Source organism: Undibacterium sp. JH2W, from assembly GCF_049340425.1.
In the GTDB taxonomy this organism is placed as follows: domain Bacteria; phylum Pseudomonadota; class Gammaproteobacteria; order Burkholderiales; family Burkholderiaceae_D; genus Undibacterium.
The window spans coordinates 1-99,977 of sequence record NZ_JBMPOT010000021.1; the positions used below are offsets into that span (position 1 = coordinate 1).

Consider the following 99,977-nt stretch of genomic DNA (forward strand, 5'->3'; position numbering starts at 1 on the left):
CTTTTTCTTCTGGTGCTGCATCGATCTGGTCGTAGGCTTTAGCTTCGCCGCCGAATTTTTTCGACAAGACTGTTGCAATCGCTGCTGTCAGTGTGGTTTTGCCGTGATCAACGTGACCAATTGTGCCGACGTTTACGTGCGGCTTGGTGCGCTCGAACTTACCTTTTGCCATTTTATTCTTCCTTCAAAAAGAACGATTTATCAACAATAGAAAACCTACCCCGGCATGGGGCAGGCCTTTGATTCTTTATTACTTAGCTTTGGATGTGACGATAGCGTCAATCACGTTCTTAGGTGCTTCAGAGTAGTGCTTGAATTCCATGGAATATGTTGCACGACCTTGTGTAGCAGAACGCAGGGATGTGGAGTAACCAAACATCTCAGACAAAGGCACTTCAGCTTTGATGATCTTGCCACCGCCGCCAGCGATTTCGTCCATACCTTGAACCATACCACGACGTGAAGACAAATCACCCATGACTGTACCAGCGTAGTCTTCAGGTGTTTCTACTTCAACAGCCATCATAGGCTCCAGGATAACTGGGCTTGCTTTACGGCAGCCATCTTTGAACGCCATCGAACCCGCCATACGGAAGGCGTTTTCGTTGGAGTCAACATCATGGTAGGAACCGAAGAACAGTGTGACTTTAACGTCAACCACTGGGTAACCAGCCAATACACCGGAAGTCAGTGTTTCGCGAACACCTTTTTCAACTGCAGGGATGTATTCGCGTGGAACTGTACCGCCTTTGATCGCGTCAACGAATTCAAAGCCTTTACCTGGTTCTTGCGGCTCGATCTTCAGAACAACGTGACCGTACTGACCACGACCACCAGATTGCTTAACGAATTTACCTTCGATTTCTTCGCAAGTTTTGCGGATAGTTTCGCGGTAAGCAACTTGTGGTTTACCCACTGTCGCTTCAACGTTGAATTCACGTTTCATACGGTCAACGATAATATCCAGATGCAACTCGCCCATACCGGCGATAATTGTTTGACCAGATTCTTCGTCAGTACGTACGCGGAAAGATGGATCTTCAGCGGCCAGACGGTTCAATGCCAGACCCATTTTTTCCTGGTCAGCTTTGGTTTTTGGTTCAACAGCCTGAGAAATAACTGGCTCTGGGAATATCATGCGCTCCAGAACAACGATAGCTTTTTCGTCACACAGCGTATCACCAGTAGTTGTGTCTTTCAGACCAACCACGGCAGCGATATCACCCGCCATCATTTCTTTGATTTCTTCACGTTGGTTCGCGTGCATTTGAACCAGACGGCCGATACGTTCTTTTTTCTCTTTAACAGAGTTGTAAACGCTGTCGCCAGAATTCAAAGTACCGGAGTAGCAACGGATAAAGCACAATTGACCAACGAATGGATCAGTTGCGATTTTGAATGCCAGCGCAGAGAATTTCTCTGTATCTTCAGCTTTACGGACAACTGGTTCGTCATCTTCGTTCACACCAGGAACTGGTGGGATGTCCAATGGGGATGGCAAGTATTCAACAACCGCATCCAACATCGCCTGAACGCCTTTGTTCTTAAATGCAGTACCGCACATCATAGGAACGATTTCGGAAGCGATAGTACGTTGACGCAAAGCAGACTTGATTTCTTCTTCAGTCAAATCACCTTCTTCAAGGTATTTGTTCATCAGATCTTCGCTAGCTTCAGCAGCTGCTTCAACCATGTTTTCACGCCACTTTTGCGCTTCAGCCAACAGGCCTTCAGGGATATCACGGTATTCAAATTTCATACCTTGAGATGCTGCATCCCAGATGATCGCTTTCATTTTAACCAGATCGATCACGCCTTCGAACAGGTCTTCAGCACCGATAGGTACTTGCAGAGGTACAGGGTTGGCTTTCAAACGTGCACGCATTTGATCGTACACTTTGAAGAAGTTCGCGCCAGTACGGTCCATCTTGTTGACGAATGCCAAACGTGGGACTTTGTACTTGTTAGCCTGACGCCATACAGTTTCTGACTGAGGCTGAACGCCACCTACCGCACAGTAAACCATGCAGGCACCATCCAGAACACGCATGGAACGCTCAACTTCAATAGTGAAGTCAACGTGGCCTGGTGTATCGATGATGTTGATGTGATGTTCTGGGAAGTTGTTCGCCATGCCCTTCCAGAAACATGTCGTCGCAGCAGAAGTAATGGTAATACCACGTTCCTGCTCTTGCTCCATCCAGTCCATGGTAGCCGCGCCATCATGCACTTCACCAATTTTGTGGTTTACACCTGTATAAAACAGTACGCGTTCTGTCGTTGTTGTTTTACCGGCATCAATGTGAGCAGAAATACCGATATTGCGGTAGCGCTCAATGGGGGTCTTACGGGCCATAGCTAATCCTAAATCTTTTAATGGACAAAACCGAGCGCATTTTTTTACAAAAATCGCGCCCGGCCTGATTCAAAATACTTGCCAGAGCCGTTGCACTAAAGACATACAACAGCTCCTTACTCTTACTCTTAGAAGCGGAAGTGAGAGAAGGCCTTGTTGGCTTCAGCCATACGATGGACTTCATCACGTTTCTTCATTGCGCCGCCGCGGCCTTCTGCGGCTTCGAGCAATTCACCACCCAAACGTTGTGGCATGGATTTTTCGCTACGCTTGTTAGCGGCTTCACGCAACCAACGCATAGACAAAGCCAGACGACGAACTGGACGCACTTCTACAGGCACCTGGTAGTTCGCGCCACCAACACGGCGGGATTTAACCTCAACCAGTGGTTTGGCGTTGCTGATTGCCAGCGCAAACACTTCCAAAGGATCTTTACCAGATTTTTGTTGGATGTGATCGAATGCACCGTAGATGATGCCTTCAGCAACAGACTTCTTGCCGGACAACATCAAAACGTTTACAAATTTTGCTACTTCTACATTGCCGAATTTTGGATCCGGCAGTACGTCCCGTTTCGGGACCTCACGACGACGTGGCATTTCAATTCCTTTCAATCTTCAGTTGAGCACAAAGCAACATTTTGCTCCACGCTCGCGACAGGCCATCATAACCGGTCACTTACTCGGCTTATTTCCAAACCGACACTGATCCGTAATAGCTTACGGAGATTAAATTACGAGATAATTACTTCTTAACTGCCTTAGCACGCTTAGCACCATATTTGGAGCGAGCTTGCTTACGGTCTTTAACGCCTTGAGTATCCAAAGCACCGCGAACCATATGGTAACGAACACCTGGCAAATCCTTTACACGACCACCGCGCAGCAATACCACGCTATGTTCTTGCAAGTTATGGCCTTCACCGCCAATGTACGAAATAACTTCGAAACCATTAGTCAGGCGAACTTTGGCAACTTTACGCAAAGCCGAGTTAGGCTTTTTTGGAGTTGTCGTATAAACGCGGGTGCAAACGCCACGTTTTTGCGGGCTGTTTTCCAGCGCCGGCGATTTGCTTTTCACACGTGCAGAAACACGTGGTTGGCGAATCAGTTGATTGATGGTTGGCATCGTTTTTAATCCAACAAAATACAACGTTAAACACAAACCCGGAAACGGTTGCCCGGGAACTTAAAATCATTTTCCGGCCTGAATCCTCAGACCAGCCCGACTAAGCCATCTGCTTTTGCCTGCTTTTTAAGCATTGTCTACCTGATAAAACCAGGCAAAACAAGAATAGCAAATGCAAACCCAAAATCGAGAACTCGCAATTTTATGCCGCTTTAATCAAGCGTGTCAACGCTTTTTATTTCTTAAATTCAAGCGCTTAGCTGCATCAGCCCGGCTAAAGGCGGCCTTTCAGGTTAGGGAATTTCAGCAAAAAATCAAGGTTTACCATATGCCAGCATGTCTGTCAGTGCAGACTGAAAAGCAAAATATGCTTAAATCCCAAATTAGATCTGCTTAGCCAAAGCAAATCATTTACTATTTACGCCCTTAAACGCCAGCTTGCAGCAAAACCGCGCCTTTCTTATATGAAGGGTCGGGCTTTGCGCAGCATAGCCACCAACCAAGTTGCAAGTACCCAAACACAATGCCCACCCTGTTTCGCCCAGCCTCGCTGTATTTTTTAGCCAGTTACTTGCTGATTTCCAGCTTGCCGTTTTTCCCATTGCTGCAAGGGCAGTCAGTGGAAAAACCACTTCACTTGCTGGCGATGGAACTGGTAACCTGGCTGGGCTTTTGGGCCTTATTACAAAGACCACGCTGGTTTCATTACCTGCTGCTGCCGGCTTTTTTTGCCGTGCCCATAGAGATTTACCTGCGGCTGTATTTCGGCCAGGGTATCTCTACCCATCATCTGGGCATCATGGTGGAAACCAGCCCCAAGGAGGCGATGGAATTCCTGGGCAACAAGGTCTGGCTACTCTTATTGCTGGTGATCCTCGTGTCAGCCTGGTGGTGGAGCTTGCTGCGCATTGCCAAGACATATAGTCACTGGCATTGGGCACATCGCTCACGCTGGCTGGTCTTGCTGGTATTTGCACTGGGCCTGGGCTGCTGGCATTATGGCGAGCAGATCGGCATTGCGCCTGCCTCCGCCAGCGCAACCAGTGGCAGTGCAGCCTCTGCTTCAACGGCAGAAGAAGACGAGGAAGAGGAGGAAACCAGTACTTCGACATCCAGCTCAGCCAGCACCAATGCAAGTGCCTCAGCCGACACGCTGACAAGCTGGCAAGTCAGCCTGAAAAAGCATCTGCCCGCGCTGCCGCGCTGGGCCAGGATCCCTTACGATGAAGAGACTTATATGCGCACCTGGCCGTTTGGCCTGGTCTTGCGTGGCAATGATTTCTGGATAGAACGTGACTATCTGGCTAAGTTATCGGAAAAAAGTCGCGCCTTCCGCTTCCAGGCACATCTGGATGGTAATCCGGCAACGCCACAAACCATCATCATGGTGATAGGTGAATCTTCACGCTTTGACCGCTGGAGCCTGAATGGCTATGAACGTGATACCAATCCCCTGCTGAAGAAAGAAAGCAATCTGGTCAGCTTCAGTGATGTGGTGACTGCCGTCTCGGCCACTCGCTTATCCGTGCCCATCATCGTCTCGCGCAAACCAGCCGCGCAAAGCCTGAAGGCTGGTTTTTCTGAAAAATCATTCTTGACGGCCTTCAAGGAAGCGGGCTTCAAGACTTACTGGTTGTCGAATCAAATGAGCTTTGGTCAGTTTGATACGCCAACTTCGGTGTTCGCCAAGGAGGCCGATGTTACCCAGTTTTTGAATCTTGGCGGTTTTACCAACAATTCCAATCTCGACCAGGTCTTGCTGGAACCGATGGCCAATGCCATGCGCGATGCGGCACCGAAGAAACTCATCGTTTTGCATACCCTGGGCAATCACTGGAATTACAGCCACCGTCATCCGCAATCTTTTGACCAATGGAAACCATCTTTGTATGGCATCGTTAATCCTGCCTATACCGATCTGAAAAACAAGCAGGCATTGAACAATAGCTACGACAATTCTATTTTGTACACAGACTGGATGCTGTCGGAAGTTATACAAAAACTGAAAACCAGTTCGCAAATCACTTCGCTATTTTATATCTCCGATCATGGGCAAACGCTGTACGACGGCACTTGCAACCTGGCTTTCCATGGTCACAATACCCAGTATGAATTCCATGTTCCGGCTTTCATGTGGTATTCCGACGCCTATCAAGAACAGTTCCCGGACAAGATAGTGCAACTGCGCCTGCACCAGAAAGCCAAACTCTCGACAGAAAACGTCTTTCACAGCTTGCTGGACATGGCCAATATCCGCTACCCGGATGAAAAACTGGAGTGGAGCATACTCAGTAAACAACTCAAAGCGCATACGCGTTATGTCGATAGTTATGGCTGGACCAATTATGACAACGCCACCCTGAAAGGGGATTGCCGCGAAATCATGGATAAAAAAACACCTTTGGTACAAGAAAAATAGGCGACCGGTATCAAATAGCTATACCCGGTGAATGTGAGGCAGCTTGATTGCCGCAAATGCACTTTCTCACTTACACTTGCGAAATATGCCTCACGAGATCGCGCCCACATTGCAGTTCACGCACCAGCAACAGCCCACAGCCCTCGTCGCTGGTGCCTGGCTGGTGCATGTCCTGTCCCATAAAAGCACCATGCACGAAATCAGTACCCAATTACAACAGGCTGGCAGGCAGACTGATTTGCATTGGGACTTGACGCAAATCAGCATGCTGGACCACATAGGTGCGCAAATGCTGTGGCGCTGTTGGGGCAAGCGCAAGCCTGCCCACATCAGCATGCAAGCTGCCCATGAAGGCCTGTTTGCACGCCTGGAAGAAGTCAGCCAGATCCCCCTGCCATTACCCGCCAAGCCGCGCCTGACACGCACCATGCAATTGGGTGCACAAGTGCTGGGCTTGTTCAATCACTTATATAGTTTCACTGCCTTGCTGGGCCAGCTCATGCTGGACCTGGCACGCTTTGTACGCCACCCCATGAAAGCGCCGTGGAAGGAATTGTCAGCCAACGTCTACCGCACTGGTGCGCAGGCGTTGGGCATCACGGCCCTGGTCGGCATCTTGATAGGCGTGGTGCTGTCTTATTTGTCAGCGCAACAATTGCGCACTTTTGGTGGTGATTTATATATCGTCAATATTCTGGGCATGAGCATCATCCGTGAACTCGGGCCCATGCTGGCGGCGATCCTGGTGGCCGGGCGTTCTGGTTCTGCCATCACGGCGCAACTTGGTGTCATGCGGGTGACGGAAGAACTGGATGCCATGCGTGTCATGGGCATACCGCATGGCTATCGCCTCATCATGCCCAAGGTGCTGGCACTGGCGCTGGCCATGCCTTTGCTGGTGATCTGGACTGATGTCATGGCCCTGGCCGGTGGCATGATTTCGGCGCAGGCCCTGCTCGGCATGTCGCCGGAATTTTTCATCTATAAACTGCCAGAAGCAGTGCCCCTGCTGAATTACTGGATAGGTCTGGCCAAGGGCGTCACCTTTGGTGTCCTGATTGCCCTGATCGCCTGCCATTATGGCTTGCGCATAGAACCAAATACCGAAAGCCTGGGTCGTGGCACCACCAATTCAGTGGTCGTTGCCATCACTATCGTCATCATTGCCGATGCTGTATTTGCCATCATTTTCAGCAAATCGGGGTACTGATGAATAGTGAACACATCATAGAAATCAAGAATTTGCGCACCCAGTTTGGTCGTGCCGTGGTACATGATCAGTTGGAGTTGAACGTCAGGCGTGGCGAAATCCTCTCCATCGTCGGCGGCTCAGGTTCAGGTAAAACAGTCTTGATGCGGCAAATGCTGGGCCTGGAAACACCGACACGCGGCAGTATCAAGGTATTTGGCGAAGATTTACATACTTCCCAAGTTGGGCATCTGGATTATTTACGCAAGCGATCCGGCATGCTGTTCCAGCATGGCGCCCTGTATTCCGCCATGAGCGTGTTTGATAATGTCGCCCAACCCATGCGCGAACTGGGTACACTGCCAGAAGAACTCATCACTGACCTGGTCTACCTGAAGCTGCATATGGTCGATATTGCCTTTGAACATGCACGCAAGATGCCAGCTGACTTATCGGGCGGCATGATCAAGCGCATCGCCCTGGCACGGGCACTGGCACTGGACCCGGAACTCTTATTCCTGGATGAGCCGACAGCGGGCCTGGACCCAGACCGTTCAGACAGCTTTGTTGAACTGATATTATCGCTACACCAGCAATTGCGCCTGACTGTCATCATGGTGACGCATGACCTCGATAGCCTGTTTGCATTATCAAACCGGATTGCCGTGTTGGCAGAAAAGCGGGTGGTGACGGTGGGCACGCCCCGGGAAGTCGTGGATTTCCAGCATCCATTTATCCGCAGTTTCTTTCTCGGTGGTCGCGGCCTGCGCGCCATGGAAGTGCTGCCCCCCAAAACGCATCAGGAAATATAAGTTATGGAAAACAGATCTCATGCGCTCATGGCAGGTTTTTTCACCATCGCCCTGCTCATACTGGCTACTGTGCTGGCCATCTGGCTGGGTCGCGACAAGATCAAGCGTGTGCCCTACGATGTCGTAACAGAGATGGCGGTGTCCGGCCTGAACTTGCAAGCAGCGGTACGCTATAAAGGTATCAAGGTTGGCAATGTCACCGATATCGATTTTGATGACAAGAACCCCGGCCAAATCATCTTGCGCCTGGAAATCCTGCCAGATGCGCCGGTCACCAGTTCCACCTATGCCACCCTGGGTTACCAGGGCGTGACGGGCATCGCCTTCGTGCAACTGGATGATGAAGGCACATCCAAGCAATTGCTGGTGGCAGATCACAATCCTGATGTAGTGCCACGCATACCCATGCGCCCCGGCATGATGCAAAACCTGGAAAAACGCGGCCAGGCCATCCTGGCGCAAACTGAAGAATTGACACGCAGGCTCAATACCATGCTGGACCCGGCCAACCAGAAGTCACTGATGACTGCGGTAGAAAATTTTGGCCAGGCTTCTGCGGCCTGGAAGGCCTTGCCAGCAAAATTTGAGCCTACCCTGGCGCGTCTGCCTGAACTGGCCGACCAGGCCAAATTGACGATGGCAGAAGTACGCGCGCTGTCTGCCAATGCCAGCAAACTCAGTAATAACCTGAATCAATTGACAAGCAGCCTGCAAGCCAATGATGGCCCGCTGGCACGCTTCAACCTGGTCATGGACAATGTCGGAAATAGCCTGACCTTGGATACCTTGCCAAAAATACAAACCATGACAGGGGAAGCCAAGGCCAGCCTGCGCTCTTTTGGCCGCTTGTCAGATTCACTGAAAGAAAGGCCGCAAAGCATTTTGTTTGGCAATCCCTTGCCCGCACCTGGCCCGGGTGAACCTGGCTTTGTCGCCCCCAAGTAAAGGAATTCGCATGATATATCCCGCATTGATAGCTCGCCTCAGACATGTCGGCGCAGTCTTTTTACTCATGCTGCTGTCGGCCTGTAGCAGCGCACCAGTGGCACAGCAAGTCCAGCAATATGATTTTGGCCCGCTTGCTACCAATACATCTGCACCAACAGGTACTGGCAAGCTGCAAATCAGCATAGCCGAAATCAGCATCCCACCAGCACTGGAGAGCAATTCCATGTTGTACCGGCTGCAATACGATAATGTGCAACAACTGAAGACGTATTCATTGCACCGCTGGAGCATGCCACCAGCACAATTGCTGCTGCAAAGATTGAAAGCTGACCTGGTAGCACAAGGCGCAGATGTGCTGACGAATAGCGACGGTGCTGCCAATCTGCCATTGTTGCGCCTGGAGATTGATGAGTTTTCACAGATATTCAGCTCTGCCAGTCTAAGCAATGCGCACATCAACCTGCGTGCCTCCGTCATCAAGGACCGTAAATTGCTGGCACAAAAAAGCTTCCAGCAAAAAGTCCCCGCAAGCACAGCCGATGCACCAGGTGGTGCCAGGGCCATGCGGGAAGCAGCAGATGCCAGCATTCTTGAAATACAAAACTGGATCATGAGTCTGCCTTTGAAATAAAGCTGATAAGCCAAGTAAATCACACTGTATGCAAGCCACCCCTGACAAGGAAACACTCAGTCCTGAGCCGAACATAGGACCAAGTACTGAAGCGAGCGCAGAAACAAGCCCGCAGCTAAGTTCATTGCAGAGCTCCCCCTTTGCCAGGGTGAGCCTGGTCGCCTATCTGTTTTTGATACTGTATGCGAGCTGGTATCCATTCACTGGCTGGCAAGCCAACAGCGTGGCCGCATTGCCAGAACTGATACAGCAATGGCCGCGTTACTGGGGTGGCTTTGATGCAGCCATCAATGTCGTAGGATATATCCCCTTTGGCATGCTCATCGTGTTTGCGCTTTACCCACTGGTTACGCGCTGGTGGGCTGCCCTGCTGGCCAGCCTGAGCGGTGCAGTGATCTCGGCAACGGCTGAAATAGTACAAAACTTTTTGCCCAGCCGTGTTACCTCTTTGCTGGATTTTTTGACGAATACCTCGGGTGCCATGCTGGGTGCCATACTAGGTGCCTTGCTGACACCCCTGATACTGGAAAAAGGGCGTCTGCAATTATTGCGCAAACAATGGACGCATAAAGAATCCAGCCGTGAAGTCCTGGTGCTGGGCTTATGGACCATGGCACAGATTTACCCACAAGCCTATTTGTTTGGCCTGGGACAGATATTGCCTGTGATTTCGCAAACACTGAGTGAAATGATGGGCATGGATATCGACATCAGCGCTTTCCTGCTGCAGGGTTTTGAACCCAGCGCAGAAGAATACCTGCTATCCGAAACCATCATCACGGCTTGCAGTTGCACTGGTGCCTTGCTGATATGTCTGAGCCTGCTCAACCGGCATGCCCCTAAAACCATCTTGTCAGTGCTATTACTGGGAGCAGCCCTGACCATCAAATCCCTGGCCAGCGCCCTGTTGTTCAAGCCTGAATATGCCTTCGCCTGGCTGACGCCAGGCGCGCGTGGTGGCATCCTGATCAGCGTCATCATGCTGTATGGTTTTTCTTTTGCCCCCGCCCAAGTCCAAAAGCGCCTGGCCTTGCTGATGCTGACGATATCGCTGATCGTCATCAACCTGATTTCGGACAATCCCTACTTTGCCGCCACCATGCAAACCTGGGTGCAGGGCAAGTTCCTGAACTTCAATGGCGCAGCGCAATTCCTGTCCTTGTTCTGGCCTTATCTGGCGATCTGGGCGCTATTACGCAAGCCGCGTCCTGTGTAAAGCAGACCCGGCGATCACAATTGCAGTATCATAGCGGGCAACAAGCGCCATCACCCACCCGGTGGCGGACTCAACCGCAGGCTGGATATCTTATGTCTGAAGAACTCTATTTTCAAAAACACGTCTTTTTTTGCCTGAACCAACGCGAAGATGGTCGCCCTTGCTGTGCTGACCGTGGCGCGCAAGCTGCCCAGGAACATGCCAAACGCCGTATCAAGCAACTGGATATGAATGGCCAGGGCAAGATCCGTATCAATAAGGCTGGCTGTCTTGATCGTTGCGAAGAAGGTCCAGTGCTGGTGGTTTACCCGCAAGGCACCTGGTATACCTTTGTCGATCAATCTGATATTGATGAAATCATTGATGTCGACCTGATAGGCGGCGGTGTCGTCGAACGTTTGCGGGTCTGATTATCATGAATGCGCAAACTGAACATTTTTCACTCCAGGGTGCGGCTGGCAATTTGCAATGCGCGCTGGACTTGCCCGATCCTGAAACACATGCAGCGCCTATAGGCTTGGCCCTGGTAGCCCATCCACACCCGCTGTATGGCGGCAGCATGGACAATAAGGTCGCGCAAACCCTGGCGCGGGCATTCACGGCGCTGGGTTATGTCGCCGTACGCATGAATTTTCGCGGCGTTGACAAGTCCGAAGGCGTCTATGATGCAGGTATGGGCGAAACCGACGACATGGAAGTCTTGCTCAATAGCATGCGTGCACGCTTCCCGGATTTGCCACTGGCTTTGGCAGGCTTTTCTTTTGGCACTTTTGTGCAAGCGCGTTTACAGCAACGCCTGCAAGAAAATGGCCAGCCAGCCGAGCGCCTGGCCCTGGTCGGGGCAGCTGCCGGTAAATGGGATATGCCCGCCATACCTGCCAACACCATCCTGATCCATGGTGAACTGGATGACACCATTCCGCTCAGCGCCGTGCTGGACTGGCTGCGCCCGCAAGATATACCTGTTACCGTGATACCCGGTGCCGACCATTTCTTCCATCGTCGCCTGCACCATATCAAACAACTCATCACCAGCATGTGGGATCAAGCCTGATGATGTGCATTGCCGGATCCGCCATACAAACACGGATCTCGGATCTGCTCAACACCTGATTATTCATTTTTTGTCACCCTTGTTTTACTAGCAACCACCAATGAAAAAATTCCTTGCCTCAATTGCCATCTCGCTACTGTCGATGACAGCTGCCGTTGCGCAAACCCTGCCTGCGCCTACCATTGCCTCCAAATCCTGGCTCTTGCTCGACGCCACCAGTAACCAGGTGATCGCTGCCCAGGAACCTACCTTAAGTGTAGAGCCTGCGTCGCTGACCAAGATTATGACTGCCTACCTGGTGTTTTCTGCCCTGAAGGACAAGAAACTCAACCTGGAACAAAGCATCAATGTCTCGGTTCGTGCCTGGAAAGTCGATGGCAGCAGTTCCAAGATGTTTATTGAACCGAACAAACCAGTCACCATCAATGAATTGCTGTATGGCCTGATCGTACAATCCGGCAATGATGCCGCCGTTGCCCTGGCAGAAGCCGTGGCGGGTAGCGAAGAAGCCTTTGTCGTACAAATGAACCGTGAAGCAGAGCGCATGGGCCTCAAAGCCACCCGCTTTGCCAATCCGCATGGCTTGCCCAGCAAGGATAATTATTCAACCGCCCAGGATTTATCCAACCTGGCAGCGCGCCTGATTATCGATCATCCTGATTTTTACAAAACCTATTACTCAACCAAGAGCTATACCTATAACAAGATCACCCAGCCCAACCGCAACCGCCTGTTGTTGCTGGACCCTAGTGTAGACGGCATGAAAACCGGCCATACCACCAGCGGTGGTTATAGCCTGGTATCTTCTGCAAACCGCCCGAATGGCACGGGCCAGCGCCGCCTGATCTCGGTGGTTATCGGTGCCGAGAGTGACTCAGTGCGCGCACAGGAAAGCCTGAAATTGCTGAACTGGGGTTACCTGAACTTTGACACCCTGAAGCTGTACGACAAAGGCCAGTCCATCGCCACACCAGAAGTCTGGAAAGGTACACAAGCCCAGGTCAAGATAGGCTTTGACCGTGAACTGTATGTGACCCTGCCCAAAGGCGCTGCGGCCAAGCTGAAACCCTCACTGGAACGCAAAGACCCGCTGGTTGCCCCTATCGCCCTGAACAGCAAGGTGGGCACCATGAAGATGATGCTTGATGGTAAAGCCGTCGCTGAAGTTCCGGTGATTGCACTGGAACAAGTCAACCAGGCCAGCATCTTTGGCCGTGCCTGGGATTCAGTGCGTTTGATGTTCAAATAAAGCCGTCGCTGCCTTACTCAGGGCTATGCCTGTATGCTTTATTTGCATAAGCATGGCCTTGATTCTGTGTGAGAATAAGTTCTTCTACTCACCACTTGCACAGACATCATGAATGATCCCCTGGTATACCTGAATGGCGAAATGACGCCGCTGTCCGAAGCCAAAATCCCGGTGCTGGACCGCGGCTTTATTTTTGGTGATGGTATTTATGAAGTCATCCCTGTCTATCAGCGCAAGATGTTCCGTGCCGACCAGCATCTGGCACGCCTGTTCCGCAGCCTGGCCGCCATAGGTATTACAAATCCGCATAGCAAGGAAGAGTGGCTGGCACTGATCGCCAAAGTCATGGATGCCCATGAAGCCGATGACCAGATGGTCTACCTGCAAGTCACCCGCGGCGTTGCCAAGAGGGCCCATGCCTTCCCAAAAGATGAAGTCACGCCCACCGTCCTCATCATGACCAACCCCATCGTCTTGCCGACTGCGGCTGCACGTGAAAACGGCGTTGCCTGCGTCTCCATGGAAGACAAGCGCTGGCTGCGCTGCGAAATCAAATCCATCTCCTTGCTGGGCAATGTGCTGGCTGCCCAAAACGCTGCTGAAAACGGCGTGGTCGAAAGCATACAATTCCGCGACGGCTATCTGACCGAAGCATCTGCATCGAATGTCTGGATAGTCAAGGACGGCGTCCTCATGGGCCCGCCAAAAGACAACCTGATACTCGAAGGCATACGCTACGGTCTCATCGAAGAACTGTGCGCCGCCAACAATATCAAGCTGGAAGCCCGCCGCATCACACGTGAAGAAGTCTTTGCGGCAGATGAAGTCATGCTTTCGTCCGCCACCAAGGAAGTGCTGGCGGTAGTGAAGCTCGATGACACGGTGATAGGCGATGGCAAACTCGGCGCGGTTTATCATCAGTTGTATGCAGCTTATCAAGCGGCCAAGGCGGCTTAAAAAATACCGAAATATGCTTTTCGTAGGTTGGGCTACGGTTTACCAGCCCAACACTTGGCGTTTGAATGACGTATACGTTTGCAGAGGCCGAGTGTTGGGCTGATGAAGCGTAGCGTAGCCTAGCGAGGCCCGGCCCAACCTACATTGATTAACAACTTATCCTGCTTACCCCGCCTGCCCCAACAAACTAAACCCATGCGTCCAATGCTGACGCTGGAAGGCATAGCTTATCCATAACATCGCCAGCGGCTCAATCAAACGCGCTGCCGTGATGTCACCCATGTCGATCGCGCCGCGCCAACCAAAATCACGCAGGATGGCCGACACTTCTTGTTTCGCTCCTGCATCATTACCAGCAATAAACATATCAGGCTGACCGTCCGCAAATTTTGGTTGCACCATCAGCGCAGTGACTATGGTATTGAAAGCCTTGACCACCCGCGCCTGTGGCAGCAGCCTTTGGACCAGCTCACCGGCCGAATCACTGAAGCCAACCGCCAGCCTGGGCGAACCTGTCGCAAAATCCAGCAGTGGGTTGACGGCATCAATAACGGTTTTGCCAGCAAAGTTCTCAGGGCCAGCCAAGGCCAGGCTTGCTGGCAAACCATCCCATGGCAAAGCCAGGAAAACCAGGTCAGCCGCCATGGCAGCATCTGCATAACTGCGGGCCCTTGCACCTGGCACGGCCGCCAGGGCTTGTTTGCTTTTATCGCTTTCAGAGTTGCGGGTACCAAAGATCACTTGATAACCCAGGCTGGCAAAACCTTTGGCAATAGTGACACCCACCACGCCATTACCCAGGACTGCAACTGTTTTTGTAGCTGTTTGCATTTTGTTTCTCCTATGTATGTGTTGATGGGAGTGATTGTGATCTCATTGATTATTGTTGATAAGCCAGCTATTCTTATTTTCACTCACAACTTGAAGTTACGAATATGAAGCTAGATGCCTCTCAGCGCATACCTGCCATGTTGTCTTTCATACAGGCGGCAGACCGTGGCAGTTTTGCCGCAGCAGCCAGGGCGCTGCATATTTCGGCAGCAGCAGTCAGCAAGAATATCGCGGGGCTGGAGCAAACCCTGGGGGTACGCCTGATGAACCGCAGTACCCGCTCCTTGCAATTGACGAGCGAGGGGCAGACTTTTCTGGAAAAAGCGCGCACCGCTATAGATGCGCTCGATCTTGCGGTTGAGAGTGTCAGCCGCCAGCACGCAGAAGTGGTGGGCCAGGTCAGGATATCGACAGGCAATGCCTTTGGTCAGCATTACCTGCTGCCATTACTGCCCAAATTACAGCAACGCCACCCCGGTTTGCGGCTGGCAATCGACTTTGATGATCATCGCATAGACCTCGTCCGCGATGGCTATGACCTGGCCTTGCGTGGCGGCATGATAGAAGATTCCAGCGTCATCTCGCGCACGATTTGCCAGCTACACACCATCCTGATCGCTGCGCCATCTTATCTGGCAAAATATGGAGTGCCACAACAGATCAGTGATTTGGACCAGCACAAACAAATCGCCGTGCGTTTCTTGAATGGCAAGATGACGACCTGGAACCTCCAGCACGCACAAGGAGAGATCAACCGCCCTTACCCGCGTGAACCTGATCTCACCGTGTCGTCACCAGAGAGCGCCATGCAAGCCGTATTGATGGGCATGGGCATAGCCCAGGTGGCAGTCCATCATTCCTGGCGATATCTGCGCGACAACAAACTCAAGATCGTGCTGGGCAATTTTCATGAAGAAGGCCACAGGCAAATGGTCTTGCAATACCCGCATCGCGCCCTGATTGCACCACGCGTCAAGGCAGCTGTGGATTTTTTGCTGGAAGAGCTGGCCCAAGCCGAGTCTTTACATGTTCCATTGGCATCACTTGCAGCCTTTCATGCCTGAACACTGGGAAGACTGGCAGCTAGCAAGCAATGCTATTGGAATTCAGTCGCAAGACCCCATATACTGACATTAAGTTATTTTGAGATTTGGAAACATTATGGAAATGAGACCCATCCCCCCCGAAGAAAGTCTGATTGAATATCCTAGTGACTTTCCCATCAAGATCATGGGACCTATGCACGAAGATTTCACCCAGACCATGGTCGAAGTCGTGACAACGTTTGATCCGACCTTTCATGCTGGCAAGGTAGAAATGCGCCCATCCAGTAAAGGTGCCTATATCTCGGTCACGGTGACTGTATTGGCCACCAGCCGTGAGCAACTGGACAATCTATATCGCACACTGTCGTCTCACCCTATGGTGAAATTCGTATTGTGAGATGGTGAGCCAAACCCCTTAAGTTCGTAGGAGCGGCTTTAGCCGCGAACACTCTGCCGTGCAGGTCATTTCGCGGCTGAAGCCGCTCCTACAAAAGATGAGGGGCTGGCAGTCAATGCACCTGCCATATTCATCTGCTTTTTTTCTACAGCAATTTCTGCCAATAGCCATTCCCTGAAAGCCTTGACCTGCGGCTTTGCCAGTGCATCTGGCGGATACACCAGGTAGTAGGCGACTTCACAAGGTATATCAATATTAAACAGGCGCTGCAACAAGCCTGCCTTGATATCCGGCTGCACGATGATATGCCTGCCCAGGGCTATGCCCTGACCATCCACGGCGGCACGCGCCAGCATGGATGAATCCTGGAATACCAGGCCACCAGTAGGCTCTTCATTATCCAGGCCCGCAGCCTGAAACCAGGGTTCCCAGGGTTCACCATCGCAACGCAATAATTGCATGCTGGCCAATTCTGCCGGCGTCTGCGGCAATTGCCCGCCGTGATAATGCGGGCTGGCGACCGGGTAGTAGTAGTCCCCCATCAATAACTCGCTAATCATGCCAGGATAGTTTCCCAGGCCAAAGCGTATGCCTATGTCGATAGACTCCATATTGTAATCAGTCAAGTGATTACTCGACTGGAGGCTGACCTCCAGATCTGGGTGATGCTCGATGAACTGCCCCAGGCGCGGCGACAACCAGCGGGCGGCAAACGAAGGCAATGAAGTAATACCCAGGCGCTTTTGCTTATTACGTTTTTTTAGCAAATCGGCAGCATCGCCCAAATCCATCAGGGCTTTTCTGATGGTCGCGGCAAATTGTTCGCCATCAGGCGTGATGCTGATGCGCTTGCCATGACGAATGAACAGAGGTACACCCAGCTCTTCTTCCAGTGCCCGCACCTGATGACTGATCGCTCCATGGGTCAGATGGATTTCTTGCGCCGCCTTGGAAAAATTCTGGTGACGTGCCGCCGCCTCAAAGGCACGCAGGGCAGCTAAATTAGGGAGTCGTCGAAAATCCATTTTTTATGAGTTTATTGTGAAAATAATTAGCAAGCCATTCAAAAATTACTCGTTTTATTTTCTTGTGAGACAAGACTACAATGCTTCTACTGCAGTGCAACAAAGTGTTTTTCACTCTCTATTCAGCAGAATGCATTGCCACCTTAGCAGTAAAATACCAGGAGCAAGGAAATGACAAATAATTTCGCAAACCCATCATACATGATCGCCGCCGGTGGCACATTGTCTGGCACAGCCGAACACGCCCGCAAAATTGAAGTGGCATGTGGCCGCGTCTGGCTGACAGTAGCTGGACAAGCTGATGATTACTGGCTCAGCACTGGCGAATCCATGGTCATACCAGCCCATCAATTCGTCGTCATCGAAGCAGAGAATCAAGCCAGTCTCATCGAATTGTCAGCCGTATCAAGCGTCATCAATGTCAAATCGACTATGGCCGGCACTGGTTATCTGCAAAAGCTGACACGTAAACTGAGCCAGGCATTTGCATAATTATCGAATGACAGAAGCACCGGAGCGAATATGGCACAGACTGCATTGATCTTGATTGACGTACAACAAGGCTTTGATCATCCCAAGTGGGGACAGCGCAATAATCCGGCGGCCGAGCAATATATGGCCACCTTGCTGCAACACTGGCGTGAGCAAGAACTGCCTGTTATCCATGTACGCCATCAGTCGCAGGAGCCGGATTCTCCCCTGCGTGTCGGGCAAGCAGGTTTTGAATTCAAACCCCTGGCACGCCCGCTACCGGGCGAAACCATCTTCACCAAAAAGGTGAACAGCGGCTTCATAGGCACTGAGCTGGAAGCCTGGTTGCAGGCCAAGGGCATCAAGCAGCTTGTCATTGCAGGTCTGACCACAGACCACTGCGTCTCAACCACCACACGCATGGCGGGCAACCTTGGATTTAGCGTAGAACTGGTGGCCGATGCCTGCGCCACCTTTGATCGGCCTGGTGTTAATGGTGAGCGGATACCAGCGGAAGAAATCCACCGCGTTCACCTCGCCAGCCTGCACAATGAATTTTGCGTCGTCAGGAATACTTCTGACGTTATTGCTGCACATACCAGGTAACAACTCTACAAATCTGGCTGGCAAGTCAGGGGATTAAACTCCTATAATGTCCATTCCAACACACTCAGGAATGGACATGGGCAAGCCGATAGAAGTGCATATCGTTCACGCATTCACCCGGCAAAATGAAGGCGGCAACCCGGCTGGTGTGGTCTTGAATGCCGACATTTACACCTCCAAGCAAAAACTGCAAATTGCCCGCGCCGTAGGTTTGTCAGAAACCGCCTTTGTCTCCAATTCAGACTGCGCCACCTACAAGCTGGAATTTTTTACCCCAAACCGCCAGATTGCCCATTGCGGCCATGCCACGGTTGCCACGTTTTCACTCTTGCGTGAACTTGGCAAAGTCAGCGAAGGCCTGTGTAGCAAGCAAACCATAGACGGCAACCGCGACATACTCATCAAGGGTGAGCTAGCCTTCATGCAGCAAAGCGCGCCGCGCTACCAAGACATCTCTGCCGACGATACCGATAATCCGAATCTATATACACGCATACTGCAAAGCATGGGCCTGAGCGAACATGATCTGCTGCGCGACCGCCTGCCTACCATCGTCAATACCGGTAATGCCTTCCTCGCCATCCCCATCATAGGCCGCGAATGCCTGGCAAATATCCAGCCTGATCATGAAGAAATCGGCAACATCAGCGAAGAACTGGACCTCATCGGCTTCTACCCCTTCACCCTCGATGTACAAGACAGCAGCCATGCCGCCAGCACCCGCATGTTCGCCCCACGCTACGGCATAGGCGAAGAAGCCGCCACCGGCACCGCCGCTGGCCCACTGGCATGCCTGCTCTACACCCAATACAACATCCCCGGCCCCACCTTGCAGATAGAACAAGGCGTACTCATGGAACCCGCCTCCCCAAGCCTGATCAAGGTTGAACTGGAGATACAACAGGGGCAGATACCCAGCCTGATGGTAGGTGGCAGAGCCAGGGTGGAAAAGACCATGGCGGTCAGGATTTGATGAACGAAATCTTTAATCGTAGGTTGGGCTACGGGGTATCAGCCCAACACTGGGCGTTTAATATACGAATACGTCATTGATAGGCCGAGTGTTGGGCTGGTGAAGCGCAGCCTAGCGAGGCCCGGCCCAACTTACGATACCTTCTCCACCATAAACTTATCACTTATCCATCTAATATGGTGTTTACACAAGCAAAGACCCCGCCCCCACAAAATGTTACACTAGCAGCCTATGCAAGCTGCCCTCGCCCCCAACGTCACACCCCGCATCATCCATCGCGGTATTGAGCCCTATCAGGTCACTTTCGACGCCATGCGCGCGTTTACTGATGCCCGTGATGAGCATACGCAAAATGAATTCTGGATCGTGGAACACCCGCCCGTGTATACCCTGGGCCTGGGCGCCGACCAGTCACATGTGCTGGCTGCTCATGATATCCCGGTGGTGCAGACCGACCGTGGCGGTGAAGTCACCTACCACGGCCCTGGCCAGGTTGTGATCTACCTGTTAATAGACTTGCGCCGCAGCCATCCCAAGGCAAGATTATTCGCCCGCGAATTCGTCAACAAGATAGAACAGGCAGTCATCAACACCCTGGCAGCGTATAATCTTGCTGGTGAACGCAAAGAAGGTGCGCCCGGCATCTATGTCAGCGAGGGCCAGTGGCAAGGCGCCAAGGTCGCCGCCCTGGGCTTGAAAGTGCGCGGCAATGGCTGCACCTATCATGGCGTATCACTGAATGTAGATATGGATTTGACACCGTTTTCCTGGATTAACCCCTGCGGCTATGCTGGCCTTGCCACCGTAGACATGAAGACCCTGGGCGTGACCGTGCCGCTAGCCCAAGTCCAGAATGCACTCGCACAGAATTTGCAAGATCTTTTGACTGCCCCCTGATTTTTCGACATCGCTTCATACCATGACAACCGAAAACACACCCATCGCCAACGCCGCTTACGATCCCACCGAAAAACAAAAAGGGGCAAGTAAGACCGCACGTATCCCGATCAAGATCGTACCGATGGAAAGATTGCCCAAGCCAGACTGGATACGTGTCAAGGCAGGTTCGCCGACTACCCGCTTTTATGAAATCAAGGACATCCTGCGCGCCAACAAACTGGTGACAGTCTGTGAAGAAGCTTCCTGCCCCAACATAGGCGAATGCTTTGGCAAAGGCACGGCCACCTTCATGATCATGGGCGACAAATGCACCCGCCGCTGCCCGTTCTGCGACGTCGGCCATGGCCGCCCTGACCCGCTTGATGTCGATGAACCAGCCAACCTGGCAAAAACCATCGCTGCCTTGAAGCTCAGCTATGTCGTCATCACCTCAGTAGACCGCGACGACTTGCGTGACGGCGGTGCCGCCCACTTTGCCGAGTGCATTACCCGCGTGCGTGAATTGTCACCGATGACACGCATAGAAATCCTGACACCGGATTTCCGTGGCCGCATGGACCGTGCGCTGGAAATTCTCAACATGGCACCACCAGATGTCATGAACCACAATCTCGAAACCGCGCCACGTTTGTACAAAGAAGCGCGCCCAGGTTCTGACTATGAATACTCACTGAACCTGTTGAAACGCTTCAAGGAACAGCACCCCAATACCCCAACCAAATCCGGCATCATGGTAGGCCTGGGTGAAACCGATGAAGAAGTTCTGCAAGTCATGCGCGACATGCGCGCCCACAATGTCGACATGCTGACCATAGGCCAGTACCTGGCACCAAGTGGCCACCACTTGCCAGTACGCCGCTACGTCCACCCTGATGTCTTCAAGATGTATGAAGAAGAAGCCTACAAAATGGGCTTCGCCCATGCGGCTGTTGGCGCAATGGTGAGGTCAAGCTACCATGCAGATCAGCAGGCGCATGGGATAGGCTGAAATGTTAGAAATCAGTAAGTGGCGAGACAAATCAGATACTGACGAGATAAGTCAATAATGTAACAGTCCAAATTTTTACAATAACATTATAGATATCAATAACTTACCACCTATTGCAGCCTTTCCAAAGGATGAAAGAATTTGGCGAATTGACTGGTTCGGGGAAGTAATCTTCCCGAACCGCTTACTTCGCCGAACACAGCCTTCTGTCCTTGTTCACCTTTCCAGAGTTCAAGACGACCGTTTTTGTGAAAAGTTAGAAGATAATGAGAAAGTTTAGCAGTTAGTGAGAAAAATCAGTAGTGTAACAGCCACCGTTTTCACAGTAACATTATAAATATCAATAACTTACTTACAATTTCAGCCTTTCCCAAGGATGAAAAAATTTGGCGAATTGATTGGTTCGGCGAAGTAAGCTTTCCGAACCGCTTACTTCGCCGAAAACAACCTTCTGTCCTTGTTCACCTTTCCAGAATTCTAGACGATCGTTTTTCCGACGATCTGGCAATTCAGCTCTCCCCTCAATCAACTTCACCTGCCAGGTTTCAAAAGAAAGTCTGGCTGTCTATTGGCGCCTTACCGCTTTTGCGTATTGGTGATCTTTGGCTAAATGGTCAGTTGAGAGCGCAGCCTAGCTATGAGCTGGAAGAATTCAAAGATATCGAAATTGACAGGGATTCAGCCCATCTGATCAAAGCCGGGTTAAATCTCGATGACAAGGGCTTTCTACTGCCGATGTCTGAGCATCCGTGGCACATGAATTGCACCCAATCCTACTGCGTGATGCTCAATCTTCCAGGCAATCGTCGATTGATCATTCCCTGCATGGAATTGATCCGATTTTATTTCGGCTCATCCAGTAATCTGATCACAGCGTTGTTCCTGCCACCGCTGAATCGAACATCCCTCTATACCAAAGCCTCACTGAACAAAATTAACGGACGCTTATCATTACAACTCGCGGAACACATATCTGGGGCATCCGCAGCTGATATAGGACGCTTACACATGGATGCCACAGCTTGGCAAGCAGCACTAATGATAGGAACCTCCATGCTTGCCAGTTCTGGCATGCGACAATCGATCTATCCCCAAGGTTTATTTCCTTTTGAAGGAACAACGACATTGATCGCAGCTGGCAAATGGCTTTCATTTGCAGATGAGGCCCGTGCAACATTCATTGTCTACAGCTTACGCTCCTGTTCTCACGCATTTCCATTCAGATCACTACGCTACGAGAAGTATAAGACGAGTACTGGCAACGGTGAGATTGGAAAACTAGGTTCAGGCAGCGCCAAAGAGCGCTCACTCAAATCTGCGAAGGAAGCACAAAATCAAAATCTCGAAGAACGCGACGGATCAAATAATCTGGCAAGTAAGGTAAAATCCATCCGTATGGAGCCACGCTTTCCAGACCTCACAAAGAAATCCATTTGGAAGAATAAAACGCTGATCGGTGCTGACGGCACCGGCAATAAGTACGCTGGCGCAGCACCTCCTGTTCAAGCGGCTGCAGTTGGTCAACCAGGATCAGAACAAAGAATCCGATCGGTGGATTTTTCTGTGCTCATCAATAGAGATCCATCACAACGCTGGCCAGTCCCCAATTTTTTAAAGCCGGTCATTGTGCAGCTTTCTGAATTGAATCGGTTGAACATTGAACTGTTAACGGAAAGCGAGGAAGATGGCTGGACAGTACCTATCCTCATGCTGTCTGATGAAGATGGTGTTATCAACCCCAAATTATTTATTGAAAATAACACAAACACATCACGTCCTCGCCGGGTCGCTGTTTTCGCCATCAAAAATCAGAATGAACACATTAGCTTAGCAATTGTTGAGTCTGCTCCATCCTACATAAAGCTTTACGCAACGAATGGCAAAAATGTTGAAGAAATATTTGATACTTTATCCTGCGTGGCAAATGACTATCTTGCCCGTCCTGAGTTAGAGGAAACCAATATTGCTGATCTTGTTAATTGGATTTTTCGCCCTGACGACGATTGACACTCATAACTATTTTCCATCGTAGCGAATTTCGTAATAGTGATTGTCGTTGCCATTACAACCGTCACAGAATCACGCGTACTTCGAGTAACTATTGATATTCTTTCCTCTGGCTCATAAACACAATTGGACAGTGGCAAATGGTTTCGATTTCATTTAGTGTATTTTTTTATAGTGGGGATATCACCAAAAAAAATCACCACACAATTCTCTAGAGAACTGACGACAATTTCATTTCAGTGAACAACTACTTATGCTTCTTCTATCACATGCGAGCAACTGCTCATCTCGCTCTGGGAAAATGATGACTATAAAAGCATATTCGATCTTGCACAAAACGATCAGATACGCTCTAACCAGATTCTGACTTTCTCTAGACTCCCGAATTTCCTTTTTAGTTTAAGGGCTAAATCACCACCCGAAATGATAACGACGGGATGACCATCTTGCACAAGTTCCTGATATGCCTGGGAGTCCAGATAAGAAGTTGTAACTAAAATGCCAAATTGGCGATGCCTAAGCCGTGAAATAAGTCGAGATAATGCTTTCACTCCGACGGCTACATTCGTACCGTAGCACTTTGCCTCCATCGCAAATTCAACGTCTATGGCGCCCGCGCCGTGTCCAATACGATACGTTCCAATTGCATCTCGTCCCCCATCGCGCCAAGGTCTAGTGATTTCGTATTCACGGATATTAACCAGAAATAGCTTGGCAAGTTCCATCGCACACCGCTCAAACAAATATGGATCATCCTTATAAAAAGTGTAGACAAGTTTTACGTAAGCGCGTAGTTCATCAGTGTCCGGAAGTTGCTGCGATTTCGAACGAATATTTTTTGTAGGTTGAGAGCGTAACGGTGAGAATTTCCGCCCACTCACCCAGTCAAGCCATGGCTTCGGCGCATGCGTAGATCCAACAGCATTACCCGCTTGCATATCTTGAATCCATGCACGAGATATGACTGGGACATCTAATACAGTGAAAGTAGCTTTATAGTTTTGAAATCGAATATCATCCTCAGTTGTCCGCCAAACCGCCACCAAGTCATCATCACTTCCCAAATTTTCAGCTCCCGGAACGGCCAGCCCCAAAAAACGAAGATCTCTATAAATGCCTGTATTTCCGAATAATAAGATGGGAGGGAAATGCTCACTTTTACTATGATTGTGCGCCTCGTCAAAAAGATTGCGGAGCATTAAATTACCCTGCCTGGGAGTCTGGTGCAAATCACCAGGGCTTCGTTTATCGCCGTAATAAATAAAAATTCCGCTTTCACGATCCAGAGAATCTGGCCAGTTAATATCTGAAAAATTTGTCTTCAAAGCAAGCAGTTTAAGTGTACTGACTTCTGGTCTCTTCCCCAAGTGGCGGAACCCAGCGCCGTTATCAACACTTAACAATCGCGGAAGTGGGTCATCTGATGCATTGCCGTTACGGGATCCGCCATACACTTCATCAACGTTCAAATCACAAAGGTCAGGTTCATTGACAATCATTTTGGTCCACTCTTTCTACCGCAGATACGTAAAATAGCAATGTGTCTCTTCGACATCAGAGCATACGCCACTGTCATAAAATCATACTTTTCCCCGAGACCTCCGAATGGCAAAGCGCGCTGATTTCCATACTCATTGCCTTGGTAAGCTTACTCAATTGAAGCATTCATAAATTGCTGGCTTCATTGATCTGTTTCGGGTAGTGTAAAGAGTTATGCCAAGTTGGCACCTCGTTTCATTCAATTCGCTATCATCTATTTTTTTAAAATCATCAAGACAGCCTGTCAGCACACGTTAACCTATATAACCCAAATTATCTAACTGGTGCAAAAGGCTGTTTATTATTAAATGGCGTCGACGGATCATACCAACCGTCATGGCGCTATCAAATTTTGTAAACATATCGAATGATGTCATATGCGGCACCAAAATCATGGGTACTTGCATGTCACGTAGAATTTTAATGATTGGTAAGTAAAAATTTCTATCGTATTGGGAATTTACGAAGCCGACATCGTCCACAGGAATTTGATAGTCGGATGTTTTGATGTGAGAAAATGCTTGCACGCTATCGCCATGTCGACTTGTCATCGAGAGCCAGCAAAGTATCGGCGCTTCAGGAGTATTGAAGCGCAGGGCACTTATAGCATCCACCACTTGATTTGGCTTACTTCTATAACTTTGACCTATTGCCAAATGATGCATGGTCGAAAATTTAGTTTTGTCCTGTATTAGTGATCCGAAGTGAAAGTCTGTGCCAGCAGCAATTACCCCAGTCTTGAATCCTGATTCCAGATAATGTTTCAAGATTTTTTTATCTGGTTCTTTCAGTCGATTCACGTCGGCAATAAACACTTCATCGAAAACATTGAATCTATTTAAGGGAAGACCATACGCTTTGCATAAATACGGTTCATCTGGATTCCAGATGTCTACCTGATCAAATGAACTTGCCTTGAGGACTGTACATCTAGGCGGATTCTTATTTTGCAATGTTGAATAGTATGCTCGTGCTTCTATAGAAAACACTGTCTTCGGTTTAAACCGTAAGTTCAAGATATATCTGATTAAACAGCATATTTCGTCTTCACCTGCGACTTCGCCAGCACTGTTAGTAACATGTGCGACATCATTACAAAAAATTTGTTGTGAAATTTTTTCTAAGAGGTTTTTTGCGAGTCTATATTCGTCTATATTCTTCATTCTTGCGGCAATATTTAAAGCCGTATCATGAGATATCTGACAATCGTATTCAGATGCAAGGATTTTTTTTAAGACATGAGCTTCAGATTGAATTTTGGGTAGCATGATGACTAATTCCTTTTGAGAGAGCACGTTTAGACATTGAACACAAGTGGCGCTACTGCTCGCTCCCTTGATATGTCTGTCCGTACTAAAGAAATTGTCGATGAATTTGAAGTGAAATTGCCTTTTCACCATACGAACTTTAATAGCTCGCGCAGCTGGAATGTCGCAACGTAACAAACTAATTTTACTGTGGTAATTAGTGATATGCAACGAGTATTTTGATTTTTAGCAATGACATACTACGACTGGCAACGTGCCCAGCTTTCCGATTCCAGGAAAATATAATCACTACCGAATGCTTTAGAGTACTGAAGAATTTTGGAGTCGTGGGATTGTGCAGACCTTTGATACGTCTTCGTGTGACGATGGATGTAATTTGGTTTTGTATGACAACCATAAGCCCTTCTTCTACAGTATTTGATAAGTCTTCCAAAAGGAGTATACGTATTGGCATTACACCCAAATACTTTTGCCCAATTTATTTAATTGCTTAAGTTTGGATATACAAAATGAATTTCTCACTGGCAGTGCGTGATTTTTTTGAAATGGGCGATAGGTCAATGATGATGAAAATATTAATTTAGTCGAACGGAAAATATATATGAACGGCGCTTTGAACCAAATCAAACTACTTACAAGTACCACGGCATTGAAAGAAGTTAATATTCCCGATTACTTGAAATCAATGGATTGCACCAAGGCCATACGTTTGCGGCTGACAAGCAATGTGGCATCCCAAGGAGGCTATACTGCATTGGCTTTGTCCATTGGCATATACAGTGCAAAAAGATGGGAGTCCAAAATTACAGACGATAATCTTGGTGTCTCAGATTTATTGGCTCTCGTAAATCATTTCAGCGATCAAGTGCTACCCGCATTACTTTGTAAAAATTCAGGTGGTTACATGCTGGATTGCACAGCCATTCCTGCATCCGACTATAGTTTAAATGACTTGGTCTGGGCATTACGACGCTATTTCGCCAAGACTATTGAACTTAATTGTGATCTTAGAGAAATGAAACTCGAAGGATTGTCCAACTCTTCTATTATCGAATATGGAATTACCCTCTCGAAAGAAATGTTCATCCTCGCACACCAAATTTCACTCTCATTGCACGAAGAAAAAGCAGTTTCAAAAAAACAGAAAAATAGCCTACTTTTGCTGACCAATAACCTGAAAGGAACATTAGGCCAGATTATTGGAGCGCAGAAAGTATCGCTAGCAATGATGGAAAGTGCTATGCGTGGAGCAAATACATTCATGGAAAACGAGTTCGCAATCAAGACTGCGGGCTAATGTTCCTTGATCTGATTTGCTAGCTGCATATCCGCATAAATAAAACCACTCAGTCGCATGAAAAAAGCCACTTGCGGCTCGCTTCAAAACTTTACAAGGAAAATAAATTCTAGTCCTGAATGAGGCGGTGCAGTTACATGCTTTATCTGCACCATAAGTAATGAGGGATTGAACTGTATTTGTTTGATAAAAGCAGCGTTAAGATGCAACTCCTACAAAACATTCAAAAATAACTCGGCACGATCCTATTTTTAGCTTTGTATCACCTATGCCTTGTAGATGGAGGCTAATTGGGTACCTGGATACATCGGAGCATAGTCATCCTGGGCTGGCTTTGATCTGCATATAAGTGAGTGCAATCTCTTGCTTGGACGTTTGATGAAGCTGGGCATAGCCTTACTAGGCTTTAAACTGGGCGGCGTAGTCTGGGTACAGGTTAAATCTGTGGCGCTGCACGGCTAATTCGAGAAAGGCGAGAAACTCGACGATGCTTAATAATGAAGATGGTCAAACATGCAGGATGCCATCACCGTATTCACGTGTCAGTCGATCAACCAGAGCACGCTCATGGGGGAGCATCACACTCTCATCAACAAAGCGCCAGCTTCGCTCGTAGAGACCAAACGCCTCCTCACCGGTGATTGCATCGTGGGGATCACGATTCCAAGCGATCAGTCGGAGCTGGGGGTAATCCCCGATGACAAAGGTATCGATTGCTGCGCTCATGAAGCAACTTTCCCTAATAATATATAATCCCCCGTGTGTTCTGGGACTCGCGGGCGTAAGCTTCCCCCTGGAGACGTTGGAGTAAGCATGGCACACTTTTGCGGGCCATTTGCATTTTGGCTTCAAATTCAAGGCGGCCGGTTTACTTTATATCTGATGCACAATGTATCCACCAATTTGCGAATTCCAGCAGATCTGAATGTGACGAAGATACATTTTTCAGTTCATCCCCGATATTTGGAGTTCCATTTGGCTCTCTGGTAATGAGTGCCAGGTGCATGCCGGTTGGCACACCACGAAAGTAAGGCAAATAATCATCAACAAATGCAACAGGTTTCAAGTCGCTGAGTGCCTTAGCTTTTGGACTGATGCCAGTATCACTGTGCTCGGTCGCAATCACGTCTTCAATTGGAAATCCGTGGTCACGGATATTCTTTAGCCTTGAGAGCCGGTACGCCTCCTTCAGCGCACTTACACACACAATGTCATAACCGGCGTCCTTGAGCAAATGGCAAGCGTCCAGTGCACCTGGCAATGCTGGAATGGTGGACCAGAATTCTTCATCAAAGCACTGACGAAACCGCTCCAGTTCGTTACCAGACACTCTCTGAACACTCCATCGATCTATGGGCCAGTAGGCTAGCGGATCTTTGACTGCTGGCAAGACTCCAAACGCTTTTTGCCATGCCAATGCATAGGAAGCATGATAGTCAAGAAGCACACCATCAGCATCTAAAGCGATGGTCCCTTTGGCCTTGGTTTGGTTATTCATTTTGTAGTTGCATTGTTCGTGCAGATTGTTGGGCAGCCATCGCTGGACTGCTTAATGCGGTTCCATGATTTTATCACCGAACAGGAGGACAGCTTCTTGCAGTGACGACAGCAGATGATGCGTATGCTCCTGCCCGAGTTGGGAGACAGAGAATTGAATGAGTAACTCTCCCAGGCCAATGGCAACGGCTTGGGCTGGGATGCCTGGATTGTTTGACGCGAACTGAGTGACCGTTTCTAAACACTGTGTGCGCAACATAATTGCGCCGCGCTGTAATTCTTTGACCGAATGCATAATTTCTTTAAGTCGTATCCTGGTCTTGAAACCATGGGATATGGTGATAGGTATTGTTTTTTGTCAGAAAGCATGATGGGCGCACGCCACATCAGTTAGCCGTTGACGATGGCATTCAGTTTTGCGCACCATTCTTTGGCTGCTCTCTCGCTCATGTAAAATTTGATGACAGGGTTGCTCTCATCGGCAACTTCCAATATCAGCGAAAAGTCACCGGCACGCTGTACACGCTCAAATGAAGGCATTTGCATATTCGTCGTACCAACTTGTCTGCCTGGACCTGATAGCTCCATGCTTTCCTTAATCTTCCATTCGTAGCGCCAGGCCAGCAAGTACGAGAGTTCATATATCTTGAAATGACCGGTGCTGCTATTGCAAAAAGCCAGCTTCCGGTTTTGTTTGTCGAAAATCAGGAATGCTGGGCTGGGATAACCCAACAGATTTTCAGCGTTGAAATTCAGATTGGACTGCAGATTGATACTCTCCACCAAGCCTTTGGCTTTCTTGTGCATTCCTACCAGTAGTCGGATGGACAAAAAGCAGATGACTACTGCCACCACGAAGAAAGTGAAAACACCGCTTGTCCTGTTGTCGTGAGACAGGAGCATGCCTATTAGTGCACCAATAGCCCCAATGCCGGATAAACCTGCGGCAGGAACCGCAAACGTTGCGAGCAATGCCAGGCCAAGGCCTTTTGCTGATCCCATGATGTTGCGTCCAAATTCAACTGGTTTTATGAAATGGTAAATCTATCTTTATGACCCAAAAATCAAGAAAGTAAACGTATTAGGTAGATTTTATGAAATTATAAACGTAATGAGAAGTTTTAAGAAGCCCTCAATGTTGATTTACTGAAGGTAGTCAACTTTGGAGGTTTACATGGAGGATGTTCGGCATTTGGTCGGTCAACGCGTGCAAATTCTGCGCAAGCGCAAACAACTGTCACAGGAAGAATTGGCTGGCCGGATTGGTATCGATACAAAGTCGTTGAGCAGACTGGAGCGAGGTCTGCATTACCCATCGTTAGAGACGCTGGAACGTATTCGCTTAGAGCTTGACGTGGATTTGAAGGACTTCTTCGACTTTGACGGCAAGCCCTCTGCCGAAGAATTAAGGGACTTCCTGATGCGAACTGCCAGTAAAGCCGACTATTTAAATTTGGTGAAAATGACGCATGCTGTCAAGGCAGCGCTTCAGGATTGAAATGCTTTGATCAAACAAATTTCCTAGTTCTTTGAAAATTTAATATTGCCTTACAGTACGGTTCAAGTATACGCTTCTCTCGTCCCCAAACAACCGGGCCGCATGTCAATGAATAAATTGACAAAATTATGTGCTTGGCGGGAACTGCTTCATCAATTCTCTGATAATTTTGTTAGCCTGTTTTTGAATGATTGATGTAGGTGTGTATCCTGGAAAATTCATCGTCATAGACCAATATGGTAGAAACGGCTCTGAAAATGTCGTAATGGTTTTGCCGTTCTCCATATTTTCCTCCGCACCAGCCCCAAGCCACTCCGCAGGCAACGGATACAGTGCCTTGGGATTGTGAATAAGTATCGTTCCCTCTCGCCAAGATTCTCGCACCTCTTCAGGTGCCCCAACTTCATATAGGAATGGTTCAGGTAGTGCGGCGTTAGGGTCATGCCTATAACATGCTCCATAACGAAGCATCCGCACCGCGCCAATTCGATGGCCGGCTTCCAAACCCATCCTTGCGAATTTAGGGATTGTTCCAGAATTTGCGAACAATACGGCGGAAATATTTTCGGCTCCCGGTTGTGCAAAAAACCCAGAAGGAATGCATTTGAGCCCCGATCGATGCTCATCGATTGGTAACTCAGAGATGATCAAGCTACCATCTGCATCGTGATACCACGTTTGTCGATACCCGAAAAGCAAATGTGTCAAAGTAGTGGATGTAAACATAAGGGCACCTGGCTCATGAAAACACTGAATAGCCAATATAAGTGGTTTCCCCGCGACGTGTGGCAGGTCCCAATAGCGCTTCTTAAGCTTCGAAAACAAGGGACTTCCCATTCGGATGGCAAGATCATTTCGAAGGTAATTTTCTAACTCGACTTCGCTGCGAGAGGTAGGCAAAGCTCTATAAGGTTGATGTTCTTTCGTAGGCTTTGGATTTGCCGTCACTGCTTCAACTACCGCACTAAAGCCACCCTTTGTGATCATGAAATCGGGACGATCATGACTGCGATCTATAGTGTGATCATTCTCCTCAAACATAGCGAACAAAAACATTTCAAATGTCCGCGAATCAAAACCACTGGTTTGAAATTGTTCGACGAAATTTCCATCAGGATCGTCAAAGCGTTTTTGAATTTCACGAAGAATTTCTCGAGCAGGTGCGCACATCGGCGAATCACGCAAGGTCAAGAATTGTGGATGAAGCTTGTTCTTTGTAGATTGATTCGCAAATAAGTCTACTCCCATCCTGGCTCTCCATTAACTCGTCCATTCAAGCTGCATCATCACTTCGGCAACCCCAAGCTTGTAATTCGTATTACTGCAGATGTGAAATCAGCCCGATATAAACTCCTTGTGTCGTTTTATAAGATGACTGGCCATCCTATTAAACTTCCAGATGTCATCAGAATACGCCTGTAGCATGCCAGAATAGTTATTTATGAGGCCTGCATTGGCTTCTTTTGCGGCCCAAAGTAATAGGTCAACAAGATTTGTAGGAGCATGGAAAATGATCCATGGATGAGGCATTGCGTGGCTACCACCCATAACGCCGCCATTGCAACTGCTTATCGTGGCACAACCAATTGCTGTTAAAGCCTCGACTAAACCTGCGACACCAAAATCGAGTCCGATCAGCGAATCAAAATCATCAAATAGTTCATCAGAAATTTCTGCCAATGCTTCCTCTTGCTCCTCTTCGGGAATGGATTCAATTCTGGTAAGTAGTTCAGCTTCATTTGCAATTGTTTCAATTGCTTCATCTATACTCACGTCACAAATTTGACCATAGTCATGGTTCTCATCAAGGCCGTCCGTGCTGGTCAGCCGTTCTTCATCTGGCATTTCCATCAGAGATGAATTGACCGATTGTTCGATAACTACATCTGCGGTATAAAGCATAAAACGCTCCCAGATTTTAAGTTTAAGGACTTTGCTATATAAATTTCTACTCTATGGTGGACAGATTAACAAAAGAGCAACGCCGACGCAATATGTCGGCAATAAAGGGAAAGAATACTGCCCCCGAAATTGTGGTCAGAAAACTCCTACACCGACTTGGCTTCCGATTCAGACTGCATGACCGAACACTACCTGGCACTCCTGACATCGTGCTACCCAAATATCGTACTGTAATCATGGTACATGGCTGTTTCTGGCATCTACACGGGTGCGCACTGACCAAAATACCTGAAACACGTAGGGACTTCTGGCTCAATAAACTTGAAAAAAATCGGGCCCGAGACACAAATCAAGAAGCACAGCTCCTCTCCAATGGTTGGACGGTAATCACTATTTGGGAATGTAACCTGAAGTCAGAACACGCTCTACTTGCGCAGATTCAACCACTTATTGATAAAAAAAACAGCCCGACATGACCTCGTTCTGACTAAGCCCCCTCCTAATCACAGATAATTTTTGATGAAAATCAACCCTGTGTATTAACAAGGCCCGCTCTTTCTGCTGCAAGCACAGCGTCAAGGGCAGGTTTCGCCTGTTTTGCCGATGGTTTTTTTTCCCAATCCCCGGCTGCATAGCTGGCCAAGGTTCGACAAATCCCAGCAACCCTCCAGTGTATAGTTCCCGTTTTTTGGCCGCGCTCCGCAACCTCCATCCAGATAGCACTTGGAATTTGCATACACCGAGCAATACGCTCATAGTCGACAGCCGAATGAGTCGCTGTCGCTGGGATCGTTAAGTTATCGTCTATATTCGCATAAGAGAGTTCTGGCGGTAACGGATCTTCAAGAGCCGGTAACTGATCTTGAATGTCTTTCCAACAATCCGCCTTTTTAAACCATTCACTAGGGTTCTTTTGGCCAGCCGACCTGCGCATGATTTCATTCAGATTTACTGACCAGTCAGCAATTAAATTCTCTAGCTCAGGACTGATATTCTGTTTTGACCACAACCTGTCGTAGTCAACACGTCCACCGGTCCGACGCAAAAGTCCTGAAACAACGTAGGCAGTTATTTGTGCTCCGTAGGCAGGAAACTTCAAGCCCCTGATCTTTTTTTCAGCAGCGCGGTACAAAATAGCGATGGCTATCAGACGCTTGAACCATACCTGATCAGGTGCTGGTGATGGCTCATCTTTCAATCTCTGCATAAAACTCTGAAAATTCTTCTGTCCTCCCAGGCAGACCTTGTCCGGAAGACCTAGCAATGCGCTTAAATACCTGGCCACATCAAGCTTGCTTAGTCTCCGATGTTTTGGCGTTTGCTGACGAAAATTATTCTGATCACTTTTGCGATAGGCAGCGCTCTGCTCAGCCGCGAGATATGAGCCCCGAGCACGCTCGTAAAACCATCGCCCTTTTCCGTCATCCAGCCAAGTTGTATTGGCCAGGGTCTCGATTTGCTGGTGAAAGGGATCGTTCGCTGAGAAATCAGCCAGTTGCACAGTATTTTGTCGGTTAGCTGCGCGGGATATCGATGCAACCATTTCGCTTAAATCGGCCCCTCCGACCTTGATGATCTTCACTGGAACCGAAACATGATCCAAGCTCAAAGAATCCTTGCGACGCGCCCGATGCAGAGACGCCGTAGTCTGACCTCCGTTGACAATCTGCAGACCTTGTAAGGAATGAATGCCCAAGCCACCGGCAATATTCTTAGCAACAACGAGGTCATCGACTGTTGCCACGATTCCGTTATTAAAAGCAAGAAACATTGAGGGTTGCTCGGCAATCGTTTTGCGAAGTTCAGCATTGACACTTTTACGGCCTTGCAGCCCAAGGAAGGCACGCACGTTCAATTCCAGTAAACGGGCACCATACCGATCGTAGACCTGTGAGAGCACCTTACCAGGCAGGACGGCCAGATAGGCGTCATATTCATCATTTTGCGCAGGGACATGAAGACATGGAAGACTATTGCCAATCAATGAAACCAAATCAACGGCAATATCTGCCCGGGTTTCACCTTTGCCGAGGATACGGAACAGGCGAACAATGTCATAGACCTCAAATTCAAGGTGCTTCCCGCGCCACTCGTCTGGTGGAGTGAAATTGCCGACAATACCGTCCGCCAGTAGTAAGATACGAATAGCAGAAAGCTTATTCGACTCTGTCTCAATCAGACGTGCCAGATCACTGGCATCGGTATTAGCCGGTTCAAGTTGCGATGCAAGTCCATCAACACAAGCACTTGCAAAACGCAATGCACGATTCAGAGCTTTCGCGACGTCTGCCGAAGGAATCTTATTGGCAGGCAGGTCACCCGAATAGATTGTTGTGAACAGATCCAGTCGTGACCGATCTTCGTCATACGCATAGCCGTCGATTCGATATACTGCATTTTTAACTCGCCCTTCCTGATACAAGGGAAAAGCTCCGTCCAGGTGGCCAGCTTCTTCAAGCCTTTCAAGAATCAATCTAGTGAATACCTCCTGAGAAAAGGGCAGTTCATCAGTGAGTCCCTCTTCAATTTCAGCGATGATTTCTTTGTAAAAATCGACAATTGCCTCATTACTCATGAATGGTCTCTTTAACAAATGTATCAATGGTGGAGTCCGTATCTATAGAGAAGGGGGCAAGTGATCGCACATCAAGTGTATAACTTGCCTCAGTGATTGCTATAGGAAGATTCATCCGCACCAGTCGCGGGAAATTCTGAGAGACGGTATAAGTCACTATCGTTCGGAGTTCAACCTTTGGTGTGAGCAATGCTGCATTGTCATCTGGCATCAGACCACGGCGAAGCAGTGCATTTTTAAATGTGCGCCGCGCCCCCTCATCAGGCAGTCTTTCAGCAATTGTAGTAATGATGTTTTGCAGGGAACGTCCTTCGGGCGCTTCTATCAGTCTGACATTAAGTAGATCTAGACGCCTTAGCCCTGATGTGTCCAATTGATCAAGCTTAGAAATTGTGATGGACGAGGCAGGACCTAGAGACGTCTTTGCTTCCAATGCATGTCCGTCACGATGAAAATCATGTAGACCATCATTTGGGGCCTGCCAAGTCGACAGATGCTTCGAACTGATCGAAAGCAACTGTTCAAGTACAAGTAGCTCCCCAATAAGCCCTATAGTGTCCGATCTTGAAAGTCCAGAACGGCAATCGCGTAAAAATTGCCGCCAAGCATCTAGTCGAGCTAAAAACTGATCAAGCGCCTCAATATCATCCTCTTGAGAGGCTGCAGCAACGACATCAGCACAAATAGTTGAGAATAAATCTCGCCTACTATCATCCTCCAAAGACAAGACTAAAAGCGTGCCCGTGTCATCCGAAATAAGTTGAAAACGCATGCCTCCCAGCTCGAATAAAGCATGAGGAGCAACCGATGTCTGAAGTATCAGACACGGAGCATTATCTGTCGCCCGCACCGCAACCAGGATATTGAGAGAAACCTCCGCCGAAAGCAGCTTTGTTCGGTATAAACGCGCTACCGGCGCGACGTGTAAAAGGTCGATCCACGCATCATTGAGCTTTGCTAACCAGTTGATCATGATTCCTCGCGTTGCGCTACACTGTTGATCAGGTAAACACGCTTGTCGGCAGAGTTACTATCTGGAAAACTGACGACAACACTAATGACTGGCCGATCAGTAACTTCAACTTCAGCTAATTCCGGATCAATAGGGTAAATGATTAACAGGCCATTTTGAGGGCGGGCACCTCGAACCTTGCGAATAAATTCGCCCGAGGGAACCAATCCTTCCATTTTGTTCCTAGACCGCCGCTCCTTGTTGGTCCTAATTAGCGCATCCGCAAACTCAACATCACTAAGATCTATGGCCTGGTCAAGGGGACTTAGCGTCGTACCGATAATAAATCGGTCATCAGGCAAAGATTTACCGCTCCTTGAGGGCCTTGGCTTTCGCTCGACACAATTCCGAAGTTCACCTGCAACGTTAACCTGTTTCTTTGTACCCGTTGCTAGGAAAACGGTCCAATCAGTCAACTCAGGGGTTGACGTTCCAAGCATTTCATTAATGTATGCAGCTAACTTGCTTCCGTTAATCTGCAAACTTTCAGGTGGAAAGCTCAAGTTGCTCAGGTATTCAGCCACATTACGGCCAGGCACTTTCGTCCAGACTGTTCCTTGCGCGTTTCCCCCTTTTGATCCAGGACGGGGTGGGTTATCCACTCTACTTTCCTCGTCATTCAAAATCCGAATGAAGTCATCTGTTATGTCTGCATTTCGTTCAATCGTATGCCGGTCACGGAACATTACAGTTTGCACTTTACCTTCGCCTGCATAGCTACTTTGACGTAATTCAGCATGACGCTGTTTGTTGTTAGCAGTAACTCCGAGGATGTCATGAACACTCACTTTGAGACCAAACTGCTTGGGCGTAGCATTTGTCAATGCCATTTCAAAGAACAGCTCTCGAAGCTCCTTTTGAGAAGTCGCCACATAACGGAACCAGTCTTCCATGTCTGGAGTCGTATATAGGCGGCACAGATCCGCAAAGCCGCGACGATAGCCGAACCAGCGCCCCATCTGCAAAAGACTGTCATACTGACGGGAAATTCGGAGAAAATAACTTACAGAGAGTCCTTCAAGTGTCAGGCCCCGCGACAGCTTGTCTCCCCCAACGGCAATAACGGAAAATCCTGTTTTTTTATAGGCATCATAATCAATATCAGCCTTTGTTTTTCCATTTGCCGTAATAACCCGAATCTTGTCTGAGCTATTAGCAATTTTTGAGCGAACCTGATCCCAGGTCACAGGGATGGTGTTGCGGCCGTATACCGTCGACTCTACTGCCTGAGTTGTCGAGAGATAATCGTTATCCCACACGTCTTTCAAACGTTGCAATGTTCCCTGATCCCCATTAGAGATCATCGCTTGCGTTTCCGTCAAATATTGTTCAACCTGCCGATGAACTTCTATGTGAACATCAACAAAACGGGAAACGTGGACCAACATAGAATTGTGTTCAGTTTCTTGGCCTCTTGCTGCACGAGCAGCGCAAGTCAGGAGAAACGCGTCAATCGCCTGTTCCAGGCTTTGGGGAATAACGTCCTTGCCTTCGAATCGGGGTTTCAGTGTTTTGTCGTGCTTTTCGGTAATCCAGTTTTCATCAGTCTGATCAAGTGTCCGAACAAGGGGAAGGCCAGGGTTATCATAGTCATCATTTGTACCGAATACTGCAGCAGGCCCAAAATAATCGTCTGGTGGCGTCAATGAAACGATAAACGTCGATGGGAATAGGTCTGGGCCGTAATACGCCGCAGCGCGCTCGTCATGGATAAAGATATTAGCAAACGGTGTAGCCGTATATCCGACATAAGCTCTTCGCTCAAACTTCATAAGAAGTTTCCGTATTTCGCCATTGACACTTTTCGGGTCGTAATCCTCTTTAAAGGTGCCATCCTCAAGAAGAGGTTGGTCGCCGGTATCGATAGAGGCTTGATCGGCCTCATCATCAATCACGAGGACAGGTGAAGATCTTGCTTGGCTAGGGAGTCGAGCGACCCAATTATTCAGGTTTTCGAGGACACTCGCGTTTTTCTTGACAATAAAAAGACAAGGCTTATTGTCAGGAGAAAAACTGGTCTGATCTGCAACGCGCTGATTGAAGTCTCCGTTCATATCCGCCATCGTCATACTATCGACTAATATCTGCTTGAAAGTGCCGACACCAATGTTTTCCATCGGCTGGTTTGCGCGACGATTTTTAGGATTTGTGTTGTATCCGAGAAAATCCAGATCAAAACGTTTCTGTGTCTGGAGGCGCAAGATTTTATGCATCCCAGCCAGAACAATGATTATCCGGTAACCAGCGTCTGCTGCACGATTGGCCACACCTGCATAACTGGCAGTTTTTCCTGACTGGACATCACCTACAACGAGACCGCGCCAGTCCCAACTGCCTGGTCGCTGTGGATCATCTAGTAACTCCACAATTCTGGCGGTACTGTTCTGAAGTTCTTTGCAAGATTCTTCTGGCCAGCCATCCTCCTCTAGCTTACTGAGATACCTTTGCATAAAGGGGCCAGGTTGGCGACGCTCACCAACGTACCACGGCGCAGGCCTCGAGTCAGGATCCTTTAATATCAGTGCCGGACCTTGTTCTGTAATGAACATTGTCCAGAGCAGACGTATTGCCTCATCGACAGTATCGGGGCCGACAGTCAGCCCCATAGCCATGCTAAACACGGCAATATCAAGTTCTACAACCTTTTTGATCGCCTCTATATCTATTTGCTTGCCCGCTTCCTGCTGCATCTGCAGGATTTTTCGTGCTCTTAACGCAACCGCTTCAGCCACATCAATCATTATCCTCTCCCAGCTTACGTAAGATTTCCAACTTTAGTTTTGTTAAATCTCCTGGGAGATTAAGAAGCAGCATATCGATACGTTGAGAAAGAGCAATAGTTTCTGGTAATGCTTTACTCAGTTCAATCAACTGATCGCTTAATTTAGCGATTTCATCTGGCTCAAAGACTGCAGTTGCAACGCCTTCAGATTCAGATACTTCTAACCATATTCGCTCAATTGGAACATTTCGCTCGATCAACGACAGAATGGCATCAAGTCCCCCCCCACTGTCATTTTTTGCTTGCCGATAGGCGACGATCGCAGGATGCTCTCGATTAATTCTGTAGTGAGATCCCTTCGGGCCTTGATTCGCAAGCCATATAGGTGGAGCAGTATGCTGCGAGCCTTTAACACGAGGTCCTCTGCCACGAAAGGCAAAAACCTCCCGCGCCTCTTCTCTACAATGTCTAGCAATTAGCGTTAGACGTGCGCGGAGAGCTCCCGGAGGTCGTGCCTGTGATTTACGAACATCTATACGCCAGTCACGATCGAGTTCGGCAGGAAGATCCACCTGAATACGTGCGAGACGGCTCGCCTCATCGCGGGTCCACATGCGTACTCCACCCAGCCCAAGCCAGCTCCCAGCGACAAGAAGGCGCTTGCCTCGGTAGACATAAAACCCTTGTCTGGTAGCCCACCCACCAGGCCCACCCGCTGACTCGTATTCGGCATCGTTTTCAAAACGATCTCTATGCGGAAGAATATAAGGTTTAACACTAAGCGCAGTTCCCCCATGTCTTATGCGCTCCAACGGCAATTCTGTAGTGGCCGTATGTGCAGTTTGAAAGGGATCCCAGCCCTTAATGGCGCGACCATTCAGTAGAATAGATACTGAACGTGCATCCCCATTGATAAAACGGTGAAAAACCATGCCAAGATGCGCTCGAATTCCTTCCAGACGGATATAGAAGGCCTCTTTATTTAAACCGGTTAATCCGCTTAATTCATCAATGCGATCCCAAATTACAACCGTGGCGCTAGGGCGCGACAAAAGGGCGGTTACGTAATGATGGTCAGGCAGGTTATCTGGTACCGTGGCAATCCATCCCTTGTTAGCTACGGTTTCGATGTCCAAGACAACAGCACTCACACTCTCTGCAACTTTCGTCACAATGGTCATGCGACGGCTCTGCGAAAGCGAGGCTGTTTTTAGCCCCATACCAAAACGTCCGAGATCCCCCTCGCTTCTTATGCAATCTGGTCCATCCCCCCCTAACCTCATAGCATCAATTAATTGCGCCTCATTCATTCCATGACCATTATCCAGCAATGCAGCAACAGGGTCGCCGTCATTCCAATGGAGGTCGATTTCGACATCAGTGGAACCAGCTGTGATGCTGTTATCTATAAGATCTGCCAATGCCGTTTCTGGGGAATAACCGAGCCCTCTTAATGAAGTGATCAAGGCAAAAGGTTTTGGGGGAATTTCTATCGTACGTCCAGTCAGCATGCTTACCCAGATATTGTTTTATTTCAGCAAAATTGAAATTGTTGTGTTTTTTTCACATAATAAACGATTATTTCTACTTACAAGCTAGCTAATGCATACTTTTCTGCACCTCTGATGGTTGCACGAGACTTCGGTCAGCCCATCTAATCAGATTGGATAAGCCTGATCAGTGGTATGATTAGTCAGCTTATAAGTTAGGGGAAATACAACGTTTATTTATATGGCGTGGCGGAATTACGACATTCCCTGTCTCCCCTTTTTAAATTTGATCTAGCCGAAGTGCCCTTGACCTGGTAACCTGGCGTAATTTGTTTATCCTGGTGGGAAAATGGCAACATTTGTCGATTTATTTTGTGGTGGAGGTTTTGGAGCTCGAGGAGCAGTCCGTGGCGGCGGCGAGCCGTTACTTGGTCTGGATGCTTGGGAACTTGCCACAAAAACTTATAAAGCTAACTTCCCCGGAGCCGATATCCTTACAAAGCGTATTGAGGATGTCGATATCGCTGCTCTAGGCATGCGGTACGCTCCAGAAGTACTCTTAACGTCCCCAGAGTGTACTTCGCACTCCATAGCTCGCGGCTCAAAACCTGGTACGGAACTTAGCCGCGAAACCGCTCTAGGCATTGTCCCATGGATTGAGGCTATGCAACCACGCTGGGTGATTGTGGAAAATGTAAATCGAATGAAAAAATGGTCTCGCCATAACGAACTGGTACAGACGATTGAAGAATTTGGATATACAGTCAGCGATCTATATTTGAACTCCTCTGAATTTGGCTCGCCTCAGGCACGTAAGCGCATGTTTCTTGTTTGTGATCTAGAAGGAACCACCGTCACAAAAGAAGAGTTACTCGAAACAATCGAGTTTGAGCACATGACGGCCAGGGATGTGATCAACTGGGATGCTGACTACAAGTCTGAACCCTTGTACAAACCAACTCGCGCTGCAGCCACGCTAGAGCGTGCCGAAAGGGCAATAGCGGAGCTAGGGGAAAATGTTCCCTTCATCATCGTCTATTATGGCTCCGACTATGCTGGGGGGTGGCAAAATCTTGATGCTCCGTTGCGAACAATCACAACAATTGATCGCTTTGGATTAGTTACGTGGAAAGAGCAGATCCCTTATCTTAGAATGCTTCAACCTGATGAACTGCTCCGAGGCATGGGCGGAGGGGATGATCATATTCTGCCATACGGCAATCGCCGCGAAAAGGTTAAGCTGTGCGGAAATGGTGTCTGCTCCGATGTGATGACGGCAATCTTCAGTTGGATCGAGCTAAACCGGTAGTGACCACTTTTGATGTTGCGTATCCTGAGTAATCATCTACCTTAGATCAATTCTGAAAACATCCTGGACTGATCTTTAATTCGCCTCTTAATGATAGCTATCGAGCCGATCCCTCCAATTAGAAAATCTCCGCACAATACTTCGATACCAATCAGGCGGCTCAGAAAAATCCTTCAACAAAACATTGTATCGAACCGCACCGCTACGCCAAGCCAGCTCCAATCGCGTACCTGGCGATAACATCAGCCACATGGCTAGCTGAAGCAAATGATGTCTTTCTTTAATTGAACGCATTTCCAAAGAAATGCGTCCAGTGGCTAAGCGAATATCAGAGCATCCAATCTGATCCAGCACAAAATCCCGCAAGGAAACATGCCGATATTTTGAAGTTAAAATCATGCTCAACTGATGCAATACAGAATATCGTCCCAGGTCCCACTTGTCATCACCTGCATGACCTGGGTCAAGCACGTTGCATGCGTTCAGCAATAAAACAGTAGCATCGCGATCATAGAACAATGGTTCTACTGCAGGAGCAGCCCTCAGATCAAATCCGCACTCATGGCAATATGCAAGCGTACCTGCATCAAGTGCATCGACGTTCATGATATCGATCCGGTGAAAGGCTATAGCAGCAGCACACTGTGGACAACGGTCCAGCATCATTGTTTGGTGCTTAGTGCAAACTGTATAAAAAGCGATGCGCCATCGCTTCCTGAAATAAGGAATGCGATCCTCAGCTAGACAGGTGGGACAGCATTGCAATCCGTACCCCTCCCGCTTGCGATGGTACAACTTGAGAGCGAGAATCCATTGCAATCCGCCCGACACTTTGGATTTTCGGTAAAGCAATCCTTCATAGGAACGCAGTGTCGTATTCCATGTAATCTGTGACGGGGTCGCCGTCCGCTGGCTTAATTCGTCAATCAGCCATGTTGGAGCCAGGCGATCCATGTCCCGGTTCCAGATTTGGCGCTGATTGCCAAATATTAAATTACAGAAAGTCTGAACCTTCAAGCCGTGACCATGTGCAAGTCTTACTAGCCAGGAAGATAGTAGTTCGTCCGGTAACGGCCTATAGCGTATAGGCCATAGAGGCGAAGTGATACCCCTCATGTCGCCTTCAGGCGTCGGTATTGTTTACGTTTAGAGGGAGGTACCCATGTTAGTTCATTGATCCGCTCCACGGTAATGCATTCGGTCTTGGTACGAATTGCATCCACTGCCAACTCTTTCACCAGGTCACACATATCTCCTAAAGTACCTTCGCTACGCATATGGATAGTCAACATTGATGAAGGCGCTTTAAGAGTCGACGGTTTTCTCAAAGGCATACGCTGTTCCAACGTTGCCAGTAGAGCGCCAAATTCATTATTCGCTCTCCATAGAGGCAGCTCCTCTGGAGTAAAACGACTCGACATTTGCGGATCAGTATTGAAAGCATTGTAGGCGTCTTCAATGCCAGCAGCGACTATAGCAACGGAAGTTTCATTGCCCAAACTTTTCAAGGCATTTCTGAATTCCTGCTGCCGGTTTAAACTACCTGCGATCAGATGATGAATCTCATCCACAATCAACATTTTCACTTCCATTTGCCGGAAAAGTTTCTTAATCTGAGAGTATTTTTCTGGCACTGACGCTGTTGGCTTATAAGGCGTCATGAGCACGTCTAAAATGCGCGTATAGAAGTCAGAAATATCCGGTTTGGGTGGAGCTTCCACTAAAACAACGGGACAAATAGTAATCTCGTTGGTTGGATCAAGGTCCGGTGGATGGAGTGATAAAAATCGCTCAAGAATCGAAGTTTTTCCATTGAATGAAGGCGCTACCAACAACATATTTGGCATGCGCGTAATACGTGGGTAGTTTAATAGGTCTTCCATCCGGGCAAGGATACGCTTCGCATCCTTGTATCCCAGCCAAGTACCCTCGCGAATAGCATAGATGCGCTTCTCGTCATTGCAATCAGCCATAGCCGATGCCGCTTCACTCAAGTGTGCATAATCGTGAGGCGTAGACATTAATCATCATCCAATGGCATTACGGAATCGGGATCGTAACCGCGCACGGCGTCAGGCGGCTCAGAAGAAGTTGGGCTGCTGACGTTTGGAAGATTTTCCGCCATAACTTTGCGTGCCTCAGTATGCTGTGCACGTCTTTGCTGAGCACGCCTGGCGGACTTAGTCTTTTCTGCAGCATTCTCTTCAATTTCGCGCCGCTGATTAATCAGAGCAAACACTTCTTTTTCATTTTCACGTGGGATACCTAGTTCATCAGCTCGCCGATGTGCTTCACGCAATTCCCAAATACTGACTGGGGGCAGACTAGTGTCGCGATAGGGTATAGCACAATAACGTCGCGAAATTTCATCGAAAAAATAGAGAGTACTGATATCCCGAGGGTCACGATGAAACGGAAATTTGCGTCGATGCCCCTTGAATTCTGGATGTTCAGCATTGATCCATGGTCGTAACACGTCATGGTAATAATGTATTTCATCAATCACGACACCGTAATTCTGGACTGTTCTTTCAATAAACGGCATAAAGTCGATGCGCATTTTTTCTTCATCCAATCGTCGTGCAGGCAACCCTCGACCTGGCTTTCCTTTCGTCCCCAGCAAACCTTCCTTCCACTTCATTAAAGGCGGGATACCGATTCCTGAATGACGTTTTCGGTGGTAGGCTGCGAAAAACAGAATCAACCAGCGTTCGAGTTCACTAAAGGTCATGCAAGCACTTCCCTCAGCGTCATATTCCCCTTTCTCCGCAGGCCCTGAAAAGGTGGCACCCTTTACAGTTTTTAGTCCCTCAGACACCGTTCCCATCAGTCTTTCAATGTGAGCGCCATAGCGTGGTTTTTTGACGGGGCGCAAATGGAGATCTATATCGTATTCCTTACATGCGACATTGAGCATGTTGCCGCGAAATTCACGTGCGTTATCCATATGCAGAACTCCCATCGTTCCCCAACAAGGCCAATCCGTTGTGGTCACATTCAAACGCGTCATCCATTTTTCTTTTGGCAATATCGCATGCGCAATACACATTCCCGCTGACATGGCAGAAGGTGCATCAAGTGACAAATGCATACCAAGACACACGCGACTGAAAACGTCGATTGCCAGAGTGATCCAGACACGCTTAATCGATTTCCTGTAAATGTCATCAACAATAACAACAGGCAGTTCTGTATGATCAATCTGTACCATTGCCAACGGCCAGTCTGCATCGGGAATACTACCTTTGATAGCATCGAACTTGTCATGGGCAACCGCGATGCCTTTACGCTTGGCTACGCGCTCTCGGCCCGAGGTCCTTTCCAGACGGTCCCGAATTGTATTCGCTGCAGGCAAGGCGAGATTGGCATTGGAACAACGCCTTCGGATTTCTACAATAGTTGCAGCGATAGAAGGATTCTGATTCGTATCATGAAAATTCTCAAAACAATCCTGAATGATAGCCTCAACCTCGGGAGATAATCTTGATGGCCTCTTACCTCCTTTTCCACCTGGACTTAGTATCAAGGACGATACCAAACCCGTGTCCCTAAATGCAGCCAGCCATCGATAAATCGTTGCACGGCTTACACTCGCAGCAAGTGCTGCCTGGTCGGCAAGAGCATTAGATTTTCGGTAGTCATTATTGAGAAGAGGCTCTATGTGTCGCCGACGTTCCTCAGCAACCTCCCATTCCATTTCTGAGACACTTGTAAAATCGTGAACAATGGGCTGGGGAGTGTTTGGTTTTTCTATTTTCTTTGGCGGTCCCAGCTCTCCAATCTTCAGGAGCACCTTTTCATTGGAACCGACTTCTTTTGCCAATACCAAATTGAGGTCTGCAAGAGCGACGATGACGTAGTCGCGACCATTGTTTGTTATTGTTGCGCCTTCGGTAATCCAAAGCAGAGTGCGTTCCTGTTTACTCATATTTCATTCCCAGGCAAACACAGTACAGTGCCATGATGGATAGGCTGATCCCAGTCAACCACCAGGTTCCGTATCACGATTGCATGCCATATTATTGGAAGCCAATGAAGCCGATCATCATCAGTTGAAGTAAGGCAGTCAAGAAGCTCATCGACGGGCAATATCCCGTTGTTTTCACGCACGATTTGAATTATCTGAGAACTATCGTGAATCGCAGGTTCAATATTGCGGTATTCGCGGAGGAATTTGAGATTTGCCAGCCTTTGCGTTCGAATTTCCACTTGCGTGGTTATTCGGAAATCCCAGCCACGTTCAAGCGCGAAATTTTTTGCCGCTTCGAATTTAGGAGCGTATTTTTCAGCATTTCGCTCCAGGTCATCGGTATGCTTAATCTCAGTAAGCAATGGTTTGGGGATTTCCCCGGATTCAAAATCTGGGTGATATCTAACAAGTACATCGGGAACATATCCCTTGGCTATTCCTGGGACTTGAATAATGACTGGCTGCGGCTCAAAACTGGCGACCCTTTCATTGAAGTCCAAAAGCAACATGTACTCTTTTTCGAGAAGAGACTCGAATGCATCCATTTGACCGTTCTTGCGGCTGGCAAAACTCCCAGTTACGACAAGATGGTTTTTTGGAATTTTTCGTACAGGCATAGACCTCCCGGTCAATACGTTTATGAATCACTGCACTTTTTTTGTTGCCCTTATGAACTATATGGCACCCATCAACACAAATTCTAATCGCATTATTGGCAATCTGAAAACAAGTTGATAAACAAATATGGTAGGGATGTGGGTTGGATAATACGATTAGAGCGGCGGCCTTGTATTTCTGCGATCGCTGAGGCAGTTGAAGTGCGTTAATATGAGAGTTTCGATAAAAAAAATACAATTAATGTATTGAAAATTTGCTTGTTGGTTTCATTTAATTAGGGTCGACGCCATGTGCCGACCGGCCCAACGGCCGAACTCACTTTTCTGAGGAACAGATATGTCAAAAGAAACTGGTAAGAAGACGGCCTCCCTAGCTGGCAAAACCCTCGGTAGCACAAACGCCTCAGCAATTCAAAAGAGCTTGGCAGGGAGCGCACTTGCCCAAGCCGGAACAAATAAGACAACCAGTAAGTCCATTGAAACCAAAGCTTCAGCGGCTCTGAAAAGCGGCCAGTCGGCGACAGCAACCAAGTCCCTGGCGGGATCATTGGTCTCGCAATCGAAGAAAAACAACTGACGCAACTATCGCTGCGCCCAATGGGCGCAGTCGAAAAACAATTTAGAGAGGTGCAACTTGTCCTACAGTCTTGAAAACCGACTCGTCATCGGCGTAGCTTCCAGCGCAGTATTCGATTTGCGCGACTCCGATGCTGTATTTCGTCGGGATGGCGAAGCCGAATACCGAAAATACCAACGGGCGCACCTCAACGAGCCATTCCCAAAAGGGATAGCCTTCCCTTTCATTAAACGCATTCTATCCTTGAACGACCTTAGCAAGCCGGATGACCCACTTGTAGAAGTCGTTTTGCTTTCGCGCAACGATCCTGATACAGGCTTACGAGCGATGAAGACCATTGAGCACTACGGCCTAGGAATGACTCGTGCGATTTTTATGCAGGGACGTTCTCCATATGAGTACATTCCCGCGTTAAACATTGCGTTGTTCCTGTCAGGGAATAAACAAGACGTAGATGCGGCGATTCGTGCAGGTCATCCTGCGGGTCAAGTTCTTGATTCGAACTACGTGGACAATGAGGAGGATCTTACCCTCAGCATCGCGTTTGACTTCGATGGTGTATTGGCCAGTGACGAATCCGAGTCAGTATATCAATCGAGTGGGGTGTCAGAGTTCCATGCACACGAGGTACGTAACGTCATGCAGCCCCACAATCCAGGGCCCCTTAAAGAATTCCTGGTCCGGATTTCAAAAATTCAGGCGGTAGAAGAAGAATATAAAAAGGAGAATCTGGAATATCAAAATCGGCTGCGCGTCTCAATTGTGACTGCTCGTAATGCACCGTCGCATGAACGTGCGCTCAAAACACTTGAGAGCTGGGGCGTTTATGCCAACGATGCGTTTTTCCTGGGCGGAATCGACAAAGGGAAAATTTTAGGCGTACTTAGGCCTCACATCTTCTTTGACGACCAGCCGGGACATTTGAAATCAGCGAGCGCCGTTGCGCCTTCAGTACATATTCCATTCGGTATTATTAATGCAACACCCGAAATCTCTACTATGGCGGACACAACATCCCCGCAGTTGTAGTCAGATTCTGTCCCCACTGAGTGCTAAGCGACTTATATGGAAAAATCTAGTTCACTTGATCGAGCAGGGTCCATTTGCATGCAAATGGACCAGCTAAATTATCAATACACTAATGTTGATACTTTCCAGTCGATACTGGATTGCCAAGAACAGTTGGCGAGTACGTGAAGAACTGGTGGTGATTCAGATCCTCGTCAAAAGGCGAGATTTGAAACATACGTATTATGCTGCGCCGAAGGTATTAATTACTCATGTAATTTAAACAAAGTCGCACGTTAAAATTTAGTCTCTTCACTATCTGAATTTAGTCTTATTAGTAGCTAATCAAAAAGCGAGTTTTATTAATTTTTGTCTTACCACTTCCTGATTGTTCACAAGAAATAAAAATTCATCATTGGCAAAGGATGAATAAATCTGACGAATTGACTGGTTCGATAAAATAAATTTCTCGAACCAGTCAAGCTGCCACGGCTGCATCTTCACTTGCTCTCTCAAAATGCAAGATAGTTGTCCCCCGAAGAACAGGCAAGTAAGAATAACTTCTAGGGATTTTTAGCCTGCGATTTAAAAGTCGAAGCATGCTTGGAATGCGCCGCAACTGGTTCCCCGGCTTCATTGAGCCTGATACTTATCTGATGTCCTTTTATCGTTTGCCAGTTGATATTTCCATCCTGAGACAAAGCTACTTTTTTCCACTCCCCATCTTGCCCTAGCTTTTGAAATTCACCTTCAGCAGTTAGCCGGAACTGTATCACCGTGTTTTCGTATTTTGTCGTAAACACCCAGGGAGATCCTTCGACCAGTTTTTTGACAAGAGCAGGCTGCTCTTCTGCAAACCCGTTCAGTGAAACCAGGAACAGCAAAACTGCTAACAGAGACTTCATCGGTCTTTCCTTTCACATGTATAGAATCAACTGATTCAAGATTGTTCACCCAAAAAAACGCTTATTTTATCGTAGCCGATGATCCGTCATCCCGCGAATCTGCGCCGGGCTCAAACCCAGCACACGGCGCATGCTGCGGGCTAGGTGGCTGGAGTGGGCGAAACCTGTTTCCAGGGCGATGTCTGTCATGCTCTGCTTGCCTTCCATCATGAGCTGGCGTGCGCGTTGCAAGCGTCGCTCCATGACATAGCGGTGTACAGGCATGCCCGTTGCCTGCCTGAACAGTGACTTGAAATGCGACAGGCTGAAGCCTGCCACGGCAGCAAGTTCGGCCAGCGTGAGGTCTTTATCCAGATGTGTCTCTACATAATCGATGACATGGCGCAAGCGCCACGTTGGCAAGCCGGGGCCCGTCAGTTGCTCGGTCACTGGCTGGCGTGACTGCAAGGCAAACAGACGGGCAGCCAGTGCGACTGCCAGACTGTCAGCAAAAATACGCCCACCCGGATAAGCCTCATGGTCCTCGGCCTGCATCATCCAGCCTATGCATTCTATCTGCGGGTCACGGATATGGATGGCTGGTGTCAGTTGCCCATGCTGGCTGCCCAGCTTCATGGTTTCTGCTGTGTCGTTCAGGATTTGCGGCGACAGGCGCAACAACAAGGATGTGGCGGGCTGGGTCAGTGTCCAGCATGTGCTGGAACCACCAGGGACGACACAGAACTGCCCATGCAGGCGCACCCCCTGGCGCTCATAAGAACCTGCGCGGTAAGACACAGGAACAGGGTCACCCAGATGCAGGCAGAGTACATGCCGCGCATCGACAGGAGAATTGAACAAACCAGGTGGTACAGGTGAGGTAAGCACATCAAGCAGCGGCAAATCATGGCTACCGGCACTGCTCAGCAGTGCTGCAGATGGATTGGGATAGCATGCAGGTCTGGTCATTGCGCCCTCAAAGTATGCACACCTGGGGAAGCATTAATGTAGCGCAAATCATCCGTCTGTGCTCGCGAGCGGCTGTTTGTGCGCGTCATTTCAAAGGGATGTTGCTAGCATCGTCCCCATTGTTACGGCCCACAAATAAACCCCACCTGGAGAAAAAAAATGAAGAGACGGCTTTTCTTGCAACTCCCCTACGCCGCCATTGCTGGCAGCATCAGTACCGCACTGATGATGCCCGCCCTGGCATTATCCCGAGAACAGATCACCGATGCCACAGCCTTTCACGCCATGCGCCGCTTTGCCAACCTGCCATCAGGCAAAATCGCATATGTCGAGCGCGGCCAGGGTGATGTCGCCCTGCTCTTGCATGGTGCACCACTAAATGGCTTCCAGTGGCGCGGTGCGATAGACCGTCTCTCACTCTACCGCCGCTGCATCGCGCCCGACTTCATGGGCCTGGGCTATACCCAGGTGCCCGCGCAGCAATCACTGACAGCCCATGCCCAACTGGACATGCTGATTAGCCTGCTGGATCACTTAAAGATTGGCGTGGTTGATATCATTGCCAGCGACAGTGGCGGTGCAGTGGCACAACTGCTTGCAGCAGGCTATCCAGAACGCGTGCGCAGCATGCTGCTGACAAACTGCGACGTCGAGCCAGACAGTCCGCCGGCAGGCGTGCAGCCCGTCATCAAGATGGCACGCGCTGGCACCCTGGCTGACGAAACCGCCAAATGGCTGAGCGACAACACCCTGGCCCGCGCCACCTTTGGTGCTGCCGTATTCCACAACCCGGCAATACTGAGCGCTGACAATATCGCCTGTTACGTCACCCCACTGGTCAGCTCAGCACTGCGCCGCCAGCAATACCACGACTTCCACCTGGCGCTGGAACCCAATCCCTTGGCGGGCATAGAAGCAAAGCTCAAGCGCAGCAACATCCCCATCAGGATAGTATGGGGCGGCAGCGATACCTTGTTTTCCATGGCTGATGCAAATTATCTTGACCGCTTACTTCCACAATCACGCGGCATACGCGTGATACCAGAAGGGAAGCTGTTTTTTCAGGAAGAGTATCCGGATGTGATTGCGGAAGAAGCCCGCCGCTTGTGGACAGTGTGACGCGCACATCAAGCTGATGGCGGTATTGACAGTTAGCTCAGGCTAGCTGTCAACAGTCGGGAACACTTACTTCCAATTCATTTCCCACCCAGCGCCGCTATGCGCTCCGCCGCATGCGTATTTTGCGCATCCAGCCCCAGCGACAAACGGTAATGCTTTAGCGCCGCCACCTTGTCCGCCTGAAACTCATATACCTCCGCCAAACTGTCATGCAGGTTTGCACTGTCAGGATAAACCTGCACGCCAAGGCCAAACACCGTCACCGCCTGATCAGCCATCTTCTTGCCCAGCAAACGATAACCCCAGGAATTGAAATCATCTTCAGAAGGATCAGGCAAACCCTTATCAATTTTTATCTTGTTCAATTTCGCCGCCAGACCTGCATAACCATCCTGCGCAATTTGTTCACGCAAAAGATGCGCCGCATAAGCACCGCCATGCGCTTTTCTCAAACCCGGCAAATAAAATCCAGCGATATCATCAATCATCCCCTGCGGATCAGCACCTGCCAGATTGGTCAGCGTGACGATGGCAAGATCATGGCCGGGATATACATAAAACGCCGAACGCGCACCACCCACACCAGCCACCGCAGCATACTCACCCTGCCGCATCACAGGCCAACCCAACGCCCACACAGTCGGCTTCCCATTATTGAAAGTACCTGGCGTCCAGAGCTGTTTCAAACCCGCAGCAGAAATCAGCTTGCCCTGTTGCAGCGCGATGAGCCAGTTGGCTACGTCCTCGGCACTGCTATTCATGCCCGCACCTGTTCGCAAGAATGGTGGATAAGTCTCAACGATATGCCGCAAGCTGCCACCCGGTTCTTCATACCTGTACGACACCGCCTTGTGCGGTATCACATCACGCGACTCACCAAAACCCACGCTACGCATGCCCGCTACAGCAAACTGCCGCTTCTGGAAAAAATCAATGAACGGCATGCCACTCAAACTATCGATGATCTTGCCCAGCAAAATATAATTGGTCTGGTTATAGCGGTAACGCTCACCCGTCTTGAATTCCATAGGCCAGGTCTGTATCGCCGCCCAGGCAGCATCCACCTCTTGCGGCGTCGCCAGCGAAGGTATCTTGCTGCTGATGATGTCAGGGATACCCGAGGTATGCGTAAGAAGCTGCCGCACAGTCACCGCCTGCCAGGCCACAGGCAAGCCATCCAGATAGCGCGACACGGGCGCAGACAAATCCAGCTTGCCCTCCTCTACCAACTGCATGATCGCAACCCCAGTAAACGACTTGGTCGCAGAGTTGATGGAAAACACATTCTGGTCATTCACAGCCACCGCATTGGGTATCTCAGCCAGACCATACGACTTCAACAAAACAATCTTGCCACCTCTGACCACAGCCAGTTGCATGCCGGGGATGCTACGTTCGTGCATTTCGCTTTTTATGTAGCGGTCGATTTGTTGTTTGATTTCTGTGTCGGAGGGCTGGGATTTTACTGCGACGTCGCTGGCGTTCGCAGAATAACTAGCTGCTGTCGTTCCGATCAGACCGCAAACCACGCAAAGCGAGGCAATTAATTTTGTCATTTAAATTTGCTTTCGAAAATTGTCACACTACAGTCCTTGAGAAGGACGTATTAATGCCAATCATCATTCGACTTGCAAAATAGAAAATAGTTCTAAGCTATCGGCGGAGTTCGGAAAAAAGCAAACACATTTTCGCCAAAATGTGGTCAATGCCAAGACAGAAATATTAACTAAAAAATAATACGCACCTAAGATAGACTTACATTAGGAGTCATCACATGCATATTAAAATTGTTGAGATCAGTAATTTCCGCAAGCTACTTGGTGTCCGGGTCGGGATTTCAGCGAAAAAAACAGTATTTGTTGGAGCTGTGCGTTTGCTAGCTGAATTGACCCTGTCAGTTTGATCCATCTTCCACTTCCTGGCGAAGGCAGCCACCCGGTCATACGACCCTTCAAATCCCAGTTCTTTTAGATCCAGATGAAGTTGTTTTAAGCTTCGTCGCTGCTTACGATTCTTGCCAGCTTCGGTTTTAAGCCAGCTTGATAGCTGCAATGCATATTTATCGATGGCGCTTGTTGTTTGTCGCTCCGCATAGGCTGGCTCTGTGACTTCAGAGCGCAGATAGCACCGGACAGTGTTGCGAGAGATGCCCAGTCGTCTGGCGATCTCCCGTAATGGGATATGGTCACGAATGTGCCAGCGTCGAATAATACCTAGTAATGCCACGTCAATCACTCCTGTCCCCTACTCATCAAGATAAGTAGGATTGTGTGCTAAACGTGGGACAATTTTAGATGCAATTTATCCGCACCCCCAGTGGGTCAATTTTCAGTGCAAATCAACAGCCTTGGTGATGTACACCAGTGCACCTGATGCCGTAAAGTCGCACGTAATTTCAAATGGATGGTTTACTGAACACGAAATAGCTTAATTGGCAAAGCTATCAATGCCCACAAGCAAAAGGTACCAAGCTGCCCCTCAAGAAATGCTGCAATAACAACACTTCACTTCTTCTCAAGCATTACTTCACACGAAAAATCCTCAACCTTACTTGATATTAATTTAATACTAAATTAATATCAATTTCGTTGCCTTATTTTTAACCAACAACCACCTTGCAAACCACCTCCAGCTGCCCAGAGGATGTTTGCCTGCTGCCTCCATACCCAACCCTTAAAAGGACCAGGAAATGCGTGCTGCACAGATACGACGTCACCTTGGGGCATTGCATGCTCCCTTACCCAGGACCGGGACTTTTCAGGGCTTGATGGCGGGGGCGAAGATGCTCTCGGCAGAGGCTCTGGGGCCTGCGCCGCATAGCAAGGCTGCTTCGCTGAACCTGGAATTTTCTCCGCGTGACTATGTCACTTATCTGCTGTCGATTGATGCCGAGATTGAGCATTGCTTGATGGTGCAATACCTGTACGCGGCGTATTCGTTGGGCGGGCCGCAGGTGCCTGAAGCCTACCGTGATGTGGTGCGCAACTGGCAGGAGGTGATACTGGGCATCGCCAAGGAAGAGATGGGGCATTTGATCTCGGTGCAGAATTCGCTACGGCTGATCGGTGCGCCGCTGCATATGGACCGCGAGGATTACCCCTGGGATGCGCCGTTTTACCCCTTCCCGTTTGCGCTGGAACCATTGACGCTGGACTCGCTGGCCAAGTATGTGTTTGCCGAATCGCCAGAGGACTGGGACGGTGGAGAGTTAGGTAAGGAAATACGAGCGCGTGTTTACAAGGAGGGGGAACCTCCTCCGCATCAAGTATCGGTCTTGCTCAATAAACTGATCAAGCTGGTCGAGAAGCCTGATTATTTACCTGACTATGTGTTCCAGGCCAACACTTTCCCGGCCCAGGCCAACTGGGCTGAATGGGGACGTGGCTATCTGGGTGGAAATCGTGGCAACAGTTCTGGCCAGCCCAGGCAGACGCCGGATGTGCTGGTGGTGCCGCAAACCTGCCGTGACGATATGGTGTCAGCCTTGCAGCAGATTGCTTCACAGGGTGAGGCCACCACGGGCGACACAAAATCACATTTTGTGCGCTTCCTCAATATCTATGTAGAGATGCGCGAGTTGCTGGCGAAAGAAACGCTGACTGACGCAGTATGGAGCAAAGCCCGTCCAGATGATTTTTCTGTCGATGGCTGGAAGAAATTACAGCCAGCCAGCAAGGCCGGCTTGCTGAAGGCGGGAGCCCATTTTGCCCCCTGGTCACCATCGCGCAAGGTGGCGGTCAACCCTTATGTGTCATTGGACCCAGGCCAGGAACCGGAACTTGCCGGTGGCAAGGCAACCCGCATCACTCACCCTGAATCAATATTGTGGGCACAACTGCACAACGTGCGTTACCGCATGTTGCTGGCTTATCTGATACACAGCTTCACCCTGTTTGGCGGCTTGAATGCAGCGGGTGCTATCACACCGCGCGGCGCCATTGTCAATGGCACTTTTGGCGAAATGTATAACCTGCGTGCTGTTTCTGAGATCTTGATGCAGTTGCCAGTATCAGCCACTGACCCAGATGCGGGTTTTGCCGGACCGCCTTTCCAGATGCCTTATACCCTGAACAGCCCGTTTGGCGAAACCAATCGCTGGCTTGGTCATCTTGACCTGCTGATCGCGGCAGATAACCTGACGGAAGCGCTCTTGCTGGTTGCCCCGCCAGCACGCCATACCTATCTGCAAGCCATGCGCGAGGCAGACAAAAACATGCAGGCACTGGCCCAGCGTATTTTGTCTGGCAGCATTGACCCTGCCCTATTCTAGGAGTAGCTCTTATGTCTATCTTGGAAATCAGAATTTTGCCGCCGCTGGCGATTGGCCGCCTGGGTGCTGCCGATGAAGCGCTGGAAGCCTTTGACCTGGAAGCAGACCCGACCAAGCCTTTTGACTATCGCAGCATCGTGCCGCGCCCCAGCCTGGAGGTGGACAAAGCAACGGGCGAGATCGTGCGCGCCTATGTGCCTGCGCAGATACGCTTCAAGGATGAAAATAAAAAGATCAGGCCGGTTGCACCATTTCTGGAAGTGTTTGTACGCACCAGTGATCAGCCCGATGAATTGCAGCCGCTGACCCTGGACTTGCTACAGCATGAAAAGCTGAGCCTGGCCAGCCTGCACTGGGACGTGGCGCTGAGCAATATCAAGCTGTTTCGCCGCACCGGCAACGCAGATGACCAGATCCACGCCAAACTGAGCTCGATCAAGGATCATGTGCGCCACCCCGTCATCGGTCATTGCAAAAACTTTTTGCCGGGCAAGACCCTGCCCCTGGGACATATACAGTACATCAAGCCAACCAAAGACTTTCCAGAGATACGCTTGCGCTACACACCGGCTGGCGGTGTGGTGTATGGTTCACGCAAGCAGAGACTGGAGCCAGACCAGAACGGCGTGCCCATGCTGGTCGATGATCCCATCATCGATAACGATGAGCTGGTGCTGTACAACGAGAAGAAAGACTGGCTAGGTTATGCCGATGGCACCGTACCCGGCGTCAGCAATGCCACCCTGACCGCGCCCGCCAGTATCTATGCAGGTTACGCCGATGCTGACGGCAATCAGGTCAGCTGGGGTTACTTGGATGATGAATGCGATGGCCATGTCAGGGTCAGCCTGAAACTCCATGATGACAAGGTCTTGCATGCGCAAGCCTATATAGGTGCCGGGCCACCGGCTTTTGCGCCTGACACTTTGCCAGTGCGCGTGATCTCTGACGAGATGGAACAACTGCTATACGGTGCTGTGGTAAAAGACGAAGAAGTATCACTCGATGATGCGACAGAGCTGGTCTTGCGTGCGCTGGAAACCGTCAGGCTGATGAATACGGCAGTGATGAACGGCAACCCGGTCAATGGCCGCCTGAATGTAGCCAGCACCATGGTGCGGCAAAATACCGGCGACTTTGAGCGTTATTACGAACCGATAGCCGCCGCCTCGCTGGTGGACAACCTGGCCTTGCGCGCCCTGCATGAGCGCGTCTTCAGCACCCTGACTGCCGGCGGCGCCCCCTGGTTTGCCCAGGCATTGCGACAGCCAGATGAAATCGGCGACCTGTCGGCCGCTGCCCTGCGCAAAATGCCAGCATTGATGCGCGGTGCAGATGGCCGCAGCCTGACCTTGACACGCCGCCATATCGACATGGTGATCAAGGCCGCCAAAAACGCCATGTTTGCCAGCCCCAGCCAGCAGGAGAGCAAAAATGTCCGATAACAGCAGCAACAAAAAAGCCAGCATCAGTGCCAGCAACCTGACGGCGCAAATCCATCATCGCGGCACTGGTAACCCGGCGTCGGTGCTGCCGCGCAGTGCTATTTCCAACTGCTTCCCTGGCCTGGAATTTGATTTCAGGAATTTGTGGCGGCGCGCCTTTGAAGGCATCACCCTGGTCGAAAACAACAACTATGTGATTGATGCCGAACCAGGCCACGCGAACCTGAAGAGTCGCCGCCTGCTGCGTTTTGCCGGGCTGGACATGGGCGTGCTCACCACCGGGCCTACCGTGCCGGAAGAAGGCCCCATCACACTGGCTTCAGCCGCCAATCCGAATGCCGTGTCTTTCATGGAATGGTCCAATTCATTTGCCCGGATTTTGCATTTGCAGGGGCAGATGGTGGAATGTGAGTTTACTGCCGACAAGGATGCCGACACCGAAGTTTTGTATGATGCTGACACACCTACCCATAAGGTGCATTTAAGGCTGCGTCACTTTTTTGTCAGCGGCACGGCAAGCTTCAATCCTGCCCTTCTGCAACCGGGCGAATTAACGCAAGGTTTGTGCGCTCCCTGGCAAAATGATTACCGCGAATGCGCCTGCTACTATTGGGCGGCCTCACGGCCAGACTATGTGAATGTGGAACCTGGCATCAATGGCTTGTCACGCGGCGACATGTGGTTTGCCAAGAAACGTACTGGCACTTACATCCCCGACAACCGTACTGACAGTCGCTTATACTCCTACGATGACTTGTTCAAATCCTGGCAAGAGGATTTGCAATTCATCATACGCGGCAAAGATGCCGATGAGTCCTGATCTCTTCGCTGAGCCTGAGACTATCACAAGGCCTGAGGAAGATGCCAGTCTCGCACCTGCCCTGTCCTTGCACACCGTCACAGCATCACGCCCCTCGCACCGTGATGCACACTTGGTAGAAGATGCACAGGGTGCGCAACTCTTGCTGGTGAATGGCAGCAGGCTGTTTCATTTGCCGCCGGATCTGGTGCCAGAATTTCGTACTGCGATCAAGGCTGAGGGCCAGCAATTGCTGGCTGCGCTCATCGCCAATTATGGCTTGCAGGCCCAGTCCTATATCGATGATGAACCGCTGTCATCACCACCAGTACATGCACTGTCACTGGCGATAGCGCAAAAGTGTAATCTGGGTTGCACTTATTGTTATGCGCAGCAAGGTGAATTTGGTGGCAAGGCCAAAAGCATGGAATTACAGAAAGCCATGCAAGCTGTGGATTTATTGCTGGGCCAGGCAGCACCGGGTGCCAAGGTCAACCTGGCATTCATGGGTGGTGAGCCCTTGTCTAATCGCGCTGTCTTGCGCAGCGTGACTGAGTATGCCGTTGAGCAGGCAGCGCAACGCGATGTGCGCTGTCATTTCTCCATCACCACCAATGGCACGCTGGTGACAAGTGATGATGCTGATTTTTTCGAGCAGCATGGCTTTGCCGTCACGGTGAGCCTGGATGGTCCGGCAGAGCAGCATAACCGCTTGCGCGCCTTCAAGGGTGGCAAGGGTTCTTTCGACCAGATAGTAGAACGCATCGCCCCCTTGTTGGAACGCCAGCGCCAGATGCAGGTATCCGCACGCGTGACAGTAACCCCTTTTAACCTGAACCTGCCGCACACCCTGGATACCTTCATCAACATGGGCTTTCACAGCGTAGGTTTTTCACCTTTGCTGCGTGCATCCAACGGTCAGGCAGAAATGGGGCCGGAAGACATGGCCGAAATGTTGCAAGGCATGATCGCCTGCGGCCTGGCATTTGAGCAGCATGTCATGCAGGGCCAGCGCTACCCTTTCATGAATATGCAAAACGCCTTGCGTGAATTGCAGCGCGGCACGCACCGTCCCTACCCCTGCGGTGCGGGTGCGGGTTATTTTGGTGTATCAGCAGATGGTGAATTGTCTGCCTGCCACCGTTTTGTTGGTGATGAACAGGGCAAGATGGGCAGCCTGGATGAAGGTGTGGACCGCAGCAAGCAAGCCATCTGGCTCAGCCAGCGTCATGTACACCAGCAGCAGCCTTGCAATAACTGTTGGGCGCGCTACCTGTGTGGCGGCGGCTGCCATCATGAAGTCTTGGCACGTGGACGCCATGCCTGCGATTACATACGCGGCTGGCTGCATTACACCATAGGTGCGCATCAACGCCTGAGCCATCTGGCAGCGGACTGGTTCCAGGGCACGCCGGACGGCCCGCAGGTCTGAAATGGCGAGCACGGATAGCGCAGTCGATGTCCTCATCATCGGTGCCGGGCCAGCCGGGCTGACTGCCGCCCTGCGCTTGCAGCAACTGGGCTATAGCGTGCAAATGCTGGAGCGTAGCGCAAACTGGCCGCGCACGCAGATAGGTGAGGCACTGACGCCGGGAGTCAGAAACATCATAGATATGCTCGATGCCAATGTAGCCATGCAAGCCGTGCCCCATCTGGCAGGTTTGGCGACGCGCCTGTGCTGGCGCAGCCAGCAAGCAGAAATAATCCGTCATGGCGACGCCGCCGTCGTCAACCGCGCTGCCTTTGATACGGCCTTATTGCAACTGGCCCTGCAACGCAGCATCAGCCTTACCATGCCAGCGCAAGTGCAGGACATAGAAGGCAGCCCTTACGACTGGCAAATCAGTATCAAGACTGCTGATGGCGTGCAGCAAACCCATGCGCGTTTTATCCTCGATGCCAGCGGACGCAGCAATAGCCAGCAACAGTATGCCTGCGCACCACGCCTGTCTGCGGTCTGGGCAGAATTATCACCTGCGCATATCCCGACTGGGATGGTGAATTTCACGCAGGTAGAAGCACTGGAACATGGCTGGCTTTGGGGCACCCGCCTGCCTGACCAGCGTTACCGCATCATGTTGCTCAGCGATCCACACACTGCACACCAGCAAATGCCGGGGCAGGCCGAACAATGGCTGCGCAAGCAATGCGGGTCCAGCCTGCTATTTTCTGACGTGGCAACGACTCCTTACGCCAGCCGCTTGCAAGCCTGCGTGGCTACACCTTATTTATCACTCGATAGCTGGCAAGATGGCAGGCTCAAACTTGGTGATGCGGCATTTGCAATCGATCCAATCTCATCTTCAGGCGTGGAAAAAGCCATGCGTTTTTCTTTGCAGGCTGTAGTTGCAATCCACACGATACTGGGTGGTGTCGATGAAAACGCGGATGAAAATCGCTACGAACTGGCCCGTCACTTCTTTGAACAAAGATTGACAGAAACCTGCTCCCGCCACAGCTATTGGACAGAGGCTTACTATGCCCAGGCATGGTGTAGTGATAGCTTATTCTGGCAAGAGCGTTCTGGCGTCAAAGATACCGGCAATGCAGAGACTGCATCTGCTCATCCACTGTTATTTTCGCTACGAGAGCAAAGTCAGCAATTAAGTAATTACCGGCCAATAGAATTAAGGCCACTGGCCAGCTTCAACCCTTACCTGCCCTTGCGCATACACCCGGCCACCAGCATGGTGGCCAGCTACTGCGTGGTCGATGACAAGGTAGAAAAACAGCTGGCGATCACCCACCCCAGCCTGGAACGTCCTGTTTCTTTCCTGGAAAACCAGGCGCTGCTGCCGCATCTTGATTCCTTATGGCAGCCACAGTCGCTAGCCAGCGTATTGAAAAAACTGGAAATAGGCTTGGGTGCACAAAACGCACAAAAAATCACTGCATGGCTATGGCAGCGCGGCATACTGGAGAGCCTGACTTAAACGGCGACTGATAGTACAAATGCCAGTAAATGCCGGACTTGCATATTGCATATAATTGGATGACGGCCTGCCCTCGCAGGCCATCAATTATTTAAGGCATCAAGCTGAAATTCACCGGCACCCATTGATAGCTGGAACCAGCCTTTTTCAAATGCCCCATGCCCGGAAACTGCATATGTGAGGCAGCAACGATAACGCCATCTTTGGCTGCCTGGGTGAAAATTTTCTGACGCATGGCAGAGGCTGCTTTGGCATGGCTATCAAAAGTCACCGTCACTTCGGGCTCGCCGAGTTGCACAGCAGCGACGTGGATCAGGTCACCGACCACCAGCATTTTTTCACCCTGACTTTCCAGCAGATAAGAGGTATGACCAGCCGTATGACCCTGGGTAGAATGCGCAGTCAGGCCAGGCAGTAATTCACTATCCTTGCTAAAGGTCTGCAACTTTTGTGCTGCCTTGTAGGGATTGACTGAAGCCTGCGCTCCCTGAAAGAAAGACTTGCCATCTGCCGGTGCCTGTTCGAGGTTTTTTGGACTCAGCCAATAATCTGCCTCTGCCTCATTCACATGTATCGTGGCATTGTTGAAAGCCATTGCACCATTAATCATCAAACCACCTACATGATCAGGATGCAAATGAGTCAGGTAGATGTCATCTATCTGCGCAGCTTCATACCCTGATGCTTTCAGATTGGCAATCAGCTTGCCCAGACTGGGGCCAAACAGGCTGCCAGTGCCTGCATCTATCAATATCAATTTGTTGCCAGTATTGACCAGGTAGGCATTCACTGAGGTTTCCAGCGGTGCCTGCAAGAATGATTTGGCCAGTACTTCCCTGGTCTTCTGCTCTGGTTCCATGAGGATTTTATCAACAGGCAATTTAACGGTGCCGTCGCTGAGCGCAGTCACTTCAAATGCGCCCAGCATAGTGCGGTAATACGCGGGGGCAGATGTTTTTACCATGGGTGCGGCTGCATAGGCTGCACCGCTGCTCATGCCGAATGCACCGGCGATGGACAGGTATAAGGCAGCGTGGGTTAATTGATGTAAAGTGTTCTTGATCATGTTCTCTTCCTTGGGCTATGCGCCCGTATTGTTGGCTACTGAATGTTGGCTACTGAGTGTTGACTACTGAGTGTTGACTACTGAGTGTTGACTTGTTGTTGATGGAAGAGATTCTATTTCTTTGCGAAAATCAGTACAATCATTCATTATGCAAATCATCTTTGCGATTTTCGCAAAATAGTCAAGGGCCAGCATGTTCGATGCGTTACAGTTTTTTTTGGAAGTGCATGAAGCAGGTAGTTTGTCTGCTGTTGCAAAAAAGCACGATGTGGCAGTGTCATCCATCTCCCGCAAGATAGATGCGCTGGAAGCTGAATTGGGTATCAAATTATTCCATCGCAGTTCACGACGCTTGCTGCTGACCGATTCGGGTGAGCAGTTTTTACCAAGAGCAAAAAACATCGCCGCAGAACTGGCAGATGCCCGGCAAGCCATGTCAGCACTGAATGCTGACCCGCGTGGCTTGCTGACGGTCACAGCACCGTCAGCATTTGGCAGACGGCATATTGCCCCAGCTGTCGCCAGTTTCCTGAAGCTTTATCCCTTGCTAGAAGTAGATTTGCATGTCAGCGATGAAATCGTCGATTTGTCCACACGCAGGGTCGATGTCGCAGTGCGCATAGGCGTGTTGCCGGACAGCGATCTGGTGGCGACTACACTGGCTCCGCTGCACAGGCTGACCTGCGCCAGCCCGGCCTATCTGGCGCGTCATGGCAAGCCAGCCACACCGCCAGATTTGCTCAGACATAATTGCCTGACGATAGCAACACCACCGTTACCCACTGGCTGGTGGGCCTACCCAGGCGTGAACCGCGAGTCCAGCTTGCCAATCCGCGGCAGCCTGCGTTCTGACGATACTGAATCCTTGCTGCAAGCTGCACTGGCCGACATAGGCATAGTCCATCTGGCCAGCTGGATGGTCTGTGATGCCTTAGAGACAGGACAATTGATCTCACTCTTCCCGGAGGCCAATAACACCCACACAAAGATACGGCCAGGCATACATGCAGTACGCATGCCCGGCCGTTCACATGCAGCAAAAGCACAATTGTTTATTGCCCACCTGCGCAGCACATTTGGTGAACCTCCTTATTGGGACAGGGTATTGGCCAACCCGGTATAGCCCCAACCTGGGAATACCCATTCACTAAGCATCAAATATCCGTTTTCAGACTATACCTATGTCCAGAACAGTACACATGTGACATCGCTGAAATTTGGTAAATGATCGCTTTCAACACTGCCTATGACTTTGTTACCCTATAAGCTGCTGAGCTTAAAAATAACAAACAGTTATGAACTTAATTTGTCGCAATGACAGGAAAGCCCTGCATTAAAGATTATTTAGTCAACAAAATGTTCTATTTTCCGCATTTCCCTTGGCATTTGTCAGCAATTCGCAAGAAATTACCGTATTCGGGGTATAATCCTATTGCAAAAGAATTCTTATCTTCTGATAAATCGCTGTATTTCTGACGAAGTGTTTCTGATAAGCGCTGGGTAGCGTTTCTGGTAACAAGCTGCTGCATAGTTGCTTTACCTTGCATTAATTACTGGCCTTTAGCTCATTCTTCTGGTTGGTATCCAAGCACTGTGTTGATGTGATGGAAAAGCCATCTGTGCACAGCCTCTTTCAACACTCACACTCTTTTCGTCTTACAGTATCAGGCGATCAACAGTGAGTTCACCGTAATCCCTTGCAGATGATTATGTGATCGTCTGTCATTAGTGACGCAGTCTGTGTACAGGTGTCACACCCTACTATAAAGATGAAAAACCATGGCAAAAGAAGAACTGTTGGAAATGAGTGGTCAAGTTGAAGAAGTGCTGCCCGATTCACGTTTTCGTGTGAATCTGGAAAACGGTCACAAACTGATCGCTTACACGTCCGGCAAAATGCGTCAGCATCACATACGCATACTGGCCGGTGACAAGGTGACACTGGAATTGTCCCCTTATGATTTGAGCAAGGGCAGAATCACATTCCGCCATATTGAAACACGCGGACCATCAGGTGGTGGTCAGCAACGTCGTCGTTACTGATCGCGGCTATCGTAGCTACAGCAAATACAGCAGATGTAAAAAAATGGGGCATTGGCCCCATTTTTTTGTCCTGTTATATTGATTTCAAGGCTATCTGGTTTACTCGGGAAAGCGCACCAGCTTCTTCCCATCCTTGGGTATCTGATACTGCGCCACATTCATCTGCATGGCCAGCAGGGTGTAATAGGCATTGATGCCGGTCAGATCTACTATCCCCTTTTTACCAAAGCGCTTTTCTGCGCGCTCATAGCTGCGGTCGGACACGCGCTTGTTCTTGTGTAATTCCATCGAAAAGTCATAGACGATTTCTTCATCGTCTGTCATGCCCGTTGGGCGTCTGCCATCAGCAATTGCAGCGGTCACCTCTGGCTTGATACCCGCCTTGAGAGCGATGGGGTGATGTACATACCATTCATAATCCTGCGACCACTCACGTGCAGTGATGAGTATGACGAGTTCGCTGAGAGTAGTGCCCAGCGCAGATTGATAACGCAGATAATCACCCATGGCGCGTGCCTGGCTCATGACTTGCGGGCTGTGCATCAAGGGCTCGAACGGGCCAAAGACAGGCACCTTGCGCGTTGCCAGGAATTCTTCCGCCGCTTTCTTTTGTTCTTCGGTGTATTGCGCTGGAGGTATGGTAGGAAGGCGTTCGCCAGCCAGGGCCAGGGTGTTGATGGTCATGGTGAGTATGATAGGAATGAAAATATTGCTCAGTGTAATACGTTTCATGCTGTCTCCTGTATGTGTTGCATGGTGCTGCTTTGTGTTGCTTTGGACTAGTGAAAATCAACTCTCGTTCTGGCGTTGCACCCATAGTGCGACCCCTTCAAGGCTGCGGAAGTCTGCGACAGAACGACAGGCGATTTGCGGGTGGCGGGTCTGCAGCATTTTGGATAGCGCAGAACCTGGGCCCAGTTCCAGCGCATGGCTGATGCCGTTTTCAGCCATTGCATCCATGCAGGCATGCCATTGTATGGTCTGCGTCATTTGTGCCAGCAAGCTGCTGCGTATGGTCGCTGGCTCTGTGACTTTTTCGGCATTGATACCAGCCAATACGGGAATCTCAGTTTCATGCATGAGAGTGTCCCTCAGCGCTTGCGCAAAACCAGGTACGGCAGCCAGCATCAGCGGTGTGTGTGAAGCGACGTGCACGGCAATTTCTGTGCGCGCAATCTCATGTCCAGGCAAACTGGCTATCTTCGGCATTGCTGCGGCAATCTGGTCTGCCAGACCAGCGATGATGGCCTTGTTGTCAGCAGTGATGATGGCGACGTGCAGATCATGGCTGATCGCAAAATCTTGTAGTTCGGCGATGGCGACGCCAGATACTGCCAGCATGCCTTGCGGTGCATGTACGCAAGCCTGCATCAGGCTGGCGCGGGTGGTGGCGAGTCGCACTGCTGCTTGCACATCCAGGCTGCCACTGGCTGCATGTGCAGAAACTTCACCCACGCTATATCCGGCGATCAAGTCTGGTGTCGGCAAATGATCCCGCAATGCCTGCCAGTTGGCCAGCGTAGCGGCGACGATCAAGGGCTGGGCATAGCGATTGTTAAACAGAAGATTGGGCGATGAAAGTGCATCTGCGAGTGTATGTTGCTCTATCTGATGACTCAAGGCCGCTTGCACAAAACTGGCCGCCTGGGCATCCTGCTTAGCCAGCGCAAACATATCCGCAAACTGTGCACCCTGCCCCGGACAAAGCAGGGCGAGCTTATTCATGTATCCTCGTCGCAGAAAATTCTTCCAGACAGTAATGCACAAAGCAAGTGGCTGCCAGCATATCTGCGGCACCACCCGGCGACAATCTGCTCGAAATAAATTCTTGATGACAGTTTTCTGCCATACGCAGCCATTGCGAATTAGTTGTGCCACCTTGCCCCAGAAATTTTTGTGCGGAGTCCCTGGCATAGGCTATGCCTGCCGCACCACCCCGGTGATATAAATTTGTGTCGCTGATATGTGCCATCAGCGTGAAGAAACAATCTATTTGCGCCAGATACAGACTGCGGCCTTCTCCCAAGCTTTGTTGCAGGCGTGGCAGCGCAAGTTCAAAGATGGAAGGGAAACCCAGCGCTGCTTCTTCCCTGGCACCGCTGGCAGAATAGAGTTTTGCGGCCTTTAAGCCGTGGCTCAGATATTGCACATCTTCAGGAGCACTATGCACAACCAATGCCTGCCTCCATTGCGAGATGAGGGCTAGTCGTAAAGTCGCCGCCGTCAATGTGGCTTCACGCGACAAACAATATCCTGCCGCTGCACTAAGCATACCCAAAGCAAAAATGGCACCTCTATGCGTATTGATGCCTCTGGTCGATTTCAGCATACGCTGTTCTGCTGCGATGCCCAGTTGCTTTAATACTTTGAAGTCAGCACCATCTGCCCCCGCAAGCGCAATGTCTTTGAAATAATGGCGTAGCGAAAACAGGCTGCGCATGAAGCAGGCAGCATCCATATCTGTATGGCTGCCATTGTCACGCAGGGATACCAGGCCGGGTTTGGGATACAAGGCCAGCTCGGCATACAGACTGCGTATCGCGAGTATGGCGACCTGCTGCGCAATATGTTTTCTTCGAATCAAAACTATCGTTGCCTGAACTGAACGCCGTTCTATATGCACATGTGCCTGTCCTAGCATGGCAACTCACCTTCAGGCAAGAGATCAAGCAAGCTTTGTCGTGCGCGCAGACTGACGCTATGCATGTCTTTGACCATCACGCGCTGCTGGTTAAAATCCTGCCCAGCGTGGGCGGGCTGTATCCATTCTTTCCAGGACACTGCGGCCTCGCCAGGGAAAATAATTTCGCCATCTATAGCCAAGCTTTGCTGATGCTCTTGCAGCAATGCCAGGCCAGCACGCAGTTGTGCCTGGTGATAAGGCCGGAACAGGATATCGATATCTGAAGTCGCACTCAGATAATCTTGCCCCGTCAAAAACTGCATGGCGACCGAGCCATACACACGTAGCTTGATACCCGCCATTAAAGCCTGCTGATGCAGGTTTTGCAAACCTGCCTGCCAGGCAGGTGGAACAATCACGGTGACAGTGTGCAAGGACAAGGCAGACTGATGGATGGCGATATGCTCGGCCTTCACCGCGGCAGCAAAGCGCGGCTTGTTGCCATTCACAGGTGGCAGCGGAAAACCTATACAAACTTCATCTTCTGCGGTATCAGGATGGCGACGCGTGACTACCGCTGGCCATTCTTCCTGCTGCCACTGCCTGAGCAAATCCGGTGCGCCAAAAGACTGCAAGACAGCAAGCCAGGCTTCATCAGCAAGCCAGACCAGATCATGTCTTTGGTATTGCGCGATGCTCTCCATGTATCAACCTGCATGCGATGCTTGTAACAACACAGCATCTATGACTTGCTGCGCCTTGCGACGGCCGCCGCGTTGCTGACCCAATTCACTGCGCCTGTCGCTGCCATCTGCCTGCAACAGGGCCTCGTGCAAACGCTGCGCCAGATCACCTTGCCATATCGCCTGTATACCACCCATGCGTTCATAATTTTTAGGGCCGGGGGCAAATACGGGATTGTGCAATGCCAGTGCGGCCAGTTTTTCTTCAGGTACTTTGGTGATGCGTGCCATCGCTGGCAAGCCCATGACGCGTATGGTGGCTTCTGGCAAGGCATAGCAGGCATCGGCCATCATGCCGCTGGTGATGAAGCCGCCAGACAGTGCCTGGTCATAAACCAGCGCAATGATCTTATGACCAGATTGCCTGGCTAACTCTATGCATTTACCCAGATGTGCCATATAGCTGTTAATGCCCAGCATTTCATCTCTATGACGCAGGCGCTGGCCCTGGGTATCTACCAGCAGCAAGATAGCTCTTTGCGGATGATCCCGCACCGTCGCCAGCACTGCCCTGGCTTGTGCCAGCGCTATCTCTACGCCTATCGGTGTATGGCCGCTGGTGCCGATGACGCTGATACCCTGCCCAGCTATAGTCGCTGTGCCAGAAATGAAATCATCAACGACAGTTACCTCGTGACCTTGCGGGAATAATTGCGCAAGCAATTGCATGCTATCCATGTTGGCGCTCCGTCTGCCTGATGCTGGTACTTAGTTGCAGGAAATCCTGGGTATCAAGCATGGCAATATCCTCAGGATGTTCTATGCCCATGGCAGCCCAGATATCCATGGACTCAGTCTTGCTACCAAAATCTTGCAGGCGCGCTGCCAACATATCTTGTTCAGCTTCCAGTACAGCCAGGCTGAGGGCGACTTCAGCCAGTACATTGTCCTGCATGGCTTGCACTATCGCTGCCTTGAAGGCGGCATCATCATCGGCCACCAGCATCTGGCAATCACCCAGCAGGTAGCGATGCTTGCCGCCGGTAGTGCGCCATACCAATGCGCGGTCACGTGAATCAAATTCTTCTACGCCATTGGCGGTTTCTATGACTTCAGGGCCGGACATGGCGAGGCGCGCTTCTTCTGACATGATGATGGTATTCGCACAGCGCGAGACTATGCCCATGCCGCCAAAACAGCCATTGCTGCCACCGATGACGACAATGACAGCTATGCCCGTCGCACGCACAGCCAGCAAGGCACGCATGACTTCAGACACGGCAATCAGGCCTGCATTCGCTTCATGCAGGCGCACACCGCCTGACTCTGCCAGCAGGACCAGCGCCTGTGGTTTGTGGATAACAGCAGCGCGCATGAGGCCTACCATTTTGGCACCATGCACTTCACCAACTGCCCCGCCCATAAAACCACCTTCCTGTGCGGCGACATACACTTGCTTGCCATCGATAATGCCGCGACCGATGACGACGCCATCATCAAAGGAGACCGGTGCATTCAGTTGTGGCAGATGCGGGCTGGTCCATTCTTTTGCCGGTGGCAGAAATTCTGTGAAATCGCTGATCAATGCGGCCACTCTTTGCCTGGCAGTTGCTTCCAGATAGCTGCTCATTTGGTTTGCTCCAGACAGGCTTCTATGGCCTGATCCATGCGCAGGCTGACAACAGCGGGGGTAGCACCCATATCATTGATGGCGATGCGGCAATCGGCCAGTTGCCAGCGCTGGTTAAAATCATTCATGACTGCTTGCCAGATCGCACCAAAGCCAGTAGCAGCCGTGCTGATTTCTATCTCGCAGGCTGACTGCAAATCCACAGCCTGTACCAATACTTCGAGGTTGCCCGAGCTGACCACACCAACTAGCTGCGCCGCTGCCCCCAGCTTGCGTTGCCCCTGCTCAAAGCGGTATACCAAAGTTTCCATGATGATCCTTACCAGTTCCTGAAACGTTTCGGTGGTTGATATAAACCGCCCGATGCGCGTACCAGGTCTTTCATATTCTTTGCAGCGAGCAAGTCACGAGTAGCCATGCGTTTATCTATGCCCAAGTCTTCTGCACGTTTGATGATGCCACGGTCACGCAGGTTTTCTACCATGCGTTTGTCACGTGCCAGGCCAACCGGCGTGTAACCTGCGACGCCACGTATCGCTTGTTCGCGCTCTTCTTCGCTGCGGCACAAGAGCAGATTGGCGATCCCTTCTTCAGTCAGAATATGGGTGACGTCATCACCATAAATCATGACTGGCGGTATCGCCATCTTCGCTTGTTCTGCCAGTTGCCATGCATCGAGTTTTTCTACAAAGGCGGCTTGCATGTGCTCGCGGAAAGTCTCTACCATTTGCACCACCAGTTTTTGGCCGCGCGGTATCTGCTTGCTGCCTGCTCGTGCTTCCCTGCCTGCTTTTAGCCAAGCCGGGCTGGCATGGCGGCGGCCACGTGCATCTGCCCCCATATTCGGTGCGCCACCAAAACCGGCGATACGACCCAGGGTGGCTGTCGATGAATTACCTTGTAAATCAATTTGCAAAGTGGAGCCTATGAACATATCGCAGGCATAATGCCCTGCTGCCTGTGAGAGTGCGCGGTTGCTACGCATGCTGCCATCTGCACCGACAAAGAAAACATCTGGCCGGGCGCGGATATAGTCTTCCATGCCCAGTTCAGAACCGAAGGAATGCACGGATTCAACAAAGCCCGCTTCTATCGCAGGTATCAGGGCCGGGTGCGGGTTCAGCGCCCAGTGGCTGGCAATCTTGCCTTTCAGACCCAGCGATGCCGCATAGGTGGGCAAGAGCAATTCTATGGCTGCGGTATCAAAGCCTATGCCGTGGTTGAGTCGTTTGACTTCATATTCTGCATAGATGCCTTTGATGGCCATCATCGCCATCAAGACCTGTATCTCGGAGATCAAGGCCGGGTCACGGGTGAACAGGGGTTCTATGTAATGCGGCGTCGGCGCCTGCACGATAAAATCTACCCAGCCTGCGGGGATATCGACACGCGGCAAGACATCAACTATCTCATTGACCTGGGCAATCACGATGCCGGACTTGAATGCCGTGGCTTCGACTATCGTCGGTGTGTCCTCAGTATTGGGGCCGGTATATAAATTTCCTGCGCGGTCTGCTGACTGCGCAGCCACCAGGGCCACCCGCGGTGTCAGGTCAACAAAATAACGTGCATACAGTTCCAGGTAAGTATGAATGGCGCCGATATTCAATTTACCTGCTGAGGCCAGTTTGGCCAGGCGTGCCGCTTGTGGGCCAGAAAAAGAAAAATCCAGCTTGCTGGCGATGCCCTTGTCAAATACATCCAGGTGTTCAGGCAGTGCCAGCACGGACAGCAGCATGTGCAAGTCATGCACACGCGCAGCATCCAGCCTGGTGAGTGCTTTGGCCAGAAAATCTGCCTGCTTCTGGTTATTACCTTCCAGGCAAACGCGGTCGCCTGCTTCGAGTACCGCATGCAGGCAGTCACCTATACGCTGCTGCGGCAATAATTTGCCCTGCAAATCATTACCCAATACTTCAGCCGCCCTTTGCAGGCGCTGCTGGCGATTAATTTGCAGGGTGTTCCAGCGACCGGCTGCGGTCATTATTTTGCTCCCATCAAGGCATCAGGAAATGCGGTGGCGATATGCGGGAATACACATAATAAAATCACCGCCACCAGCATCAATAACAGAAAAGGCATGACACCCCAGACGATATCCTTCAAGGGTATATCCGGCGCAATATTCTTGATGACAAAGATATTCAAGCCCACGGGTGGATGTATCAGACCCATCTCCATGACGATGGTCATGACCACACCAAACCAGATCAGGTCAAAGCCTGCTACCTTCAATGGTGGCAAGATGATGGGGCACATCATCAGGATAATCGATACCGGAGGTAAAAAGAAACCAAACACCACCACCATCAGCAAAATCACTGTCAGCAGCATCCATTTACTGAGGTGCAGGTCGACCACCCATTGCGCAGCAGACTGGCTGATATGCAGATAACTCATGACATAGGAATATAGCAGCGACATGCCTATGATGAACAGCAGCATCGTCGATTCTTTGATGGTCGAGTTAATGAAGGGTGAAATGTCTTTTGGTCGCCAGACGCCATACACAATCGCAATCAATACCATCGCCAGCAAGGCACCCAGGCCTGCGGTTTCTGAAGGCGTGGCATAACCACCATACAGGGCCACCATGACACCGATGAGCAGGATAACGAAGGGCAAAACCCGCGGCAGCATCTCGACTTTTTGCGCGAGGGTGAAATGTTCTTCTTCCAGATAAGCTGATTTGACACCACCCTGTTCGTACGCCTTGTACGCAATCGCATACTCGCGGCGTGCCCTGTAGACAGCATAGCCAGAAAACAAAATCACCAGCAAGATGCCCGGGCCTATACCCGCCAAAAACAAACGCCCTAGCGACTGCTCCGCAGCAACTGCATACAGGATCATGGTAATCGATGGCGGCAACAAGATACCCAGAGTACCACCGGCAGCGATGATGCCTGCCGCGAAGCCGGGCGAGTAACCACGCCTGCGCATTTCTGGTATACCAGCCGAGCCGATGGCAGAGCATGTGGCTGGGGAAGAGCCTGCCATTGCCGCAAACATGGCGCAGGCGAATACATTGGCGATACCCAGGCCGCCCGGCACCTTGTGCAACCAGGCATGGATGGCAGAATACAGGTCACGTCCGGCAGGTGATTTGCCGATGGCCGCACCTTTTAAAATGAACAACGGTATCGACAACAAGGTGATCGATGCCATTTCTTCATAGACGTTCTGGGTAATGGTATCGAGTGACGCGGCAGGCATGAAAAAATACATGAAACCGGTGGCCACTACGCCCAGAGCAAAGGCGATGGGCATGCCCGAAAACATCACGACCAGGGTCACTATGCCATATAAAACACCGAGGGTAAGTGGACTCATGCTGGCCTCTTTTTGTTGGTGGCGGCAGCCAGTATCTGTACCAGGATTTGCAGCGACAACAGGGTCATCCCAGCCGCCATCATGGCATAAGGTATCCATAGCGGTGGAGCGAATGTCGATGAAGTCGTTTGTCCATCTACCCAGGCTTCATGAAATAGCGTCCAGGATTTCCAGGAAAAGAATAGGCAAAACGTCGCGCTGAGAATATCCACCAGCAACAGACGAAAGCGATTGACTGCAGGTGGCAAAATGGATGACAAGACCTCTATGCCTATGTGACCACGGTAAGATTGCACGTAAGCTGCGGAAAAAAAGGTCACGCCTATCAGCATGAAGACTGAGGCTTCGTCCTGCCAGTCTGTCGGCACCTTGAACAGATAGCGCGTGACGACAGAATAAGTGAGAATGAAGGCAGTCAACAACATGGCAAACATGGAGATGCGCACGATGACTTTGTTCACCCATTCCAGCACTTTTGCCAACCGCGCAACGAAGGGATGGTCTGGAACAGGCGGCCCTTTAGGAGCTGCTATTTCAAAGCCATGGCTCATAATAGTTTCTCCGCCAGCTTCAGCAATTTGGCGCAGTTTTCATTTTTTTCCGCATAATCTTTCCAGGCCGTGGTGCGAGCGATTGCCTGCCATTTCTTGACGGTGGCAGCATTCAGATCTACGACCTTCGCGCCTTTCTTTTCATAGACGGTGGCGACGGCAATATCATCTTGCTTGGCAGCCTTGATGGCAAAGGCTTCGAGTTCGGCACCCACAGTCATGATGGTGTTTTGCTGGTCTTTGCTAAGCTTGTCAAAAATCGTTTTTGACATCATCAGGGGTTCAAACATATACCAGTAACTCTGGCCGCGGCCGCTGGTCAGGAATTTGGAGACTTCTTCGAGGCGGAAAGAGATCAGTGAAGTCGATGAAGTCATGGCTGCTTCCATCGCCCCGGTCTGCATGGCGGCATAGATTTCGTTTGACGGCAGCGATACTACGGCAGCGCCAGCGGCTTTCAAGACCAGATCGACTTCACGCGAACCGCCGCGTATCTTCATGCCCTTGACATCATCCGGATCAACCACCGCCTTGGTGCGCGATGCCACGCCACCGGCCTGCCAGATCCAGCTGACTATGACTATGCCTTTGTCCAGCAAGAGTTTATTCAATTCCTTGCCGACCTCGGCATTCTTCCATGCTGCGCCGACTTCATACGACGGCACTAGGCCAGGCATGAGGCCGATATTCACTTCTGGCACTTCACCACCGGCATACGACAAAGGTACCAGCGACAAATCCAGCGCGCCCTTGCGCATGGAAGAGAATTGCGCATTGGTCTTCATTAATGAAGAACCGGGATAGATTTCAAACTTCAGGCTGCCGTTCGTGCGCTTTTGTACTTCTGCGGCAAACATGCGACACAGGCGGTCACGGAAATCACCTTCTTCCAGCGTACCACCAGGGAACTGGTGGGAAATTTTCAAGGCTGTGCTTTGCGCCCATGATGGCGACCATGCCGCCGCCAACGGGGCCAGACTTAAAGCTTGCAAGACTGTTCTTCTCTTCAGTTGCGACATGATTACTCCTAAGGTTTTATGGATGAGGCATCTCTTTTCGACAAGTTGTGATCCTGTCTTTGATCTTTGCATATCTCGCTAACAACTCTGTCTTGTATGCTTTATTAAAATTCTTGTATACAAGATCGACTATTTTGCATTCAAAGTCAACTTGAATATATACTAGACTAACGAATTAACCAGATGCACAATAAAAATGAAAAACCGTTCAGCCAGCCTGCGAGAAGAAATTGAAGAATTGATAGCAACCGGGCAACTGCAGCCTGGCCACCATCTCGATGAAACCGCACTGGCAGAACGCTTTGGCGTCTCCCGCACGCCTATCCGTGAGGCACTGATACAACTTGCATCCATGGGTATCATAGAAATGCGCCCTCGCCGTGGTGCTCAGGTAGCCACCATCAGCCCACAGCAATTAGTGGAGATGTTTGAAGTCATGGCAGAGTTTGAAGCCATGTGTGGCCGCATGGCGGCACGCCGCATGTCCAAACAGGAGCAGGCAGATTTAAAAACCGCCCATGAAGCCTGCAAGGATGCGCGTGATGCCGAAGACCCTGATGAATATTTTTACAAGAATGAGATTTTTCACTACCTGATTTATCGGGGCAGCCATAATGATTTCCTGGAAACACAGGCGATGAATTTACACCGTCGCCTGCGCCCTTACCGCCGCCTGCAATTGCGCGTGCGTGACCGTATTGCCAATTCTTATAATGAACACGATGAAGTGGTGCAGGCAATCTTGCAAGGCGAAGCAGAACTGACTGCAAATTTATTGCGAGGCCATATCATGATACAGGGTCAACGCTTTGCAGATTTGATTGCCTCATTGCCCAGATAAGCTACTTAAGGCCGCTTCTGATTATCGGCCTTTTGCGTATCAAAGAAATACGTCATGCGCTTGCGCGGGCTAAGGTATTCATAGACTTCGGGTGACAACTGTCCAGGCTTGAGGCTGGCAGTGATATCGAGTATGGGTTCGTGTATCAGGTCGAGGATGATGGCCTCGGACTTGGGCACACTGGGATCATAAATCAAGACACTGGGACGCAAGGGCTTGCCGGAATTGACGCCGACCACCATGCCCAGAGTACCGTCACTGAGCTTAACGATGGTACCTGGCGGATAAACACCCATGCAACGTATGAAGATGTTCAGGGCGGGGGCATCGAATTGCTTGCGCTGATGAGCAAACATATGCGACATGGCCTCAAACGGGCTCAGCGAATCGGCAGGATTTGGTTTGTTGCACAAATTATCATAGGTATTGGTAATCGCGACGATGCGTGCCAGCGGCGAAATGCGCTCTGCCTTCAGTTGTTGCGGATAACCACTGCCATCTGCCATTTCATGATGCTGGGCGATGATGTCTGTCACCCCCTTGGACAAATTCAATTTTTCAGCAATTTGCTGACCATAGTGGCTGTGCATCTGCAAAAGATTTTGCTCGGCCTTGGTCAAAGCAAAAGTCTTGTTGACGATGCGGTCAGGTATTTCTACCTTGCCTATGTCATGGAACATGCAACCCATGCCCAGTTGCTTGATATCATCTGCAGGGAAAGATAATTCCTTTGCCAGCATCATGGTCAGCACGGCGACATTGAGGGAATGGTAATAAGACTCTTCACCAACGATCTTGTCATTCATTAAGTGGATGGCGATGTCTTTATCGACCAGCAAAGAGTCCAGCATTTGTTGTACCAGTTGATCTGCTTCTCTCACTGACTCTTGTGGGCGTGAAAACAAATTTTTGGTAATGCTTTTGAGCGTATTGGCCGCTTTCAGTAATTGCTTTTCGCATTGGGCGATGGCATTACGCTCCTTGACCAGTCTGTCTATGCGCGCTTTCTTTTCCGCAATCAGCGCCAGCTCTTCCGGGCTGTGTACGATGGCCGGTTCTGGTTCTGCCACTGCAACTGTTTTTGGCGACGGTGGCAAAGGACGGTTATCCGATTTGGCCGGGCTCACCCTGATGGTTTTCAAACCCAGGTGCTTGATTGCCGTGATCTCTTCCTGGCTTTTGATCTTGAAGCTGTTGAGGGCAAAAGAATGTTCCAGCCATGAGATATCCAGATGCACATATAAACCTATGCATAATTGTTCAACGGGAACATCAACAGTAATTGGGGCTGCACACATGAGAATACTCTGACACTGGATTGAGCTGGACTACGCTGATTGTAGCAAAATGCCGATTTAGTCTATTTTCCAACAAAAACTTGATTCAAGGTTGACAAGTTTGAGTTGGCTGCCGGAATATGACTGAAGCACACCTCTTGCTTGTGAGCATAAACACACTGCAATATTTTTGGATAATCACATGACACGCCCACTTGCCAGTTATAAATATTACGATTTTGTCATGGCCGCTTTTGTCACGGTCTTGCTATGCTCAAATCTGATCGGGGCAGCCAAGGCCGCGCAAGTGACCCTGCCCTGGCTAGGCACGGTCACTTTCGGTGCTGGCGTGCTGTTTTTCCCCATCTCTTATATTTTTGGTGATGTCCTGACCGAAGTCTATGGCTATGGGCGCGACCGCAGGGTGATCTGGGCAGGATTTGGTGCTGTACTGTTTGCCGCCATCATGTCCATCGTCGTGCTGTCACTGACACCCGCAGCCGACCCTTTCAATACAGAATACCAGACTCATCTGAATGCAGTATTTGGCAATACTCCCAGGATCATATTAGGCTCGGTCACGGCTTTCTGGTGTGGCAGCTTTGTAAATAGCTATGTGCTGGCCAAGATGAAGGTGGCAATGGAGGGCAGGCATCTGTGGATGCGCACCATAGGCTCGACTATCTGTGGCGAGTTTGTTGACTCCAGCCTGTTTTATGTGATTGCCTTTTATGGCATCTGGTCGGACAGCCAGTTAATTACTGTCATGGTGGCACAATATATTTTGAAGACCAGCTGGGAAGTCATCATGACACCGGTAACTTACAAAGTAGTTGCTTTCCTCAAGCGCAAAGAGCATGAAGACTACTATGACAAAGACACCAATTTCACGCCTTTCCGGTTGAAGATCTAATAGCGCCGGGCATTTCCCGCTGGCAATTTAACTCTGATCAAGGCAGGCGAAAAAAATGCTCTTGCTAAAGTTTTTGGCAAACTGACCGTTTTAAGTGCGTATAGTCCCATTTCCAGCACTGACGTCATGTTCCCATTAAAAGTATTCCGGCTCTTTGAGCAGGCAACAGAAACACCGCATGCCACTAGCCAAAACCACCGTCCTGCCCATGCTCAGGATGCCAAGCCCGTCAGCGAAGATGCTATCTGGCCTGAAGTTGAACGTCGCCGTCGTGAAGACAGGCGCAGTACCGAGCGCAGGGAAAAACAGCACGCCATCTTGCTCAATACCCGCAAATTGCAGGGCAGGCGCAAAGATCCGGGACGTCGTCTCAGCGATAAATTGGCTGCGCCAAATTCGCGCATCAACTTTTCCATCAAGGGTTAGGCCGGGCCAGTTCAGTTGCCAGTTTTCGTACCCAATTTGCGCATAATTATTTCCATCAGGCACCAATTTGTGAAGCCACTTTGCAACAGGTTAATGCCCACAAAGGCCGTAAAGGCCAGCCACCACTGATTTAAAAAAATTGGACTGGCGGGTGTCCCCAATGCCAGACTCAAAAGAATAAAGCAAGCTGCGACGATACGTACGATTTGCCAGCTAGTCATGATGAAACTCCTGGTTGAAAGTCAGGGTGGTCTTTGTATGCGCTGTAATACAACAGCGGTATCACCACCAGGGTGAGTAAAGTGGATACGAAGATGCCAAATATCAGTGAGATTGCCAGGCCATTGAATATGGGATCATCGAGGATAAAGAACGCCCCCAGCATGGCAGCAATGCCTGTCAGCGCAATCGGTTGGGCGCGAGTGATGGCTGAGCTGATGATCGCCTCCCTGAACGGCATGCCCACAGCCACCTGTACATGGATAAAGTCCACCAGCAAGATTGAATTCCTGACGATGATGCCGGCAAGGGCGATCATGCCTATCATGCTGGTGGCGGTGTATTGTGCACCGAGCAAAGCGTGGCCGGGCATCACGCCAATAATGGTCAGCGGGATTGGTGCCATGATGATCAAGGGTGTCAGGTAAGAACCAAATTGTGCCACTACCAATAAATAAATCAGTATCAGCCCCACGCCATAGGCGATCCCCATGTCGCGGAAAGTTTCATAAGTGATCTTCCATTCGCCATCCCATTTCAGACTGAAACCGCGATATGGATCTGGTGGTGTGTGGATGAAGAATTCGTTGAGTCCGCCATCATCAGGTGCAATGATTTTTGCGATGTCACTACGCATGGCGAACATCCCATACAAGGGGCTATCTATGGCACCCGCCATGTCAGCGACAACGTAATTGACTGCCATACCATCCTTGTGAAACACTGCTTGCTCGCGCAGGGTATCTGAGATAGTCACCAGCTCACGTATGGGCACCAGTCGTCCCTGGGCTGATTTCACACTCAGGCTTAACAGACTGTCCAGATTGCCTTGCTCGCTAACTGGTAATTGCAATTGTATAGCGGTCGCATATTTGCTTTCATCGTGCAAATAGCTGGCTGCGTCACCGCGCAATCCTGCATGCAAGGTCGTAACGATAGCGGACTGACTGATGCCCAATACAGCTGCCTTGCGCTGGTCTATCAACAAGACTTTACGCGGTGCATTAGTGATGCTGCTGTCATCGACATCTACTACACCAGCAGTTTTATTGAATACTGCGCGCACCTTTTTGGCGACTTGCTGCCGACCTGCATCAGTCGGACCATAAATTTCTGCGACGATGGGTGCCATCACTGGCGGACCTGGCGGCACCTCCACCACTTTGACATTGGCGTCATAGCGTCGGCCTATGTCCTGCAAGGCAGGACGCAGACGACTGGCAATCACATGACTCTGATCAGTACGCTGATGTTTGTCCAGCAAATTCACCTGCATGTCACCTACATCGCCGCCAGAGCGCAAATAATACTGACGCACCAGACCATTGAAATTGATAGGTGCGGCAACGCCGGCATAGGCCTGGTAATTCGCCACATCTGGCACTTTGGACAAATAAGCGCCCAGCTCCCGCAGCAACGCAGCAGTTTTCTCCACCGGTGTTCCTGCTGGCATGTCGACTACCACCTGGAATTCTGACTTGTTATCAAAAGGCAGCATCTTCAATTGCACCCAGCCGAGGACCGGCAATAGAATTGAAATCACAATCAGGACAAAGACAGCCAGCGTCAGTTTCCAGCGATGCAACTTGCCTTTGCGCTCGTCCAGGAAGGGGCGAAATACAGCACTGAATATGCCATCCAGTTTTTTCTGTAACTTACCCGGTTGTCTGGCACCGCCATGATTCATCCAGATACGTGCCAGCCAGGGTGTGATGATGAATGCAATTGCCAAAGACAGCAGCATACCCATACTGGCGTTGATGGGAATGGGACTCATATACGGCCCCATCAAGCCACTGACGAAAGCCATAGGCAATAAGGCAGCTATCACCGTCAGGGTTGCCAGTATGGTGGGGCCACCGACCTCATCAACTGCAGCAGGTATGATTTCTTGCAGCGACTTATGCGGGAACAATGTCTGATGCCGGTGTATATTTTCGACGACAACGATCGCATCATCGACCAGTATGCCTATGGAAAAGATCAGAGCAAACAAAGATACCCGATTCAGAGTAAACCCCCAGGCCCAAGAGGCAAACAGAGTCACAGTCAATGTCAAAATCACTGCAGTACCAACGATGGCCGCTTCACGCTTGCCCAAAGCGAGAAAAACCAGTGCCGCGACTGAGGCTGTGGCAAATAGTAATTTCTGTATGAGTTTTTTTGCCTTATCGTCTGCGGTTTTTCCATAATCGCGCGTCATGCTGACTTCCACGCCCTCAGGTATCAGGGTATTGCGCAGCTCGGCTATGCGCTGTCTGACAGCATCTGCAACGGCGACGGCATTCTGGCCAGGCTGCTTGCTGATGGCGATGGTCACGGCCGGATATTCTGCCGTGTCTTTGCCAGTCAAACCATGCCATACGTAGGAACTGCCGGGCAAGGGACCATCGACGATCCTGGCTACATCACTCATGAAAATTGGTTTGCCTGCTCTGACACCGACTACGACTTCAGACACTGCTTGTGCAGAGGCTAAAAATGGTCCCGCATCGATAGCAATGCTCTGGTTGGCGCGTGTCAGTTCGCCTATAGTCAAACCAAGGTTTACCGCCTGAAGGCTGCTTTGTAAATCGGCCACTGTCAAACTATGGGCCGCCAGCCTGACCGGATCAAGTTCTATATTGATGGCGTGGCCAGAACCGCCAATGGTGGTGATTTCACGCGTGCCTTTTACCCGCTTGAGCTCTGCTTCCATGCTGTGCGCAAGGCGTTCCAGATCATATGCCGCGCTCTGCTGATTCCTGCTCCACAAAGTCAATGCGACTATGGGTACATCGTCTATGCCTTTAGGTTTGACGATGGCTTCCAGCGTGCCCAGCTTGGCAGGCAACCAGTCACGATGACTATGAACCACATCGTATAGGCGAACCAAGGCTTCGGTGCGTGGAACACCTACCTCAAATTGCACCGTCAAGATGGCCATGCCTGGCCGCGATACCGACATGACATGCTCTACATTGGCGATTTGACCCAGAACTTGTTCTGCGGGTATGGCAACTTGTTGCTCCACCTGTTTAACGGATGCGCCAGGAAAGGGAACCAGCACGTTCGCCATGGTTACATTGATTTGTGGCTCTTCTTCACGTGGGGTGACGACAACCGCAAATATACCGAGCAATAATGCCATCAATGCCAGCAAGGGCGTGATTCGGGCCCCCTCGAAGAAATGCGCAATGCGACCAGAGTATCCCCATTGTTTTGCCATAAGATGTCCTCAGCGCGATCTGGCCGCAGCCATAGGGTTGAGCGCCACCTTTTCACCGGCAGCAACGCCAGCCAGCACTTCTTGTTCATTCCCAAAGACGGGACCTGGCTTGATCTGCCTGAGCAATGCCTTGCCTTGCGGATCAACGATATAGACTGCATGCAATTCTGCACGGTGAACTATCGCTTTTACGGGCACATACAAGCGTACTTGCTCATCCTTGCCCAAAGCTTTGGCTGGCAATTGCAAACGAGCAAACATGCCGGGTGCCAGTCCATTCACGGCTGGCAAGTCCAGGCGCAATTGCACGGTATGTGTGGTGGCATCGTTCACGGGCAGAACGACGAATTTATCGACATTGAAGAAGCGCTGCGCAACTGACAAAGCAGGGATCTCTATGCTGATCGCATGTCCGGGAGAGAGCATGGCAAACTGGGCCTCAGATACGGTGGCAGTGACACGCAAGTTGCCGGGATCAAACACTGTCATTAATGCCTTACCCGGCGTCACCATATCCCCATTGCTGATATAGACGTCGGCAATGCGACCAGCGTAGGGTGCGCTCAGTTTATAAAAATCTGCTTGTGTTTGTGCTGCACCGGCCTGCGCAATGAGGGAGTTGGCATCGGCAGTGGCGGATTTGAACTGGGCTTCTGCACGGTCAAGTTGAGCCTGACTGATGTACTGACGTACGAACAATTGCTTCTGCCGCTCAAAGTCTTTGCTCGCCACTTGTAAACTGGCACGTGCCGCTGCAACCTGCGCCTGGCTCGCATGCGCCTGCTGTCCTGCAGCTCGCCCATCCAGGCGTACCAACATTTGCCCGGCTTTCATATTGTCACCCGCTTTTGCGGGCAGCTCAGTAATGGCACCTGAGACCTGTGCTGCGATCACAGTTTGGCGCACCGCTTCGACCACGCCATCCGCTGCAATGCTGCCGGGAGCATGACTGGACCTGACCTCAAGCACCTCTAGACCCATGGCCCATACTTGCACCGCAACGAATAGGGCAATCAAAGCAAATACTTGCTTTACTAACAACGGCAGTCTTGCCTTAATAAGTGTTGAAGTCATAGAGCATGTCTCTTTTAACGAATGGCAATTCCTGGCAAATAATTTGTGCAGCTTCTCGCAAATTATAATATTCTTATTTGCGCAATTACGCAAATAGTAAATTAAGCGTGGGCAATCTTCTTTACTCGGGGTATGATAGAAATATTCCTACTACTACACTGATTGTTATGGACGGATTATCTGATCAGGCTTTGATACAGATTGCCGATTATTTTTCGGCGCTGGCTGAGCCTACCCGCTTGCGCATACTGAATTGCCTGCGCGAAAAAGAACACAATGTCGGTGAATTGGCCGAGCGTTGCGCCTGCTCGCAAGCGAATGTCTCGCGTCATCTTTCCACCCTGGCCAAACATGGCCTGGTGGCACGCGAAGGGCGCGGCACTTCCGTGTATTACCATATCGCTGATGAATCGATTTATGCCTTGTGTGACTTGGTGTGTGGCAATGTAGCGCGCCAGTTTGAATCACAGGCAGCCTTGCTGAGCGGCAGGCCAGGCACTTAAATCATGGCGCGATAAATCAGGCTGACTGCCACGCAGAGCAGCATGACGACAAAGATCATCTGCACTTTTTTAGCCGGCAAATGCAAGGCAATGCGTCTGGCCAGCAACATGCCCGCCACTGTGGTGGCAACAAAAATGGCAGACAGCAAAACCGGCAAATGCGCGCCACTGAGCAAGGCTGAGCCCACACCCATGGAACCGACGATGCTGACCACCAGCAAAGAAGTTGCCACAGCCACATGCATGCTGGCATTGGTGTAATGCCTGAGCATGGGAACAATGACAAAACCGCCCCCCACACCCAGCAAGCCGGTCATGAAGCCGGACACTGCCCCTATACTGGCGATCACGGCACCAGTTTTAAATGTCCAGTCAAACCGTCCTGTACTGCTATTGATGCGAGCCAGCGCAGCGCGCTTGTGGTCATCACACTCGGGCGCGCGCAATTGCGCGATGAGGCGCGCGGCCACCACTCCCAGGATCAAGGCAAATACCAGCATCAGCCATTGTTGCGACATACGGTGTGCCACTTGCACCCCCAGCAAGGTGGGCAGGCTACCCGCGGCGGCCATCAGGATAGCGGCGCGATAACGCACCAGTTTGCGCACCAGGCCTTCTATCGCACCGATCAGGGCGGCACTGCTGACCGCCAGCAAGGCCATGGGCATGGCTTGCTGCATGCTGAAACCCTGGCTATATACCAGCGCAGGCACGGCCAGTATCCCGCCGCCAGCCCCGGTCAAGCCCATGATGAGACCAACTACGGCACCGATCAATACCACCAGAAGTTCTGCAGCAGGAATGAGCATATCAGTAAGGATATAAAAAATATGCGCTAGTGTATTCCTTGCTGAAACCCACGTCGAGTCAAGCTGAGTAATTTGAATTCCATTCTCAATGATAGATGTCAAAATCTGCAACAAATTGCTATGATTCTCAAGTTACTGCTCAAACGATGCAATCCATCATGAACCCTCAAGTACATAGTCTCTTCGACCCACAAACCTGCACAGCAACCCATATCGTGTTTGATGCGCCTGGCGGTTGTGCGGCGGTGATCGATCCTGTTCTCAATTACGAACCCAAGTCGGGCCATACCAGCAGTAAATCAGCTGACCAGGTACTGGAATTTCTGGCGGCCAATAACCTGAAGTTGCAATGGTTATTGGAAACCCATGCCCATGCCGACCATTTGTCGAGTGCCCAGTACCTGAAAGAAAAAGCTGGTGGCAATATCGCCATCGGTGAAAATATCACTGGCGTGCAAAAGGCGTTCAAGAGCCTGTTCAATCTTGAATCTGCTTTCCCGGTCAATGGTTCACAGTTCGATACCCTGTTCGCAGCAGATGAAGTATTTTACATAGGCCAATTGCAGGCCAGAGCCCTGTATGTGCCTGGCCATACTCCGGCCGACATGGCTTATCTGATCGGTGACAGCATTTTTATCGGCGATACCCTGTTCATGCCCGATGTAGGTACGGCACGCTGTGATTTCCCTGGCGGCGATGCCAGGCAGCTGTTCCAGTCCATACAAAAGCTTTTATCCTTCCCGCCTGAGACGCGTTTGTTTCTCTGTCATGACTACCCGCCTGCCGGGCGCGAGGTGTGCACCCATACTACGGTTGCACAACAAAAAGCAGAAAACATCCATGTGCGCGATGGCGTCAGTGAGGCTGACTTTGTTGCACTGCGCCAAAAACGTGACAGTGGTCTGGAAATGCCCTATCTGTTAATACCTGCGATACAAGTCAATATACGTGCAGGTGCCTTGCCAGAGGCAGAAGAGAATGGCACACGCTATCTAAAAATCCCCTTGAACGCACTCTAAGCATAAACCAGGAAATCACCATGGCAACCACCATCAAACGAATAGCAATCAGTACTGGTGGTGGTGACGCACCTGGCCTGAACGCCGTCATACGCTCAGTCGTGCTGGCAGCCGAATTAAGGGGCTGGGAATGCTATGGCATACGAGAAGGCTTCAATGGCATCTTGCTGCCTGAGCGCTACCCACAGAACGGTGTAGTTCGTCTGACAGTAGACCAGGTGCGTGGCATAGGCCACCTCGGCGGCACCATACTGGGCACCACCAATCATGGCAATCCCCTGCGTTTTGCTACAACCATGCCAGATGGCAGCGTGCAAGAAATTGACCGCAGTGCCGACATCCATCGTCACCTCAAGCAAATGGATATCGATGCGCTGGTCTGCATAGGTGGCGATGGCACGCTGACGATAGCCAATGCCCTGCATCTGCAAGGCTTGCGCGTGGTCGGTGTGCCCAAGACCATAGACAATGACCTCGATAAAACCTTTACCACTTTTGGTTTCGACACTGCGGTCTCGTTTGCCACTGAATGCGTAGACAGGCTGCATAGCACGGCAGAAAGCCATCAGCGCATCATGGTAGTGGAAGTCATGGGACGTTATGCGGGCTGGATAGCCCTGCATTCAGGCATAGCAGCCAACGCGCATGCCATCGTGATCCCTGAGATCGCTTATGACATAGAAAAAATCGCAACGATGATACGCAATCGTGATGCGAATGGCCGCCATTACTCTATCGTACTGGCTGCCGAAGGTGCCCTGCCTGTCGGCGGCCAGCATCTGCTGCAAGCCTCAGCCGGTAGTGGCTATGTAGAAAGACTGGGCGGTGTAGGAGAGCAACTGGCCCACGATTTGCAAACACTGACAGGCAAGGAAGCACGCGCCGTGGTGTTAGGCCATTTATTGCGCGGCGGCAGCCCGACTGCTTTTGACCGCTTGTCTGCCATGCGTTTTGGTGCAGCTGCGGTACGCGCCCTCGATGAAGGCCATTCCGGCATCATGGTAGCGCTGGCCTTCCCGAACGTGAATTATGTGGCGCTGGAAGAAGTCGCGGGGCGCATGAAAGCCGTGCCCATGGATAGCGATACCCTGCAAACTGGCCGGGACATAGGCATTTGTTTTGGTGATTGAAACTGCGAGATGTAAGCTGCAACTCAGCGTGAACGCAAGCCAGCCTTCACAAAGTCGGCAAACTGCGCAGCAGCCAAGGGCCGGGAATAATAATAACCCTGCACTTCATCGCATTTTTGCTGCCGCAAAAACTCCAGCTGCTCTGCCGTTTCCACGCCCTCGGCAATAGTCAGCAAACCCAGGCTCTTGGCCATGCTGATGACGGCACTGACGATGGCGCGGTCTTCCGGGTCGCTGGTGATATCGCGGACGAAGCTCTGGTCTATCTTGAGTTTGTAGACCTTGAATTTCTTCAGGTAACTCAAAGAAGAATAACCTGTGCCAAAATCATCGATGGACATGCGTATGCCACGCTCATGCAGATTATTCATCACTGCAATCGCGCCCTGGGGGTCATGCATGGCCACACCTTCGGTCAATTCCAGTTCCAGGCAGGTAGCTGGCATATCAGCCTCGTCTAGTATGCGCGTGACCAGCGCCGGCAAATCATGGTGGCGGAATTGCACGGCAGACAGATTCACGGCAATCAGCAAATCCGGCAAGCCACAGGCCTGCCAATGCTTCCATTGCTGTACCGCGCTGCGCAAGACCCATTCACCTATGGCCAAAATCAGACCACTGTCTTCTGCCACGGGAATAAACTCTGCTGGCGACACATTTCCAAGTACAGGATGATGCCAGCGCAATAAGGCCTCAGCCCCCAACACGGCACCAGTGTCCATGGAAATCTGCGGCTGGAAGTGTAGCTGGAACTGCTGCTTCTCCAGAGCATGACGCAATGCATTCACCAATTCCAGGTGACGGGTGGAACGCTCCTGCATTTCCTGAGTAAAGTAGCGATAGGCATTCCTGCCTTCGCGCTTGGCACGGTACATGGCAGCGTCGGCATTGCGCGACAAGGTTTCCAGATCCTTGCCATCATTCGGATAGATGGCAATGCCCATGGATGCCGTGACATTCAAATCATATTCCCCCAGATGAAAAGGTGTGTTGACGACTTGCATGAGTTTTTGCACCACTTGCTCCACCTGGTGTTCATCAACACCCGTCAAGAGCAAGATGAATTCATCACCACCCAGGCGGGAAATCGTGTCGTTCTCACGCATGGCGGCAACCAGGCGTCTGGATAATTCCACCAGCATGACGTCACCCAGACTATGCCCCAGACTGTCATTGATATCCTTGAAGTGATCGAGATCAAAAAAGATCACCGCCAGTGCATCCTGATTGCGCTCAGCCAGGCTCAGGGCATAGCGCGCCAGTTCGTCAAGCAAGGTACGATTGGGCAAACCTGTCAGCGCATCATAATGTGCCAGATATTTGATACGTTCTTCAGTGCGCTTTTTATCGCTGATGTCTTCTTGTATCGACAGAAAATGCGTGACCACGCCCTGGGCATTTCTGATCGGTGAAATATGCGCCAGATCAGTATGATCCAGGCCATCGGCATAGCGATTGATCAGCTCCCCTTTCCAGCTTTCACCGCGCTCCAGATGTTGCCACATTTCTGCATACACTTCGGGTGCCGTCCTCCCCGATCGCATAATACTGGGCTTGCGGCCCAGGACCTCGGCCAACTGCTTGCCGGCATTTTTTAGGTAAGCCTCATTCGCATACTCTATATTGACTGCAGTATCAGTAATCACGATGGCATTGGAACTTTGTTCTACGGCTTGAGAGAGTTTGTGCAAACTCTCTTGCGACTGCTTGCGCTCCATGCCTATGGCAATCAGGTTGGCAGCCATTTCCAGCAAGCTCAGGGAAAAGGCATCCGGCACAGAAGCCAGCCGGTGATAAATCGCGAAAGCGCCTATGATCTTGCGCTCGGCGGTGCGTATGGGCTCAGACCAGCATGAACGCAGCTCGAACTGTTCTGCCAACTTCCAGTAATCACGCCAATAAGCATGGGTGGAAAGATCAGTCGCAATAGTACGTTCGCCAGTGGACAGGGCATTGCCGCAAGAACCTATGCCAGCACCAATGACCTCGCCTTCTATCGCCTGAGTAAATGTCTCGGGCAGGCTGGGAGCCGCCCCGGTACGCAAATGTATGCCATCCTTGTCTAGCAGCATGATGGAACACAGACAATCCGGCAACAAGGACTCAACCTTGAGGACGACATCATGGAGCAATTCTTTTTGTGTCGTATTGGCCGTAATTCGCTCCAGCATATAGCTGCGCAACTCTTCCATTTGCAAGGCATGCAGGCGATCATCTTCGAGATCAAAGCGATTCAAGACATGGCTGACATCAATGGCAAATTCCATCAGCAAATCCTGTACCGACTCATCAAAGGCATTTTCATCCCCTGCATATAAATTGAAAGTGCCGACCACCTTGCCATTCTTAATCAGGGGCAAGGCCGCAGAAGAGCGCCAGCCCTGTGCGGCACCGCGCTCATGCCAGGGCGCAGTATGGGTATCATGCAAAAAATCCTGACACCAGTAAGCCTGGTTTTGCAAATATGCCTGAGCACTGGGGCCTTGTGCGGTGACTTCACCTGCATGAACAGAGATCACCAAGCCATCAAGATAGTCTGACCCGGCACCAAAAGAAGCTACCGGTTTTAGCACTTCTGCCCCCTCCTCCACCAAACCTATCCACGCCATTTTCAGGCCACCTATCGTCACAGCATCTTCGCAGATACGAGGTAGCAAATCGTCCTTGTTCCCCAAACGCAGGATAGATTGATTGCACTGACTCAGTGCGCTATACAGGCGGCTCAGGCGTTCGCTTTTTTGCGCAGCAAGATTACGTGCTTCGTCGATCTCAGCCAGCTTGGCTTGAGTAACAGCCAGCCACCCCATGATGCTTTCTTCCATGCCGCGCTTGACGATGACGGGCGTAGTGAAGTTGCCCTTGCCGAGATTGATCAGCGTGGCGGACACTTCGCGTATGCTACCGCCCAGGCTCATGTTCAAAGAACGATAGGCACGCCAGAGCAGGCCCACCAGCAAGATGCCGACCAGGATGAAAAGCATGCGTACGCGCAAAGCAAACAGTGCGGCCTCTTCTACCAGGCTGGCACCGCGTTTTTCCATCAGTTCGCGTGCTTCGGCAATGGGGCGCAAGATCGCCAGCTTGGCTGCGCGGTATTGTTCGTCATACAGTAGTTGACTTGCGCGCAGCTTGGAGGCATAGACATCCAGGCCAGGGTTCTCTATCATGTCCATGGCACGGTACTCTATCGCGGTCAGCGCATCAGAGTTCGCCTTGGCTTGCTCCAGCAGGGTCAACTCCTCTTCGCTGATGCCCGTTTTTTTGATCAGCTCCATCAGTGGAACACGCTGGCCCACAAAATCATTCCGTCCGGGTGCATGGCCAGAGGCCTGAGCCTGACTGGCAGGCACCAGGTCCCAAAACAAATTCCTGCCCAGCACTGGTCGTGCGAGCTTGCCATTGCGGACATCCAGAACTTGCTGGTAATAGTTTTTGTAGACAGGATCACCGGTAACCACATAGCTGCGTACCAGGCGCGTCAAGTCCTCCGAACTTTGCTGCAATTCCATGGACAAGAGATGAGATTCAAGGCGCAACTCGTTGAGATGATCGACCTTTTTTTCAGCATAAACATACCAGCCAAAAACTGCAGTAAACACAGCAAATACCACCAGCGTCAGCCAAAAGCTGCGCGCATATATGGATAAGCTGTTCTGAGAAGTCATGTCACCAGCGCTTTCTATAACCAGCAATAAAACATTACGGGTAGTAGGGTTAAGCGGCTATTCTAAAACAAGTTTCTTACATGAGATAATAAACTTGCCTTATTTTTATGCGTAAGTAGTGTGTAAGAATATCTTGTGAAAGTACCGCTTATGCCTCAGGTTTGGGATGTATCCTGACCAGGATGATGCGCGGACCATTCATTTTCTTGACGACGGCATCAAAGCGCTCAAATTCGACTTTTTGCCCTTCGACAGGCAAGTCCCCCAGTTTATGCATGATGAGGCCGCCTATGGATTCAACTTCGTCACTATCGACATCAAAGCCCAGGGCGCTACCCAGCGTGAACAAGGGTAAGCTACCTTTGCCTATCAGGGTGCCGTCATCCAGCAAGGTCCAGTCATTTTCATTCTGGCGGAATTCATCCCGTATTTGCCCCACCAGAGCGCTCAGCAAGTTGTCCAGTGTCAGAAAACCCACAGGTTTGCTGCCGCGGTTACCGACGATGGCAAAGTGAGGTGCCCCCTTGCGGAAGCGGCGGAATAATTCCAGCGCTGGCATGGTCGGCGGTACAAATTCAACCTGGCGCAAATGTTTGCTCAAGTCATCCAGAGGCTTGCCAGCCTGCTGGGCCAGAAACAAGTCTTTCAGATGCAGCATGCCGAGCACGGTTTCTTCATCTTCATCGAAATACGGGTAGCGGCTGAAACGGTTGCGCGCCGCAGTTTGCATGTTTTCTTCCAGGCTGGCGCTCTTATGCATGGCGACGACCTCGTTGATGGGACGCATCAGGTCAGAAATTTCCAGTCCACCAAAGTCCAGCACCTGGGCCATGATGCTCCATTCGTCACGGGTTTCTTTCTTGCCGCCGTGGCTGCCACGCAGGATGAGCTTGAGTTCTTCGGGTGAATAATGGGCGTCACCACCATGTTCAGCACTCAGGCCCACCCATTTCAAGACTTTGTTGGAACTGAAATTAAGTGTCCAGATAGCTGGATACATGGCCCAGTAAAACGCATACAGGGCGGGTGCAGTCCACAGCGAGACACGCTCAGGCATGCGTATCGCCATCGATTTGGGGGCCAGTTCACCCACCACGATATGCAGGAAGGAAATAACAAAAAAAGCGAAGAAGAAGGAAATGCCGTGTATCAACTCAGCCGAAGTGACACCCACCAGCGAGAACAGGGGCAGCAGCAAGCGGGCGAAGGCAGGTTCACCTATCCAGCCCAGGCCCAGTGACGCCAGGGTAATGCCCAACTGACAGGCAGACAAATAGGTATCCAGGTGTTGATGCACCGTGAATAACAGGCGGCCGCGCAAACCTGAGGTTTTTGCAATACTGCGCACCCTGGTCTGACGCAACTTCACCAGACCGAATTCTGCTGCCACGAAAAAGCCATTTAACAAGACCAGTAACAGGGCAGCCAGCACCAACAATAAATTATCCAACGCTCAACCTTTTTTATGAACACCCCGACACTTTAGACTAAATTGCCCCTTTTTGCATGCAATTACAATGCCTTGCACATAGCCACACTTGAAAAAATTGCCAGCATGCCGCATGTAATCCAGATGCATGCAAGCAAGCTGCATGACAAAACCTGTGAATTGCGTTAAAAGCTTATGTTCACGGCATTTTGAGGAGAAAGGTTTGAGCTTAGACAGTGTTTTAGCGGAAATCGAAATCCGCCTTGGCGAATATCCTGCACTCAATGATATCCAGTACTTGCGTGACCTGATTGCAGAAATCCGCCCCACACACCCGCAAGATACCACGCGGGCCACTGACAATATACGTGCCCTGTGCTTTGTCCTACAAAACAAGCCAGCCTGGCGCACAGCACTACGGTCTTATCTGGTACAGGTATTGACCACACGTAAGCTGGTGCATTTATTCACCGATCTGGGCATCACCCAGAATACCGGCTTCTGGTCCGTGGCAAGACAAAGGCTGATAAACAAGTTTTTGCCGCCACTGGTCAATGATGCCTACATCAAGGATGTGTTCGGTCAGATATTTGATAAAAAATGGGACCACGTCTGGATCAATGCCGTTGAAGACCAGGCTTGGATGGATTTGCTGACAGCCATAGGTTTTCGCTCACCTGCTGCACGTACGACTTATGCAGCACTGACCTGTGAAATTCTGAGCGCCGTACAAGTGCTGTCTTATCGCATCACCAACATAGGTCTGGAAGCTGAACTGGTACGCAATTATCCAGACATAGAAAAATTCGAATCCCCATTTTTGCGCCAGAATGATGCTATCAATGACTATGTCGTTTGCTACAGCAAATGGCTGACTGATAAAGCCCATGAGCGCGAAGACAGCAAACACATAGAAGTCTTGCTGACCCAGTGCGAAGACATTGCCAACCGCATACGTCGCACAGCTGCCATGCAGGGTGTATCAATCAGCCTGACACGCTTGCTACTGCAATTGATGCAGAGCATAGCGCGCTTGCGCCAGTTACTGGCTTTGCTTGATAGCCGCAGTACCGAACATGCTTGCGCCATCGGTACCAGCCTGTTCAAGGAATTGACCATCGCAGAAAACCAGCGTCATAGCCTGCGTAATCTGATGCAAAGCAATACCGAACTCTTGTCTCTGCAAGTGACAGAAAGAGCGGGTAAAAGCGGTGAACACTATGTGACGAATAATCGTGAAGAGTGGCTGGAGATGTTGCGCTCTGCCCTGGGTGCGGGCTTCATCGTCGGCTTCATGGCACTGATCAAGATTTTGTTTGGCACGCTGGCGCTGGCGCCTTTTGGCTATGCCATGCTGTATAGCCTGAATTATTCCGGCGGCTTCATGCTGGTGCATGTGCTGCATTTCACCATCGCCACCAAACAACCGGCGATGACGGCAGCTTTGCTGGCGCGTGCCATTGATGGTGGCAAACAAAAACTCGATGAACTGGCTGAACTCATTGTGCGCGTGCTGCGCTCACAATTCATTGCCATCGTCGGCAATATAGGCCTGGCCATGCCCACAGCCTATGCGATTGCCTGGGCCTGGGTTTACTTTACTGGCAAGCATCTGGTGTCACCAGAAAAAGCCCAGCATCTCTTGCATGATATTGACCCCTTTGCCAGCCTGGCATTGCCGCATGCAGCGATCGCTGGTGTCTGTCTGTTTTTGTCTGGCTTGATTTCTGGTTACTACGATAACAAGGCAAGTTATGCCAACATCCCGGAACGCTTGCGTCAACTAGGCTGGTTAAAGCGCCTGCTAGGTGAAGCACGCCTGCTACGTGTCACCACTTACATAGGCAATAACCTGGGTGCACTGGCAGGGAATTTTTTCTTTGGCATTATGCTTGGCACAATAGGCCAATTAGGCAGTTTCTTTGGCTTGCCCATAGACATACGCCACATCACTTTTTCCAGTGCCAATTTTGCCTTTGCCCTGGTCGGTCTTGACCATCATATAAGCTGGCAGCTTGCTGTGTATTCTTTGTTCGGCATCATGAGCATAGGCATGGTGAATCTGGGAGTCAGTTTTAGCCTGGCCATGCTGGTGGCCTTGCGTTCGAGGAGAGTGAGTTTTGGACAGGGTGGCTTGCTGACCGTTTTGTTATGGACACGTTTTTGGGAAAAACCTCGTGACTATTTTCTGCCTGGAAATGAAGAGAAAAATGAGGAAAAAAAAGAGATCACCTGATCTGTTTTTTGCATTACCATGCGCCAGTCAACCGAAAAACTGGCGCATCGTTAACATCAAATCATTCTCTTCATTTGAGGTAATCCATGAAATTTCTGCCTGCCCTGCTCGCCAGTACTTTAAGTCTGCTATTGACTCAAATCGCCAGTGCCCATGAATATGAGGCACTGATGAAGGCCAGGAAATATGCAGAAGCAGAAAAGGCAGCCAATATCAAACTGAGTAGCGATGCCAATAATGCCGATGCCTTGCTGGTCAAGGCAGACCTGGTACTGGCTGAAGGAAAACTCGACAAGTTGGATGAGGCAGCAAAATATGCCGAGCAATGCATCACCGCCCATCCGCAACTCTCTGATTGTCATGAAATGCTGGGCAATGTATTAGGGGCCAAGGCGACTTCAGGCAGCATGTTTGCTGCCATGTCTTATGCCGGAAAAATACGTGATGCCTTCATCAAGGCCGTAGAACTGGACCCAAAAAATTTCAGTGCGCGCGGCTCCTTACTGCAGTTCTATTTGCAAGCACCGGCTATCGCAGGGGGCGGTAAAAGCAAGGCACAAAACCTGGTTGTAGAAACCGCCAAAATCAATAGTGCTGCAGGTAGTTTATTGCAAGCGAGCGTAGATCTGGCAGATGACAAATTTGCGAGTGCAGAGACGGCGGCACTGACTGCCATTCCAGGTAATATCGAAGCCTTAGTCAAGATGCAGCGCAGCATCTTGTATAACCTGGGCTCTAATTATGTAATGCAAAAAAAGTTTGTTGATGCTGAACGTGTTTTCGGTGAGGTACAGCAGCGTTTTCCAGATAAATTCCATGGCGCTTTCGGCATGGGACGCGCTATGCAGGAACAAGGCAAATACAAGGAAGCTGTCGCCTGGTTTGAAAAAGCGCAAAACCTGGAAAGCAATGCAGGTATTTACTACCGCCTGGGCCAATGTTTATTGGCTATTAACGATAAACCCCGGGCGATTTCCTATTTTGAAAAATCCATCAATACCAAACCGGCATTAAGCAAAAAACTGCGTGCAGATGCAGAAGATCAATTGAAATCACTGAAATCCTGAAGCCGCCAAACTGAAGTTTTCTCCGTCATTTATAAAATAGATATCAGTCAGGTTCAGCCAGCATGTGGCAAAACGGCATACTAGGGATTGACACAGGTCAATGAACGCAAGAATGATGGCAAGCTGATCGATATCGCGGGCAGGTGGGGGCGTACAATTTGCTTTATTTCCCCCTCGCCTGCTCATCATGAAAACCGCCACAGCATCAAAACGCTTTATCCCGCATAGCCTGCTGGAAGATGTACTGGCCATCCTCACGGGCACTTTGCTGGTTTCACTTGGCGTTGCCTTGTTTAATCAGGCTGGCTTGCTGACCGGGGGTACCGCTGGCCTGGCGTTCTTGCTGCACTACAGTACCGGCTGGTCATTCGGCATGATATTCTTTTTGATCAACCTGCCATTCTACTGGCTGGCCTGGAAACGCATGGGCTGGCGTTTTACTCTGAAAACTTTCTGCGCCGTTGCCCTGGTTTCTCTCTTCTCCAGCCTGCATCCCAAGCTCTTGCATTTGACGGCAATGACGGCCATGACCCCCTTCTATGTCGCCCTGACTGGCGGCCTGATGATGGGAGTAGGCTTCATTGTTTTGTTTCGCCACCAGGCCAGCCTGGGAGGCATCAATATCCTGGCTTTATACCTGCAAGAGAAGCGCGGCATACGGGCTGGCAAATTGCAAATGGGGGTCGACTTCATCATCGTGCTGGCATCGCTGGCGGTAGTCACACCCATGGCCTTGCTGGCATCTATACTTGGGGCTTTCGCCCTGAACCTGGCAATCAGCCTGAACCACCGGCCAGGACGCTATATGGCCATGTAAGGGCAACCACAAATGAGCAATTCCTTTACAATGTATCTATTCACTTTGTAAAGGATAGCCATGAAAACCAAAGCCGCCATCGCCTGGAAAGCAGGTTCACCACTGACGATAGAAGAAGTAGAGCTGCAAGGCCCGCAAGCTGGCGAAGTACTGATCGAAGTCAAGGCCACCGGCATTTGCCACACCGACTATTACACGCTTTCTGGCGCTGACCCTGAAGGCCTGTTCCCGGCCATCCTCGGGCATGAAGGTGCAGGCGTCATCGTCGATACCGGCCCTGGTGTCACCAGCGTGCGCAAAGGCGATCACGTCATCCCGCTCTACACGCCTGAATGCCGCCAGTGCAAATTCTGCCTGTCGCGTAAAACCAATCTTTGCCAGGCGATACGCTCAACCCAGGGCCGTGGCCTGATGCCGGATGCCACATCGCGTTTCTCGCTCGATGGCAAGCCGCTATTTCATTACATGGGCACGTCAACTTTTTCCAACTACATCGTGGTGCCGGAAATCGCCGTAGCCAAGGTGCGTGAAGATGCCCCCTTCGACAAGATTTGCTACATCGGTTGTGGCGTTACTACCGGTGTTGGTGCGGTGGTTTTCACGGCCAAGGTAGAGGCTGGTGCCAACGTAGTTGTATTCGGCCTGGGTGGCATAGGCCTCAATGTCATACAGGCTGCCAAAATGGTGGGTGCTGACAAGATCATCGGCGTGGACATCAACCCGGCACGTGAAAGCATGGCGCGCCAGTTTGGCATGACCCATTTCATCAACCCCACACAAGTTGAAAACGTGGTTGACCACATCATCCAGTTGACCGATGGTGGTGCTGATTATTCTTTTGAGTGCATAGGCAATACCAAGGTCATGCGTCAGGCGCTGGAATGCTGCCACAAGGGCTGGGGCAAATCCATCATCATCGGTGTGGCGGAAGCCGGTGCAGAAATCTCTACCCGCCCCTTCCAGCTCGTCACTGGCCGCGAATGGAAAGGCTCAGCCTTTGGTGGTGCCCGTGGTCGCACCGACGTACCGAAGATCGTAGACTGGTATATGGAAGGCAAACTCAATATCGATGACCTCATCACTCACCGCTTGCCGCTGGAGCGCATCAATGAAGGTTTCGACCTCATGAAAAGTGGAGAATCGATACGCTCCGTGGTGTTGTTCTGATGACGCAGCGCGAATCCAAGGACAATGCAGCAGACGACGCAGAAGAAGTGACCCTGCTAAGCCAGCACGCCTGCCATGGCGGCGTGCAACGCTTTTATCAGCATGAATCTGCCGAGATAGGCTTGCCCATGCGGTTTTCAGTCTACCTGCCACCACAGGCCATGGCGGGTGAGACTTGCCCTGCAGTCTTTTACCTGGCTGGCCTGACCTGCACTGAAGAAACCTTCATGATGAAAGCTGGCGCACAAGCCATTGCTGCACGCGAAGGCATCATTCTCATCACACCAGATACCAGCCCGCGCAATGCCAACATCCCCGGCGACAGCGACAACTGGGATTTTGGTGTGGCTGCCGGTTTTTACCTGGATGCTACGCAAGCACCCTGGAACAAGCACTACCGCATGCACAGCTACATCGTCGCTGAACTGCTGCCCATGTTACTGGCCAGCCTGCCCATGGACAAGGCGCGCGTTGGTATCATGGGACATTCCATGGGTGGCCATGGCGCGCTGGTGCTGGCCTTGCGCCATCCAGAGCTATTCAGCAGCGTATCTGCCTTCGCCCCTGTTGCAGCACCAAGCCAGTGCCCGTGGGGACAAAAAGCTTTCACCGGCTACATGGGCACTGATCAAAATGCCTGGACCGAGTATGACGCCACGGCACTCATGCAAAAGCAGAGCCAGCCGCCCTTTCCCAAAGGCATTTTGATCGATCAGGGATTTGCCGACAAATTTTTGGCAGAGCAACTACATCCTGAGAAATTCGCTCAGGCCTGTACTGCAGTCGGGCAAGCACTGACATTACGCTATCAGCCTGAATACGATCATGGTTACTACTTCATCAACACCTTCATTGAAGATCATTTGCTGCACCACAAACAGCAATTAGCTGCCTAACATCTCTTATTACCGCAGAATTAGTAGTGTGAGTCCCAGATGCACCAAACTGGAACAAGCACTCTATTTCTGTGCGTTTCTCGCTTAACTGTCATCTTTATTGTGTAAAATCGAGCGACTTCGTCGCGCATTTTTGCGTATACCTCAGAACGACATAACCAGAAAGCAAGAGATGAGTAAAGTAGTCATCAGCGGCACCGGCCTGTACACGCCCTCCCAGTCCATTTCCAATGAAGAACTGATCGCCAGTTTCAATGCTTATGTCCAGCAACACAATGCCCAAAACGCTGCTGCCATCGCCAGTGGTGAAGTAGTCGCCCTGGAAGAATCCAGCGTCGCCTTCATAGAAAAAGCCTCAGGCATCAAATCCCGCTTTGTCATGAACAAGGAAGGCGTGCTCGACATCAACCGCATGGTGCCACGCATACCTGAGCGCAGCGATGAAGAACCATCCATCATGTGCGAGATGGCAGTCGCTGCTGCCACCCAGGCACTGGAACGTGCAGGCCGCACTGCTGCCGATATCGATGCCGTCATTTGTGCTGCCAGCAATATGCAGCGCGGCTACCCTGCCATGGCAGTGGAAATTCAAAATGCCCTGGGCATAGATGGCTATGGCTATGACATCAACGTCGCCTGTTCCTCTGCCACCTTTGGCATACAGGCCGCTGTTACCGCAATCCAAAGCGGCCAGGCCCGTGCAGTATTGGTGGTCAACCCGGAAATCACCAGCGGCCACCTGAACTGGCGCGACCGTGACAGCCACTTTATTTTTGGTGATGCCTGCACCGCCATCATCATAGAACGTGCAGACCTGGCCACATCCAAGCACCAGTTTGAAATCGTCGGCCTGAAACTCAAGACGCAATTTTCAAACAATATCCGCAACAACTTTGGTTTCTTGAACCGTGCAGATGAAAGCGGTATAGGCAAGACAGACAAACTGTTCCGCCAGCAAGGCCGTAAAGTCTTCAAGGATGTCTGCCCCATGGCAGCAGCCATGATCACCGCTACCGTAGAAGCAGCCGACATCGCCATCCCTGATGTGAAACGCTACTGGCTGCACCAGGCTAATCTGAACATGAACCTGCTCATCGCCCGCATGATATTGGGCCGCGATGCAACGCCAGAAGAATCACCCACCATTCTGGACACCTACGCCAATACTTCATCAGCTGGCTCCATCATTGCCTTCCACAAATACCAGGATGACCTGACGGCTGGCAATATAGGCGTGATCTGCTCATTTGGTGCAGGTTATTCCATAGGCTGCGTCGTAGTGAAAAAACTGGGCTAGATTCCAAGCCTAGATAAGAAAAGGCCGCATTTGCGGCCTTTTTTTTCAAGTCAGCAGACAAAGTTGATGCAAGTGCCTTACATCCCCAAAGACCTCAGCAATTCAGAGTTGGCGTCATCATCGTCATCGGCTGCTGCCGCTGCTGTGGTAGCAGCATTTTGATCAGAAGCCTGCTGCATATCGAGCAAAGCATCCGGGTCCGTCACTTCATGCGTTTCAAAGTCATGCAGCTTGATAAACTCTGTCCTGTCTATCGCCAACTCCAGATAGAAAATATTATTTTTCTCAGTAAAAAAAGACACGCGGCGCAATTCTGGCCTGTCCAGCGGTGTATCCACACTCAACATGACCTGTTTGGTCAGCACCAGCATCTTGGGCTGGTTTTGCGTAATATTGGTTTGCAACTCGCGACGCACCTTGCCGGTGAAGTCACCAACGATCTGGTTCATCAATTCACCCAGAATATTTGCCACTTCATCCGAGGTAAAAGAGGATGCCAGCTCAGACTTGGGCATGCCCATGTTAAGCATGTATTTCTCGTAAATTTCCAGCGCCGTATCGCCATCAAAATTCAGCACGACCAGGCCAGAAAAGCCGCCATCAAACAAGACAAAACAACCGATATCCGGCTTCAAACCTATCTTTGTGATGCGCTGCACCATAGCAGAATAATGCACCTTGCTATTGGTGGCGACATTCAATACCCGTATCACCGAGTTACACAAACTCGTCAACAAATCCTCTGTCCCGTACACTACACTGGTTTCTTCCGTGGCCATGACCAACTCCCGAATTTGTTACATGAAAAATCTATCCACGCCGCCCGCTGAAAGCAGCAAAGCCGCACCTGCCATCAATTCTCCTGGCCAGACAGAGACAAACCATCGTCGCGCCCGACCTCGCCAGCAACAGCCATGCGAAACAGCACTAACTGACTGAGCACAGCCGCAACCTGTTTCCGCCAGGCAGGATCTTGCCGCTCTTCAACAGACATGGCCGCAAAACTGCTGCGCAAGCGCGCCACCTCCAGCTCCAGCTCACTCACCCGCCGCACCGCATTCATCACCGCCTGCGCAGGCGCAGGCGACACCAGCACATCCCCCACTGGCATCCCGGCTTGCAAGGACGAATCGCTGATCGGCATGACCCACTCCTGTTTGCTGGATATGCCCAACACCGCTGCTGGCCACATCCCCTCCACCGACACAAACTTAAAGTCTTTTCGAATATTGAAAGAATACTGAAGCGCCAGCCCCCCGTCTACATGTTTCATGCGATGGGGGTGATTTGAGGGTGTTCGGATGGGGAAGGATTAATGGGGATGTTGCTAATTTGCAAGCATCATGCAAAATTTAAGATCACAACTTGAACACCTAATAAAATTTTCCCATAACAAATCGACGATAAGTTTGCAAAAATTCACATAAATACATCTAGACCAATGCATTTATTATAATAATCTTTAGTTACTCACTATATAAAGAAAACGGTTGAAAAAATAATGGTAGCGCCAACTTATTTAAAATCGCTTTGCAAGCCAAGGACTGTAATGTCTGCTGACGGCAAACCTATTCAGGTTTGGGAGTTGCCTGTATTAGAGACAGATCCATGTCTTAACGAGTGGGCGAATAGATTCCGACAACATTACTGCCTTGATACTGAAATTGACGATCTACGTGATGGCACAGAACTATCACGATCTGAATATCTCATACAGTTGGTCTTCCCCGACAAAACTAGTCCTCCCGGGCCTGCGGTAAGATCGGGAGATTTTGCAGAATTACTAATTTCAGATTATGTCGAATATAGGCTTGGGTTCTGGGTTCCGAGAAGCAAATATGCCGAAAAAGCAAGTCGCAATGAGTCTGTTAAGGGCGTAGATATTCTTGGCTTCAAGTTAGTCGAGAGAGGGAAAGAACTCCCCATGGACACCCTTTTGACCTTTGAGGTCAAGGCCCAACTAGCAGGCGGAAAGTACCAAAATCGATTGCAGACTGCTATTGATGACTCCGCAAAAGACTATCTGCGTGCTGCATATACTCTGAATGCTACAAAACGCCGCCTGCTTACAGCCAAAAATCAAGAAGGCGCTGCAGTGGTCCGTCGCTTTCAAAACATCGCAGATCGGCCTTATGTTTTTACTTCTGGCGCAGCAGCAGTCCTATCTGATGAAAGCTATGACGAAATTGCTCTACAAACCACCTCGGCTGCGACGCACACAAATGCAGCAACGCTGGAACTTCTAGTCGTGCGAGGAACTCAATTGATGAACTTAGTCCATGCGCTTTACGAAAAGGCAGCAAATGAAGCCTGAAGCAGCCAGTCGACGCCTTTTTGGCATTACGCGGGCCAAAGGGAAGATGTACGAGTTTGGGCTATCTGAAGAGCAACATATTGCGATCCCTATTGGTACCGAACCTGATTCACTATTCATGTTGACTGTGGGCACGGTTGGAGATGTCGCAGCGTTAGTCAATGAGGCAGAACAAGCAGATGCTCCGATGTCTGTTGAACTAACGGACGAGATTAGCTTTTCTGCGAGTTTCTTCGACGCTTTCTTGGCATCACGCTTTTCTCAGAGTTCGAGTCACGATATTTTACTCATTGCAGCATCAGCATATTACCTTGCTGGAAGGCCAGGAAGCAGTCTTGTTATAGCTAGACGCCTTACTGAAGCAGGTGATGCAAGTACAATCGATTCTCTATTACGCTGGTTACTGCAAGCAAAGTGGGGGGAATACAGTGAATTAAGTCATCCCATATTTGGACGCGCGTTAGGGGATATCGCAAAATTCATTGCATATCATTTTACTCTCGGTAATAGTTCACATCAACTTTCGGCAAACTTGCTCTCGTTACGTCAACAAGCTTACAACACTGCACCAGCGCGAGAACTACTGTTGATCGATATTATTTCTGCCATAATTCGATTACGGCTCGCTGCATCATCATGGAATACACTGCCCAAGTTCACAGGCATACCTGCAGAGCAATGGGCTCCAGTGATTGAGGTATCCTGACTTTTTCGGACATTCCTGTTTGTTAAAATAAACGATCAGGAGAAATAATGAAACAGAAAAAAAGATATACCCCGGAATTGCGGGAAGAAGCGGTGAAACTTGTATTGGCGCAA

Annotated in this window: 92 protein-coding genes and 1 pseudogene; 46 read left to right on the forward strand and 47 right to left on the reverse strand. The window is 50.3% G+C overall.

From position 1 onward, the window contains the following. The 4 genes from ACO0LC_RS24700 to rpsL all read right to left on the reverse strand — a co-directional run. Positions 1-172, reverse strand: a 172-nt coding sequence (locus tag ACO0LC_RS24700; protein ID WP_423005730.1) for a GTP-binding protein, incomplete at its 3' end; no start/stop codon positions are given. A gap of 78 nt (positions 173-250) precedes the next feature. Continuing rightward, complete coding sequence (fusA, locus tag ACO0LC_RS24705) at positions 251-2,356, reverse strand: elongation factor G (RefSeq protein WP_423008173.1); 2,106 nt, start codon at positions 2,354-2,356, stop codon at positions 251-253. A 128-nt stretch (positions 2,357-2,484) separates the two neighbouring features. Continuing rightward, positions 2,485-2,955, reverse strand: a complete 471-nt coding sequence (rpsG, locus tag ACO0LC_RS24710) for a 30S ribosomal protein S7 (protein WP_186957171.1) — start codon at positions 2,953-2,955, stop codon at positions 2,485-2,487. Positions 2,956-3,100: 145 nt separating this feature from the next. Next, positions 3,101-3,484, reverse strand: coding sequence for a 30S ribosomal protein S12 (gene rpsL, locus ACO0LC_RS24715; protein WP_110258019.1), 384 nt, complete (start codon positions 3,482-3,484; stop codon positions 3,101-3,103). A gap of 523 nt (positions 3,485-4,007) precedes the next feature. On the opposite strand from rpsL, the gene ACO0LC_RS24720 reads away from it, so the two are divergent. From ACO0LC_RS24720 to ACO0LC_RS24765, 10 genes are all read left to right on the forward strand, one after another. Further along, positions 4,008-5,903, forward strand: coding sequence for a phosphoethanolamine transferase (locus ACO0LC_RS24720; RefSeq protein ID WP_423008175.1), 1,896 nt, complete (start codon positions 4,008-4,010; stop codon positions 5,901-5,903). A gap of 85 nt (positions 5,904-5,988) precedes the next feature. Next, entirely contained in the window at positions 5,989-7,113 is a 1,125-nt protein-coding gene (locus ACO0LC_RS24725; RefSeq protein ID WP_423008177.1) for an MlaE family ABC transporter permease, read from the forward strand. Then, complete coding sequence (locus tag ACO0LC_RS24730) at positions 7,113-7,904, forward strand: ABC transporter ATP-binding protein (protein WP_423008179.1); 792 nt, start codon at positions 7,113-7,115, stop codon at positions 7,902-7,904. Before ACO0LC_RS24725 ends, ACO0LC_RS24730 begins: the two co-directional genes overlap by 1 nt. A gap of 3 nt (positions 7,905-7,907) precedes the next feature. Continuing rightward, complete coding sequence (locus tag ACO0LC_RS24735) at positions 7,908-8,849, forward strand: MlaD family protein (RefSeq protein ID WP_423008181.1); 942 nt, start codon at positions 7,908-7,910, stop codon at positions 8,847-8,849. Positions 8,850-8,859: 10 nt separating this feature from the next. Then, the gene (locus ACO0LC_RS24740; protein ID WP_423008183.1) at positions 8,860-9,483 is read left to right on the forward strand and encodes an ABC-type transport auxiliary lipoprotein family protein; all 624 of its coding nucleotides are present in this window, start codon (positions 8,860-8,862) and stop codon (positions 9,481-9,483) included. Between the two features lie 28 nt (positions 9,484-9,511). Next, entirely contained in the window at positions 9,512-10,699 is a 1,188-nt protein-coding gene (locus ACO0LC_RS24745) for a VanZ family protein (RefSeq protein WP_423008185.1), read from the forward strand. 92 nt (positions 10,700-10,791) lie between these two features. Beyond that, entirely contained in the window at positions 10,792-11,109 is a 318-nt protein-coding gene (locus tag ACO0LC_RS24750; RefSeq protein WP_423008187.1) for a (2Fe-2S) ferredoxin domain-containing protein, read from the forward strand. A gap of 5 nt (positions 11,110-11,114) precedes the next feature. Then, positions 11,115-11,753 (forward strand): alpha/beta hydrolase, encoded by a 639-nt coding sequence (locus ACO0LC_RS24755; RefSeq protein ID WP_423008189.1) that lies wholly within the window; start codon positions 11,115-11,117, stop codon positions 11,751-11,753. Positions 11,754-11,853: 100 nt separating this feature from the next. Further along, the gene (locus ACO0LC_RS24760; RefSeq protein WP_423008191.1) at positions 11,854-13,002 is read left to right on the forward strand and encodes a D-alanyl-D-alanine carboxypeptidase family protein; all 1,149 of its coding nucleotides are present in this window, start codon (positions 11,854-11,856) and stop codon (positions 13,000-13,002) included. A gap of 108 nt (positions 13,003-13,110) precedes the next feature. Continuing rightward, positions 13,111-13,959: a D-amino acid aminotransferase gene (locus tag ACO0LC_RS24765; RefSeq protein ID WP_423008193.1), complete on the forward strand. Its 849-nt coding sequence runs from the start codon at positions 13,111-13,113 to the stop codon at positions 13,957-13,959. A gap of 165 nt (positions 13,960-14,124) precedes the next feature. Here ACO0LC_RS24765 and ACO0LC_RS24770 read toward each other — a convergent pair whose 3' ends face one another. Next, entirely contained in the window at positions 14,125-14,790 is a 666-nt protein-coding gene (locus ACO0LC_RS24770; protein ID WP_423008195.1) for an NADPH-dependent F420 reductase, read from the reverse strand. A gap of 104 nt (positions 14,791-14,894) precedes the next feature. Between ACO0LC_RS24770 and ACO0LC_RS24775 the strand changes: the two genes are divergently transcribed. Further along, positions 14,895-15,854 (forward strand): LysR family transcriptional regulator, encoded by a 960-nt coding sequence (locus ACO0LC_RS24775; RefSeq protein WP_423008197.1) that lies wholly within the window; start codon positions 14,895-14,897, stop codon positions 15,852-15,854. A gap of 97 nt (positions 15,855-15,951) precedes the next feature. Next, complete coding sequence (locus ACO0LC_RS24780; protein ID WP_423008199.1) at positions 15,952-16,233, forward strand: DUF493 family protein; 282 nt, start codon at positions 15,952-15,954, stop codon at positions 16,231-16,233. Positions 16,234-16,298: 65 nt separating this feature from the next. Here the strand turns inward: ACO0LC_RS24780 and gcvA are convergent, their stop codons facing one another. Then, entirely contained in the window at positions 16,299-17,258 is a 960-nt protein-coding gene (gcvA, locus tag ACO0LC_RS24785) for a transcriptional regulator GcvA (RefSeq protein WP_423008201.1), read from the reverse strand. A gap of 171 nt (positions 17,259-17,429) precedes the next feature. Between gcvA and ACO0LC_RS24790 the strand changes: the two genes are divergently transcribed. From ACO0LC_RS24790 to ACO0LC_RS24815, 6 genes are all read left to right on the forward strand, one after another. Further along, positions 17,430-17,750, forward strand: a complete 321-nt coding sequence (locus ACO0LC_RS24790; RefSeq protein ID WP_423008203.1) for a DUF2917 domain-containing protein — start codon at positions 17,430-17,432, stop codon at positions 17,748-17,750. Positions 17,751-17,780: 30 nt separating this feature from the next. Then, positions 17,781-18,335: a cysteine hydrolase family protein gene (locus ACO0LC_RS24795; RefSeq protein WP_423008205.1), complete on the forward strand. Its 555-nt coding sequence runs from the start codon at positions 17,781-17,783 to the stop codon at positions 18,333-18,335. Between the two features lie 76 nt (positions 18,336-18,411). Continuing rightward, a complete protein-coding gene (locus ACO0LC_RS24800) occupies positions 18,412-19,308 on the forward strand; it encodes a PhzF family phenazine biosynthesis protein (RefSeq protein WP_423008207.1) in 897 nt (298 codons plus the stop codon). A gap of 231 nt (positions 19,309-19,539) precedes the next feature. After that, positions 19,540-20,205: a lipoyl(octanoyl) transferase LipB gene (lipB, locus tag ACO0LC_RS24805; RefSeq protein WP_423008209.1), complete on the forward strand. Its 666-nt coding sequence runs from the start codon at positions 19,540-19,542 to the stop codon at positions 20,203-20,205. Between the two features lie 22 nt (positions 20,206-20,227). After that, positions 20,228-21,196: a lipoyl synthase gene (gene lipA, locus ACO0LC_RS24810; protein ID WP_423008211.1), complete on the forward strand. Its 969-nt coding sequence runs from the start codon at positions 20,228-20,230 to the stop codon at positions 21,194-21,196. Between the two features lie 585 nt (positions 21,197-21,781). Then, positions 21,782-23,203 carry a hypothetical protein gene (locus ACO0LC_RS24815; protein WP_423008213.1) on the forward strand — a complete coding sequence of 474 codons (1,422 nt, stop codon included), beginning with the start codon at positions 21,782-21,784 and terminating at the stop codon, positions 23,201-23,203. Between the two features lie 341 nt (positions 23,204-23,544). Here the strand turns inward: ACO0LC_RS24815 and ACO0LC_RS24820 are convergent, their stop codons facing one another. Together ACO0LC_RS24820 and ACO0LC_RS24825 are read right to left on the reverse strand one after the other, a co-directional pair. Next, on the reverse strand, positions 23,545-24,702 hold the full coding sequence (locus ACO0LC_RS24820) for a restriction endonuclease (RefSeq protein WP_423008215.1): 1,158 nt from the start codon (positions 24,700-24,702) through the stop codon (positions 23,545-23,547). Between the two features lie 294 nt (positions 24,703-24,996). Beyond that, positions 24,997-26,010, reverse strand: coding sequence for a hypothetical protein (locus ACO0LC_RS24825; protein WP_423008217.1), 1,014 nt, complete (start codon positions 26,008-26,010; stop codon positions 24,997-24,999). Positions 26,011-26,611: 601 nt separating this feature from the next. Here ACO0LC_RS24825 and ACO0LC_RS24830 point away from each other — a divergent pair. After that, positions 26,612-27,307: a hypothetical protein gene (locus ACO0LC_RS24830; protein ID WP_423008219.1), complete on the forward strand. Its 696-nt coding sequence runs from the start codon at positions 26,612-26,614 to the stop codon at positions 27,305-27,307. A gap of 507 nt (positions 27,308-27,814) precedes the next feature. Here ACO0LC_RS24830 and ACO0LC_RS24835 read toward each other — a convergent pair. From ACO0LC_RS24835 to ACO0LC_RS24850, 4 genes are all read right to left on the reverse strand, one after another. After that, positions 27,815-28,033 (reverse strand): hypothetical protein, encoded by a 219-nt coding sequence (locus tag ACO0LC_RS24835; RefSeq protein WP_423008221.1) that lies wholly within the window; start codon positions 28,031-28,033, stop codon positions 27,815-27,817. Between the two features lie 142 nt (positions 28,034-28,175). After that, entirely contained in the window at positions 28,176-28,805 is a 630-nt protein-coding gene (locus ACO0LC_RS24840; RefSeq protein ID WP_423008223.1) for an HAD family hydrolase, read from the reverse strand. A 51-nt stretch (positions 28,806-28,856) separates the two neighbouring features. Then, complete coding sequence (locus ACO0LC_RS24845) at positions 28,857-29,099, reverse strand: hypothetical protein (RefSeq protein WP_423008225.1); 243 nt, start codon at positions 29,097-29,099, stop codon at positions 28,857-28,859. 95 nt (positions 29,100-29,194) lie between these two features. Then, positions 29,195-29,806 carry a hypothetical protein gene (locus tag ACO0LC_RS24850; protein WP_423008227.1) on the reverse strand — a complete coding sequence of 204 codons (612 nt, stop codon included), beginning with the start codon at positions 29,804-29,806 and terminating at the stop codon, positions 29,195-29,197. A gap of 172 nt (positions 29,807-29,978) precedes the next feature. Between ACO0LC_RS24850 and ACO0LC_RS24855 the strand changes: the two genes are divergently transcribed. Continuing rightward, positions 29,979-30,302: a helix-turn-helix domain-containing protein gene (locus tag ACO0LC_RS24855; RefSeq protein WP_423008229.1), complete on the forward strand. Its 324-nt coding sequence runs from the start codon at positions 29,979-29,981 to the stop codon at positions 30,300-30,302. A 126-nt stretch (positions 30,303-30,428) separates the two neighbouring features. Here ACO0LC_RS24855 and ACO0LC_RS24860 read toward each other — a convergent pair whose 3' ends face one another. Together ACO0LC_RS24860 and ACO0LC_RS24865 are read right to left on the reverse strand one after the other, a co-directional pair. Then, a complete protein-coding gene (locus ACO0LC_RS24860) occupies positions 30,429-31,550 on the reverse strand; it encodes a hypothetical protein (RefSeq protein ID WP_423008231.1) in 1,122 nt (373 codons plus the stop codon). An 87-nt stretch (positions 31,551-31,637) separates the two neighbouring features. Further along, positions 31,638-32,204: a hypothetical protein gene (locus tag ACO0LC_RS24865; RefSeq protein ID WP_423008233.1), complete on the reverse strand. Its 567-nt coding sequence runs from the start codon at positions 32,202-32,204 to the stop codon at positions 31,638-31,640. A 53-nt stretch (positions 32,205-32,257) separates the two neighbouring features. Between ACO0LC_RS24865 and ACO0LC_RS24870 the strand changes: the two genes are divergently transcribed. Next, entirely contained in the window at positions 32,258-32,680 is a 423-nt protein-coding gene (locus ACO0LC_RS24870; protein WP_423008235.1) for a very short patch repair endonuclease, read from the forward strand. Positions 32,681-32,730: 50 nt separating this feature from the next. On the opposite strand, the gene ACO0LC_RS24875 is transcribed toward ACO0LC_RS24870, so the two are convergent. Genes ACO0LC_RS24875 through ACO0LC_RS24890 form a run of 4 tightly spaced genes read right to left on the reverse strand, consistent with a single transcriptional unit; the run spans position 32,731 to position 40,024 of the window. Continuing rightward, positions 32,731-34,779, reverse strand: a complete 2,049-nt coding sequence (locus ACO0LC_RS24875) for an AIPR family protein (protein WP_423008237.1) — start codon at positions 34,777-34,779, stop codon at positions 32,731-32,733. Then, positions 34,772-35,752 carry a PD-(D/E)XK motif protein gene (locus ACO0LC_RS24880; protein ID WP_423008239.1) on the reverse strand — a complete coding sequence of 327 codons (981 nt, stop codon included), beginning with the start codon at positions 35,750-35,752 and terminating at the stop codon, positions 34,772-34,774. Before ACO0LC_RS24880 ends, ACO0LC_RS24875 begins: the two co-directional genes overlap by 8 nt. Next, positions 35,749-38,532 carry a Z1 domain-containing protein gene (locus ACO0LC_RS24885; protein WP_423008241.1) on the reverse strand — a complete coding sequence of 928 codons (2,784 nt, stop codon included), beginning with the start codon at positions 38,530-38,532 and terminating at the stop codon, positions 35,749-35,751. Before ACO0LC_RS24885 ends, ACO0LC_RS24880 begins: the two co-directional genes overlap by 4 nt. Then, entirely contained in the window at positions 38,525-40,024 is a 1,500-nt protein-coding gene (locus tag ACO0LC_RS24890; protein ID WP_423008243.1) for an ATP-binding protein, read from the reverse strand. The genes ACO0LC_RS24885 and ACO0LC_RS24890 overlap by 8 nt, the downstream gene beginning before the upstream one ends. Positions 40,025-40,352: 328 nt before the next feature. Here ACO0LC_RS24890 and ACO0LC_RS24895 point away from each other — a divergent pair, with 328 nt between their 5' ends. Next, on the forward strand, positions 40,353-41,312 hold the full coding sequence (locus tag ACO0LC_RS24895) for a DNA cytosine methyltransferase (protein ID WP_423008245.1): 960 nt from the start codon (positions 40,353-40,355) through the stop codon (positions 41,310-41,312). Between the two features lie 87 nt (positions 41,313-41,399). Here ACO0LC_RS24895 and ACO0LC_RS24900 read toward each other — a convergent pair whose 3' ends face one another. The 4 genes from ACO0LC_RS24900 to ACO0LC_RS24915 are packed head-to-tail and all read right to left on the reverse strand — an operon-like array spanning position 41,400 to position 45,899. Further along, the gene (locus ACO0LC_RS24900) at positions 41,400-42,428 is read right to left on the reverse strand and encodes a TniQ family protein (protein WP_423008247.1); all 1,029 of its coding nucleotides are present in this window, start codon (positions 42,426-42,428) and stop codon (positions 41,400-41,402) included. Continuing rightward, positions 42,425-43,333 carry a TniB family NTP-binding protein gene (locus ACO0LC_RS24905; RefSeq protein ID WP_423008249.1) on the reverse strand — a complete coding sequence of 303 codons (909 nt, stop codon included), beginning with the start codon at positions 43,331-43,333 and terminating at the stop codon, positions 42,425-42,427. The genes ACO0LC_RS24900 and ACO0LC_RS24905 overlap by 4 nt, the downstream gene beginning before the upstream one ends. Further along, positions 43,333-45,240: a Mu transposase C-terminal domain-containing protein gene (locus tag ACO0LC_RS24910; RefSeq protein WP_423008251.1), complete on the reverse strand. Its 1,908-nt coding sequence runs from the start codon at positions 45,238-45,240 to the stop codon at positions 43,333-43,335. The genes ACO0LC_RS24905 and ACO0LC_RS24910 overlap by 1 nt, the downstream gene beginning before the upstream one ends. Beyond that, positions 45,237-45,899 carry a TnsA endonuclease N-terminal domain-containing protein gene (locus ACO0LC_RS24915; RefSeq protein WP_423008253.1) on the reverse strand — a complete coding sequence of 221 codons (663 nt, stop codon included), beginning with the start codon at positions 45,897-45,899 and terminating at the stop codon, positions 45,237-45,239. The genes ACO0LC_RS24910 and ACO0LC_RS24915 overlap by 4 nt, the downstream gene beginning before the upstream one ends. 337 nt (positions 45,900-46,236) lie before the next feature. Here ACO0LC_RS24915 and ACO0LC_RS24920 point away from each other — a divergent pair, with 337 nt between their 5' ends. Next, complete coding sequence (locus ACO0LC_RS24920; protein ID WP_423008255.1) at positions 46,237-46,476, forward strand: hypothetical protein; 240 nt, start codon at positions 46,237-46,239, stop codon at positions 46,474-46,476. A gap of 57 nt (positions 46,477-46,533) precedes the next feature. Next, positions 46,534-47,505 (forward strand): 5'-nucleotidase, encoded by a 972-nt coding sequence (locus tag ACO0LC_RS24925; protein WP_423008257.1) that lies wholly within the window; start codon positions 46,534-46,536, stop codon positions 47,503-47,505. 542 nt (positions 47,506-48,047) lie between these two features. On the opposite strand, the gene ACO0LC_RS24930 is transcribed toward ACO0LC_RS24925, so the two are convergent. Together ACO0LC_RS24930 and ACO0LC_RS24935 are read right to left on the reverse strand one after the other, a co-directional pair. After that, entirely contained in the window at positions 48,048-48,389 is a 342-nt protein-coding gene (locus ACO0LC_RS24930) for a hypothetical protein (protein WP_423008259.1), read from the reverse strand. A gap of 66 nt (positions 48,390-48,455) precedes the next feature. Continuing rightward, entirely contained in the window at positions 48,456-49,337 is an 882-nt protein-coding gene (locus ACO0LC_RS24935) for a helix-turn-helix domain-containing protein (protein WP_423008261.1), read from the reverse strand. Positions 49,338-49,496: 159 nt separating this feature from the next. On the opposite strand from ACO0LC_RS24935, the gene ACO0LC_RS24940 reads away from it, so the two are divergent. Further along, positions 49,497-50,456 carry an alpha/beta fold hydrolase gene (locus ACO0LC_RS24940; RefSeq protein WP_423008263.1) on the forward strand — a complete coding sequence of 320 codons (960 nt, stop codon included), beginning with the start codon at positions 49,497-49,499 and terminating at the stop codon, positions 50,454-50,456. Positions 50,457-50,533: 77 nt separating this feature from the next. Here ACO0LC_RS24940 and ACO0LC_RS24945 read toward each other — a convergent pair whose 3' ends face one another. Both ACO0LC_RS24945 and ACO0LC_RS24950 read right to left on the reverse strand, forming a co-directional pair. Continuing rightward, complete coding sequence (locus ACO0LC_RS24945; protein WP_423008265.1) at positions 50,534-52,012, reverse strand: serine hydrolase; 1,479 nt, start codon at positions 52,010-52,012, stop codon at positions 50,534-50,536. Between the two features lie 352 nt (positions 52,013-52,364). After that, positions 52,365-52,691 (reverse strand): annotated as a pseudogene (locus ACO0LC_RS24950) (IS21 family transposase); the annotation flags it as partial. 454 nt (positions 52,692-53,145) lie between these two features. On the opposite strand from ACO0LC_RS24950, the gene ACO0LC_RS24955 reads away from it, so the two are divergent. From ACO0LC_RS24955 to qhpG, 5 genes are read left to right on the forward strand one after another with little or no spacing between them, the layout of a single operon-like run. Beyond that, complete coding sequence (locus ACO0LC_RS24955) at positions 53,146-54,726, forward strand: ferritin-like domain-containing protein (protein ID WP_423008267.1); 1,581 nt, start codon at positions 53,146-53,148, stop codon at positions 54,724-54,726. Between the two features lie 11 nt (positions 54,727-54,737). After that, entirely contained in the window at positions 54,738-56,171 is a 1,434-nt protein-coding gene (locus ACO0LC_RS24960; protein WP_423008269.1) for a hypothetical protein, read from the forward strand. Next, complete coding sequence (locus ACO0LC_RS24965) at positions 56,161-56,991, forward strand: hypothetical protein (protein WP_423008271.1); 831 nt, start codon at positions 56,161-56,163, stop codon at positions 56,989-56,991. The genes ACO0LC_RS24960 and ACO0LC_RS24965 overlap by 11 nt, the downstream gene beginning before the upstream one ends. Continuing rightward, the gene (locus ACO0LC_RS24970) at positions 56,981-58,402 is read left to right on the forward strand and encodes a radical SAM protein (protein WP_423008274.1); all 1,422 of its coding nucleotides are present in this window, start codon (positions 56,981-56,983) and stop codon (positions 58,400-58,402) included. The genes ACO0LC_RS24965 and ACO0LC_RS24970 overlap by 11 nt, the downstream gene beginning before the upstream one ends. A 1-nt stretch (position 58,403) precedes the next feature. Beyond that, a complete protein-coding gene (gene qhpG, locus ACO0LC_RS24975; RefSeq protein WP_423008276.1) occupies positions 58,404-59,903 on the forward strand; it encodes a flavin-dependent monooxygenase QhpG in 1,500 nt (499 codons plus the stop codon). A 91-nt stretch (positions 59,904-59,994) separates the two neighbouring features. Here the strand turns inward: qhpG and ACO0LC_RS24980 are convergent, their stop codons facing one another. Continuing rightward, positions 59,995-60,969, reverse strand: a complete 975-nt coding sequence (locus tag ACO0LC_RS24980; RefSeq protein WP_423008278.1) for an MBL fold metallo-hydrolase — start codon at positions 60,967-60,969, stop codon at positions 59,995-59,997. 193 nt (positions 60,970-61,162) lie between these two features. Here ACO0LC_RS24980 and ACO0LC_RS24985 point away from each other — a divergent pair, with 193 nt between their 5' ends. Beyond that, entirely contained in the window at positions 61,163-62,092 is a 930-nt protein-coding gene (locus tag ACO0LC_RS24985) for a LysR family transcriptional regulator (protein WP_423008280.1), read from the forward strand. A gap of 656 nt (positions 62,093-62,748) precedes the next feature. Then, positions 62,749-63,012, forward strand: a complete 264-nt coding sequence (gene infA, locus ACO0LC_RS24990) for a translation initiation factor IF-1 (protein WP_110258049.1) — start codon at positions 62,749-62,751, stop codon at positions 63,010-63,012. A 99-nt stretch (positions 63,013-63,111) separates the two neighbouring features. Here infA and ACO0LC_RS24995 read toward each other — a convergent pair whose 3' ends face one another. From ACO0LC_RS24995 to dctP, 11 genes are read right to left on the reverse strand one after another with little or no spacing between them, the layout of a single operon-like run. Next, positions 63,112-63,744 (reverse strand): carboxymuconolactone decarboxylase family protein, encoded by a 633-nt coding sequence (locus ACO0LC_RS24995; protein ID WP_423008282.1) that lies wholly within the window; start codon positions 63,742-63,744, stop codon positions 63,112-63,114. A gap of 57 nt (positions 63,745-63,801) precedes the next feature. Continuing rightward, the gene (locus tag ACO0LC_RS25000; RefSeq protein WP_423008284.1) at positions 63,802-64,737 is read right to left on the reverse strand and encodes an ACP S-malonyltransferase; all 936 of its coding nucleotides are present in this window, start codon (positions 64,735-64,737) and stop codon (positions 63,802-63,804) included. Then, positions 64,730-65,653, reverse strand: a complete 924-nt coding sequence (gene mdcB / locus ACO0LC_RS25005; protein WP_423008286.1) for a triphosphoribosyl-dephospho-CoA synthase MdcB — start codon at positions 65,651-65,653, stop codon at positions 64,730-64,732. Before mdcB ends, ACO0LC_RS25000 begins: the two co-directional genes overlap by 8 nt. Beyond that, the gene (mdcG, locus tag ACO0LC_RS25010; RefSeq protein WP_423008288.1) at positions 65,647-66,339 is read right to left on the reverse strand and encodes a malonate decarboxylase holo-[acyl-carrier-protein] synthase; all 693 of its coding nucleotides are present in this window, start codon (positions 66,337-66,339) and stop codon (positions 65,647-65,649) included. Before mdcG ends, mdcB begins: the two co-directional genes overlap by 7 nt. 3 nt (positions 66,340-66,342) lie before the next feature. Continuing rightward, positions 66,343-67,056, reverse strand: a complete 714-nt coding sequence (mdcE, locus tag ACO0LC_RS25015) for a biotin-independent malonate decarboxylase subunit gamma (protein WP_423008290.1) — start codon at positions 67,054-67,056, stop codon at positions 66,343-66,345. Next, positions 67,049-67,948, reverse strand: a complete 900-nt coding sequence (locus ACO0LC_RS25020) for a biotin-independent malonate decarboxylase subunit beta (protein WP_423008292.1) — start codon at positions 67,946-67,948, stop codon at positions 67,049-67,051. Before ACO0LC_RS25020 ends, mdcE begins: the two co-directional genes overlap by 8 nt. Continuing rightward, positions 67,945-68,259, reverse strand: a complete 315-nt coding sequence (mdcC, locus tag ACO0LC_RS25025; RefSeq protein ID WP_423008294.1) for a malonate decarboxylase acyl carrier protein — start codon at positions 68,257-68,259, stop codon at positions 67,945-67,947. The genes ACO0LC_RS25020 and mdcC overlap by 4 nt, the downstream gene beginning before the upstream one ends. Positions 68,260-68,267: 8 nt before the next feature. Then, entirely contained in the window at positions 68,268-69,932 is a 1,665-nt protein-coding gene (gene mdcA, locus ACO0LC_RS25030) for a malonate decarboxylase subunit alpha (RefSeq protein ID WP_423008296.1), read from the reverse strand. After that, entirely contained in the window at positions 69,932-71,281 is a 1,350-nt protein-coding gene (locus ACO0LC_RS25035; protein WP_423008298.1) for a TRAP transporter large permease, read from the reverse strand. The genes mdcA and ACO0LC_RS25035 overlap by 1 nt, the downstream gene beginning before the upstream one ends. Further along, positions 71,278-71,832, reverse strand: coding sequence for a TRAP transporter small permease (locus ACO0LC_RS25040; RefSeq protein ID WP_423008300.1), 555 nt, complete (start codon positions 71,830-71,832; stop codon positions 71,278-71,280). Before ACO0LC_RS25040 ends, ACO0LC_RS25035 begins: the two co-directional genes overlap by 4 nt. Then, positions 71,829-72,851 carry a TRAP transporter substrate-binding protein DctP gene (gene dctP, locus ACO0LC_RS25045; protein WP_423008302.1) on the reverse strand — a complete coding sequence of 341 codons (1,023 nt, stop codon included), beginning with the start codon at positions 72,849-72,851 and terminating at the stop codon, positions 71,829-71,831. Before dctP ends, ACO0LC_RS25040 begins: the two co-directional genes overlap by 4 nt. 196 nt (positions 72,852-73,047) lie before the next feature. Between dctP and ACO0LC_RS25050 the strand changes: the two genes are divergently transcribed. Beyond that, complete coding sequence (locus ACO0LC_RS25050) at positions 73,048-73,692, forward strand: GntR family transcriptional regulator (protein WP_423008304.1); 645 nt, start codon at positions 73,048-73,050, stop codon at positions 73,690-73,692. Positions 73,693-73,697: 5 nt separating this feature from the next. On the opposite strand, the gene ACO0LC_RS25055 is transcribed toward ACO0LC_RS25050, so the two are convergent. Further along, the gene (locus tag ACO0LC_RS25055; RefSeq protein WP_423008306.1) at positions 73,698-74,990 is read right to left on the reverse strand and encodes an HD-GYP domain-containing protein; all 1,293 of its coding nucleotides are present in this window, start codon (positions 74,988-74,990) and stop codon (positions 73,698-73,700) included. A 181-nt stretch (positions 74,991-75,171) separates the two neighbouring features. On the opposite strand from ACO0LC_RS25055, the gene ACO0LC_RS25060 reads away from it, so the two are divergent. Together ACO0LC_RS25060 and ACO0LC_RS25065 are read left to right on the forward strand one after the other, a co-directional pair. After that, positions 75,172-75,882 (forward strand): queuosine precursor transporter, encoded by a 711-nt coding sequence (locus ACO0LC_RS25060; RefSeq protein ID WP_423008308.1) that lies wholly within the window; start codon positions 75,172-75,174, stop codon positions 75,880-75,882. 126 nt (positions 75,883-76,008) lie between these two features. After that, on the forward strand, positions 76,009-76,308 hold the full coding sequence (locus ACO0LC_RS25065; protein WP_423008310.1) for a hypothetical protein: 300 nt from the start codon (positions 76,009-76,011) through the stop codon (positions 76,306-76,308). An 11-nt stretch (positions 76,309-76,319) separates the two neighbouring features. Here ACO0LC_RS25065 and ACO0LC_RS25070 read toward each other — a convergent pair whose 3' ends face one another. Genes ACO0LC_RS25070 through ACO0LC_RS25080 form a run of 3 tightly spaced genes read right to left on the reverse strand, consistent with a single transcriptional unit; the run spans position 76,320 to position 80,809 of the window. Continuing rightward, on the reverse strand, positions 76,320-76,529 hold the full coding sequence (locus tag ACO0LC_RS25070) for a YgaP family membrane protein (RefSeq protein ID WP_423008312.1): 210 nt from the start codon (positions 76,527-76,529) through the stop codon (positions 76,320-76,322). Next, a complete protein-coding gene (locus ACO0LC_RS25075; RefSeq protein WP_423008314.1) occupies positions 76,526-79,735 on the reverse strand; it encodes an efflux RND transporter permease subunit in 3,210 nt (1,069 codons plus the stop codon). Before ACO0LC_RS25075 ends, ACO0LC_RS25070 begins: the two co-directional genes overlap by 4 nt. A 9-nt stretch (positions 79,736-79,744) precedes the next feature. Beyond that, positions 79,745-80,809, reverse strand: coding sequence for an efflux RND transporter periplasmic adaptor subunit (locus tag ACO0LC_RS25080; RefSeq protein WP_423008316.1), 1,065 nt, complete (start codon positions 80,807-80,809; stop codon positions 79,745-79,747). 167 nt (positions 80,810-80,976) lie between these two features. Between ACO0LC_RS25080 and ACO0LC_RS25085 the strand changes: the two genes are divergently transcribed. Then, entirely contained in the window at positions 80,977-81,312 is a 336-nt protein-coding gene (locus ACO0LC_RS25085) for an ArsR/SmtB family transcription factor (protein WP_423008318.1), read from the forward strand. Here the strand turns inward: ACO0LC_RS25085 and ACO0LC_RS25090 are convergent. Then, entirely contained in the window at positions 81,309-82,121 is an 813-nt protein-coding gene (locus ACO0LC_RS25090) for a sulfite exporter TauE/SafE family protein (RefSeq protein WP_423008320.1), read from the reverse strand. The two genes, ACO0LC_RS25085 and ACO0LC_RS25090, sit on opposite strands and share 4 nt — an antisense overlap. 158 nt (positions 82,122-82,279) lie before the next feature. Here ACO0LC_RS25090 and ACO0LC_RS25095 point away from each other — a divergent pair, with 158 nt between their 5' ends. Then, on the forward strand, positions 82,280-83,140 hold the full coding sequence (locus tag ACO0LC_RS25095; protein ID WP_423008322.1) for an MBL fold metallo-hydrolase: 861 nt from the start codon (positions 82,280-82,282) through the stop codon (positions 83,138-83,140). Positions 83,141-83,160: 20 nt separating this feature from the next. Then, complete coding sequence (locus ACO0LC_RS25100) at positions 83,161-84,270, forward strand: 6-phosphofructokinase (RefSeq protein ID WP_423008324.1); 1,110 nt, start codon at positions 83,161-83,163, stop codon at positions 84,268-84,270. A gap of 23 nt (positions 84,271-84,293) precedes the next feature. On the opposite strand, the gene ACO0LC_RS25105 is transcribed toward ACO0LC_RS25100, so the two are convergent. After that, complete coding sequence (locus ACO0LC_RS25105) at positions 84,294-87,935, reverse strand: bifunctional diguanylate cyclase/phosphodiesterase (protein ID WP_423008326.1); 3,642 nt, start codon at positions 87,933-87,935, stop codon at positions 84,294-84,296. 148 nt (positions 87,936-88,083) lie between these two features. Next, positions 88,084-89,385 (reverse strand): hemolysin family protein, encoded by a 1,302-nt coding sequence (locus ACO0LC_RS25110; RefSeq protein ID WP_423008328.1) that lies wholly within the window; start codon positions 89,383-89,385, stop codon positions 88,084-88,086. 202 nt (positions 89,386-89,587) lie between these two features. Here ACO0LC_RS25110 and ACO0LC_RS25115 point away from each other — a divergent pair, with 202 nt between their 5' ends. The 6 genes from ACO0LC_RS25115 (at position 89,588) to ACO0LC_RS25140 (ending at position 96,844) form a co-directional block, all read left to right on the forward strand. Next, positions 89,588-91,600 (forward strand): site-specific recombinase, encoded by a 2,013-nt coding sequence (locus ACO0LC_RS25115; protein WP_423008330.1) that lies wholly within the window; start codon positions 89,588-89,590, stop codon positions 91,598-91,600. 86 nt (positions 91,601-91,686) lie between these two features. After that, complete coding sequence (locus ACO0LC_RS25120) at positions 91,687-92,667, forward strand: tetratricopeptide repeat protein (protein WP_423008332.1); 981 nt, start codon at positions 91,687-91,689, stop codon at positions 92,665-92,667. Between the two features lie 187 nt (positions 92,668-92,854). Then, positions 92,855-93,484, forward strand: a complete 630-nt coding sequence (locus ACO0LC_RS25125) for a YitT family protein (protein WP_423008334.1) — start codon at positions 92,855-92,857, stop codon at positions 93,482-93,484. 60 nt (positions 93,485-93,544) lie between these two features. Beyond that, positions 93,545-94,651 carry an S-(hydroxymethyl)glutathione dehydrogenase/class III alcohol dehydrogenase gene (locus ACO0LC_RS25130; protein ID WP_423008336.1) on the forward strand — a complete coding sequence of 369 codons (1,107 nt, stop codon included), beginning with the start codon at positions 93,545-93,547 and terminating at the stop codon, positions 94,649-94,651. Beyond that, positions 94,651-95,547 (forward strand): S-formylglutathione hydrolase, encoded by an 897-nt coding sequence (fghA, locus tag ACO0LC_RS25135; protein WP_423008338.1) that lies wholly within the window; start codon positions 94,651-94,653, stop codon positions 95,545-95,547. The genes ACO0LC_RS25130 and fghA overlap by 1 nt, the downstream gene beginning before the upstream one ends. Before the next feature lie 172 nt (positions 95,548-95,719). Continuing rightward, complete coding sequence (locus ACO0LC_RS25140; protein ID WP_423008340.1) at positions 95,720-96,844, forward strand: beta-ketoacyl-ACP synthase III; 1,125 nt, start codon at positions 95,720-95,722, stop codon at positions 96,842-96,844. Positions 96,845-96,921: 77 nt separating this feature from the next. Here the strand turns inward: ACO0LC_RS25140 and ACO0LC_RS25145 are convergent, their stop codons facing one another. Together ACO0LC_RS25145 and ACO0LC_RS25150 are read right to left on the reverse strand one after the other, a co-directional pair. Continuing rightward, complete coding sequence (locus ACO0LC_RS25145; protein WP_423008342.1) at positions 96,922-97,623, reverse strand: DUF3334 family protein; 702 nt, start codon at positions 97,621-97,623, stop codon at positions 96,922-96,924. 74 nt (positions 97,624-97,697) lie between these two features. After that, on the reverse strand, positions 97,698-97,988 hold the full coding sequence (locus tag ACO0LC_RS25150) for a hypothetical protein (protein ID WP_423008344.1): 291 nt from the start codon (positions 97,986-97,988) through the stop codon (positions 97,698-97,700). A 405-nt stretch (positions 97,989-98,393) separates the two neighbouring features. On the opposite strand from ACO0LC_RS25150, the gene ACO0LC_RS25155 reads away from it, so the two are divergent. After that, entirely contained in the window at positions 98,394-99,158 is a 765-nt protein-coding gene (locus tag ACO0LC_RS25155) for a virulence associated protein (RefSeq protein ID WP_423008346.1), read from the forward strand. After that, entirely contained in the window at positions 99,148-99,864 is a 717-nt protein-coding gene (locus tag ACO0LC_RS25160) for a hypothetical protein (protein ID WP_423008348.1), read from the forward strand. The genes ACO0LC_RS25155 and ACO0LC_RS25160 overlap by 11 nt, the downstream gene beginning before the upstream one ends. The last annotated feature ends 113 nt before the right edge of the window (positions 99,865-99,977 follow it).

Coding starts and splice junctions, on each gene's coding strand:
- fusA (WP_423008173.1), bottom strand. CDS start 2,356: ATGGCCCGTAAGACCCCCATTGAGCGCTACCGCAATATCGGTATTTCT.
- rpsG (WP_186957171.1), bottom strand. CDS start 2,955: ATGCCACGTCGTCGTGAGGTCCCGAAACGGGACGTACTGCCGGATCCA.
- rpsL (WP_110258019.1), bottom strand. CDS start 3,484: ATGCCAACCATCAATCAACTGATTCGCCAACCACGTGTTTCTGCACGT.
- ACO0LC_RS24720 (WP_423008175.1), top strand. CDS start 4,008: ATGCCCACCCTGTTTCGCCCAGCCTCGCTGTATTTTTTAGCCAGTTAC.
- ACO0LC_RS24725 (WP_423008177.1), top strand. CDS start 5,989: ATGCCTCACGAGATCGCGCCCACATTGCAGTTCACGCACCAGCAACAG.
- ACO0LC_RS24730 (WP_423008179.1), top strand. CDS start 7,113: ATGAATAGTGAACACATCATAGAAATCAAGAATTTGCGCACCCAGTTT.
- ACO0LC_RS24735 (WP_423008181.1), top strand. CDS start 7,908: ATGGAAAACAGATCTCATGCGCTCATGGCAGGTTTTTTCACCATCGCC.
- ACO0LC_RS24740 (WP_423008183.1), top strand. CDS start 8,860: ATGATATATCCCGCATTGATAGCTCGCCTCAGACATGTCGGCGCAGTC.
- ACO0LC_RS24745 (WP_423008185.1), top strand. CDS start 9,512: ATGCAAGCCACCCCTGACAAGGAAACACTCAGTCCTGAGCCGAACATA.
- ACO0LC_RS24750 (WP_423008187.1), top strand. CDS start 10,792: ATGTCTGAAGAACTCTATTTTCAAAAACACGTCTTTTTTTGCCTGAAC.
- ACO0LC_RS24755 (WP_423008189.1), top strand. CDS start 11,115: ATGAATGCGCAAACTGAACATTTTTCACTCCAGGGTGCGGCTGGCAAT.
- ACO0LC_RS24760 (WP_423008191.1), top strand. CDS start 11,854: ATGAAAAAATTCCTTGCCTCAATTGCCATCTCGCTACTGTCGATGACA.
- ACO0LC_RS24765 (WP_423008193.1), top strand. CDS start 13,111: ATGAATGATCCCCTGGTATACCTGAATGGCGAAATGACGCCGCTGTCC.
- ACO0LC_RS24770 (WP_423008195.1), bottom strand. CDS start 14,790: ATGCAAACAGCTACAAAAACAGTTGCAGTCCTGGGTAATGGCGTGGTG.
- ACO0LC_RS24775 (WP_423008197.1), top strand. CDS start 14,895: ATGAAGCTAGATGCCTCTCAGCGCATACCTGCCATGTTGTCTTTCATA.
- ACO0LC_RS24780 (WP_423008199.1), top strand. CDS start 15,952: ATGGAAATGAGACCCATCCCCCCCGAAGAAAGTCTGATTGAATATCCT.
- gcvA (WP_423008201.1), bottom strand. CDS start 17,258: ATGGATTTTCGACGACTCCCTAATTTAGCTGCCCTGCGTGCCTTTGAG.
- ACO0LC_RS24790 (WP_423008203.1), top strand. CDS start 17,430: ATGACAAATAATTTCGCAAACCCATCATACATGATCGCCGCCGGTGGC.
- ACO0LC_RS24795 (WP_423008205.1), top strand. CDS start 17,781: ATGGCACAGACTGCATTGATCTTGATTGACGTACAACAAGGCTTTGAT.
- ACO0LC_RS24800 (WP_423008207.1), top strand. CDS start 18,412: ATGGGCAAGCCGATAGAAGTGCATATCGTTCACGCATTCACCCGGCAA.
- lipB (WP_423008209.1), top strand. CDS start 19,540: ATGCAAGCTGCCCTCGCCCCCAACGTCACACCCCGCATCATCCATCGC.
- lipA (WP_423008211.1), top strand. CDS start 20,228: ATGACAACCGAAAACACACCCATCGCCAACGCCGCTTACGATCCCACC.
- ACO0LC_RS24820 (WP_423008215.1), bottom strand. CDS start 24,702: ATGATTGTCAATGAACCTGACCTTTGTGATTTGAACGTTGATGAAGTG.
- ACO0LC_RS24825 (WP_423008217.1), bottom strand. CDS start 26,010: ATGCTACCCAAAATTCAATCTGAAGCTCATGTCTTAAAAAAAATCCTT.
- ACO0LC_RS24830 (WP_423008219.1), top strand. CDS start 26,612: ATGAACGGCGCTTTGAACCAAATCAAACTACTTACAAGTACCACGGCA.
- ACO0LC_RS24835 (WP_423008221.1), bottom strand. CDS start 28,033: ATGAGCGCAGCAATCGATACCTTTGTCATCGGGGATTACCCCCAGCTC.
- ACO0LC_RS24840 (WP_423008223.1), bottom strand. CDS start 28,805: ATGAATAACCAAACCAAGGCCAAAGGGACCATCGCTTTAGATGCTGAT.
- ACO0LC_RS24845 (WP_423008225.1), bottom strand. CDS start 29,099: ATGCATTCGGTCAAAGAATTACAGCGCGGCGCAATTATGTTGCGCACA.
- ACO0LC_RS24850 (WP_423008227.1), bottom strand. CDS start 29,806: ATGGGATCAGCAAAAGGCCTTGGCCTGGCATTGCTCGCAACGTTTGCG.
- ACO0LC_RS24855 (WP_423008229.1), top strand. CDS start 29,979: ATGGAGGATGTTCGGCATTTGGTCGGTCAACGCGTGCAAATTCTGCGC.
- ACO0LC_RS24860 (WP_423008231.1), bottom strand. CDS start 31,550: ATGGGAGTAGACTTATTTGCGAATCAATCTACAAAGAACAAGCTTCAT.
- ACO0LC_RS24865 (WP_423008233.1), bottom strand. CDS start 32,204: ATGCTTTATACCGCAGATGTAGTTATCGAACAATCGGTCAATTCATCT.
- ACO0LC_RS24870 (WP_423008235.1), top strand. CDS start 32,258: ATGGTGGACAGATTAACAAAAGAGCAACGCCGACGCAATATGTCGGCA.
- ACO0LC_RS24875 (WP_423008237.1), bottom strand. CDS start 34,779: ATGAGTAATGAGGCAATTGTCGATTTTTACAAAGAAATCATCGCTGAA.
- ACO0LC_RS24880 (WP_423008239.1), bottom strand. CDS start 35,752: ATGATCAACTGGTTAGCAAAGCTCAATGATGCGTGGATCGACCTTTTA.
- ACO0LC_RS24885 (WP_423008241.1), bottom strand. CDS start 38,532: ATGATTGATGTGGCTGAAGCGGTTGCGTTAAGAGCACGAAAAATCCTG.
- ACO0LC_RS24890 (WP_423008243.1), bottom strand. CDS start 40,024: ATGCTGACTGGACGTACGATAGAAATTCCCCCAAAACCTTTTGCCTTG.
- ACO0LC_RS24895 (WP_423008245.1), top strand. CDS start 40,353: ATGGCAACATTTGTCGATTTATTTTGTGGTGGAGGTTTTGGAGCTCGA.
- ACO0LC_RS24900 (WP_423008247.1), bottom strand. CDS start 42,428: ATGAGGGGTATCACTTCGCCTCTATGGCCTATACGCTATAGGCCGTTA.
- ACO0LC_RS24905 (WP_423008249.1), bottom strand. CDS start 43,333: ATGTCTACGCCTCACGATTATGCACACTTGAGTGAAGCGGCATCGGCT.
- ACO0LC_RS24910 (WP_423008251.1), bottom strand. CDS start 45,240: ATGAGTAAACAGGAACGCACTCTGCTTTGGATTACCGAAGGCGCAACA.
- ACO0LC_RS24915 (WP_423008253.1), bottom strand. CDS start 45,899: ATGCCTGTACGAAAAATTCCAAAAAACCATCTTGTCGTAACTGGGAGT.
- ACO0LC_RS24920 (WP_423008255.1), top strand. CDS start 46,237: ATGTCAAAAGAAACTGGTAAGAAGACGGCCTCCCTAGCTGGCAAAACC.
- ACO0LC_RS24930 (WP_423008259.1), bottom strand. CDS start 48,389: ATGAAGTCTCTGTTAGCAGTTTTGCTGTTCCTGGTTTCACTGAACGGG.
- ACO0LC_RS24935 (WP_423008261.1), bottom strand. CDS start 49,337: ATGACCAGACCTGCATGCTATCCCAATCCATCTGCAGCACTGCTGAGC.
- ACO0LC_RS24940 (WP_423008263.1), top strand. CDS start 49,497: ATGAAGAGACGGCTTTTCTTGCAACTCCCCTACGCCGCCATTGCTGGC.
- ACO0LC_RS24945 (WP_423008265.1), bottom strand. CDS start 52,012: ATGACAAAATTAATTGCCTCGCTTTGCGTGGTTTGCGGTCTGATCGGA.
- ACO0LC_RS24955 (WP_423008267.1), top strand. CDS start 53,146: ATGCGTGCTGCACAGATACGACGTCACCTTGGGGCATTGCATGCTCCC.
- ACO0LC_RS24960 (WP_423008269.1), top strand. CDS start 54,738: ATGTCTATCTTGGAAATCAGAATTTTGCCGCCGCTGGCGATTGGCCGC.
- ACO0LC_RS24965 (WP_423008271.1), top strand. CDS start 56,161: ATGTCCGATAACAGCAGCAACAAAAAAGCCAGCATCAGTGCCAGCAAC.
- ACO0LC_RS24970 (WP_423008274.1), top strand. CDS start 56,981: ATGAGTCCTGATCTCTTCGCTGAGCCTGAGACTATCACAAGGCCTGAG.
- qhpG (WP_423008276.1), top strand. CDS start 58,404: ATGGCGAGCACGGATAGCGCAGTCGATGTCCTCATCATCGGTGCCGGG.
- ACO0LC_RS24980 (WP_423008278.1), bottom strand. CDS start 60,969: ATGATCAAGAACACTTTACATCAATTAACCCACGCTGCCTTATACCTG.
- ACO0LC_RS24985 (WP_423008280.1), top strand. CDS start 61,163: ATGTTCGATGCGTTACAGTTTTTTTTGGAAGTGCATGAAGCAGGTAGT.
- infA (WP_110258049.1), top strand. CDS start 62,749: ATGGCAAAAGAAGAACTGTTGGAAATGAGTGGTCAAGTTGAAGAAGTG.
- ACO0LC_RS24995 (WP_423008282.1), bottom strand. CDS start 63,744: ATGAAACGTATTACACTGAGCAATATTTTCATTCCTATCATACTCACC.
- ACO0LC_RS25000 (WP_423008284.1), bottom strand. CDS start 64,737: ATGAATAAGCTCGCCCTGCTTTGTCCGGGGCAGGGTGCACAGTTTGCG.
- mdcB (WP_423008286.1), bottom strand. CDS start 65,653: ATGCTAGGACAGGCACATGTGCATATAGAACGGCGTTCAGTTCAGGCA.
- mdcG (WP_423008288.1), bottom strand. CDS start 66,339: ATGGAGAGCATCGCGCAATACCAAAGACATGATCTGGTCTGGCTTGCT.
- mdcE (WP_423008290.1), bottom strand. CDS start 67,056: ATGGATAGCATGCAATTGCTTGCGCAATTATTCCCGCAAGGTCACGAG.
- ACO0LC_RS25020 (WP_423008292.1), bottom strand. CDS start 67,948: ATGAGCAGCTATCTGGAAGCAACTGCCAGGCAAAGAGTGGCCGCATTG.
- mdcC (WP_423008294.1), bottom strand. CDS start 68,259: ATGGAAACTTTGGTATACCGCTTTGAGCAGGGGCAACGCAAGCTGGGG.
- mdcA (WP_423008296.1), bottom strand. CDS start 69,932: ATGACCGCAGCCGGTCGCTGGAACACCCTGCAAATTAATCGCCAGCAG.
- ACO0LC_RS25035 (WP_423008298.1), bottom strand. CDS start 71,281: ATGAGTCCACTTACCCTCGGTGTTTTATATGGCATAGTGACCCTGGTC.
- ACO0LC_RS25040 (WP_423008300.1), bottom strand. CDS start 71,832: ATGAGCCATGGCTTTGAAATAGCAGCTCCTAAAGGGCCGCCTGTTCCA.
- dctP (WP_423008302.1), bottom strand. CDS start 72,851: ATGTCGCAACTGAAGAGAAGAACAGTCTTGCAAGCTTTAAGTCTGGCC.
- ACO0LC_RS25050 (WP_423008304.1), top strand. CDS start 73,048: ATGAAAAACCGTTCAGCCAGCCTGCGAGAAGAAATTGAAGAATTGATA.
- ACO0LC_RS25055 (WP_423008306.1), bottom strand. CDS start 74,990: ATGTGTGCAGCCCCAATTACTGTTGATGTTCCCGTTGAACAATTATGC.
- ACO0LC_RS25060 (WP_423008308.1), top strand. CDS start 75,172: ATGACACGCCCACTTGCCAGTTATAAATATTACGATTTTGTCATGGCC.
- ACO0LC_RS25065 (WP_423008310.1), top strand. CDS start 76,009: ATGTTCCCATTAAAAGTATTCCGGCTCTTTGAGCAGGCAACAGAAACA.
- ACO0LC_RS25070 (WP_423008312.1), bottom strand. CDS start 76,529: ATGACTAGCTGGCAAATCGTACGTATCGTCGCAGCTTGCTTTATTCTT.
- ACO0LC_RS25075 (WP_423008314.1), bottom strand. CDS start 79,735: ATGGCAAAACAATGGGGATACTCTGGTCGCATTGCGCATTTCTTCGAG.
- ACO0LC_RS25080 (WP_423008316.1), bottom strand. CDS start 80,809: ATGACTTCAACACTTATTAAGGCAAGACTGCCGTTGTTAGTAAAGCAA.
- ACO0LC_RS25085 (WP_423008318.1), top strand. CDS start 80,977: ATGGACGGATTATCTGATCAGGCTTTGATACAGATTGCCGATTATTTT.
- ACO0LC_RS25090 (WP_423008320.1), bottom strand. CDS start 82,121: ATGCTCATTCCTGCTGCAGAACTTCTGGTGGTATTGATCGGTGCCGTA.
- ACO0LC_RS25095 (WP_423008322.1), top strand. CDS start 82,280: ATGAACCCTCAAGTACATAGTCTCTTCGACCCACAAACCTGCACAGCA.
- ACO0LC_RS25100 (WP_423008324.1), top strand. CDS start 83,161: ATGGCAACCACCATCAAACGAATAGCAATCAGTACTGGTGGTGGTGAC.
- ACO0LC_RS25105 (WP_423008326.1), bottom strand. CDS start 87,935: ATGACTTCTCAGAACAGCTTATCCATATATGCGCGCAGCTTTTGGCTG.
- ACO0LC_RS25120 (WP_423008332.1), top strand. CDS start 91,687: ATGAAATTTCTGCCTGCCCTGCTCGCCAGTACTTTAAGTCTGCTATTG.
- ACO0LC_RS25125 (WP_423008334.1), top strand. CDS start 92,855: ATGAAAACCGCCACAGCATCAAAACGCTTTATCCCGCATAGCCTGCTG.
- ACO0LC_RS25130 (WP_423008336.1), top strand. CDS start 93,545: ATGAAAACCAAAGCCGCCATCGCCTGGAAAGCAGGTTCACCACTGACG.
- fghA (WP_423008338.1), top strand. CDS start 94,651: ATGACGCAGCGCGAATCCAAGGACAATGCAGCAGACGACGCAGAAGAA.
- ACO0LC_RS25140 (WP_423008340.1), top strand. CDS start 95,720: ATGAGTAAAGTAGTCATCAGCGGCACCGGCCTGTACACGCCCTCCCAG.
- ACO0LC_RS25145 (WP_423008342.1), bottom strand. CDS start 97,623: ATGGCCACGGAAGAAACCAGTGTAGTGTACGGGACAGAGGATTTGTTG.
- ACO0LC_RS25150 (WP_423008344.1), bottom strand. CDS start 97,988: ATGCCGATCAGCGATTCGTCCTTGCAAGCCGGGATGCCAGTGGGGGAT.
- ACO0LC_RS25155 (WP_423008346.1), top strand. CDS start 98,394: ATGTCTGCTGACGGCAAACCTATTCAGGTTTGGGAGTTGCCTGTATTA.
- ACO0LC_RS25160 (WP_423008348.1), top strand. CDS start 99,148: ATGAAGCCTGAAGCAGCCAGTCGACGCCTTTTTGGCATTACGCGGGCC.